The organism is Pseudomonas sp. MF7453 (assembly GCF_016405455.1).
GTDB classification, from domain to species: domain Bacteria; phylum Pseudomonadota; class Gammaproteobacteria; order Pseudomonadales; family Pseudomonadaceae; genus Aquipseudomonas; species Aquipseudomonas paralactis.
The window spans coordinates 1-81608 of record NZ_JAEKCN010000021.1; the positions used below are offsets into that span (position 1 = coordinate 1).

The window sequence follows — 81608 nt, forward strand, 5'->3', positions numbered from 1 at the left end:
GCGATGGCGATATCCGGCTTAACGATTGGGTTGTGGCGTAAGGCGCAGGTACGGCTTCACCGCGCGATAGCCCTTGGGAAAGCGTTTCTTGATCTCTTCCTCGTCCTTGAGCGACGGCACGATTACCACTTCATCCCCATCCTGCCAGTTGGCCGGCGTCGCCACCTTGTGGTTGTCGGTCAGTTGCAGCGAGTCGATCACCCGCAGGATTTCATGGAAGTTGCGCCCGGTGCTGGCCGGGTAGGTGATGGTCAGGCGGATCTTCTTGTTCGGGTCGATTACGAACAAGGAGCGCACGGTGAGGGTGTCACTGGCGTTGGGATGGATCAGGTCGTAGAGGTCCGAGACCTTGCGGTCGGCGTCGGCCAGGATCGGGAAGTTGACCACGGTGTTCTGGGTCTCGTTGATGTCTTCGATCCACTTGTGATGCGAGTCCACCGGGTCTACCGACAGGGCGATGGCCTTGACGCCACGCTTGGCGAATTCGTCCTTGAGCTTGGCGGTGAAACCCAGCTCGGTGGTGCACACCGGGGTGAAGTCCGCCGGATGAGAAAACAGTACACCCCAGCTGTCGCCCAGCCATTCGTGGAAGCGAATCTTGCCGGCGCTGGAATCCTGTTCGAAGTCGGGGGCGATGTCGCCCAGTCTTAGGCTCATGGTGTGGCTCCTGATGAGTGCTTATGGAGCCCACTGTGCATGGATTTGAAATTATTTAAAAAGAATAAATATCGATTTATCTAGACGATAAAGGAATATTAAAAATGTGTTCATTGGACTTGGCCACACGCGACGATCAACATTGTTTTCAAGGTTCGAGAAGGCCTTGAGTCGCTGTAACAAAGAGGGGTTCAGGAAGGGCTTGCGGGGGTTGAGCCCGACTTGAAAAAGCAACACACCTTGCCCGGCATTGCGCCGGGCAAGGTTTTACAGTCTTACAACAGCGGGATCGAGTAGCTGACGATCAAGCGGTTTTCGTCCTGGTTACGCGCGCTGGCGATATCGCTGCGCCACATAGCGTTTTTCCACGCCACGCCGACGTTTTTCAGCGGACCTTCCGGTACGACGTAGGCAACAGTGATGTCACGTTCCCACTCGGACTGGCCGGTGAACTCGGTACGGTTGCTGGAGACGGTGTCGATATGGTCACCCTTCAGGTAAACCACACCAGCGGTCAGACCAGGTACACCCACCTTGGCGAAGTCGTAGGAGTAGCGAGCTTGCCAGGTACGCTCGCCGGCACGGGCGAACTTCTGGATCTGCATGTCGGTGGTGATGTAAGCCGACGAGCCGTCACCCTGGTTCAGCCAAGGGAAGTCGCTGCTGCCGTTGCTGACCTGGTAACCGCCACCGAAGGTGTGGCCGGCAACCGAGTACAGGAACAGGCCGCTGTACAGGTTGTTGTCGACTTTGCCACGACCGGAGTTGACGCCACCGTAGTTGCCTGTGGAGAAGTAGGCGGACTGGTTGCCGTTGTTACCATCGTCGGAGCTGTTGAAGTAACGCAGATCAGACTTCAGCACGCCAGGACCGATAGCCCAGTTGTGGGTCAGGCCCAGGAAGTGTTGCTTGTAGAAATCTTCCAGGTTGCCGTAGTAGTACTGCGCGGTCAGGTCCTTGGTGATCTTGTAGTCGCCACCGGCATAGTAGAACTTGTTGCTCGAACGCCAGTTCGCGCCGCGGCTGTTGGCGCCGGAGATGGACAGGCTTTCGTTGTTGCTGGAGTTACGGCCCTTGGCTTTTTCGATCTGGCCGGCAACCAGGGTCAGGTCCTTGATGTCGCTGGAGGTGATCTGACCACCCTGGAAGGTTTGCGGCAGCATACGACCATCGTTGGTCACGATGACCGGCAGCTTGGGCTGCAAGGTACCCAGCTTCAATTCGGTCTGGGAGATCTTGGCTTTGGCGGTCAGACCCAGGCTGGAGTAGTTATCAACGGCTTCGCCGTTGGACTTGCTCGGGAAGACGGTGCCGCCATACGAGCTGGCAGTCGCGCCGTTGGTGCCGCCGCCGGAATCCAGGCGAACACCCAGCAGGCCGATAGCGTCAAGACCGAAGCCAACGGTGCCTTGGGTGTAACCGGAGATGAAACGCAGATCGAAGCCTTGGCCCCATTCTTCGTTACGGCTCGGATTGGCCGTGCCTTCGCGGTTATCGGTGTTGATGTAGAAGTTACGCAGGCCCAGTGTGGCCTTGCTGTCTTCGATGAAACCGGCAGCGCCTGCTTGCTGGGCGATTGCGCCCAAAGCTACAGCCTCAGCCAAGGTGGACTTCTTCATGTACCGCTCCTCTCATTTCTAATTTTTGTATTTCTTTGGTCCCGGGTCTGACGCCCTGGATCCACAGATGCGCGATTAGCGCCAGATAGTGACTAGCAAGTCAATCGTAACCTTGTGTGTCTACTACCTTCGTCTAATCGCAGTTGATTTGGTCCCTGCAGGGTAATGAGTTTTTCATACACCCAAAAAGAATTGTTTCATTCTTTTTCATACTATTCGGGAATAAGCAGATGCGTGAAGCGGGCTTGTCGACTAAGACGAACCGCTCCATAAGCTAATTCCTAAAGGGTATTTACCAGTGCTTTTTTAGATCGATTAGTGTGCCCGTACGGTTGCATACGTCACTCACGATCAAAAAGGCGACGCCATCATGGCCAAACGCACATCCTCCCGTCAATTTGTTACAGTTTTTGTATCGGTATTACTTTCTTTTGGTGTCAGCGCGGCGGATTTGACGGTCGGCTACCAGACCGGCATCGATCCCAGCAAAGTCCCCCAGGCTGAAGGCCTGTATGAGAAGGCGATCGGCGAAAAGATCAATTGGCGCCGGTTCAACAGTGGCCCGGAAGTGGTCACGGCCATTGCCTCAGGCGATGTGCAGATCGGTAATCTGGGTTCCAGCCCGCTCGCCGCAGCGGCGTCCCGCAACCTGCCAATCGTGGCGTTTATCGTATCGGCACAGATCAACGCTTCTGAAGCCCTGGTGGTGCGTAACGGCAGCGGCATCGATAAACCCAAAGACTTGATCGGCAAAACCATCGCCACACCGTTCGTCTCGACCTCTCATTACAGCCTGCTCGGTGCGCTGAAGCACTGGGGGCTCGACACCCGGCAAGTCAAGGTGGTGAACCTGCAACCGGCCGAAATCGCCGCTGCGTGGAAACGCGGCGATATTGATGGAGCTTTTGTGTGGTCGCCAGCCCTGGGCGAAATCCGCAAGACCGGCAAAACCCTCACAGACGCGGCGCAGGTGGGCCAATGGGGCGCGCCGACGTTTGAGGTGTGGGTGGCGCGCAAGGATTTTGCGCAAACACATCCTGACGTGGTGGCCAAGTTCGCCAAGGTCACCCTGGATGCCTTTGCCGACTATGCCGCCCACAAAGACAGCTGGACGGTGGACTCGGAACCGGTGCAGAAAATCGCCAAATTGACAGGTTCAAATGCCGACGACATTCCGGAACTGTTGGCCGGTACGACGTTTCCGGATGCACAGGCACAGCAAACCGCTGCGTTGCTCAAGGGCGGCACGGCGAAGGCGATTGGGGAGACGGCGAAGTTCTTGAAAGAACAGGGGAAGGTGGAGACGGTGCTGCCGGATTATTCGGCCTATGTGACCGACAAATTCATCACCCAATAAATACAGTCTTCGGTGGGAGCTGGCTTGCCTGCGATGCCAGCAACTCGGTCGTTCAGATAAACCGAGGCACTGCTATCGCAGGCAAGCCAGCTCCCACACAGAGCCGTACTCTTTTACAGGGCCTTTTCGAAGATCTTGGAGTTACGCTGATAGTTGTACAGCGACGCCCGCGCCGACGGCAGGCGGTCAACGCTGCTTGGCACAAAGCCGCGCTCACGGAACCAGTGGGCCGTGCGCGTGGTAAGCACGAACAAGGTCTTCAACCCCTGTGCTCGCGCACGGGTCTGGATGCGTTCGAGCAACACGTCGCCGCGCGCGCCGTGGCGGTACTCCGGGTTCACCGCCAGGCACGCCAGCTCCCCTGCATCCGAATCGGCGATCTGATACAGCGCTGCGCACGCGATGATCATGCCTTCGCGCTCGACCACGCTGAACTGTTCAATCTCACGCTCCAGCACTTCCCGCGAACGACGCACCAGAATGCCCTGCTCTTCCAGCGGGCTGATCAGGTCCAGCAAACCGCCGACGTCTTCAATTGCCGCTTCGCGTACCAGTTCGAATTGCTCCTGGGCCACCAGCGTACCGCCACCATCGCGGGTGAACAGTTCGGTAAGCAAAGCGCCATCTTCGGCGTAGCTGACGATATGGCTGCGCCCTACTCCACCCCGGCAGGCTTCGGCAGCGGCATCGAGCAGCTCGGCCTGATAGTTGCTGCCCAGGCGCTGCAGGTGCGCGGGTACTTGTTGTGGGCGCAATTCACGCACCAGGCGGCCGTTCTCATCGATCAGACCGGGATCGGCGCCGAACAGCAGCAACTTGTCGGCGCCCAGGTCGATGGCGGCGCGGGTGGCGACGTCTTCGCAGGCCAGGTTGAAGATCTCGCCGGTGGGCGAATACCCCAACGGCGACAGCAGCACGATAGAGCGCTCATCCAACAGGCGGTTGATGCCCTTGCGGTCGACCCGGCGCACTTCGCCGGTGTGGTGGTAGTCCACGCCTTCAAGCACGCCAATTGGCCGTGCGGTGACCAGGTTGCCGCTGGCCACACGCAGGCGCGAGCCCTGCATCGGCGATGACGCCATGTCCATGGACAAGCGCGCCTCGATGGCAATGCGCAAATGACCCACCGCGTCGATCACACACTCCAGCGTCGCCGCATCGGTGATGCGCAAGCCTTCGTGGTAAGCCGGGGTAAGGCCGCGTGCTTCAAGGCGGGTTTCGATTTGCGGGCGCGAGCCGTGCACCAGCACCAGGCGAACTCCCAGGCTGTGAAGCAGCACCAGGTCGTGGACGATATTGCCGAAGTTGGGATGGTCCACACCATCGCCGGGCAGCATGACCACAAAGGTGCAGTCGCGGTGGGCGTTGATGTAGGGCGAAGCGTGACGAAGCCAATTAACGTATTCGGGCATAACACCTGGGCCTGTAATAAAAAGCAGCCAAAAAAGGATCAATCGTGAAAGCGCACAGCGGGCTGATGGTTATCGTCGGAACAGGCTTGGCGACACGCTCACTCTCCTTATGTACGAATGGGCAGAGGTTAATTTATGCAGGTTTCAGGCAGTAATGTTCGATCAGTTCCCGCAATAGACGCACTGTAGGCGTCAAGCGTGACATTTCGAGGTATTCCCCCGGCTGGTGAGCACAGGCGATATCGCCAGGGCCGAGCACCAGGGTTTCGCAACCAAGGCGCTGAAGATAAGGCGCTTCGGTGCCGAACGCCACTGCTTCGGCACGATGGCCGGTCAAACGTTCCGCCACCCGCACCAACTCGGCGTCTTCGGGCTGCTCGAACGGCGGCACTTCGGGGAATAGCGGCGCGTAGTCGATCTTGACCTTATGCCGCTCGGCCAAGGGTTCGAGCTTCTGCCGGATCGCCGCACGCAGTACTTCTGGGTCCATGCCGGGCAAGGGCCGCAGGTCGAACTCCAGGGAGCACTGGCCACAGATGCGGTTGGGGTTGTCGCCGCCATGGATACAGCCGAAGTTCATGGTCGGCTGCGGCACGCTGAATTGCGCGTTGCGGTACTCGCGCTGCCAGGCCAGGCGCAGGCCGCGCAGTTCGCCGATGGCATCGTGCATGGCTTCAAGGGCACTGTGGCCCAGGCTCGGGTCCGACGAATGGCCGCTGCGACCCAGAATATCGATGCGTTCCATCATCACGCCTTTGTGCAGGCGAATCGGCTTGAGCCCGGTCGGCTCGCCGATCACCGCTGCGCGACCCAGCGGGCGCCCCGCTTCGGCCAGCGCACGCGCGCCGGACATGGAGCTTTCTTCATCACAGGTGGCAAGTATCAACAGCGGTTGCTTGAACGGCTGATCCAGCAGCGGCAACACGGCTTCGATGGCCAGGGCGAAAAAGCCTTTCATGTCGCAGCTGCCCAGTCCTACCCAGCGGCCGTCGACCTCCGTCAGCTTGAGCGGATCGGTCTTCCACAGTGCGGCGTCATAGGGGACTGTATCGCTATGACCTGCCAGCACCAGGCCACCGGGGCCGCTGCCGAAACTGGCCAGCAGGTTGAACTTGCCGGGGCTGACTTGTTGGATATCGATGGCAAAGCCCAGGTCACCCAGCCAAGTGGCGAGCAGGTCGATCACCGGGCGGTTGCTCTGGTCGAGAGACGCCTGGGTGCAGCTCACCGACGGCGCGGCGATCAAGGCGGCGAACTGCTCTTTCATGGACGGTAACGGCATGCGCGGTCTCCCAACTTCCCGGATGAACCTCACTATAGAGGCATCTGCCCAACACAATAAACCGTTGCGGCACGTTGCCGGGCTCAGTCCTGTACACTGCACGGCCTTGGCAGCCACACTTTTCCCCGGCTGCGCTCCCGATCCTGGATTTTCCGGCCATGCAGAAAGAAACCGAAATCAAGCTACGCGTCAGCCGCGAAACACTCGTTGCGCTGCGCGAGCACCCGTTACTGAAAAAACGCAACAAAAGTGGCTGGGAACGCCGTGAGTTGATGAATCAGTACTTCGACACCCCAGAGCGCGACCTGGCCCAGGCCAAGGTTGCCCTGCGCCTGCGCAAGGACGGTGACGACATCATTCAGACCCTCAAGACCCGCGGCCAAAGCGTCGCCGGCTTGTCGGAACGCAACGAGTACAACTGGGACTTGCCCAAAGCCAAGCTCGATGTGAAGAAACTCGACGGCGAGTGCTGGCCCGAGCAACTGGCCGAGTTGGACAAAAAGACCCTCAAGCCGATCTTCACCACCGACTTCGTGCGTGAACGCGCCGAAATCGCCTGGGGTCGTGGCAAGGCCAAGGTGGTGATCGAAGCCGCCCTGGACCTGGGCCATGTGGTGGTCGGTAAGCAGAAGGAAGAAATCTGCGAGCTGGAACTGGAGTTGCGCGAAGGCGAACCCGCCGCCCTGCTGGAGCTGGCCGCCGAACTGGCCGCGACCCTGGCGCTGATGCCATGCGATATCAGCAAGGCCGAGCGCGGTTACCGCCTGTATGACGCGAGCAGCTACTCCTTGAGCCTGCCGGCCCCGCAGATCCACGCTGAAATGCCGCTGGACGACGCCTTCGCCGCAATCATGTGGCACCTGTTGGGTAGCAGCCAGCGTCTGGCCGAGCAATACCGTTTCAACGGCCACTGGCGCTTGCTGCAGGACTGGGTCGAGAACCTGGGTGAGTTGCGCGCCCTGATCGGCAGCCTCGGCCAGGCCGCGCCGCGCCAATCCACCAGCGAACTGCGCAGTGCCCTGGACGCGTTGCTGGAAGACTGGCGCCCGCTGGTCCAGGCCGGTGACGACGATGAGGACATTCGCAAAGCCGCGCCGGAGCAGTTCATCGAAGAATTGCAAGACGTACGCTGGGGCCTGTTCTCTCTGAACACCTCGCGCTGGCTGCTGGCCCGCACTTGGACCGCCGAGCGTAATGTGCGCGGTAACCGCCAGGGCGCCGCGCAAATCACCAACTGGCTGCCACGCCTGTTGGCCGACGACGCCGTCTCCCTGCAACTGCAGCGCTACCAGCAACAGCCGGAAGACCTCGCCGAGCAACTGCCGCGTATCGAACGCATCCAGGCCTGGCTGCACCATGCGCGCCATGTGGTGGACATTGCAGAACTGGACCGTTTGTACGGCGAGCTGAACAAGCTGGCGCACCTGGCTAACCAGCCGATCACCGATGAATCGCTGGATGCACGTATGCATCAGGCGATTGCGGTGTATCAGAACCGGGCCTGGAAGACCCTGCTGCGCCTGTAATATCGCTATCCCGGGCAAGCCCGCTCCCACATTTGCTGTGGGAGCGGGCTTGCCCGCGATGAGGCCCTCCCTGTCAGCGCAATACTGGCAGGCTGGTGGTGGACTTGATCTCCGACAACGCCACGATCGAGTTGACCTCCTGGATCCCGGGCACCATCGATAACTTCTCGAAGAAAAACCGCTCATACGCCTCAATGTCCGACGTGACGATGCGCAGCAGAAAGTCCACCGCCCCCATCAGCACATAACACTCCAAAACCTCAGGAAACCCTCGAATCGCTTCGGTGAATTCCGTGAAGTTGGAGCGGCCGTGGGCATTGAGTTTGACCTCGGCGAAAATCTGCGTGTTGAGCCCGATTTTCTTGCGGTCCAGCAAGGTGACCTGGCCACGGATCACCCCCTCTTCCTTGAGCCGCTGAATGCGTCGCCAGCATGGAGATTGCGACAGGCCGACCTGCTCGGCGATCTGTGCACTGGAGAGCGAGGCGTCCTCTTGCAACAGGGCCAGAATGCGGCGGTCGTAGACGTTCAACTCGCTATGCATAGAAATACCTGTTTAGGTGCATTTTTTGACTTACCTTATTCGATATAGCGCGAATCACGGCCATCTTAGATAAGAAATCTCCGCAGGCGAATGTAAAAATTCCTCCAGTCGATTTTGGAGAGTCAGTATGCACGCCGTCGAAACCGCCCACCCTGCCACCCGCGTCGATGCGTGGGCCGTCAACAACGCACACTGCCAAGCGCACTATCGGATCGCCGCCGAGGCTGAGCCTGACGTGCTGTGCCGGGTGCTGAACTACTTTGCGCTGCAGTTCCTGACGCCCGCCCACATCAATGTGAGCCGGGACAACGACCTGCTGAATATCGATATTGTGATCGACGGCCTGAGCTGGCACCGCGCCCAGGTCATCGGTGAAAAGATTCGAAACCTTATCAGTGTCTGCGACCTGGAGCTGTGGCCGGCAGATGCCGAGCGGCCTCCGACACTGGCGGCAACGGCGCGGTAAAAAACTGCAATACACCTAAAGAGGCGGATTCCAAAGGGCTGACTAGCCTGGGATTACATCCCGAGACGCCAGGAAACCTGCATGACCCCCGCCGCCCCCGACCGCCCCTTGGAACTGCATCAATTATTGCCGACACTGATTGAGCAAGGGCTGCTCACCGCGCAGGCGGCACAAGGCATTCAAGCAGTGCCTTGCACTCAGCATCCCCTGGAATGCATCGCGGCCCAAGGCCCTTGCCTTGAAACCTTGACCCAATGGCTGGCCCGGCATGTCGACCAGCCTTACCTGCGCATCGACCCGTTGAAGATCGACGTGGCGAGTGTGGTGCCGTTGATGTCCCATGCCTTCGCCCAGCGCCACGGCATTCTTGCGGTCGCCGTGGATGCGCAAAGCGTCACGATCGCCAGCGCCCAGCCGCATATCTGCGCCTGGGAAGCCGGGCTCGCTCAAGTGCTCAAACGCACAATCAAGCGCGTGGTGGCAAACCCCCGGGATATCCAACGCTGCCTCAACGAGTTTTACCGCCTGGCCAGGTCAGTCAGTGGCGCCGATCAGAAAATGGCGGTCCCCGGCAACGTCGAACTGCTCAGCCTCGGGAGCAGCGACAAGGAGCCCGACGCCAATGACGCGCATATCGTCAATATCGTCGACTGGCTGTTGCAGTACGCCTTTGCCCAGCGGGCCAGCGATATTCATATCGAACCCTGCCGCGATCAGGGCCGCGTGCGTTTTCGCATCGACGGGCTGTTGCATGACGTTTATCAGTTTCCGCCTCAGGTCACCACCGCCGTAGTCAGCCGCTTGAAAAGTCTCGGGCGAATGAATGTGGCCGAGAAACGCAAACCCCAGGATGGGCGCGTCAAGACCAGGAACCCGGCGGGCGCCGAAGTGGAATTACGCCTTTCGACCCTGCCGACGGCGTTCGGCGAAAAACTGGTGATGCGGATTTTTGACCCTCAGGTGCTGCTCAAGGACTTCGACCAGTTGGGCTTGTCGAACGCCGATCAGCAGCGCTGGCACGCTATGACTCAGCAAGCCAACGGCATCATTCTGGTCACCGGCCCGACCGGTTCGGGCAAGACCAGCACCCTCTACACCACCCTCAAGCAACTGGCGACCCGAGAGGTCAACCTGTGCACGGTGGAAGACCCGATTGAAATGGTCGAGCCGGCCTTTAATCAAATGCAGGTCCAACACAATATCGACCTCACCTTTGCCAGCGGCGTTCGCGCCCTGCTGCGCCAAGACCCCGACATCATCATGATCGGCGAAATCCGTGACCAGGAAACCGCCGAGATGGCCATACAGGCAGCACTGACCGGGCACCTGGTGTTCTCGACCCTGCATACCAACGATGCGCCCAGCGCCATCAGCCGACTGCAGGAACTTGGTATCGCTCATTATTTGATCAAGGCGACGCTTATAGGCGTCATGGCGCAGCGTCTGGTGAGGGTTCTGTGCGCCCACTGCAAGCGTCCGACGGGTATAGAGGACACAGGATGCTACGAGGCCGTCGGCTGCGTGGAGTGCCGTGACAGTGGTTATCGAGGCCGAGCCGGGCTCTATGAAATCATGCCGATGGACCCAGCGCTCAAGGCGCTGGTGACTCCCGGTACGGACATACAGGCGCTACGCCGTGGGGCGCTCGCGCACGGTATGACCAGCTTGCGCATGGCCGGCATCGATAAAGTGAAAGCCGGCCTGACCACGCTGACGGAAATATTACGGGTCACGCCTGGGGATTCAGAAACAAATCCTTTGTTTGTCGGGCCGTGAAACCGTCCTTATCGGTGACCAGACCGTTACAATCGGCCCAACGTCGTTCACTGACATCTTCAGATAAGGAATCGCTATGCAGATCGGAACCGTACTGCTTCTTTTCGTGGGGTTGGCCATCGCCATCCTGTTCATGGGTTTCAAAGTGGTGCCCCAGGGCTACCAATGGACCGTTGAACGTTTCGGCCGCTACACCAACACCCTCAAGCCCGGCCTGAACATCATCATCCCGGTCATGGACCGCATCGGCCGCAAGATCAATGTGATGGAAAGCGTGCTGGATATTCCGCCCCAGGAAGTCATCACTGCCGACAACGCCACCGTGCAGATCGATGCCGTGTGCTTCTTCCAGGTGGTCAACACGGCCCAGGCGGCCTACGAGGTCAACAACCTCGAACACGCCATTCGCAACCTGCTGCAAACCAATATCCGTACCGTCCTGGGCTCCATGGAGCTCGATGCAATGCTCAGCCAGCGTGACGGCATCAACGAAAAGCTGTTGCGCACCGTGGATGAAGCCACCGCACCGTGGGGCATCAAGATCACCCGTATCGAGATCAAGGACATCAGCCCGCCCGCCGACCTGATGGCGGCCATGTCCGGCCAGATGAAAGCTGAGCGGATCAAGCGTGCACAAATTCTTGAAGCCGAGGGCCTGCGTGCGTCAGCGATCCTGACCGCCGAAGGCAAGAAGCAGGCGCAGATTCTCGAAGCCGAAGGTAGCCGTCAGGCCGCGTTCCTGGAATCCGAAGCGCGTGAGCGTCAGGCCGAAGCCGAAGCTCGGGCGACACAAGTGGTGTCCGAAGCCATCGCGTCGGGCAATGTGCAGGCGGTCAACTACTTCGTCGCGCAAAAATACATCGACGCCCTGGGCAAGCTGGCCTCGGCCAACAACAGCAAGGTCATCCTGATGCCGCTGGAAGCCAGCCAGGTGATTGGCGCCGTGGGCGGTATCGGCGAAATCGTCAAGGCCACTTTCGGCAACCAGAAAGGCTGAGGCCATCACCATGTGGGACTTTCTGCTGAATTTATCGTTCTGGGACTGGTTGGCGCTGGGCACCGTGCTGTTGATTCTTGAGGTATTCGGTGCTGGCGGTTACCTGCTGTGGATGGGTGTCGCCGCGGCCGCAGTGGGGGTGATCAAGTTCCTGGTCCCACCGCTCGGGCTGGAGTGGCAACTGCTGCTGTTCGCCATGCTGTCGATCCTGACAGCCGTGTATTGGTGGAAGCGCCAACGCAGCAGCGCCAAGGCCAGCGATCAACCGGGCCTGAACGAGCGAGGTTCCGAATTGATCGGGCGCACCTTCATGGTGCATCAGGCGATTGTGGATGGCCGGGGCAAGATTAAAGTCGGAGATGGCGTGTGGATGGTCACCGGCGCCGATGCCCCAGCAGGCGCTCAAGTACGCGTGGTTGGTCAAGAGGGGGTGATTTTAAAGATTGAAACTGTTTAGTCAGTGATGGAACTGGATCGACTTAACTACAATCAAAACGTACAGATAACCCACCGGAGTCACCCATCATGCGTCTTAAATATGCTGTCGCCACCCTCGCTGTGCTTTCCCTACCTGTCGGCTCAGCCATGGCCGATAGCTTCTGGCGTAATGTCATCTCGTCGGGCGCCACCACCGGCTCGACTTACCTGACGTTCAAGGACCACAAGCTGGTAGTCGCCGCCCAGGACGACGCCGGCAGCTTCGTCGCCAGCGACGGCGGCATCCGCGGCCCGTACCTGGAAGCGGCCATGCAGAAGGTCCGCGCCGACAACCCTGGCCTTCAGGCCACCGACATGGAACTGGCTAACGCCATCCTGGCCAAAAATGCTGTAACCGAGTAACCGCCGCACCGATAAAAATGCCGCTTTTTCAAGCGTAATGCCGTTCAGTTAAGGCTTTTTGTAGGAGCGAGCTTGCTCGCGAAAACTCACAAGCGCCGTGTTCAATCAGGATGCACGCGTTATCGTTGACGTTTTTCGCGAGCAAGCTCGCTCCTACAGAGGGCGATACACGCTTAACTGAACGGCATTCCGCTTTTTCAAGCGGCATTTTTTTGCCTGCCCTATGACGAATCGTTCATAAGCGACAGGCTATATTCAGTCTCGCCGTGCAACGATGCGGTACTGATACGTTTAACACTCATCGCCTATCTTGAACGGATGCCTTCTTCGTCATGAGCCAACAGCCTTTCCTGCCGTTTTCCAAACCGACCATTGATGAAGCCACCATCTCGGCAGTCGGCGATGTCCTGCGTTCCGGCTGGATCACCAGCGGGCCAAAAGTTCAGGCGTTCGAGGCGCAGTTGTCGGAATACTTTGGTGGGCGGCCGGTGCGCACCTTCAACTCGGGCACTTGCACCATGGAGATCGCCTTGCGCATCGCCGGTATCGGGCCTGGGGATGAAGTCATTACTACACCGATTTCCTGGGTCGCCACCGCCAACGTCATTCTCGAAGTCGGTGCTACTCCAGTGTTTGCCGATATCGACCCGGTAACCCGTAACATAGACCTGGCCCAGGTTGAAGCGGCAATCACACCGCGTACCAAAGCGATCATTCCGGTCTACCTGGCGGGCCTGCCCCTGGACATGCCAATGCTTTACGCGCTGGCCAACAAGTACAACCTGCGCATCGTCGAAGACGCCGCGCAAGCCCTGGGCTCCAGCTGGGACGGGGAACGCATCGGTGCAACTGGCGACTTCGTGTCGTTCAGCTTCCAGGCAAACAAGAACATCACCTCGTCCGAGGGTGGCTGCCTTGTATTGAATAATGCCGAGGAAGCCCGCCTGGCAGAGAAGTATCGCTTGCAGGGCGTAACCCGGACCGGTTTCGATGGCCTGGATGTGGATGTGCTGGGCGGCAAGTTCAACATGACCGACATCGCTGCCGCCATTGGCCTGGGGCAGTTTGCGCATATCGAAAAGATCACTGCCCACCGCCAGAACCTGGCACGGCACTACTTCAAGTGCTTTGGCAACGACTTCGAAGAGCAGTATGGCGCGCAACTGCCGCCGGCGGACTTTGAGAACAGCAACTGGCACCTGTTCCAACTGGTGCTGCCGGAACGCCAGGACGGCTTGCCTGCTCGCGCAACGTTCATGGAACAGATGCAGGCCCACGGCGTTGGCATTGGCTATCACTACCCTCCGATCCACTTGCTGAGCCTGTATCGGGAACAGGGTTTCAAGGAAGGCATGTTCCCGGTGGCGGAGCGTGTTGGGCGATTGATCGTGTCGTTGCCGATGTTCACGGCAATGACAGAGGCGGATGTGGAGCGGGCTGTAGCGGCGGTTAAAGCGGTACTGGAAAAAGACTGAACACAACCAGCAGGCACACCCCAATCAACTGTGGGAGCTGGCTTGCCTGCGATGCAGGCACCTCGGTGTATCGGTGATACACGGGTGATCCAGTCGCAGGCAAGCCAGCTCCCACATTGATGTGTGCTGTTGCAGCTATTGCGTTTAGTCGCCGATGGCGGCTTTGTAGCCGGCGGCATCCAGCAGTTTGTCCAGTTCAGCCTTGTTGCTTGGCTTGAGCTTAAAGATCCAGGCGCCGTAAGGATCGGAGTTCAGCAGCTCAGGGCTGCCACTCAGCTCTTCGTTGACGGCAATCACTTCGCCGGCAATCGGTGAGTAGATATCCGAAGCTGCCTTGACCGACTCCACCACCCCCGCCTGATCTTCAGCGGCAAACACCTTGCCCACTTCAGTCAGTTCAACAAACACCACATCACCCAAAGCTTCCTGTGCATGGTCGGAGATCCCGACGGTCACAGTGCCATCAGCTTCCAGACGGGCCCATTCGTGACTTTCGGCAAAACGCAGGTCGGCAGGGATATTGCTCATAGTCTGTGTCCTCAAGAAGAAATGTCAGCGGCCATTGGCCTGCCGGAAATAGTTAGATCAAGGTTTTGCCATGGCGTACGAAGGTCGGCTTGACCACTCGAACCGGGTACCACTTGCCGCGGATTTCCACTTCGGCCCGGTCGGCAGTCGCCGCCGGTACGCGCGCCAGGGCAATGGATTTGCTCAGCGTAGGCGAGAAACTACCACTGGTGATCTCTCCTTCGCCAACATTGGCGATACGAACCACCTGATGAGCGCGTAAAACCCCACGCTCTTCCAGCACCAGCCCGACCAATTTGAACTGCACACCGGCCGCCTTTTCCGCTTCCAGCGCGGCACGACCGATGAAATTGCGCCCGGCAGGTTCCCAGGCGATGCTCCAGGCCATATTGGCCGCCAGGGGCGATACTTGCTGATGGATATCCTGGCCGTACAGGTTCATGCCGGCCTCCAGGCGCAAGGTATCGCGGGCGCCGAGGCCGATGGGAGAAATACCGGCGCCTACAAGATCGTTGAAAAACCCCGGTGCCTGATCAGCGGGCAGCACAATCTCCAGGCCGTCTTCACCGGTGTAGCCGGTACGGGCGATAAACCAGTCGCCGTCGGCGTGGCCTTCGAACGGCTTGAGCTGGTGGATCAGGTTGCCACGGGACTGGGTCACCAGTTCGGCGATTTTATGCCGGGCGTGGGGGCCCTGGATGGCGAGCATGGCCAACTCGGACCGCTCATGCAGCTGCACCTGGTAATCGCCCAGTTGCGCCTGCATCCAGGCCATATCCTGATCGCGGGTGGCGGCATTGACCACCAACCGGTAAGCGGTTTCGGTGCGGTAGACGATCATGTCGTCCACCACCCCGCCCTGCTCGTTGAGCATGGCGCTGTACAGCGCACGGCCGCAGCCGTGCAATCGATCGACGTCATTGGCCAGCAGGTGCTGAAGCCATTCCTTGGCCTGAGGGCCGGTGACATCGATTACGGTCATATGAGATACATCAAACACCCCGCAGTCGCGCCGCACCTGATGGTGTTCTTCAACCTGCGAGCCGTAATGCAAAGGCATATCCCAACCGCCAAAATCGACCATTTTCGCGCCGAGGGCGAGATGCAGGTCATACAAAGGCGTACGCTGTCCCATGGGTTTCTCCTTCCGGGCTTGGCGAAGGTGCGCAGAGCTGCCACTTGCGCCGAACACCTTGATTTACAAGGCCCGCAGCCACATACAGCAGGTCGATCCGAAAGACGGAGCGCACCGAATGCCGCGCATTGTAGCCTCAAGCCGTAGGACTGGCACCTAACCGATTTGTCGGGCGGAGCGACGGATCAGCCCGATGACCGGTAACAACCCGACCAGCACCAGGGTCAGCGCCGGCAAAGAAGCCCGCGCCCATTCGCCTTCACTGGTCATTTCAAAGATGCGGACCGCCAGGGTGTCCCAGCCAAAGGGGCGCATCAGCAACGTCGCGGGCATTTCCTTGAGCACATCCACAAACACCAGCAACGCCGCGCTCAAGGTGCCGGGCAACAACAACGGCAGATACACTTTGCAAAACAGTCGTGGACCGCTCACCCCCAGGCTGCGTGCAGCTTCGGGCAATGACGGGCGAATGCGCGCCAGGCTGTTTTCCAAAGGCCCGTAGGCCACTGCCAGGAACCGTACCAGGTAAGCCAGCACCAAGGCCGACAGGCTGCCCAGCAGCAAGGGCTTGCCCGCGCCACCCAGCCAGCCGGACAACGGCACCACCAGCTCGCGGTCCAGGTAGCTGAACGCCAGCATGATCGACACCGCCAGCACCGAGCCTGGCAAGGCATAGCCGACATTGGCCAGGCTGATGCCGGAGCGAATCGCCCGGGTCGGCGCCAGGCGGTTGGCAAAGGCCAGGATCATTGCCACGCTGACCGTAATCAGCGCGGCGATACCGCCCAGGTAGAGGGTGTGGATGATCAGGCCCGTGTAGCGCTCATCCAGGTCGAAGCGCCCGCGTTGCCAGAACCAGGCCACCAGTTGCAGCATCGGGATCACAAATGCACAAGCGAATACCAGGCCGCACCAAGCGCTGGCCGCCACGGCCTTCAGCCCACGCAAGTGGTACAACGCCTTGCCGCGCGGGCGCTCATTGCTCGGTCGGCTGGCACCGCGCGCACGCCGCTCGCCATACAGCACCAGCATCACCACCAGCAGCAACAGGCTGGCCAGTTGAGCGGCGCTGGAAAGGCTGAAAAAGCCGTACCAGGTTTTGTAGATAGCCGTGGTGAAGGTGTCGAAGTTGAACACCGAGACGGCGCCGAAATCCGCCAGGGTCTCCATCAACGCAAGGGCCACACCGGCACCAATCGCTGGCCGCGCCATCGGCAACGCCACGCGCCAGAACGCTTGCCAGGGCGATTGCCCCAACACCCGCGCCGCCTCCATCAAACCCTTGCCCTGAGCCAGAAACGCAGAACGTGCCAGCAGGTAGACATAGGGATAGAACACCAGCACCAACACGATGACTACGCCGCTGGTGGAGCGCACCCGCGGCAACCGTAGCCCTGTGCCAAACCATTCGCGCAGCAGGGTTTGCACCGGCCCGGCAAAATCCAGCAGGCCTACGAACACGAAGGCCAGCACATAGGCTGGAATCGCAAAGGGCAGCATCAAGGCCCAATCAAGCCAGCGCCGCCCGGGGAATTCGCAAAGACTGGTCAGCCAGGCCAGGCTCACACCCAGCAGCGTCACGCCGATACCGACGCCGAGTACCAGGGTCAGGGTATTGCCCAGCAAGCGCGGCATCTGGGTGTCCCAGAGGTGGGACCAGATCTGGTGGTCGATGCTTTGCCAGGACAACAGCAGCACACTCAGCGGCAACAACACCAAGGCGGCGACGGAGAAGACCGGCAGGTACCAGCGGCGTTGGGCGGGGTGGGCCAAGGGAAGCTCTCTATGCACAGACTATTGGAGACAAACACAAAACAATGTGGGAGGGGGCTTGCTCCCGATGGCGGAGTGCCAGTCAGTGACGATTAGACTGATACACCGCTATCGGGGGCAAGCCCCCTCCCACATTTGATCTGAGGCAATTTACAAACTCAGTTCCAGCCAGCGCGATCCATCAGGCGAATGGCTTCGGCCTGACGCTTGCCCGCCACTTCCACCGGCAAGGTATCGGCCACGAACTTGCCCCAACTCGCTACTTCCGCCGACGGCGGTACCGCCGGGTTGGCCGGGAACTCCTGGTTCACGTCGGCAAAGATCTTCTGCGCCTCTGGCGTGGTCATCCACTCCACCAGTGCCTTGGCCGCTTGCGGGTGCGGCGCGTGCCTGGTCAGGCCGATGCCCGACAGGTTCACATGCACGCCACGGTCGCCCTGGTTCGGCCAGAACAGTTTGACGGCCAAATCCGGCTTCTGCTTGTGCAGGCGACCGTAGTAGTAGGTGTTGACGATACCCACGTCGCACTGCCCGGCATTGATGGCTTCCAGCACGGCGATATCATCGGAGAACACGTCGGTGGACAGGTTGTTGACCCAGCCTTTGACGATCTCTTCGGTCTTGGCCGCGCCATGGGTTTCAATCAACGTGGCGGTGAGTGACTGGTTGTAGACTTTTTTCGCCGTGCGCAGACACAGGCGGCCTTCCCATTGCTTGTCGGCCAGGGCTTCGTAGGTGGTCAGTTCGCCTGGTTTGACCCGGTCGGTGGAGTAGGCGATGGTGCGCGCGCGCAGGCTCAAACCGGTCCAGGCGTGGGCCGAGGAGCGATATTGCAGCGGGATATTCTTGTCGATGACGGCGGAAGTGAACGGTTGCAGGATGCCCATTTGCTCGGCCTGCCAGAGGTTGCCGGCGTCGACAGTGAGCAGCAGATCGGCGGTGGCGTTCTCGCCCTCAGCCTTGATGCGCTGCATCAGCGGCGCTTCCTTGTCGGTGATGAACTTGACCTGCACCCCGGTCTTCTTGGTGTAGGCGTCGAAGACCGGCTTGATCAGCTCGTCGATGCGCGAGGAGTAGACCACGACTTCGTCGGCCGCCTGTACGGTGGTGCTGCCGATCAGGGTGAGTGCCAGGGCAGTCAGGAGGCGCTTGGGTGCCAACATGGGTGCGGTCTCTCATTTGCAAATTGAGGGCAAATGATAAGGACTCACATTTGGTAACGCTCGACGGAGGCGTTACCAGATGTTGCACAGCCAGAATATGCGCTGGAGCTGACGGCCTCATCGCGGGCAAGCCCGGCTCCCACAGAGGGTTGTATTGTCAGTTCAGGGTTTGGCGAGTTCGGGAAGATCGCCAGTCAAACCCAGTGCCTGGCGCACAAACACCGCCTTGGCTTCGGGCATCTGGTCGACGATTTTCAGGCCTGCATTGCGCAGCCAGCGCAATGGCAGCTGATCGGCCTGGAATAACCGTTCAAAGCCTTCCATCGCCGCCATCAGCGCCAGGTTGTGGGGCATACGCCGCCGCTCGTAACGGCTCAACACTTTCACATCGGCCAGGCGCTCGCCGCGCTCAGTTGCCGCCAGCAGCACTTCGGCCAGCACGGCCGCATCAAGGAAGCCCAGGTTCACGCCCTGCCCCGCCAACGGGTGAATCACGTGGGCGGCGTCGCCGATCAATGCCAGGCCTTCGGCCACATAGCGTTTGGCATGGCGCTGGCGCAACGGCACGCAAATGCGGGGGTCAGCGCTGATCACAGTGCCCAGGCGCCCCTCAAAGGCACGCTCCAGTTCCCGGCAGAAGCTTTTATCATCCAGGGCCATCAGGCGTTCGGATTCAGCCGGCGTGGTCGACCAGACGATCGAACACCAATCTTCCTGCCCATCGCGCACCAGCGGCAGGAACGCCAGCGGGCCGGTATCGGTAAAGCGTTGCCACGCCGTGCGCTGGTGTGGCTGGCTGCTGCGCACGCTGGTGACAATGGCGTTATGCAGGTAATCCCACTCGCGGGTCGGGGTGCCGGTCAGGCGGCGTACGGCGGAGTTGGCGCCATCGGCGGCCACTACCAGCGGCGCACGCAACTTGCGACCGTCAGCCAGGGTCAGCAGCCAGTCATCGCCGGAGCGGCGCATCTGTTCCAGGCGCGCATTGGCCAGCAGGCCGAGGTCGCAGTCATGCAGGCGATCCAGCAAGGCATCCTGCACCACGCGGTTTTCGACGATATGCCCGAGCACCTCGGCATGCACACTGGCCGCCGAGAAGTGGATCTGCCCGGTACCGCTGCCGTCCCACACCTGCATTTCGCCGTAGGGACTGGCACGCCGCTCTACGATGCCGTCCCACACGCCCAGGCGCTCAAGAATGCGCTGGCTGGCCGCCGACAACGCGCTCACCCGAGGTTCAAACGCCGCAGCCGACTCAAACGGCTTGACGCTCAACGGGCTGCCGTCGAGCAGCAGCACCTGCAAGCCACTGCCCTGCAACGCCAGCGCCAGGGCGCTTCCGACCATTCCGGCCCCGACAATCAGCACATCTGCGCGCATGTCCATGCTTTAAGCCTTGTCTCGTGTGCGGCACAGGCCGCAAATAAAATGATGGGCCGGCTCAGACATCGGAGCGCGTGCCCAGACCCATGGCCTGGCGGGCGAACCAGCGTTTGGCCGGCGGCAACAGATCCAGGCCGAGCAGGCCCAGGTTACGGCCCAGCGCCATTAACGGCTGGCCGCTGCCAAACAGGCGCGTGACCTGGTCGGAAAAGCCTACGGTCAGTTGTTGGTCGAGGCGCTGGCGCTCGCGATAGCCTTGCAAGGTCGCCAGGTCACCTGGCACCGCAGGCCCGGCCAGCAAGGCTTCGGCCAGGGCATTGGCATCGCGCAGGGACAGGTTGAAACCCTGCCCGGCAATCGGGTGCAGGCTGTGGGCGGCATTGCCGAGGACTGCAAGATGAGAGCGCACTTGCTCTTCGGCTTCCACCAGGGTCAGCGGGTACAAATGTCGGGCGCCCACTTGCTTGAGGGTGCCCAGGCGATAACCGAACACGCCCTGCAACTCACTCAGGAAACTGCGCTCGTCGAGGTCGGCCAGGCGCTGGGCGTCCATGCCGATGCGGGTCCAGACCAGTGCGCAACGGTTGTCCGGCAGCGGCAACAAGGCCATCGGCCCTTCATCGGTGAAACGTTCGAACGCTTCGCCATTGTGGGCTTCGCTCGGGGTGATATTGGCGATCAGGGCGCTCTGGTTGTAAGGCCGGGTTTTGACGCCAATGCCCAGTTGCTCACGCAAACCGGAGCGGCCGCCGTCGGCCAACACCGCGAGATCGCATTCCAGTACGGTTTCATCGTCGAGCGTCAGGCGATAGCCATCGGGCAGCGGCTCCATGCGTGTGACTTGCGCGGGGCAGCGCCAGCTGACGACGTCTTTATCCAGGCCTTGCCACAGGCATTGGCCCAGCCAGGCGTTTTCCACCACGTAGCCCAAGGCCGGTACGCCCTCTTCCATGGCGGACAGGCGCGCGGTAGAGAAACGCCCACGGTCCGATACATGAATCTGCTTGATCGGCTCGGCGCGGCGGGCAATGTCCTGCCATACGCCCAGGCGCTGATAAATCTGGCGGGCACCAAAGGACAGCGCCGACGAACGCGCATCGTAACTGGGCTGGTAGCTGTCGCCCGGGGCAAACGGTTCGATCAGCATGATCTTCCAGCCGCGCGCCTTGGCACCGGCCTGCAACGCCAGGGCCAGGCTGGCGCCCACCAGGCCGCCGCCGATAATCGCCAGATTGACCCGGCTCATCGGGCGGCCGCCATCAGCGATTCGATCTCGGCAACGGTCTTGGGCGCCGCACCGGTCAGGATTTCACAGCCTTGCTTGGTCACTATCACGTCGTCCTCGATGCGTACGCCAATGCCACGCCATTTCTTTGCCACGTTCTGGTTGTCCGGTGAAATATAGATCCCCGGCTCCACGGTCAAGGCCATGCCGACTTCCAGCACACGCCATTCACCGCCGACCTTGTACTCGCCTACATCGTGTACATCCATGCCCAGCCAGTGGCCGGCGCGGTGCATGTAGAAAGCGCGATAGGCTTCGCTGACGATCAGCTCGCCAACGTCACCGTGCAGCAACCCCAGCTTCACCAACCCGGCGGTGATAACCTGCACGGTGGCCTCGTGGGCCTGGTTCCAATGCTTGTTCGGTGCGATCTGCTCAAAGGCGGCTTCCTGGGAAGCCAGCACAATCTCGTAGATCGCCTTTTGCTCGGGCGAAAATTTGCCGTTGACCGGCCAGGTGCGGGTGATGTCGCTGGCGTAGCAGTCGATCTCACAACCGGCGTCGATCAGCACCAGGTCGCCATCCTTGAGCAATGCGTCATTTTGCTGGTAATGCAGGATGCAGCTGTTGCGCCCGGCGGCAACGATGGAGCCGTAGGCGGGCATTTTCGCACCGCCCTTGCGGAACTCGTAATCCAGTTCGGCCTCCAGGCTGAACTCATGCAAACCGGCACGGCTGGCCCGCATCGCCCGCACATGGGCCGCGCAGGAAATACGCGCGGCCTCACGCATCACCCTCACTTCTGCCGCCGATTTATACAGGCGCATGTCGTGCAGCAGATGATCCAGGGCAACGAATTCGTTCGGCGGCTGGGCGCCCAGGTGCGCTTTGGAACGGATCACATTGATCCACTCCATCACATGGCGGTCGAATTCGGCATTGCTGCCCATGGCTGAATACACCCGGTCGCGGCCTTCGATCAGACCCGGCAGGATGTCGTCAATATCGGTAATGGGGAATGCGTCGTCAGCGCCAAAGTCGCGAATCGCGCCCTCGGTGCCCGCACGCAGGCCATCCCACAATTCGCGCTCGGCATTGCGCTCGCGGCAGAACAACACGTACTCGCCGTGCTGGCGGCCGGGCATCAGCACGATCACGGCTTCGGGCTCGGGGAAGCCGCTCAGGTACTGAAAGTCGCTGTCCTGGCGGTAGACATGCTCGACATCACGGTTGCGGATCGCTACCGCAGCGGCCGGCAGGATCGCGATGCTATTGGGTTCCATCTGCGCCATGAGCGCCTTGCGGCGACGGGTGTATTCCGCTTTGGGGATATGGATCATGGGCAGATGGACTTCCTTTCTTGCGTCTTAGTGCAGCGAAGGCTTGGGTGCGGCCGGTTCAGCGGACTTTTTGGTCTCGGTGAACAGCAGCAGCGGTGCCACGCGCAGGTATTCCATTACTTCCATGTAGTCGCCTTCGCCGTCTTCGGATTCTTCCAGGGCATCTTGCACCTGGGAGATGGCCGCCAGGTCTTGCAGCACTTCCTTGGCATCGGTGCTCAGTTCCAGGCCGCCGGCGTTTACGCCGAAACCGTGGAGGAAGCCCTGGCACCATTGGCCCAACGCGGCAGCGCGTTCAGCGAGCGGGGCGTCGTCGGTCGGCAGCAGCAGGACCACGGTGACGTCATCACCGGTCAGCTCGCCCTTGACCATCTCTTGCAGGCCAATCAGCGCGTTACGCACGTTTTCGGTCGGTTCGGTTTCCAGCAGCTCGGCCACGTCGGCCAGCCAGTTGTCGGCATCAAAGCCCACACCGGTGCAACTGCGGCCCAACAGCACGCCGTGCAGTTCGGCAGGCGAGCATGGGTGGCCGCTGGTGCTCAGCAGTTTGGAAAAAGCGTCGTACGGGGAATTCTGAATGGGCATGGTGAGCTAGGCGCCAGACGGCGCAATGTCTAGAATGGAGCGCTGTATCCTAGCACCGGCAGACGCACCAAGACTATCAAGGGCGTCAGATCGTTTATCCTGCAGTTGCCATTCATCAGACAAATCCAGTGGAACCCAATGGAAGACACCGACCTGCAAGCGCTGATGGCCAGACTCGAACTGCTAATTGATCGGGTCGAGCAACTAAAGAGTCAAAACGGACTCCTATTAGCTCAGGAAAAGACCTGGCGCGAGGAACGCGCTCACCTCATTGAAAAAAACGAAATCGCCCGGCGTAAGGTCGAATCGATGATTTCGCGCCTGAAGGCCCTGGAGCAAGACTCATGAGTTCAAGCAATAGCGTTACCGTGCAGATCCTCGACAAAGAATATTCGATCATCTGCCCCCAGGAAGAACGCAGCAATCTGGTGAGCGCTGCCCGTTACCTGGACGGCAAGATGCGTGAAATCCGCAGCAGCGGTAAAGTCATCGGCGCCGACCGCATCGCCGTAATGGCCGCGCTGAACATTACCCACGATCTGCTGCATAAGCAGGAACGCCCTGATGTGCAGGCCAGCGGTTCGACGCGTGAGCAAGTGCGTGACCTGCTCGAACGCGTGGATCTGGTGCTTTCCACCGATTCCGACGCACCCAAGGGCTGATTGCCGAGTCTGTTTAAGGTATACTCGCCCCACTCCCTGGCGTGTTTGCCAGTCGGCGATGTCCCTGAGCCGATTCGCACTACCCTGGAAGTTGCACGTTGGGCTGGTGTGCATGTCCGCTAGACGGAAAGCCTTAAAGCCTACTGCTTCTTCCACCTTGAACTTTCGGGTTCAAGGGCTAAGTCGACAGCGGCTCTGTCGGGGAGCCTGAATTCCCAAACTCAATGCCAGTCCCAGGACTGGCATTGTTTTATGAGCCGATAAGCCATGACCGAACCTGCGCCGCTTTCCCGTCCGCAACTTCGACGCATGTTGCGCAAGGCCCGCCGCGCCCTCACACCGAGCGAGCAGCGCCAGGCCGCCCTTGGCCTGTACCGGCAACTGGCACAGCACCCGCTGTTTCGCCGGGCCAAACATATTTCCTTATACCTGCCGACGGACGGTGAAATCGATCCGCGCCTGCTGCTGCGCGCGGCGCAGCGCCGTGGCAAGGCTACCTATCTGCCGGTACTGAGCGCCTGGCCGCGCACCAAGATGGTGTTCCAGCGCGTGCGGCGCGGGGATAAATTATCGCCCAACCGCTTTGGCATTCTTGAGCCGCGGGTCAATGCCCATCAACAGCGCAAAGTCTGGGCGCTCGACCTGGTGCTATTGCCATTGGTGGGGTTCGATAGCGAAGGTGGACGCCTGGGCATGGGCGGCGGGTTCTACGACCGCAGCCTGGCTTACCTCGCCAGACGCAAAAGCTGGCGCAAGCCGACCTTGCTGGGCCTGGCCCATGAATGTCAGCAGGTAGACCGCTTGGCGCAGGCGAGCTGGGACGTGCCGCTGGCGGGCACTGTCACCGATAAGCATTGGTATGTTGCACAAACGTCGCTGGAACCAGCGACGCCTTGAAGCCGTATTAACGCTTGAATTGTTGCTGCACTGGCGTGAGTTCAACCGGTGCATCGGTCTTGTTGGACCACAAGCTCTGGGCATATCCGGTGGTCACGACGCCCAGACCAAACAAAATAACCAAAATCCATAGTAAATCCGGTTTACGTTGCATCGATTGCCCCCCTTCAGGCACCTCGTACACGATGACAACAACGTTCCAAAGTAGTCCGTTGCAGCTGCGCCAAGCCTAAAAGCGCGCATTCTGCGGTAACGTGAACCAACACGCAAACCTTGACGCCAACCGACTGTCGGTTTGTCATGCAATTGCCCGACAACTTGCCCAATGCCTTTTTCAGGAGCCCCAAAATGGCCTATTGGCTGATGAAATCCGAGCCTGACGAACTGTCCATCAGGGACCTGGAAAAGCTCGGCAAAGCCCGCTGGGATGGGGTGCGTAACTATCAGGCGCGCAACTTTCTGCGCGCCATGGCGGTGGGCGATGAGTTTTTCTTCTATCACTCCAGCTGTCCGGAGCCAGGGATTGCCGGCATCGGCAAAATCGTCGAGGCAGCGTATCCGGATCCAACAGCGCTGGAACCGGACAGCCATTATTTCGACGCCAAGGCCAGTGCGGAGAAAAATCCGTGGAGTGCCATCACCGTGGGCCACGTCAACACCTTCCCCAAGGTGCTGGGCCTGGGCTATCTAAAGCAGCAAACCGCTCTTGCCGAAATGCCGCTGGTGCAGAAAGGCAGCCGGCTTTCGGTCATGGCGGTCACGCCTGAACAATGGGCGGCCATCCTTCAGCTGCTTTAACTGACCGATATCAAGACCCTCACGGGCCAAACCCATCACACTGGACGCTAACGCCGCAGGATGCAGCCATGTCTACGAACCACCATACGTCCCGTCTGTTCGCCATCGCGCTGATCGTCCTCTTGCTGGGGGCGGGGGCCTTTGGCTACTGGCGTTCGACCCAGGACCGCCTGCCCGAGGGCTTGAGCATGGGCAATGGGCGCCTGGAGTCCACCGAAGTGCAAATCGCCGCCAAGATCCCCGGGCGCCTGGCCGAAGTGCACGTGGATGAAGGCGACAAAGTGCTCAAGGGCCAGTTGCTGGCGCGCATGGACACCCGCACCCTGCAAGCCCAGCGCGCCCAGGCCGAAGCAGAGGTGTTACGCGCCAAGGAAAACTTCGCCTCTGCTGAAGCCAACGTGCAGTTGCGCCAAAGCGAGCAACTGTTGGCCAGCCAGGAACTCAAGCGCACCCAAGAGCTGTACCGGCGCGGCTTTGCCAGCAGCCAATTGATCGACCAGCAGCAAGCGCGCCAGAACACCGGCAACGCGGCAGTGATCGCCGCCCAAGCCCAGGTCAACGCGGTGAAGGCCGCCATCGGCGCAGCCCAGGCCCAAGTGGCCCAACTCACCAGCGAAATCGACGACAGCAGCCTGCGTGCGCCCATCGACGGCATCATCCAATTGCGCTTGGCCGAGCCGGGCGAAGTGCTCGGCGCGGGTGGCCGCGTGTTGCTGCTGATTGACCCCAATGACCAGTACATGAATCTCTACCTGCCCGCCTCCGTCACCGGCCGCCTGACCGTCGGCAGTGAAGCACGCATCCTGCTCGACGCCCTGCCCCAGCAAGCGCTGCCGGCCAAAATCAGTTTTGTCGCGGCCAAATCCCAGTTCACTCCCAAGGAAGTCGAAACCCGCGATGAGCGGCAGAAACTGGTGTTCCGCGTCAAATTGCGCCTGACTCAACCCAGCGCCGTACCACAAGCAAAACCGGGCATGCCCGGCGCGGGCTATGTGCGCACAGCCGATATCGACTGGCCGGCCAACCTGCAATGAGCGGCCTGGCGCTGCACGCCACGGGGATCAACCACCGCTACGGCAAGCAACAGGCACTGCTCGACATTGCCTTCAGCTTGCCAGCCGGTACCCGCTGCGGGTTGATAGGTCCGGACGGCGCCGGCAAGTCGAGCCTGCTGGGTCTGATCGCCGGGGTTAAAAAGCTGCAGGAAGGCCAGTTGCAGGTGCTCGGCGGTTCCATCCAGGACCGTCGCCACCGCAATAGCCTGTACGCGCGCATTGCCTTTATGCCCCAGGGCCTGGGCGGCAATCTGTACCCCGAGCTGTCCATCAGCGAGAACATCCGTTTCTTCGCCACCTTGTTCGGCCTGTCGAAAGCCGATTGCGACCAGCGCATGCACAACCTGCTGCTCGCCACCGACCTCGCACGCTTTGCCGAGCGCCCGGCAGGCAAGCTCTCTGGCGGGATGAAACAGAAGCTCGGCTTGTGCTGCGCACTGATCCATGATCCGGACCTGTTGATCCTCGACGAACCCACCACCGGCGTCGATCCGCTGTCCCGCCGGCGGTTCTGGGAGCTGGTAGATAGCGTACGCAGTGAGCGCCCGCAACTGACACTGCTGGTGGCCACCGCCTACATGGAAGAGGCCGAGCAATTCGAGCATTGCCTGATGCTCGACCGTGGCAGGTTAATCGCCGATGGACTGAGCCGCGAACTGGCAGCGATAACGCCCAGCGGCAAACTGGATGAGGCCTTCACCCACTTCCAGGGCGACAGTGCCCACGACAGCCAGCCGCTGGCAATTCCACCGCGCACAGGCGGCAACGCCGATATCGCCATCCAAGCCCACGACCTGACCCTGCGCTTTGGCGATTTCACCGCGGTGAACAACGTCAGCTTTGCCATTGGCCGCGGCGAGATCTTCGGCTTCCTCGGTTCCAACGGCTGCGGCAAGACCACCACCATGAAAGTCCTGACCGGGCTGATGCCTGCCACCGAGGGCAGTGCAATCCTGCTGGGCAAGCCCGTGGACGCCAAGGACCTGGCGACCCGCAAGCGCGTAGGTTTCATGTCGCAGAGCTTCTCGCTGTATGGCGAACTGAGCGTGCGCCAGAACCTGGTGCTGCATGCGCAACTGTTCGACTTGCCCAAGGCCGACAGCGGTCCGCGCATTGATGAGCTGATCCAACGTTTCGACCTCGGTGAAGTGGCCGAACAGCCCTCCGGCGAGTTACCCCTTGGCCTGCGCCAGCGTTTGTCCTTGGCGGTTGCGGTGCTGCATCGCCCGGAAGTGCTGATCCTCGATGAGCCCACCTCGGGCGTCGACCCGGCGGCGCGGGATGATTTCTGGCGGTTGCTGATCCAGTTGTCGCGGCAACAAGGCGTGACCATCTTCCTGTCAACCCACTTTATGAACGAAGCCCAGCGCTGCGACCGCATCTCCTTGATGCATGCAGGCAAGGTGTTGGCCTGCGACACGCCCGAGGCGCTGCAACAGCAGTTCCACGGCGATACCCTGGAGGCGGCTTTCGTCACCTGCCTGGAGCAGGCCCAGGGCGAACCCGAACCCAGCGCGGCCCGTGCAACCGTCAACGATGCCCACGCGCCGCCCGCAAGCAAACACGGCTTCAGCCTGGCGCGGTGGTTAGCCGTGGCCAGCCGCGAAGGCAAGGAGCTGCTGCGCGACAAGGTACGCATGGCCTTCGCCCTGCTCGGGGCCATGTTCATGATGGTGATCTTCGGCTACGGCATTTCCCTGGACGTGGAAAACCTCGCCTTCGCCGTCTACGACCAGGACCAAACCCCGCAAAGCCGCGCCTATCTAGAGGCATTTCGCAGTTCGCGCTATTTCGCCGAGCAAGCCCCCATTCGCGACGCCAACGAATTGCACCGGCGCCTGCAACGTTCGGAAATCAAACTGGCCCTGGAGATCCCACCCGGCTTTGGCCGTGACCTCTACGCCGGCCGCCAGCCCACTGTCGCAGCCTGGCTCGACGGCGGCATGCCGTTTCGCGCTGAAACCAGCCGCAACTACGTGGAGGCCGTGCACCAGAGCAACCTTGCGCAACTGGCTGAACTCAGTAGCTTACCCTTGAACAACCGGGCCGCCGTCAAGCTTGAAACACGCTTTCGCTACAACCAGGACGTGGTCAGCGTGAATGCCATTGGCCCTGGCGTGATGGCGCTGATCCTGGCGTTCATTCCGGCCATGCTCACCGCCCTCGGCATTGTGCGCGAGAAGGAGCTGGGGTCGATCACCAACTTCTATGCCACACCACTGACGCGCCTGGAGTTCCTGTTGGGCAAACAAGCGCCCTATCTGGCCGTGAGCCTGGTTAACCTGGCACTGCTGGTGGCGATGAACCGCTGGTTGTTCGGTGTACCGTTCAAAGGCAGCGGCCTGACCCTGGCTTTCGGTGGCTTGTTGTACGTGCTGGCGACCACGAGCATGGGCCTGCTGATCTCGGCGTTCACCCGCACCCAGATCGCGGCGATCCTCGGCACCATGATCATCACCAGTCTGCCGACCATCCAGTTTTCCGGGCTGATCGTGCCGCGCTCGTCCCTGGAAGGTGCGGCGGCGCTGATGGGCATGCTGTTTCCGGCCGGGCACTTTCTGGATATTGCGGTGGGCACCTTCACCAAGGCCCTGGACCTGCGCCAGTTGTGGCCACAATGCCTGGCCTTGTTCGGATTTTTCGTCGGTTTTACCGGGCTGAGCCTGGTGATGCTCAAGAAGCAGGAGGCCTGATGCACAAGCTCGCCCATATCCTGCGCCTGGGGCTAAAGGAACTCACCAGCCTGCGCCACGACAGCGTGTTGCTACTATTTCTGTTCTACGCCTTCACCGTGGCGATCTACATGCCCGCTGCAGGTTCGGTGATTGGCGTGCACAACGCCAGCGTGGCCTTTGTCGATGAAGATCACAGCGCGCTCTCGCGGCAAATGGCCGAGGCCCTGCAACCACCGGAATTCCAGGCGCCGGCGCCACTGGCCTACGACCAGTTGGACAAGGTCATGGACAGCGGCCAATACACCTTCGTCGTCAATGTACCGGCGAATTTCCAGGCCGACCTGTTGGCGGGGCGCCAGCCGGGGGTGCAGGTAAACATCGATGCCACGGCAATGAGCCAGGCCTTCATGGGGGCGGGTTACATCGGGCGGATTTTCCAACGCGAACTGCTGACCTACAGCGGTCAGGCCGACGCTGCCGGCAAAGCTCCGGCCCTGCTGACCACTCGGGCCTTGTTCAATACCAACCTGGAAGGTGGCTGGTTCCTGGCGGTGATCCAGATCGTCAACAACATCACCATCCTCGCCATCGTGCTGACCGGCACCGCCCTACTGCGCGAACGCGAGCACGGCACCCTCGACCATCTGCTGGTGCTGCCCCTGACCGCGCTGGAGATCATGCTGGCAAAAATCTGGAGCAACATGCTGGTGGTGGTGTTGTGTACGTGGCTGTCCCTGGAACTGGTGGTCAAAGGCTTGCTCGGCGTGCCGCTGGCCGGGTCATTGGGCCTGTTCCTGCTGGTGACGGCGCTGTACCTGTTTGCGAGTACCGCGTTGGGGATCTTCCTCGCCACTCTCGCCCGCTCGACGCCGCAGTTCGGCCTGCTGGCGATCCCGGTGATCATTCCCATGCTGTTGCTCTCTGGCGGCAGTACGCCGCTGGACAGCATGCCCGAATGGTTGCAGTGGGTGATGCAGGGCTCGCCATCGACGCATTTTGTGAGCTTGAGTGCCGCGATTCTATTCAGGGACGCGGGGTTGAGCGTGGTGTGGCCAGACTTGCTGGCCCTGACGGGAATTGGCTTGGTATTTTTTGCGGTGGCGTTGGCGCGGTTTCGCAAGAGCCTGGCGTCCTGAGGCGCCTGGCAGGACCTCGCGAATAGCGCTAAGCGCCGGCCTTACTGGATGATCAGATTGTTGAACAGCAAATCTTCCACCATCGGCTTGCCGGTCTCGTCATTCATCACTTGCTGGGTTTGTTTCAGGGCTTCCTGACGCAGCTTTTCCTTGCCTTCGACCGTACTCATGGCCTCGCTGGTCTGCTGGGTGAACAGCGCCACCAGTTGGTTGCGTATCAGTGGATCGTTGGCTTTGACCGCCGCAGCTGCTTCGGTGCCGGTCACGCGCAGGGCGATGTCGGCCTTGTAGACCTTGAGCTTGGCCGTGCCATCCAGGCCGTAATTACCCACGAACGGCGGGGTCAGGCTGATATAGCTGACCTTCGGCGCCTCGCCTTCTTTGGCTTCTTCGGCCTGGACTGCCATCGGCAAAGTCAGGGCCAGCATCAACAGGATCCACGCTTTCACAATTCATTCCTCGAATTCGGTTGCCCGGTAGCATAACGCTAGCAAGGCTGAGCACAAGCTTATGGGGGCTTATCAGGCACGGGTATGCTCGTTGACCCGCGGGCGCACCCTCCTACACTTATCGGCCACGATGCCAAAAGGAATAGTCCGATGAAAGCTGTGCTGTGCAAAGCCTTCGGCCCCGCCGAAACCCTGGTGCTGGAAGAGATCGCCAGCCCTGCAATCAAGAAGAACGAAATCCTGCTGGACGTGCACGCCGCCGGGGTGAATTTCCCGGACACCCTGATCATCGAGGGCAAATACCAGTTCAAGCCGCCTTTTCCGTTTTCACCCGGTGGCGAAGCGGCAGGCGTGGTCAGCGAGGTGGGTGAGAAAGTCAGCCATTTGAAGGTCGGTGACCGCGTAATGGCGTTGACCGGTTGGGGCAGCTTTGCCGAGCAGGTCGCGGTGCCTGGCTATAACGTGCTGCCGATTCCGCCGAGCATGGACTTCAACATTGCCGCCGCCTTCAGCATGACCTACGGCACCTCGATGCACGCGCTTAAACAGCGCGCCAACCTGCAACCCGGTGAGACCCTGCTGGTGCTAGGCGCCTCCGGCGGTGTGGGCCTGGCCGCGGTGGAAATCGGCAAGGCCATGGGCGCCCGCGTGATCGCCGCCGCCAGCAGCGCCGACAAACTCGCGGTGGCCAAGGCGGCCGGGGCTGATGAGTTGATCAACTACAGCGATGCCAGCCTCAAGGACGAGATCAAGCGCCTGACCGATGGCAATAGCGCTGACGTGATTTACGACCCGGTGGGTGGCGACCTGTTTGACCAGGCCGTCCGCGCCATCGCCTGGAACGGCCGCCTGCTGGTAGTGGGGTTTGCCAGCGGGCGCATTCCCGAATTGCCGGTGAACCTGGCGTTGCTCAAGGGCGCGGCGGTAGTCGGGGTGTTCTGGGGCTCGTTTGCCCAGCGCCAGCCGCAGGACAACGCGGCGAATTTTCAGCAGTTGTTCACGTGGTATGCCGAGGGCAAGTTGAAGCCGTTGGTGTCACAGGTGTATCCGCTGGAGCAGGCTGCCCAGGCAATCAATGACCTGGGGCAGCGCAAGGCGGTGGGTAAAATAGTTGTCCAAACCCGATAACACACCTGAAATGCAATCCATGTGGGAGCTGGCTTGCCTGCGATAGCGGTGGGTCAGCTGCTACAGATGAACCTGAAAGACCGCCATCGCAGGCAAGCCAGCTCCCACAATGGTTACTCAGTGGTCTTAGGACCCAATCACGACCACAACTTATCTATTAGCGACATGTTCGTAAAAGAACATGCAATTGCTCGTGTTTCCTGTGTTTGCAGATAAGAGGCGATGCTATTTTCGGTAACGAAACTGTAACATTCGCATCCGCAGTCAAAACAAGAAATTTGGAGCTCTTGAATGTTTGCTTTCTTTCGACCTGCCGCACACCAGGCGCCCCTGCCTGAAGAAAAAATAGACAGTACCTACCGACGGCTGCGCTGGCAGATCTTCGCGGGTATTTTCTTCGGTTACGCCGGCTACTACCTGCTGCGCAAAAACTTCTCCCTGGCCATGCCCTACTTGATCGACGAGGGTTACACCCGTGGTGAACTGGGCCTGGCAATGTCGGCGATTGCGATTGCCTACGGCTTGTCCAAGTTCCTCATGGGGCTGGTGTCCGACCGCTCCAACCCACGTTACTTCCTGCCCTTCGGCCTGCTGGTGTCAGCGGGTGTGATGTTCATTTTCGGTTTCGCACCTTGGGCAACGTCCAGCGTGACCATGATGTTCATTTTGCTGTTCATCAACGGCTGGGCCCAGGGCATGGGGTGGCCGCCGAGTGGGCGGACCATGGTGCACTGGTGGTCGCAGAAAGAGCGCGGCGGCGTGGTGTCGGTGTGGAACGTGGCGCACAACGTCGGCGGCGGCCTGATCGGCCCGCTGTTCCTGCTGGGCATGGCCTGGTTCAACGACTGGCACGCCGCGTTCTATGTGCCGGCCACCGTGGCCCTGGCCGTGGCGGCGTTCGCCTTCATCACCATGCGTGACACCCCGCAATCGGTGGGCTTGCCGCCTATCGAGCAGTACAAGAACGATTACCCGGAAGGCTACGACGCCAGCCACGAAGACGAATTCAGTGCCAAGGAAATCTTCGTCAAGTACGTGCTGCGTAACAAGATGCTGTGGTACATCGCCTTCGCCAACGTGTTTGTCTATCTGCTGCGCTACGGCGTCCTGGACTGGGCGCCGACCTATTTGAAAGAAGCCAAACACTTCACGGTCGACAAGTCGTCCTGGGCGTATTTCTTCTACGAGTGGGCAGGCATCCCGGGCACGCTGCTGTGCGGCTGGATGTCGGACAAAATCTTCCGTGGCAATCGCGGCCTGACCGGCATCGTGTTCATGGCGCTGGTCACCGTGGCGACCCTGGTTTACTGGCTCAACCCACCGGGCAACCCGATGATCGACATGATTGCGTTGTTCTCCATCGGCTTCCTGATCTACGGCCCGGTCATGCTGATCGGCCTACAGGCGCTGGAGCTGGCTCCGAAGAAGGCCGCGGGCACCGCTGCGGGCTTTACCGGTTTGTTCGGTTACCTGGGCGGTTCGGTAGCGGCCAGTGCGGCCATGGGCTACACGGTTGACCATTTCGGCTGGGATGGTGGTTTCGTGCTGCTGATTGGTGCCTGCGTACTGGCGATCGCGTTCCTGATCCCCACGCTGTGGCACACCAACAGCGTGAGCTCGGCGCGTTAATCGGCAGAGCAATCCCTGGCACAACGCTTGAGCCGCGCCTCCAGGTTTTTATCTGGCATGGCGTGGCTACGCAGGGCGTTCACGGTCTGCTCGACATAATCGCGAGTGGTACCGTAACGCCCGCAAGCGCTTTGCAGCACATGATTAAGCACAATGTCGGGCAAGTTGCCGGCATAGCTGGGCAAGTGCCGCTCCAGAACAAACCCCAACGCCTGCACGGTACTGCCATCTTCCAAACGGCAGCTGAGCCAGTGCGGCCGGTACGAGGGGTAAGGCATCTCACGCTGCCATAGAGCGTAAAGCGAGGCCTCCAACTGGTCCTCCGGCAAGCGGTAGGCAAACCCGCTGCAGGAACCACCACGATCCAACCCAAACACCAGCCCCGGCAGCTCCGGCGTACCGCGATGCTCGTGTGACCACAAATACAGGCCACGGTGATAACCGTGAACCCGTGCACGCACCCGCTCGGTCGACGAGCACTCAGGGCGCCAGATCAGCGAACCATACGCAAACAGCCACACCGGCCCACCCTTGTGCCGAGCCATGGTGGCCTGCATCGAGCTCATCAATTGTTCGTGAGTGAGTTGCGGCCCCAGATCGAGCCGCGGAGGGTAAGCCAATTGCAGAAGATCGGTTTCAATGGCGGTCATGGCGAAAAGCGGTGCGCCTCCTGTGTATTACCAGTTGTAAGCGACTTTACCGTAATAGAACGCGCCGCTGTAACCGTACGGCGAAAATGTGCTGTAGGCGAGATTGCCGCCACTGCTGGCGAAAGCATTGACCTTCTCCGGGTACTTATCGGTGACGTTGTCGCCGCCCAGGGTGAAGGTCCAGTTCTTCAATCTGTAATCGGCCGACAGGTCCAACACCCAGGCGGCCTTGAAGGTCTGGTCGTTGATCTTGTCCGCCTGATAGCTGGTGAACTCACCATAGCGCACCAGGTTGGTGTGCAAGGCCCAATTGCCGAAGGTGAAGTCGTTACCCAGGCTCAGTTTGTGCTGGGGCGTGGTGTCGCCCAGCAAGCCGATACGCTCGCGGCGGTCCACCCGCACCAGGTTGGCCCCCAGGCTATCGAGAATCGCGGGGTTGGCTTTCACGTCGGTGACTTTGGTGTGGTTGTAGTTGTAGCCCACGGTGCTGTTCCAGCGAATGCCGTTATCGAGTTGGTAGCGATAGTTGGCCACCAGATCGACGCCATCGGTGCTGGTGTCCGTGGCATTGGTGAAGTAACGGGCCGTGGTGTAGTTGATATTGCCGACGCCATTGGCCTGCAGGTAGGCCACTGTGGCTGGGTTGAGATTGAGGTTAGACGACAGGCTGATGCGGTCGCGAATGTCGATGCGATACACATCAAGCGTGACGGTCAGGTCGTCGGCCGGTTCGAGCACCAGGCCGAGGCTATAGTTGCGCGACTTTTCCGCCTTGAGGTCTTCGGCACCGAGCAGGCGCGCGACCTGACTGTTGACCGGGAAGGTGCCGGCTTCCTGAATGGTGCTGCCGATCAACTGCGATGAGGTGTAGGCAAAATTCTGCTGGGCCAGGGACGGCGCACGAAAGCCATTGGAGATACTGCCGCGCAAGGCCACTTGCGGGGTGAAGTCGTAGCGGGCCGACAGCGAGCCGCTGACGTTGGAGCCAAAGTCACTGTAGTCCTCATGGCGTACGGCGGCCGAGGCGCTGAGTTTTTCGGTGAAGTTGGTTTCCAGGTCCAGGTACTGTGCCCAGTTATGCCGCGTGCTGGTGCCGGCATCGGCATCACGAAAACCACCCAGGCCGGAGCTGCCGGTCTGGTAATAGGACGCTGGCTCCCCCGCCTCGATTTCATAGCCTTGATGCAGGTATTCACCGCCAAACGCCACAGAGACCGGATACGGCAGAAAGCCCACATCGAATTCACGGGACAGGTCCAGGCTGACTTGCTTCTGATCGTTGCTCAGTGTGCCGTTATTGAATTTACGCGGCGTCGCCAGGCCCAGTGAGGTGTTGATGGTTTCAGTACCCAGCTCGTACTGGTTCTTGCCGTAGTTGGCCGACAGGTCGTAATGCCAATCGTAGGCCAGCAGACCGCGCAGGCCCACCACCAGCGAGGTGTCTTCCAGGTTGCCTTTGATCAATGGCAGGTAACCGTTGGGGTTGAGCGCCTTGATGTTGTTGGAAGCGTTGCTCGCACGGTAGAAAGCGGCTGTCTCCCCACGCCGCTTGCTGTAGCCACCGAAGGCGTAGAACTGGGCGGCATCGTTGAAGGCATACTCCGAGTTGAACTGGAATTTGCCTTCATTGGTGGCCGGCTCGCCCTGGCGGAACACACGCTGGCCATAAGTGGTGGAGCCGATGCTGCCGGGGCGGTAGTCATTGCCGGCGCGGTTGGTGTAATCGTTGTCGGCGCCTTCGGCAGACAGGTTGATAAAGCCATCGTCGCCCAATGCCAGGCCCGTATTGCCGCTGATATTACGCTGGATGCCATCCCCCTTTTTGTACTCGCCAAACTTGCTGGAAATCGAGCCGCCGTGGTCGGCGTGCTTGAGAATCACGTTGATTACCCCGGCGATCGCATCGGAGCCGTAACGGGCGGAAGCGCCGTCGCGCAGCACCTCGATATGGTCTACCGCCGACAGCGGGATGGCATTCAAGTCTGCCGGGGCCGAACCGCGCCCAACCGCTCCGCCCAGATTGACGAAGGCACTGGTATGGCGACGTTTACCGTTGACCAATACCAACACCTGGTCCGGCGACAAGCCGCGCAGCTGCGCCGGACGCACCAATTCCGCGCCGTCCACCAGGCTTGGGCGCGGGAAGTTGATCGACGGAATCAGGCGCGCCAATACGGCACCCAGCTCATCGGAGCCGGTACTGCGCAGGGTTTCACCGGAGATTACGTCGATTGGCGACAGCGAAGCACTGGCGGTGCGCTCTTGAGCGCGGGTACCGGTGACGATCACCGTGTCGAGTTTAGGTGCATCAACCGCAGATGTTTCGTCTGCCAGAGCTGGATTGAATCCCACAACGGTCAGCAAATTGGCCGACAAAAACGCCGTGTATAGCGCGTGCTTCCTGTAGCTCCCCATACCGCTCCCCTTTGAATCAAAAATAGAACTGCAATGCGCGAAGTTCGTACGATCGATCCGGCTGGCGGGCGGTGGCGGTCAGTATCTGGTTAAGGTCGGTGAAGTCGGTAGTCCGTTGCGATATAGCTTAAAGATATTTATCAACCAGAATAAATACCTTAAAAGAATAAGCAAAAGCATAAGCACGCTCGCCCATTCGTCAGGATCCACGTGGCTAATCCCGGTACTTTCAGCCCCGGTTCAGCCTGGGCGCGTGCCAAGCCGTCAAACTGGCGCGCCTATCACGACCCACTTAGCCGTTCATCAAATCGACTACCGAGGTCGCCATGAAAAAATTTCGATTGCCTGGTCTGTTATTGCTCGCCCAGGCCACCACTGCACTGGCCAGCGAAACGCCGATGGCCACTGACGACAAAGGCTTCTGGTACGCCCAGACCAGCGTGTACACGCGGCACTTTGCACCCGACCCGCAACACAACAACAAACAGGACCTGATCGGCCTGGAGCGCAATGAGGCGTCGGGCCTGGTGTATGGCGGGGTGACCTTTCGCAACTCGTTCCGCCAGCGCTCGTACTATGCCTATGCGGGCAAGCGCTACGACATGGCTGAATACCCGGTGTATGCGAAGTTGACCGGCGGGCTGATCCAGGGCTATCGCGGCGAGTATCGCGACAAGATCCCATTGAATCGTTTTGGCGTAGCGCCCGTGATCATTCCGTCCGTGGGGACCCACTACGGGCCGGTCGCGGCGGAGCTGGTGTTGCTGGGGTTCAATGCGGCGATGGTGACGACTGGCTTACGCTTCTGACACGACACTGTCCGCTGTGGGAGCTGGCTTGCCTGCGATAGCGGTGGGTCAGTGTCTCATTTTCCGACTGGCGCACCGCTATCGCAGGCAAGCCAGCTCCCACATTATTCAGCGCAACACTTCAGGGCCGTGGGGCGTAGGCAAACACGTCAGCACGCATCCGGTGAGCATCCATACCGGCGTCGACCAATGCATCCAGGGTGCCGTAGATCATTGCTGGCGAACCACTGGCGTAGACATGCACGCTGTTGAGATCGGCAATGTCCTCGCACACCACCTCATGCAGCAAACCGCAGCGCCCTTCCCAGCCACACAGGTCGCTGACCACTTTGTGCAGGAACAGATTGGGCAGTTGCAGCCACTGATCCCAGTGCTCGATCTGGTAGAAATCTTCCGGGCGCCGTACGCCCCAGAACAGGTGCACCGGGTGCTTGAAGCCCGAAGCGCGGCAGTGCTCGATCAGGCTGTGCATCTGCGCCATACCGGTACCGGCGGCCATCAGCACCAGCGGCCCGTCCGGCAACTCTGCCAGGTGGGTATCACCGAACGGCAGTTCCACACGGGCCATCTGGTTGCGCTGCAATTGTTCGATCAGGTTGCGGGCACTGTCTTCGCGAACCAGCACATGCAGCTCCAGCTCACGCCCGGCATGGGGTGCAGAAGCCAGGGAAAACGCCGATTTCTCGCCGCTTTCGCGCTCAAGCATCAGGTATTGCCCGGCGTGGTAACGCACCGCCTTACCGGCCGGAGCGCGCAGGCGCACACGCCAGACATCGCCACCGACTTCCACGCACTCGATCAATTGGCATGACAATTTGCGCAACGGCAACTCTCCCGGCGCCAGTACGCCATCCCACAACACAATGCAGTCTTCCAGCGGCTCGGCGATGCAAGTGTAGAACTCGCCATGGTCGCGCACTTCACCGGCCTGGCTTACCCGGCCCTCCACCAGCAACGCCGCACACACATGGCACACGCCATTGCGACAGGCCTGGGGGCATTCGTACCCCAAGCGGCGTGCGCCTTCGAGGATTCGTTCGCCAGGGACCAGCTCCAGTACAGCGCCGGAAGGTTGCAGGGTTACACGCATCAATCTATTCCCAATTCTTTCCAGATCGCATCGACACGCGCGGTGACGGCTTCATCCTTGACGATCACCCGGCCCCACTCGCGAGTGGTTTCGCCCGGCCACTTGTGGGTGGCATCCAGGCCCATTTTCGAACCCAGGCCCGACACCGGCGAGGCAAAGTCGAGGTAGTCGATCGGCGTGTTATCGATCATCACCGTATCGCGCTTGGGGTCCATGCGCGTGGTAATGGCCCAGATCACGTCGTTCCAGTCCCGCGCATTAATGTCGTCGTCGGTGACAATAACGAACTTGGTGTACATGAACTGTCGCAAAAACGACCACACACCCAACATGACGCGCTTGGCATGGCCCGGATACGACTTCTTCATGGTCACGATGGCCATGCGGTACGAACAGCCCTCAGGCGGCAGGTAGAAGTCGGTAATTTCCGGGAATTGCTTTTGCAGGATCGGTACGAACACTTCGTTGAGCGCCACACCGAGAATGGCAGGCTCATCGGGTGGACGGCCCGTGTAGGTACTGTGATAGATCGGTTTGACCCGATGGGTGATGCGCTCGACGGTGAACACCGGAAAGCTGTCGACTTCGTTGTAATAGCCGGTGTGATCGCCGTAAGGGCCTTCATCGGCCATCTCACCCGGGTGAATCACGCCTTCGAGGATAATTTCGGCGGTGGCCGGCACCTGCAAGTCGTTACCACGGCACTTGACCAGTTCGGTGCGATTACCGCGCAACAGGCCGGCAAAAGCGTATTCGGACAAGCTATCGGGCACGGGTGTCACGGCGCCGAGAATAGTCGCCGGGTCGGCACCCAGCGCCACGGACACCGGAAACGGCTTGCCCGGGTGTTTTTCACACCACTCTCTAAAATCGAGTGCGCCGCCACGGTGGCTCAGCCAGCGCATGATCACCTTGTTGCGGCCAATGACTTGCTGACGGTAAATGCCGAGGTTCTGGCGATCCTTGTTTGGGCCTTTTGTGACGGTCAGGCCCCACGTGATCAACGGGCCGACGTCGCCGGGCCAGCAGGTTTGCACCGGCAGCATGGCCAGGTCGACATCATCGCCTTCGATGACCACTTCCTGGCACACCGCGTCCTTGACCACCTTGGGGGCCATGGCAATGATCTTGCGGAAGATCGGCAGCTTCGACCAGGCATCCTTCAAGCCCTTGGGCGGCTCGGGCTCCTTGAGAAACGCCAGCAGCTTGCCGATCTCGCGCAGTTCGCTGACGGACTCGGCGCCCATGCCAAAGGCTACGCGCTCGGGAGTGCCGAACAGGTTGCCCAGCACCGGGATATCAAAGCCGGTCGGGTTTTCGAACAGCAGCGCCGGGCCCTTGTTGCGCAAGGTGCGGTCGCAAATCTCAGTCATTTCCAGCACCGGTGAAATCGGCATCTGGATACGTTTCAACTCTCCGCGCTGCTCAAGTTGCTGCACGAAATCCCGAAGATCCTTGAATTTCATTAAACATGCCACCCGTAAAATAGGCGTACATCCTACCTGCTCTTAGGGCGGCTGGCAGCTTATCGAGGTGGATTTGCACACGGAATGCATTTAAAAAATGCGCGAAAAAAAATGGCGCCCCTGAGGGCGCCATTCTTTCGAACCTGAAGTCGCGTGTTACTTGCGCTTCATCGACAGGAAGAACTCGTCGTTGGTCTTGGTGGTTTTCAGCTTGTCGATCAGGAACTCGATGGCAGCGACTTCGTCCATCGGGTGCAGCAGCTTGCGCAGGATCCACATACGCTGCAGTTCGTCGTCTGCGGTCAGCAACTCTTCGCGGCGTGTGCCGGAACGGTTGATGTTGATCGCAGGGAACACACGCTTTTCAGCAATGCGACGGTCCAGGGGCAGTTCCATGTTGCCGGTACCCTTGAACTCTTCGTAGATCACTTCGTCCATCTTCGAGCCGGTTTCAACCAGCGCGGTGGCGATAATGGTCAACGAGCCGCCTTCTTCGATGTTCCGCGCAGCACCGAAGAAACGTTTTGGTTTCTCCAGGGCGTGGGCATCGACACCACCGGTCAGTACCTTGCCGGAGCTCGGGATCACGGTGTTGTAGGCACGGGCCAGACGGGTGATGGAGTCGAGCAGGATCACCACGTCCTTCTTGTGTTCGACCAGGCGCTTGGCCTTCTCGATCACCATTTCGGCAACCTGCACGTGGCGGGTCGGTGGCTCATCGAACGTCGAGGCAACCACTTCGCCGCGCACGGTGCGCTGCATCTCGGTCACTTCTTCCGGACGCTCATCGATCAACAGTACGATCAGGTGAACTTCAGGGTTGTTACGTGCGATGTTCGCTGCAATGTTCTGCAGCATGATCGTTTTACCGGCTTTCGGCGGTGCGACGATCAGGCCACGCTGGCCTTTGCCGATCGGGGCACACAGGTCGATCACACGACCGGTCAAGTCTTCGGTGGAACCGTTACCGGCTTCCATCTTCATGCGCACGGTCGGGAACAGCGGGGTCAGGTTCTCGAAGAGAATCTTGTTTTTCGCGTTCTCTGGGCGATCGAAGTTGATCGTGTCGACCTTGAGCAGGGCGAAATAGCGCTCGCCTTCCTTCGGAGGACGGATCTTGCCAACGATGGTGTCACCGGTGCGCAAGTTGAAACGACGGATCTGGCTCGGCGAGACATAGATATCGTCTGGGCCGGCGAGATAGGAAGCGTCTGCGGAGCGGAGGAAGCCGAAGCCGTCCTGGAGAATCTCCAGCACGCCATCACCGGAGATTTCCTCGCCGCTTTTCGCGTGCTTCTTGAGCAGGGAGAAAATCACGTCCTGCTTGCGCGAACGGGCCATATTTTCTATGCCCATTTCTTCGGCCAGTTGGAGCAGGTCGGTAATCGGCTTTTGCTTGAGTTCAGTCAGATTCATATAGGAATGACGTAATCATTTATGGAGGGGGAAATTAAGCTTTTGGCTTAATGAGGCCGCGCCGCAGAGAAGGCGATAGGATCGCGTACTAATCGAAAAGGAATGCGTCGGCGACGGCTTGCAGGGGGCAGTGGAGAAACCAGTGCGGGGCCGAATGTACCACCTGAGTTTCGGAGCGTCTAGCCCTGTATTACGAAAAAGCCCCGAGATTTTCGGGGCTTTTTTGACGACGCTTAGATGTTCGCGTCGAGGAATGCAGCCAGTTGCGACTTGGACAGCGCGCCAACCTTGGTGGCCTCGACGTTGCCGTTCTTGAACAGCATCAGGGTCGGAATACCACGCACGCCGTGCTTGGCCGGGGTTTCCTGGTTTTCGTCGATGTTCAGTTTGGCAATGGTCAGTTTGCCTTCGTAGGTCGTTGCAATGTCGTCCAGAACCGGAGCGATCATTTTGCAAGGGCCGCACCATTCAGCCCAGTAGTCAACCAGCACCGGGCCGTCAGCCTTGAGGACTTCGGCTTCAAAGGTCGCGTCGGTGACGTGCTTGATAAGATCGCTGCTCATGGATGTCTCCGGATTGTAAGCAAAAAAAACGTTGCCCATCATAGCTGCCCTTCCTTCGTTCAGGAAGCCGCCTCTGATTGAGTCTTGCTATGGCGTTGCATGAGCGCGGTTATAGCCCGCTCATGGCGTTACGGCTGTCACGAACACGATGCCTGTGCGCAACGCCGCATTGCGAACGTGCTCCTGCATGGCTTTCTGCGCCGCCGCGCTGCTACGCCGGGCCAGGGCTCGCAGGATTTTGCGATGTTCCTGCCAGGTCTCCATGGCGCGTTCCGGCCGGATGAACGGTAGTTTCTGGCTCTCCAGGAACACCTCGGCGCTGGCGCTGAGAATACTCACCATGGCCTGGTTGCCGCTGGCCAGCAAAATGCGCTGGTGAAATTCGAAGTCCAGCCGGGCGGCGGCTTCGAAGTCACCCGCCTTGAGGACCTTGCGCATCGCCTCGACATTGTCTTCCAGGCTGTCGAGCTCATCGGTGGTCAATGTAACGGCCGCCAAACCTGCAGCGAACCCTTCCAGCGCGTAACGCAGCTGGAAGATGTCCAGCGGCGTGGCCTGCGCCGCAAACGGCCAGGCGAGCTCGGATGACTGGTTCGGCGCCAGCACGAACACGCCCTTGCCCGGCTGCACACTGACCACACCCACTGCGCTCAAGGACGATAAGGCCTCGCGCAACGACGCCCGGCTCACGCCCAAGCGTATCGCCAAATCGCGCTGAGAGGGCAAGGCGTCGCCTGGCCCAAAGCCTTGTTCCTTGATCAGTTTGCGGATGGCCTGCAAGGCCGCTTCCGGTACGGCTTGGGCGATGGAATTCATAAAAAACTCAAGGTTTCCGTCAGCTGAAGAGCTAGTTGTAAAGCTATTGAAGTCTGTCGGCAAGCCACGCCCCAAAGGGGCTCGTGCGCTTTTTACGCTGCTCGAAAAGGGTGCGGAAAAACCAATAACTGTTCAGACCAGTAAGACCATCGCACATCAACGAATCCGTGCCTTGCAGACCAATCCGAGGAGGCTGGCATGGGCTGTGCACTGGGCAAACTCAGAAAATTCCTTCGCCCTTTTCGGAGAGTTGCCATGACCAAGCGCTACAGCGCCCTGCTCACTGCCCTGTTTGCCAGCCTGATGCTGAGCCAGGCACCCGCCCAGGCGAACGGTCTGGATGACATCGTCGCCCGTGGCACCCTGAAGGTTGCCGTCCCCCAGGACTTCCCACCGTTTGGTTCGGTGGGTCCGGACATGCAACCCCGTGGCCTGGACATCGACACCGCCAAGCTGCTGGCCGACCAACTCAAGGTCAAGCTGGAGCTGACCCCGGTGAACAGCACCAACCGCATCCCGTTCCTCACCACCGGCAAGGTCGACCTGGTGATTTCCAGCCTGGGCAAGAACCCCGAGCGCGCAAAGGTCATCGACTTCTCCAACGCCTACGCACCGTTCTACCTTGCCGTGTTTGGGCCGCCTGATGCCGCCATCGCCAACCTCGACGACCTCAAGGGCAAGACCATCAGCGTGACCCGTGGCGCCATCGAGGATATCGAGCTGACCGCGGTGGCGCCCAAGGAAGCCACGATCAAGCGCTTTGAAGATAACAACTCCACCATCGCTGCCTACCTGGCCGGCCAGGTGGACCTGATCGCCAGCGGCAACGTGGTCATGGTGGCCATCAGCGAACGCAACCCCAAACGCGTACCGGCACTGAAGGTGAAACTCAAGGACTCGCCGGTGTATGTGGGCGTGAACAAGAACGAGCCGGCGCTGCTGGAAAAGGTCAATCAGATCCTGGTCGCGGCCAAGGCTGACGGCAGCCTGGAAAAAAACGCGCTGCAATGGCTCAAAGAACCGTTGCCTGCTGACCTTTAAAACGGAGTTGACCGATGGCCTATCAATTCGACTTTGTGCCGGTGCTGGCCAATACCGATCTGCTGCTGCGTGGCGCGCTGTTCACCCTTGAGCTGACGGCGATCGGCGCCATTCTCGGAGTGGCACTGGGCATCGTCGGTGCCGTGGTGCGGGCGTGGAAGATCCAGCCGTTTGCATGGATCTTTGGTGTGTATGTCGAATTGATCCGCAACACGCCGTTCCTGGTGCAGTTGTTCTTTATTTTCTTCGGCCTGCCGTCCCTGGGGTTGAAGATCACCGAGTGGCAAGCCGCCGTGCTGGCAATGGTGATCAACCTGGGGGCTTACTCCACCGAGATCATCCGCGCCGGGATCCAGGCCATCCCGCGCGGGCAGCTGGAAGCCGCCGCCGCGCTGGCGATGACGCGCTTCGAAGCGTTCCGCCATGTGGTGCTGCTACCGGCGCTGGGCAAAGTGTGGCCAGCCCTGAGCAGCCAGATCATCATCGTGATGCTTGGCTCGGCGGTGTGTTCACAGATCGCCACCGAAGAATTGAGCTTTGCCGCCAACTTTATCCAGTCGCGTAATTTCCGTGCCTTTGAAACCTATGCCCTGACCACCCTGGTGTACCTGTGCATGGCGCTGATGATTCGCCAGTTGCTCAACTGGATCGGCCGGCGGTTTGTGATGAGGAACAGCCGATGAGTGAGTTCACCCTCTGGGACATCGTGCGCAACCTGCTCACTGGCCTGCAGTGGACGCTGCTGCTGTCATTGGTAGCGTTTGTGGGCGGAGGCCTCATCGGCCTGCTGGTGATGACGATGCGCATCAGCCGCAAAGCCTTCCCACGTAATATTGCCCGCACCTATATCGAGTTGTTCCAGGGCACACCGCTGCTGATGCAGTTGTTCCTGGTGTTTTTCGGCGTTGCCCTGCTTGGCATAGACATATCGCCCTGGCTGGCTGCGGCAATCGCCCTGACCCTGTTCACCAGCGCCTACCTGGCCGAAATCTGGCGCGGTTGCGTCGACTCCATTGCCCATGGCCAGTGGGAAGCCTCGGCCAGCCTGGCCCTGAACCCTTTTGAGCAGCTGCGCTATGTGATCCTGCCCCAGGCGCTGCGCATTGCCGTCGCGCCGACGGTGGGTTTCTCGGTGCAGGTGGTCAAAGGCACCGCCGTGACCTCGATCATCGGCTTCACCGAACTGACCAAGACCGGCGGCATGCTCGCCAACGCGACCTTCGAGCCGTTCATGGTTTACGGCCTGGTGGCCCTCGGTTATTTCCTGCTCTGCTACCCCTTGTCCCTCAGTGCGCGCTACCTGGAAAGGAGACTGCATGCCTCTGCTTAGAATCTCAGCCCTGCATAAGTATTACGGCGATCACCACGTCCTCAAGGGCATCGACCTGACCGTGGAAGAAGGCCAGGTAGTGGCGATCATCGGCCGCAGCGGCTCGGGCAAGTCCACCTTGCTGCGTACCCTTAATGGCCTGGAGTCGATCAATGACGGTGTGATCGAAGTCGATGGCGAATACCTCGACGCCGCCCGCGCCGACCTGCGCAGCCTAAGGCAGAAAGTCGGCATGGTGTTCCAGCAGTTCAACCTGTTCCCGCACCTGAGCGTCGGCGAAAACGTGATGCTGGCACCGCAAGTGGTGCAAAAAGTGCCCAAGGCCAAGGCGGCACAGCTGGCCAGGCAAATGCTCGAACGCGTTGGGCTGGGCGAGAAGTTCGACGCCTTCCCCGATCGTCTGTCCGGTGGCCAGCAGCAACGGGTCGCCATTGCCCGCGCGCTGGCCATGTCGCCCAAGGTGCTGTTGTGCGATGAGATTACCTCGGCCCTGGACCCGGAATTGGTCAATGAGGTGCTCAGCGTGGTGCGTCAATTGGCCCAGGATGGCATGACGCTGATCATGGTCACCCACGAAATGCGCTTCGCCCGGGAAGTCGGCGACAAGCTGGTGTTCATGCACCAGGGCAAGGTGCATGAAACCGGCGACCCGAAGGTGTTGTTTGCCAACCCAGGAACCGTAGAGCTCGCCAATTTCATTGGCTCGGTTGAACAGCCGAGCTGACCAGCTCAAAACTGCCCTGTGCCTCCAGGTGCGTCTCCCTGCGCACCGACAAGGCATCGAAGGGCAATTGGGTATCGATATCGACCTGGGCGGTGAGTCGCCGCCCTACCACCGGCATACCTGCTGCTTGAGCCACCAAAACCTGGCCGGGCAACAACTGGCCTCTGACAACCTCACCCGGCACGTGGGCAGCCGCCCAACCGACGGCACGCCCATCGACCTGAGCATGCTTGAGACTCAACCGCAAACGGCCCTCACGCCCGAACCGAAACCCCTCCCCATCGGCTGCAGCGCCAACAAAACGCAACGCCATGGCCGCAGGCTCGGCACAGAGTACGTTGACACTCAAGGAGCGGGTTGCCAGTACCACGGCAGAGCTTTCAACCAGCGCATCCCTGCGTATCTGGCCATAGTCGACACGCGGCTGGCTCAGCGACAGTCGGCAGTTTTCCGCCATCGCATCAGGCGGCGCCAGCAGTGTGCAAAACAGCGCCAAAGGCAGGCTCAGAGCGGTCTTAATCACCTCGGCATACCGCCGATGCAGCTTCATAAAATTTGTCATTGTCAGGCTTGGCCTCGGCGTCAATATGCAGCAGGCAAGTGGAAGAGTCAGGCAAGGAAACCCGCAGGCTTTGCGACTCAGTCACGTCATTGAGAAAAATCATGCCCTCGCCTACTACGCTGGTGAGAAAACGATTGCCCTTGCCTAATACCGAGGCGCCCTGAGGTAGCGGTCTGCCGTGCTGATCGCTCGCAGTCACCAGCATTCGGCGCACTTTCACCACGTCGAAATCCACGGTATTGAACGAACCTCTACCCGCGGCAAGCACCTGGGTGCCGTTTTTCAGGTCCACTCGTTTGGGCAAGGATTGAGTCTGCACTTCGACTCGGCTGTTGGTGTAGGCCGGCAAGCCCGCGATCACCGCTTGCCCGTTGAAGTCGGTCCAGACCGGGCCTTGCGGCGTCTGGACTTTGGCGGAGCCGATATCGCCGACCGAGACGACGCCGAACGTGTCTTGCACGCTATAAGGCGAGAAGGTCACCCCACCTTCATGCGCCACTGCACCGCCGCGCAACTGTCCGGTGTAGCTGGTGCCCAGGGGATCGCGGCTGACGCCCAGGCCGACCTGGGTATAGCGTGGCAACAGGTCGACCTGCGCCCGCACGGATTGCTCCCGGCTGCGCATGTCACGCTCGATGCCGACGTCGTAATTCACATACTCGTTGACCCTTTCGCTGAGCGCGGTACCCGCAGTGAAGTGGTCGCCACGTCGGCTTGTGAAGCTGCTTACACGCCGATCTCCTCCCAGCGGCACGCTGACCTGCAACCGCAAGGACAGGTCGTTATCCAGGGCACTGCCTCGGCGACTGCCGTCAAGTGGAGTATCACGACGAGTGCGCGAGCCGCCCACTTGCGAATCGGCGATGAAGGCGACATCGGCGCGACCGAACGATTTGTTCCAGGAGACAAATACATGCTCGCTCGTTTGCCCGCCAAATTGAGCACTGCGGGTGTAGTTCAGCGAAAATATGCCCAGCGTGGGCTCGGCCCAGCTCATACCCGCGGTGTAGTGGTTCTTGAAATGCGAGTTCAACTCATCGCCCCTGAGGGACCGACCTGCTTCAGTCACTTCGCGATAGCCGCGGGTCTGGGTGGTTGCGCTGACGTTGACATCGATATTGGCGACCACCGGGCTACTCACGGATACGCTGCTGCGTGACCCGGACACCGCCTTGTGGCTGTCTCGGGACAGGTTATGTCGTGCGCTCACAGACACCCGCTGGAAAAACACGCTGCTCAGGGTGCCCCCCGCAGCCCAATAATCCTCGGTACTCAACAGACCAAAACCGGCAGACGCATCGCGACCCAACCCCCAGGTGCCACTGCCCATGGCGACCACCGGTGACGGCCCCTCTTCACCTGCGCTTCTGCGCAGCTGGCCAACCGAAAAGTAATAGCCCGGTGCCGCTGGGGCAGCCCCCGCGAACGAAGCCGCCGGCACGACAAAACTGCGCCTGGCGCCGCGCACGTCAATCACACTGACATCAAGGTCACTGGTGCCACTGAGCAGTGGCACCCCCGTCAACCGGAACGGCCCTTCGGGCACCAATGTACTGTGGATCAACACCCCGGACTGGCGCACTTCAACTCGCGATTGGCTTTGGGCCAAGCCTTCGACCACTGCATTATTGCCGCCCGCAGGGGCTCTGGACTGCCCATCGGGGGAGAACTGCAAGCCGGACAGCTGGATCCCGCCAAACAGCGGGTTATTACTGGAGAGCTGGCCCATCTGGAAAGTCGACTGCAACGCGGCGATATCCCGCTGTGCATAGGCGTGCAGGTGTTCGGTACGGGTCTGCCCGTTGTCAGACACATAGAACTGGCGACTGCGAACAATCCAGTCATCCAGGTTGAAGCCCGCTTCGGTATAGGCCGACACAAACCGGGTCGGCCCGCTACGCGAGTGGCTGTCGTAACCCAATACGTCATAGTTGAACAACGCGGCCGTGCCGCCCCGAGAAAAATGCCCGCTCTCCCATTCGGGGTCACGCAAAGCCTGGGTCGGCACCACCAGCGCCACTTCGTCAGTACCGGGGCGCAAGCGCACCATGGTCGCAGGGAACGCACCGAGGAAGTCATGGCACGCCTGATCCGGCGTGGCGCCTTCCCGAAGGATCTCCCCAGGCTTTACCAACCCCGCCTTCTCCAGCAACCCGGGAGTGAAACACAGCCCTCCCTGTGAATCGAACCGAGCATCAACCAGCCCAAGCGGGTTGCCATTGACGCGCAATCCGACCACTTGAATGCCTTCACGAAAACGCGCAGCACTGCGAAAGTAATCGGAGACCTGGGGGTCAATGCCGTGGGTCGTCAGCGCAGCCAGGTCAAACCCCTCCCCAAGCTCCAGCGCAGCCGTCATGCCAGGCAAACCCCATAACGCCGCGAACCCTATGAACAACCTGGATTTGCAGGGCCGGAACGGCCCAGTAATACCGCGAGCCGACGGGACGATCATGAGCCGATCAACGCGCATCTGCGTTGACCGGTGCCAGGTAGCTGTCTACCGAAAAGCCATAGACCGTGGCAGGTTGAATCTCAACCTGCGCCACATCGCCCAAAGCACCGTCAACGTTCGCCACCAACGCCTCACCTGGCAAGATATAGGTGCGCGGCAGTGTGGCTTGAATACCTTGTGGAAGCAGTTGCACATCCGGTGCCAGACGCACGACGTAAGCGCTGTCGTTGTGGACGGTGAGTCGCTCGGCGAACCGCTCCCACCTCAGCAGCTCCCACGGGGTTTGGTGGCGTGGCAAGCCTTTGGGATGCAGGATCAACGGCAGATTCTGCCGAAGAGTGATACCGATGGTCGCGCCGTCCGCGGCCCGCGCCTGGGGAATGCCCTCAAAAGACACGCGCTTGAGCCGTTGGGCCTTGAGCGGCTGCTTCAGCGTGCTGATGAAACGCACCAGCTGCGTATCCCCCGCTTCCACACGGGTAATAGGAGGCGTGACAATCAGTAGCGGTTCGAGATCTTCAGGCACGTTTTCAATAACAGAATGAAGCAACGCCGGCCCTGCATCGGTGTTCTTGATAGTGATCGTGGCTTCGCCGTCTTCCTCGAAAAGTACGACTACAGTTGTGTCCGGCAACATCCCATCCGCCGCAGCCACCACACTGAAAAACATACTCCATAGCCACGCAAGACTTATTAAAAAAACACGCACGCAATATTCCCCACAACTCATGAAGTTGACGATTGGCCACCTAACGCCCAAAGAAAAACAGCCAACAAGAAAGGGTTGGCTTTCTTGATCGGCTGTTTTCGGTTGTTTAGATGTAACTCAATACAAGCGTGGCGCGGCCATCCAGGGGAACATCACGACTCAGATCCAAGTCCTGAGCCTTGTTGATCACGGCTTTCACCGCCACTGTGGCTGTCAACTGGCTGATCGAGGCAGGGGTCACGCTCACGCCATTACGCCAGGAGTACTGGCTGGGCGATTGGGCGATTCTGCCGTCGCTGTTTTGCCAGGCACCATGTCCGGTGCGCATGATCGAAAACAGCGTTGTTCCGGAAGAGCGAAGGTCCCTGAGGGTGATCGAATAGCCACCGACGCGTCGGGACGCTGCGATCCCCAAACCAAAGTTCTGCGCTTCGGAGAAGCCCGGCCCAAGGATGCCTGTTACCTTGCTCCCCGCCTGCAAATCGCTGAAGGTGAGGCCGAACCTGGCAGGCGCACTGCCGCAATTGATAACCAGGGACGTGGTGTGCTCTTCACGCGGGTTGAATGCCGTGTGAGACAACTCGCCGGAGCGAATCGTGTTGTAGTCAATGATGCCACCGCCCGACAGGTTTAAGCTGCAGGCGGCAGGCTTGATCGTCCCCTTGACGATCAACTGGGCGCTCGTATTTGCCTGAACTTGCAGAGCTGCAGCCAGACACGCAATACCGAAGGTCAATCCAACAATTTTTTTCATGCTCGTCCTGTCACTTGAAGTTAACAGGCGCTCTTTATTCAGGTTTTGGCGATTCCATCGCTCAACAACTATCGTCCTTAATACAAAACTATAAATAAATAACACCCCGGCAGAATTGCCGAGTGACAGTCTGGGGTGTGGGTACCCCGATAAAAAATCAGACAGCGCGGTATTTGTTGTAGGCCCCAGCAAGAACAAACAATTACTTTAACCTATCGACAGTGTAGGCAAGAGCAAAATATAGAACAGCATATAGTCCCACCCACTGTAGGCAAAATCATCTACACATTAACAACCGCAGGCGGTTAAAACCTCTTACATCATCGGAAAGTTTGTTTGCCGAAAGCTTGCGAAGCAGCCCTAAGCTTTCCAAAGTTTTCCTACAGACCGCAGCGGGAAAATTACCGAAGCACAACGCGTTGGCTCCAGCGGTCGATCGTGGCACGATGGCAAGGTTATCGACCGAGACTCCCAAACCATGCCGCAATCCCAAGCCAAGAATCTGTCCTTGATCGCCGCCATCGACCTGGGCTCCAACAGCTTTCACATGGTCGTGGCCAAGGCCCAGAACGGTGAGATCCGCATCCTTGAGCGGCTCGGCGAAAAAGTGCAACTGGCCGCCGGGATCGACGACGAGCGCAAGCTCAATGAAGAATCCATGCAGCGCGGGCTCGACTGCCTCAAGCGCTTTGCGCAATTGATCAATGGCATGCCGCCTGGCGCTGTGCGCATCGTCGGCACCAACGCATTGCGCGAAGCCCGAAACCGCAATGAGTTCATCCATCGTGCCGAGGAAATCCTCGGGCATCCGGTGGAAGTTATCTCTGGCCGTGAAGAGGCGCGCCTGATCTACCTCGGCGTGTCCCACACACTGGCCGACACACCGGGCAAACGCCTGGTGGCGGACATTGGTGGCGGCAGTACCGAGTTCATCATCGGCCAGCGTTTCGAGCCACTGCTGCGTGAAAGCTTGCAGATGGGCTGCGTGAGCTTCACTCAACGTTACTTCAAGGACGGCAAGATCACGCCGGCGCGCTATGCCCAGGCTTATACGGCGGCGCGGCTGGAGATCATGAGCATTGAACATGCCCTGCACCGCCTGACCTGGGATGAAGCCATCGGCTCGTCCGGCACCATCCGCGCCATCGGCCTGGCCTTGAAGGCGGGCGGCCATGGCACCGGCGAGGTGAATGCCGAAGGTCTGGCGTGGCTCAAGCGCAAGCTGTTCAAGCTGGGGGATGCGGAAAAAATCGACTTCGACGGTATCAAACCTGATCGCCGCGCCATTTTCCCTGCGGGCCTGGCGATTCTCGAAGCCATTTTCGACGCCCTCGAACTGCAACGCATGGACCACTGTGACGGCGCCCTGCGCGAAGGCGTGCTGTATGACCTGCTGGGCCGCCATCACCACGAAGACGTGCGTGAGCGCACTCTCAGCTCGCTGATGGAACGCTACCACGTCGACCTGGAACAGGCTGCCCGCGTGGAGCGCAAAGCCTTGCACGCTTTCGACCAGGTGGCCGCAGATTGGGACCTGGAAGACGGCGTCTGGCGCGAGCTGCTGGGCTGGGCCGCCAAGGTGCATGAAGTGGGCCTGGACATCGCCCACTACCATTACCACAAGCACGGCGCCTACCTGATCGAGCACTCGGACCTGGCCGGTTTCTCCCGCGAAGACCAACAGATGCTCGCACTGCTGGTGCGCGGCCATCGCCGCAATATTCCCAAGGACAAATTTGCCGAATTCGGCAAAGACGGCATCAAGCTGATTCGCCTGTGCGCGCTGTTGCGCTTTGCAATCCTGTTCCACCACATTCGTGGCACCCAGGAAATGCCCCAGGTAAAACTGCACGCCGATGACGACAGCCTGGAAGTCATCTTCCCCAAGGGCTGGCTGGATGAAAACCAACTGACCCAGGCGGACTTCGCCCAGGAAGCCGAATGGCTGACGCGGGTGGGGTTCAGCCTGAACCTGCGCTAAAGCACACGGCAAAACAAATGTGGAAGCGGGCTTGCTCGCGAAGGCGGAGTGTCAGCCAATGCATCTTTGGCTGACCTACCGCTATCGCGGGCAAGCCCGCTCCCACTTTTTGAACTGCGTTGGGTTTTAGTTCACCGCAAGAATCGGGCTACCCAACTTCTCCAGCAACGTCGCCTGCGCGCTGCGCGGGTTCTGGTTGCCGGTCGGGGTGTTGCGTACATAACGCCCGTCCGATTGCAGACTCCAGCTGTGGGTGTTGTCGGTCAGGTAGCTTTCCAGCTCCTTCTTGACCCGCATGATCAGCTTCTTGCCTTCTACCGGGAAGCAGGTCTCCACACGCTTGTCGAGGTTGCGTTCCATCCAGTCGGCGCTGGAGAGGAACATCTGCTCTTCGCCGCCGTTGAGGAAGTAGAACACGCGGGTGTGCTCCAGGAAGCGGCCGATGATCGAGCGCACGTGGATGTTATGCGACACGCCGACAATGCCCGGGCGCAGGCAGCACATGCCACGCACCACCAGATCGATACGTACGCCCGACTGGCTGGCCTTGTACAGCGCGCGGATGATCTTAGGATCGGTCAGCGAGTTGAACTTGGCGATGATGTGCGCCGGTTTGCCGTCGAGAGCGAACTGGGTCTCGCGGGCAATCATGTCGAGCATGCCCTTCTTGAGGGTGAACGGCGCGTGCAACAGCTTCTTCATGCGCAAGGTCTTGCCCATGCCGATCAACTGGCTGAACAACTTGCCGACGTCTTCACACAGCGCGTCATCGGATGTCAGCAGGCTGTAGTCGGTGTAGAGCTTGGCGTTGCCGGCGTGGTAGTTGCCGGTGCCCAAGTGGGCGTAACGCACAATTTCACCGGCCTCACGGCGCAGAATCAACATCATCTTGGCGTGGGTCTTGAAGCCGACCACGCCGTAGATCACCACCGCACCGGCCGCTTGCAGGCGGCTGGCCAGTTGCAGGTTGGACTCCTCGTCAAAGCGCGCCCGCAACTCGATCACCGCGGTGACTTCCTTGCCGTTACGCGCAGCATCCACCAACGCATCGACGATTTCCGAGTTGGCACCGCTGCGGTACAGGGTCTGGCGCACGGCCAGGACGTGCGGGTCCTTGGCAGCCTGGCGCAGCAGGTCGACCACCGGGGTGAACGACTCGAAGGGGTGCAGCAGCAGGATGTCCTGCTTGCTCACCACGCTGAAGATGTTCTCGCTGTTTTGCAGCAGTTTCGGGATCTGCGGCGTGAACGGCTTGTATTGCAGCTCCGGGTGGCTGTCCAGGCCGGTAATGCTGAACAGACGCGTCAAGTTCACCGGGCCATTGACCTGGTACAACTCGGATTCGGCCAGGTTGAACTGCTTGAGCAGGTAGTCCGACAGATGTTTGGGGCAGGTATCCGCCACTTCCAGACGCACCGCATCGCCATAACGCCGCGAGAACAGCTCGCCGCGCAGGGCCCGGGCCAAGTCTTCGACATCTTCGGAATCCAGTGCCAGGTCGGCGTTACGGGTCAGGCGGAACTGGTAGCAGCCTTTGACCTTCATGCCCTGGAACAGGTCATCGGCGTGGGCATGGATCATCGACGACAGGAATACATAATTGTCGCCAGCGCCCCCTACCTCTTCCGGTACCTTGATGATGCGTGGCAACAGACGCGGCGCCGGGATGATCGCCAGGCCCGAATCGCGACCGAAGGCATCGATACCTTCAAGCTCAACGATAAAGTTGAGGCTCTTGTTCACCAGCAGTGGGAACGGGTGCGTAGGGTCCAGGCCGATGGGGGTGATGATCGGCGAAATCTCGTCGCGGAAATAACGGCGCACCCAGGTCTTGATCTTGGCGGTCCAGTGACGACGACGAATGAAGCGAACCTGATGTTTTTCCAGCTCCGGCAGCAGGATGTCATTGAGGATCGCGTACTGGCGGTCCACATGGCCATGCACCAATTCACTGATGCGTGCCAACGCCTGATGCGGTTGCAGGCCGTCGGCCCCGGCTTGTTCACGGGCGAAGGTGATCTGCTTCTTGAGGCCGGCAACGCGAATCTCGAAGAACTCATCCAGGTTGCTGGAGAAGATCAGCAGGAATTTCAGCCGCTCCAGCAACGGGTAGGACTCATCCAGCGCCTGCTCCAGCACGCGGATGTTGAATTGCAGTTGTGACAACTCGCGATGGATGTACAGGCTGCTGTCATCCAGGTTGGTGACCACGGGCACGGGCACCGGCGCAGGTGCTTCGGCAACCACCGCAGGCGGGGCAGGCTCCAGCTCCGGCGGGGTCTGGGTCACTTGTTCAACCACCGGGTGAGCGTCTTTTACGGCAACTTCGGAGAGTCCTTCGGTATTCATCGAGTGTTCCTGTGAGGGCTATTGTTGCTCTCTAAGCAATTGGGCAGCGCGGGCGGCGAAGTAGGTCAGAATGCCATCAGCGCCGGCACGTTTAAAGGCAGTCAGGGATTCGAGGATCACCCCTTCACTCAACCAACCATTCTGGATCGCCGCCATGTGCATGGCGTATTCACCGCTGACCTGATAGACAAAGGTCGGCACTTTGAATTCCTCTTTGACCCGATAAAGGATGTCCAGATACGGCATCCCGGGCTTGACCATCACCATATCGGCGCCTTCGGCCAGGTCAGCGGCCACTTCGTGCAGCGCTTCCTGGCTATTGGCCGGGTCCATCTGGTACGAGGCCTTGTTGGCCTTGCCCAGGTTCAGCGCCGACCCTACAGCATCGCGGAAGGGGCCGTAATAGGCGCTGGCGTATTTGGCCGAGTAGGCCATGATCCGCACATTGACGTGACCGGCCAGCTCAAGGGCTTCGCGAATCGCCTGGATACGGCCGTCCATCATGTCCGACGGCGCAACCACCTGGGCGCCCGCCGCGGCGTGGGACAACGCCTGCTTGACCAGCGCATCGACGGTGATGTCGTTCTGTACATAACCTTCTTCGTCAAGAATGCCATCCTGGCCGTGCGTGGTGAACGGGTCCAGTGCCACGTCAGTGATCACCCCAAGCTCCGGGAAGCGCTCGCGCAAGGCACGGGTGGCGCGCTGGGCGATCCCTTGCGGGTTCCAGGCTTCGGCGGCGTCCAGAGACTTGAGCTGCGGCGGAGTCACCGGAAACAGCGCCAGTGCCGGGATTCCCAACTCGACCCAATTGGCCGCCTCGATCAGCAACTGATCAATGGTCAAACGCTCCACACCCGGCATCGACGCGACGGCTTCCCGACGATTTTCGCCGTCGAGCACAAATACCGGCAGGATCAGATCGTTCGTCGTAAGTACATTTTCACGTACCAGGCGGCGAGAAAAATCATCACGACGGTTGCGGCGCAGACGAGTGGCGGGGAACAGGCGGTTGGCAGGGGTAAAGCTCACGACAGACTCCTGAGCCCGCGTTTACGGGCGAGCGTTGCAGTTATAAGCGGCCATTATGACGAAGGTATGACAGTTGTGCTTATCGATGCGACCTGTAGGCGCATTCGTCATATATGTAGGAATTGTTCACTTCGTGACACATCTCGATACTTTCATGAATCTTCGTGAAGGCGTAGGCTGCGCGTTCATTTCGCCAGCACCCCAGACCATGCTTCAACAATTTCTGCATGACTTCGGCTACTTTGCCCTCTTTCTCGGCACGTTTTTCGAAGGCGAGACCATCCTCGTACTCGCAGGCTTCCTGGCGTTCCGTGGCTACATGGATATCAACCTGGTGGTGGTCGTTGCCTTTTTTGGCAGCTACGCCGGCGACCAGCTCTGGTACTACATGGGGCGCAAGCACGGCCGCAAGCTGCTGGCACGCAAGCCGCGCTGGCAGTTGATGGGCGACAAGGCTCTGGAGCATATCCGCAAGCATCCGGATATCTGGGTACTGAGCTTCCGCTTCGTCTACGGCTTGCGCACAGTGATGCCCGTGGCGATTGGCCTGTCCGGTTACCCGCCGATGCGCTATCTGATCCTTAACGGTATTGGTGCGGCGATCTGGGCCGCTGCCTTGGGAGCTGCGGCCTATCATTTCGGTGCGGTGCTCGAAGGTATGCTCGGCAGCGTCAAGAAATACGAGCTATGGGTACTGGGCGCCCTGCTGGTGCTGGGTTTTGGCTTGTGGCTGCGACGCCGCTTCAAAAATGCCCGCATCGCCCGTGAGGCATGTGCCGAGGCCAAGGCGCGACAGGCTGCCGAGCAAGCCTCGATCGAATCGCCTAAGACGCCAACCGAGTAAACCGGCCTCTGCAACAGTAGAGACCGATCACGCTGAGCAGGCTGTAGCTCGCCAGGCCCAGCCAGGCGAGATGGCTGGGGGGCCACAAGCCGACCAGCGGCGCCAGCCATACCAACGGCAGGTTCAGCGCCAGGCGCGCCAGCTCGGCCTTCAACGCCCATGGGCGATTCTCCAGCGCCACCCCCAAGGTAAACAGGCCCAGCGCCATCGCGCCCCAACCGAGCACCAGCGCCGCCGTAGGCATGCCCTCACCGAAATTCATCAGATAACTGCCAAAGCCCACATACGCTGCGAATTGCAGCGCGATGTAGAACTGTTGCCGCGCATCCAAAGGCACCTCGAATTTGCGGAACTGGCTCAGGTCCGGCTTGGCCATGGGGTACCTGGCCTTGACGTCCGCCGGGCGCCAGCCGGTGCGCATAAACCAGATGCGCAGCTTGTCCCAGCGGCTTTCAGTACGCCGGGCGTCATTCCATAACTGCGCATAAAACTGCAGGTTGGCCCACAGCGGGTTCCAGCTCGCCAGAGGTGTGGTCACCCCAAAGATCACCGGCTCATTATCGTCCTCTTCTTGAAAAGTACCGAACAGCCGGTCCCAAATAATGAACACCCCGCCGTAGTTACGATCCATGTAGAGAGCGTTCTGTGCGTGGTGGGCCCGATGATTGGACGGCGTCACGAAGAACCATTCGAACCAGCCCAGCTTGGGAACGTGGCGGGTATGGACCCAGAATTGATACAACAGGTTGAGCGAAGCCACGCTGATAAACACCACCAGCGGCACGCCAACGACGGCCAGAGGCAGGTAGAAGATCCAGCTCAGCAGGAAACCGGTGCTGGTCTGGCGCAAGGCGGTGGTGAGGTTGTAGTCCTCACTCTGGTGATGCACCGAATGCGCAGCCCAAAGAATATTGCGCTCGTGGCCCATGCGATGCAGCCAGTAATAGCAGAAGTCATAGAACACAAAAGCGAATACCCAGGTCCAGGCACTCTGGGCCGGCAACTCGATGAGCGCCAGATGCTTGAGAGCAAACGCGTAGGTCAAAAGGCCCACGCCCTTGGTCAGCAAACCGGTCGTGGTGGACAGCACGCCGGTGCTGAGGCTGTTGATGGCATCCGCGACCCGATAGTTGCGTGCGCCGCGCCAACGGTCGGCCAGCAGCTCCACGACGATCAGGGCAATAAAAAACGGTACTGCGTAAGGCACAAAGTCCATGGGCTAGTCCGGTCTATTTTTGTTACATCAAGATTAGGTGCAGCGGCGTGAGATCCCATTGGCAACAGGTTACAAATTAGTAGACATTTAACGCCATGAATCAGGAGAAATGCCCATGAGCAAAAAAATTGCAGTGATCCTTTCCGGCTGTGGCGTATATGACGGCGCAGAGATCCACGAGAGCGTGATCACCCTGCTGCGCCTGGATCAGCGCGGCGCTCAAGTGGAATGCTTTGCCCCCGATATTGCGCAATTGCATGTGATCAACCATCTCACGGGCGAAGAAATGCCCGAGTCGCGCAATGTGCTGGTGGAGTCTGCGCGTATCGCCCGAGGCGCAGTAAAGGATATTGCCCAAGCCAACGCCGCGGACTTCGACGCCCTGATCGTGCCGGGCGGGTTTGGCGCGGCGAAGAATCTGTCGAACTTTGCCGTGGAAGGCGCCGGTTGCAGCGTCAACCCGCAGGTGTTGGAGCTGGCTGAAGCGTTTGCCGAAGCAGGCAAGCCGGTGGGCTTGATCTGCATCTCGCCGGCCCTGGCCGCGAAGATCTACGGCCCTGGCGTAACCTGCACCATCGGTAACGATGCCGACACAGCGGCCGCCCTGGACAAGATGGGCGCCACACACCACGAATGCACGGTGGAAGATATCGTCGAAGACAAGGCGCGCAAGCTGGTCAGTACGCCGGCGTATATGCTCGGCAAGAACATCAGTGAAGTGGCGTCAGGGATCAACAAGCTGGTGGATCGGGTATTGGAATTGACCCACGAGAACGACTGACGCCCTCTTTCTGTAGGAGCGAGCTTGCTCGCGAAGAACCTGAGGGCGCCGCGTTCACCCAGAGTGCCCGCGTTATCGTTGACGTTTTTCGCGAGCAAGCTCGCTCCTACATCGGCTTCATCAAGCGGGTAAGGATTCGGTCCAATGCATTGGCAAACGCCTGCTTGTCCTTTTCGCTGTGGGGCGGTGGTCCGCCGCCCATCTGGCCTTGCTCGCGCAGGTCAGTAAACAGGTTACGCACCGCTAACCGCTCACTCATGTTCGCCGGGCTGAACTCCTTGCCGCGCGGATCAAGGGCCGTGACGCCCTTCTTCACCAGCCGATCGGCCAAGGGCACGTCGCTGCAAATCACCAATTCGCCGGGCACCGCGTGCTCAACCAGGTATTCATCGGCCGCGTCGGGGCCGCTGGGCACCACGATCAGCTTCACACAGGAAAAGCTCGGCTTGATCTGGCTCTGCCCGGCCACCAGCACCACCTCGAACTGGCGCTTGAGAGCGAACTTCACCACTTGGTCCTTGGCCGCCCGAGGGCAGGCGTCGGCGTCGATCCACACGCGCATACTACGCCGCCACCCGGCGCTTCTCGGTCAGCCGGCTACGGCCATACAGCACCACAATCGCCAGGATCGCCACGGCCTGTGCGCTCAACGAATAGGCATCGGCGTGGATGCCCAGCCAGTCGAACTCAAAGAACGCCACCGGCCGCGTGCCGAAGATGCCCGCCTCCTGCAAAGCCTTGACACCGTGCCCGGCGAACACCACCGACAGCGCGCACAGCAACGCGGCGTTGATGCCGAAGAACAGCGCCAGGGGCAACTTCGCCGAACCGCGCAGGATCACCCAGGCCAGGCCCACCAGCAGCACCAGCGCCGTGGCACCACCGGCCAGCACCGCGTTGTGCCCGGCAGGACCGGCTTGCAACCACAGGGTTTCGTAGAACAGGATCACTTCGAACAGCTCGCGGTACACCGAGAAGAACGCCAGCACGGCAAAACCGAAACGCCCACCGCCGCCCACCAGGCTGCTCTTGATGTAGTCCTGCCAGGCCGCCGCGTGGCGCCGGTCGTGCATCCACACGCCGAGCCACAGCACCATCACACTGGCGAACAACGCTGTGCAGCCTTCGAGCAACTCACGCTGGGCACCGCTGACGTCAATGACATAGGCCGCCAAGGCCCAGGTACCCAAACCTGCCAACAGCGCCAGGCCCCAGCCGACGTTGACGCTGCGCACCGCCGATTGCTGGCCGGTGTTACGCAGAAAGGCGAGGATCGCTGCCAGCACCAGAATCGCTTCCAGCCCTTCGCGCAGCAAAATCAGCAAGCCGGAGATATAGCTCAACGACCAGCTCAGGCCATCGCCGCCCAGCAACCCGGCAGACTCGGTGAGTTTGCCTTTGGCCACGTCAAGGCGCTGCTGCACCTGCTCGACAGGCAATCCGTCCTGCAGCGATTGCCGATAGGCCATCAGGGCCTTCTCGGTGTCTTTGCGCACATTGGCATCGACGTTATCCAACGAGCTTTCCACCAGCTCGAAGCCTTCCAGGTAGGCAGCGACAGACAGATCATAGGCCTGCTCGTGGTCGCCGTTGCGGAAGGCCGCCAGGCTCTTGTCCAGCGTGGCAGCCGTGTAGTCGAGCAACTGCGCGGGGCCACGCTGGACTTGTGGCGGCTGGGCACGCTGAGCGCGGAAGGTCGCCGCAGCGTCAGGGCCGCTGGCGGCGAGCACCTCATTGGGAGTCTGTCGCGCCAGGTCGGCGAGGTTGAACGCCTGCTCGCTTTTGGCGGCAGCCGGCTCGGCAGTGAAACCGGCGATATAGGTCGCCAGATCCCAGCGCTGGCGGTCGTCCAACTGGTCGGCAAAAGACGGCATATCAGTGCCTTCGACACCCAGCCCGAGGGTGTTGTAGATCGCATACAGGCTCAAGCGATCCAGACGCGTGGCATCACGCAGGTTCGCAGGCGGCGGCGTCATGCCCATGCCCGCCGGGCCATCACCGGCGCCGGCAGTACCGTGGCACACCGAACAATGCTGGGCGTAGAGCGGCGCACCGCGTGTCGGGTCCGGCGTGATGGCCGGGGCCTGGCTGACTTCATACGCCACGGCCAGTTTGGCGCCCAACTGACGAGCCTGGCGAGCCACGCTTGCGCCGTCCTGATGGGCGGTGACCGCCGCCAGCAACTCATCAACGCCTTTTATCAATTCAGCGCGCTCGGGTTTGTCGGGCAGATCAGCCACCAAACCCTGCAGCACCCCGAGAAACTCCACTTGCTCACGGTATTCCGAGTCGTCCACCACCTTGCCTGCCTCTACCGTCGGCGGGTAGTCGGCGCCGATATAGTCCAGCAAATGCAGGGCCTGAGGCGCGCCTTCGGCGGTCGCGGCCAAGAGATTGAAGCTGCACGACATCAGCGCCGGCAACAGCAGCCACGCAAGAAAGCGGAAAGGGGCAGTCATGAATGAATCTCAAGTGGAAATACGAAGTAACACTATTGTTGAGCTTTAATGGATTCGACTCAAGGTGTTATTTCATATCACCGCAAAACCAATGTGGGAGGTGGCTTGCCCCCTCCCACAGTTTGATCCGGCTTGTTCAGTTATGCCGTGGCGCGGTGCAAGCTTGCGAGGAAACCGGCGGCACCGACAAACAAGCCGGCGAAGGTGCGGTTCACACGTTTCTGCTGCTTGGGCGTACGCAGCAGCCGCAGAACTTTAGAGGCCAACCCCGTATAGCCCGCCATCACGATCATATCGACGCTGATCATGGTCGCACCAAGGATCAGGTACTGAATCAACAGCGGCGCCTGCGGGTTCACGAACTGCGGCAACACGGCCAGCATGAACACCAGGGCCTTGGGGTTGCTGGCGTTGACCAAAAAGCCGCGAAACATCATCGCCATCGGCTTGCCGATCGGGCGCACGGCGGCGTCATCGGTCATGTCCATGGGCAGGGCACGCCATTGCTTGATGGCCAGGTACACGAGGTAGGCCACGCCAAACCATTTGATCGCATAGAACGCGGTCGACGACGCCGCCAAAATGGCACCCAGGCCACCCGCTACCACCGCAATTTGCATCGCCAGGCCCAGTTGCAGGCCAATGGCGTTCCAGTAGCCACGCACAAAACCGTATTGCAGGCCGCTGGACATCGAAGCGATGGCACCGGCGCCAGGGGAAAGGGAGATGATCCAACTGGCCAGGAAAAAGGCCAGCCATGTGTCGAGAGCCATTGCGCACCTCAGAAGGGAGTCAGCGATTGTGCCTTAAGCTAACTCCAGCGACCGAAGGCTGGCTATCAATTTCTGTAGGAGCGAGCTTGCTCGCGAAGATCGTCAACGATAACGCGGGCAAACTGGATGAACGCGGCGCTCTCAGGTTCTTCGCGAGCAAGCTCGCTCCTACAGGATGTTGGTACCGGGCCCGGGCCAACGGCGTACGGAGCGCTGGAAGAACATACTGTTCGGCACCTGCACCATCGCACTGCTGGTACCGGCTTCTTCCACTTCGATCAAGGTGGTGTAAAGCAGGTTGATCGCCACGACCCGGCCCTTCACGCCAGGTTTATCGACGGTGTCCACCAACTCAACAATATCCCCAAGGCGAAACGGCCCGACGGTGAAGATCAGGATTGCACACAGCAGGTTGGACAGCACCGACCACATGGCAAAAAACGCCACTGCCGCTACCGCGACAAACCCTGACAGCGCCGTCCACAGCACCGTGGCAGACACACCCAGGCGGCCCAGTACAAAGATCAGCGCACTGCCCATGATCAGCCAGCGCAAGCCGCCACGCAGGGGCATCAGCAACTGCGGCGGGAACGGGTAACGCTCACCCAGGCGCGTCAGGCCCTTGGCGACAAAGCGCTGGGCCAGGTAGCCGGCCAGCAGAATCAGCAGGATTTGCACGCCGATCCATACAGGCTCGACCCATTGCGCCGGTACCGGCAGTTGCAACGCTTCCATCAGGACAGCGCCTCCAGCTCCGCTTGCAGGGTTTCGAGCAGTTCCAGAGCCTCCATCCAGGTTTCCTCCAACTGCCCCTCGCGCACCTTGAGCCTGGCCTGTTCGGCCAGCAGGTCACGCAGCTCGTCCTTGCGCGCCGCCTCGTACACAGCGCTATCACCCAGGCTGGTTTCGATCCTGGCCAGGCGCTCGTGCACCTTGCCCAGTTCCGCCTCCAGCTTGTCGGCTTCGCGCTTGTGCGGTGCCAACTGCTGGCGCAGCGCGGCGGCGGCCTGGCGCTGGGCCTTCTTGTCGGTTTTGTCCGGGTTGACCGGGGTGTTGCTGGCCGGCGCATTGCGCAGGCGGTAATCGGTCAGCCAGCGTGCGTAATCGTCGAGGTCGCCGTCGAATTCTTCGACCTTGCCGTCGGCCACCAGCAGGAAGTTGTCGGTAGTGCTCTTGAGCAGGTGGCGATCGTGAGACACCACCAGTACCGCACCGCTGAACTCCTGCAGGGCCATGGTCAGTGCCAGGCGCATTTCCAGGTCCAGGTGGTTGGTCGGCTCATCGAGCAGCAACAGGTTCGGCCGGTCCCACGCGATCAGGGCCAGGGCCAGGCGGGCTTTTTCACCCCCGGAGAAGTTCAGCACCGGCTCGTCGATACGCGCGCCACGGAAGTCGAAACCGCCGAGGAAGTCGCGCAGCGTTTGCTCGCGCTCGGTAGGTGCCAGGCGTTGCAGGTGCAACAGCGGGCTGGCCTTGGCGTCGAGCGAATCCAGTTGATGCTGGGCGAAGTAGCCCACCACCGTGTTTTCACCACGGGTCAGGCGACCGGCCAAAGGCTCAAGTTCGCCCGAAAGGTTTTTGATCAGCGTCGACTTGCCTGCACCGTTGGGCCCAAGCAAACCGATGCGCGCGCCGGGCGTGAGCTGTAGCTTGACCTTCTCCAGGATGGTCTTGTCGCCGTAGCCCAAGCGGGCGTCCGAAAGATCGAGCAGGGGGCTTGAGATCTTCACCGACTCACGGAATACAAAGTCGAACGGCGAGTCGACGTGGGCCGCCGACAGCTCTTCCATGCGCTCCAGCGCCTTGATACGGCTCTGGGCCTGACGGGCCTTGGTAGCCTGGGCCTTGAAGCGGGCGATGTAGCTTTCCATGTGCGCACGTTGCGCCTGTTGCTTTTCAAACGCCTGTTGCTGCTGGGCCAGGCGTTCGGCGCGAGCGCGTTCGAACGCGGTATAGCCGCCACGGTAGAGGGTGATTTTCTTCTGTTCGACGTGGGCGATGTTGTCGACCACAGCGTCGAGGAAATCCCGGTCGTGGGAAATCAGCAGCAAGGTGCCCTGGTAACTCTTGAGGAAGTCTTCCAGCCACAGGATCGCATCGAGGTCCAGGTGGTTGGTCGGTTCGTCGAGCAGCAACAGGTCCGAGGGGCACATCAGTGCCTGGGCCAGGTTCAGGCGCATACGCCAGCCGCCGGAGAAGTCGGCGACCGGGCGGTCCATCTGTTCGTTGGTAAAGCCCAGGCCAGCGAGCATTTTGCGGGCACGGGCGTCGGCAGTGTAGCCGTCGGCGCTGTCCAGCTCGGCGTGCAGGCGGGCCTGAGCGGCACCGTCCTGGGCTTTTTCGGCCTCGGCGAGGTCGTGTTGCACCTGGCGCAGGCGCAGGTCGCCATCGAGCACGTAGTCGATCGCGATGCGGTCCAGGGTGTCGATCTCCTGGCGCATATGGGCGATGCGCCAGTCGGCCGGCAGCAGGCAGTCCCCGGAATCCGGGGTCAGCTCACCGAGCAGCAAGGCGAACAAGGTGGATTTGCCGGCGCCATTGGCACCGATCAGGCCGGCTTTGTGACCGGCGTGCAGGGTCAGCTCGGCGTCTTCGAGAAGACGTTGCGGGCCACGCTGTAATGTTAGGCTTTGAAGTCGGATCATAATGGCGGCGGAGTCTACCAGCTTCGTTGGCCGCTGGCTTGGGTGTGAATATGTGCGCTGACCTGTGGAGCTTTGCCCTTTCGACCTACGCTCGCCCGGGTGTGGAGGCCGCTTGCCTGCGCTTGCAGGAACAAGGCGCGGATGTATGTCTGCTGCTGTGTGGTGCGTGGCTGGAGCGGCGCGGTGTGGCCCATAGCCCTGAGCGCGTGCGGATGCTGCAACAGGTTGCCCACCCGTGGCGGGTGCAGGTTGTCGAACCCTTGCGACAAGTACGCGTGCAATGGCGTGCCATGGCCCAGCAGGATGCTCAATTGGCAACGCTACGCGAGCAGGTCAAGACGCTGGAACTGGAGGCCGAACGAACGCTGCTGGCGCGCCTGCAAGCGCTGGCGCAGACATGGCCGATCAACGAAGTGGTGGGTCAGCACCAATGGCTTGAAGGCCTGGCGACCGAAGCCGCCAACCTTGACCGCGACGCGCTGCAGCAGCTGCGCGTCGCGGCCACCAACACTTAGGAAGCGCTGGTTGGGGTGGAGCTTGGCGCTACCGGTGCAGGAGTACTGCTGGCCGGTGCGGTTGGAGCGGCGGATGCTGCCGGGGTGGCAGCCGATGCTGCTGGAGCGGCTGGCTTGGCGGCGGCTGGCTTGGCGGCGGCTGGTTTGGCAGCAGCAGGTTTGGCAGCTGGCTTAGCAGCTGGTTTTACAGCAGCAGGTTTAGCGGCTGGCTTGGCGGCTGGTTTCGCAGCGGCAGGTTTAGCAGCTGGCTTGGCGGCTGGTTTTGCAGCAGCAGTTTTAGCGGCCGGCTTGGCGGCTGGTTTTGCAGCAGCAGGTTTAGCAGCTGGCTTGGCTGCCGGTTTTGCAGCAGCCGTTTTAGCGGCTGGCTTGGCGGCTGGTTTTGCAGCAGCAGTTTTAGCCGCTGGCTTGGCGGCTGGTTTTGCAGCAGCAGTTTTAGCGGCTGGCTTGGCTGCCGGTTTTGCAGCAGCAGTTTTAGCGACTGGCTTGGCGGCTGGTTTTGCAGCAGCAGTTTTAGCGGCTGGCTTGGCTGCCGGTTTCGCAGCGGCAGTTTTAGCGGCTGGCTTGGCTGCAGGTTTTGCAGCAGCAGTTTTAGCAGCTGGCTTGGCGGCTGGTTTTGCAGCGGCAGTTTTAGCAGCTGGCTTGGCGGCTGGTTTTGCAGCGGCAGTTTTAGCAGCTGGCTTGGCGGCTGGTTTTGCAGCGGCAGTTTTAGCGGCTGGCTTGGCAGCAGCAGTTTTGGCAACCGGCTTGGCTGCAACCTTGGCCGGTGTACGAGCACCCAGCGCTTTAGCCACGGCTTCCTTCACACGACCAACGCCCTGGGCCAGTTTCAGGCTTTCTTGAGCGTCTTTTTTGAGTTGGGAAATGTAGCTGCGGGTTTCAGCTTGACGATCCTTGAGGGCATCCAGCAGGTCCTCAAGTTCTTTGACAGCGCCCTTGGCTTTGGCTTGCGCCTTGGACTTGCCGGCAGTAGCGGCGTCTTGCAGTTTGGTACGGGATTTGTGCAGTTTCTCTTGCGCTTTGCCGCGTTGTTTTTCCAGCTTGGCGAGCAGTTTTTCTGCATCGGCCAGCGCCTGGGAACATGCGCTTTCCAGATGTTCGAGCAAGCTGCCCGAAAGTTGTTGGAGCAAGTGCAACGGGGTATTTACAGGCTTCTGTTTGGCCGACATGGTTTACCTCCTGGCTGACGTGGGTGCGGCTCATACTAGCCCTCTGCTCTTACCGCCGCTAGCGCATGTTGACAGTATCGTTGGGCTTGCGTTGCACGGTACGAAAATTCTTATCGATATAACGCAAATGCGCGCCAGTTTTTACGCACCCGCACTGGCATAATCCGTCGCACCTTCGTCGGGAGAATGCCCATGTCGCGTTACCTTTTTCTAGTGTTTGGCTTGGCAATTTCCATGGCCGATGCGAGCGAGCAATCGCCGTCAAAAACCACTGCCACAGCGCCGCACGATCTCGCCTATAGCTTGGGCGCAAGCCTCGGCGAACGGTTGCGCCAGGAAGTCCCCGACCTGCAGATCCAGGCTCTGCTCGACGGCCTCAAGCAAGCCTATCAAGGCAAGCCGCTGGCGCTCGACAACGCACGCATCGAACAGATCCTCACCGAACACGAAGCGCAAAACGCCGCCAACGCACAAATACCTCAAAGCGAAAAAGCACTCGCCGCTGAACAGCAATTTCTCAACCGGGAAAAAGCCGCCAAGGGTGTTCGCGAGTTGGCCAATGGAATTCTGCTCACAGAACTGACGCCAGGCACCGGCAACAAACCATCAGCCGGCGACGAGGTACAAGTGAAATACGTGGGCCAGTTGCCCGACGGCACCGTCTTTGACCAAAGTGCGCAGCCGCAATGGTTTCGCCTGGACAGCGTGATCAGCGGCTGGAGCAGCGCATTGCAACAGATGCCCGTGGGGGCGAAATGGCGCCTGGTGATTCCTTCGGCCCAGGCCTATGGCGCCGACGGCGCGGGTGAGTTGATCGCCCCTTACACGCCATTGGTGTTCGAGATCGAACTGCTCGGCACTCGCCACTGACCCATAAAAAAACGGTGCGACATGCGCACCGTTTTTTATCTGCCCACCCAGCTTCAGACTTGGGTGGCAGCTTCTTCCTTATGGGCGTTGTGCAGCACTTCGATCAAGCAGTCTTCCAACTCGAAACGCTCATGCAACAGCGCGCCCAGTTCTTTGAATTTTTCTGCTACACATTTACCGGCATCACACAGGTCGGTAAACGCCAGCAGCTTTTCAGTAATCACGTCGATGCGCGGGTAGAGCGTGTCTGCCAGCTCCAAGCCTCGCTGATCATCGAAGGCCTGGGCTTCCTTGGTCAGTTGCTCGTAGACACCGAAATGACCAGCAGACACGTAGTCCACCAACACAGCGCAAAAATCTTGCAGCGTCTCGCGATTCTCGGCCAGCGCTTCGGGCTTGGCACCGAGAGCATCAAAGGCCCGAACCAGTTCGTGACGTGCTTTCAACCAGCTGTCGATCAGCTTGTGCACCCCACCCCAACGTTCCTGAGCATTCTGACAACTTTCCAGCATGATGATCTCTCTTCCCTATAGGGGCGCTGCTGCTCTGTACCTGCGCAACACTTGGAGGATTAAGCAGCAGTCGAACAAAGCCGCGTCTGACAAATGGTTTGGATACGCGTGCGGGCCAGATTATGCCCGCAGGACTATGGCTTCAAGGTACGCAGGAGAGAATGTTCATACAAGCGTTTAATCCGTTCCTACAACCCGCATCCCGTTTTCATGGTGCTGTGAGGCGTAAGTGCTTACTAAACAGCAACCGCGAGCATTGCGTGATGCCCAGGATCAACATTGCTACAAAGAACAACAGGCTCCACTCCGGCAGGCTCAGGTCAAATAGCGTCCAGTTGATTTCGACACAATCGACAGTACCGTTGAACACTGATCGCGCCGCCTGCCAGAACGACAGGTTTTCGATCATGTGGTGCAGGCTGGGCCAACAATCCCGAACCGCACCTGTCGGAATATTCTGCAACAGTACTTGCCGCCCAGCGGTAACAGCCCCCAACAGCGCACACACGATGCTCGCCAGCCCATACAGGCAAAGGCCGGAACGTCCGGGATTATGAAGGGCGGCCATCAGGTTGATCAGCGCAAAGGTGGCCAGAAACAGGCGTTGAACCTGGCACAGAAAGCAAGGCTGTAGCAGCGCGCCGTATTCCAGATAGAAGGACGCGCCCAACGTCAGCGCGCCCGCCATGAACGCCAGGAAAAACAAGGAGCGTAAAGGGGCCAAAGACATTGTTTATCCGCACTGCAAGAGATAGGTCGCTACGGTAGAGGAAAGGCCTGACCCCTTTCAATACGCTCTGGAGCAGACAATTCCGCGAAAACGTAAGGACATTCCGCCAAGGCATGGCGGAAATCCAGTTACAACAGGTAGGAATTGGTTACCAGGCCAGCTATACCGAGTGTTTACAGGGGTTCGAAGGATCGGGCGTCGGATAGATCCGAGCCCATCCGTTCACCCTTTCCTACTTCAAGCACGCGCCGGTACGGGCAACGGCGAGGACAACAGACGATTGTCGAGCAACCCCAGGCCTTCCTGAAACAGCTGGTTGCTGCGCTCAGTGTCGCCCAGTTGGGCGAGCAGGCGGGCCAATTCGGCACAGGCTTCCGGGTTGCGCTGTACTTGCAGGCTGCTTTCAAGATAGTCCCGGGCCTTGCCCCACAGGCTGTTTTGCAGGCACAGACGACCCAACGTCAGCAGCAAGCTGGCATCGCCTGGATGATCCTTGAGCCAGCCTTCGGCAAACTTCAATTGGCGCGCAGGGTCACTGCCACGCAGCAGGCCATACAGGCGAATCAGGTGGCTGTCATAGTCGCGCTTGAGCGCACCACGTAGCACTTCCTCGGCCTTCGCATCTGCGCCAAGTCGACGCAGTTGGTCGGCATAAGCCAACACCAGTTGCGGCTGCTGGCGCTGAGCCGAAGTCAGTTGCTGCCAGGCCCGTTCCAGAGACTGCAAGCCCGCCTCGCCCTGCTCTTCACGCTGGGCAGCCAGGCTCAGGTTTTCGCCCCAGGCACGACGCTCCAACTCAGCCAGCTCACTGGCGGGCAAGACTTTGTCCTTGCGCAGCTCAGGCAGCAGGCGAATCACCGACGACCAATCACCACGCTGCTGATGCAGGCGCTGCAGCTGCCTGAGCACCTGCGCGTTATGGGGGTGGCGCTCGTGCATTGCCTGAAGCGTCACCAGGGCGCCTTCAGTATCGCCGCGATCCATCTGCAGTTGCGCATGGCTCAGGGCCACGGCCAATTCCGCCTGGGGCTGACGCTCCAGAGCGCGCTCCAGCAAGCCGTCGGACTCCTCATAGCGACCCTGTTCATTAGCTGCACGGGCGGCGCCGATGTAGTAGAGCAGCGGTTGGCGCTCAGCTTCCGCCGCGCGGTGCAAATGGCGCTCGGCACTGGCCCAGCGACCCTCGGCGAGGTCCATCTGGCCTTGCTCTATCGCAATCTGCACCCGGCGGCTGCGGTTGCGTCGCGACCATGGATTGACCACGCCACCGGAGGTGGTGATCAGGCTCAGCAACACACGAACCAGGTAGATCGCCAGGCCGATGGCAAACACGGCCACCAGGGTCGCCCACAGGCTTGATTCGTAATGCAGCAAATGCGGATAGGTAATCAGCACGTAGCCGGTGTGTTTCGAAATACCCACGCCCAGTGCGAGCGCGACGGCAATCGCCAGCACCAGGATCACATAGAAACGCTTCATCAGCTCTACTCCTGGGTCGCCGGCTTGCCGGCCGCGGCCTTGGCTTCGTCGGCAGACAGATGACGACGTTCAAGGTATGCCTGCACGGCGGCCAGGCTCGCAGCCAGGTCCGGCGTCACCACCGATACGGCCTTGGGCTCAAGTTCAGCGATACGCGCCAGCATCGCCTTGCTCTGCGGGTTGTCCTGATTGAAGTTGTCCTGCAATACGCTGCGTGCTTCGCCCAACGAGCGGCTGTACACCGCCGACTCGCCGTTAAGCGCGGCCCATTGGGCTTGTTCCAGCGCCAGGCTCAGGGCCAGGCGCACTTGGTTCAAGCCCTGGCCAGCCAGCAATGGGCGGATGTTGTCATCCGGGTTGAAGTCGATGCGGAAGTAGCGGGAAATCTGCTCCCACCACTGACTCAACTGGTTCTGCGTATCGCTGGTGGGGCGCCCTTGGGAAGCGGGCTCCGTAAGCTGATATTCGGGGGCAATCGCCGCCAACTGCACGACCTGATCACGCAAGGCCGCCAGTTGCAGGTACAGACCGGTGCGGTCCGGTTGCTCAGTGCTGCGCAAGGCGGCAAGGCTCTTGGCCAGTTGCTCGCGGGCGGTGAAAGCGCCTGGGTCGCTCTGCTCGCGAAGAATTTCGTCGGCGCCCTGGACCAGCGACTGCGCACTGTTGATGTCTTGCAAGGCAGACAAACGCAAGCTGGCCAGACGAATCAGATGCTCCGCCTCGGCCAGGCGCCAATCCTTGCGGCTGGCGCCCAACACCGTTTCCAGGCGCTGGCTCAGGCGTTGCTGATCGCCCTGCAACTGGGCAACCAGGCGGCGGCGCTCCTCCAGCTCGTCCGCACCCGGCAATTGCGCCAGGCGGGCGGCCAACTGTTGCTGGCTTTGCTTGAGGCTCTGGGATTGGTCATCCAGGGTCTGCACTTGGCTCAGTTGGTGTTGGCTGCTGGCTTGAAGGGCACGCACCTGCCAAATCCCCCAACCGCCGGCGGCTACGCCTGCAGCCCCCAGCAACAAGGCGACGACTGCCAGGCCATTGCCACGGCGCGGCGCGGTGACCGGTGTCTCGACCGACGCATCAAGCGCGGGTTGAGCTTCATCTTTAGGCAAGGCTGTTTCGCTCACGTATCCGTCCTTTGCGTATCAGAGAGTGGGAACGGGATAGCTCCCCAACGCCACTAACAAAGCCGCGGCACTCGCGCCGCGACAATCCACAACTTTTTTTGCGCCAGCGGCCCGCGCCATCTCACAGACGCGCGGGCTGGGCACGAACAACGGCAGCTCTGCCACCTGGGGCCAATCGGGGCCGGCCAGGGCTTGCAGGTGTAAAAAACCCTGCCCACTGCTGACCACCAGGCCGTTCAAGCGTTCCAAACGGATGCGCTGCATCAGCGCACCCGCCTCGTAGACCGGAAGAAAACGCCGATACAATTCCAGATAGTCGACACTAGCACCTTGCTCACGCAAACGCTCTGCCAGCAACTCTCGGCCGCCCTCGCCCCTCAGGATCAGCACCTTGGCGCCCGGCTGTACGATAGCCTCGCGCAATGCAGGCAATTGAAGCAAGGCCTCGCTGTCATCGCCAGTGGCAGGATAATGAACGTCGAGACCATGACCGGCCAGGATCTGCGCCGTCGCCGCACCGACGCTGAACCACGGCATTGGCGGCACGGCACTCCCCAACCGCTGCAAAGCCAGGCGCGCGGCCGGTTTGCTCACCACAATGACTGCGCTATAACGCTGCAACGCGCCAAACACCCCTTGTTGCTCAGCCGTGACCGCTAACGCTTGCGTCTCCAGCAACGGCAAGCGGCTGCTGTATATACCGGCCTGGGACAATACCGCCGCCAGGGCCGTCGACTCTTCGGCAGGCCGCGTCAGCAGCACTCGCCAGTCGATCACTGCGGGCCAGCCTCGCCATAGACTTTTTGCAAAATGGCACCGGCGCCTTTGTCCAGCAACTCCTCGGCCACCTGAATCCCCAAGGCCGTGGCGTCTCGTTGCGGCCCCCGCACCTGGGCGGTCAACAGCGTACCGCCATCCGGATCCCCCACCAGGCCGCGCAGCCACAGGTTCTCACCTTCGAGCACGGCATAGCAGGCGATGGGAACTTGGCAGCCGCCATTGAGGTGTTTGTTCAGGGCGCGCTCGGCGGTCACACGAACTTCGGTATCAGCGTGATCGAGGGGCTTGAGCAGTGCGTGGATTTCGCTGTCGGCGGTCCGACATTCGATGCCGACCGCGCCCTGCCCACCGGCGGGCAGGCTGTCTTCGACGCTGATGGCCGAGGTGATGCGATCTTCGAAGCCCAAGCGGATCAAGCCGGCGGCGGCAAGAATGATCGCGTCATATTCGCCGGCATCCAGCTTGGCCAGGCGCGTGTTGACGTTGCCGCGCAAAAAGCGGATCTGCAGGTCGGGGCGACGTGTCAGCAGTTGGGCCTGGCGACGCAGGCTGGAGGTGCCGACGATACTGCCCAGCGGCAAGTCATCCAGGGATGCGTAGGTGTTGGAAACAAAGGCATCGCGCGGGTCTTCGCGCTCGCAGATGCAAAAAAGGCCCAGGCCTTCAGGGAAGTCCATGGGCACGTCTTTCATCGAATGCACGGCGATGTCGGCTTCGTGTTCCAGCAGCGCGGTTTCCAGTTCCTTGACGAACAAGCCCTTGCCGCCGATTTTCGACAGTGGCGAGTCCAGCAGCTTGTCGCCGCGACTGACCATGGGCACCAGAGATACCTTGATGCCCGGATGAGCCTGCTCAAGGCGTGCTTTAACGTATTCGGCCTGCCACAAGGCCAGGGCGCTTTTACGGGTGGCGATGCGGATTTCGCGAGAGGACATGGATCAATCCGTACTGAATAGATACGGCGGATAATAACAGCTCAGGCAAATACGCTTTGATTTGAATCAGCAAGTGCGGGGCCTCCCTGGCCACATCGCACTGGGATAAGGAAGGCAGACCGCGCCCCAGCCCTTGAGCTAAAGCTGCTGCATCATCTTGCGCACGCCGGCGACGTGGCGTCGACTGACGATCAACGCATCGCCATTGAGCCCCTTCAGGAATAGCTGAAAGTGCCCCAGGGGCGTGCGTTGCAAGCGCTCGATACGTTCGCGGGCTACCAGCGCGTTGCGATGGATGCGCACAAAGCGGTCGCCGAATTCATCCTCAAGCGCCTTGAGCGGTTCATCAAGCAGCACCTCGCCAGCCTCGTGGCGCAGGGTCACGTACTTGTGATCGGCAATAAAGTAGACCACCTGGTTGAGTGGGATCAGCTCGATACCTTTGCGGGTGCGCGCACTGATGTGGCTGCGTGGCCCGTTACCACTTTGGGCTGCAGGCTGGGTCAGTGCGGCGAGTTGGGCACGGCTGGGTCGCTCGGCTTTTTTCAGGGCTTTGAGCAAGGCCTCGGCAGTGCCCGGCTTGACCAGAAAACTGACACCGCTGTCTTCCAGCGTCTGTGCAGAGAACTCTTCCTGGGCCGCGCACAACACCACAGCGGGTGGCGATTCGCGCTCGCTCAGGCGGGCAGCGACTTGCAGGCCATCAAAGCCCGGCATACGGATATCGAGCAGCACCACGTCCGGCTTGAGGCTGTCGATCAGCGTCAACGCCTCCTCACCGCTGGTGGCACTCGGTTCAAGGACTGTATAACCCTCGAGTTCACTGACCAGACGGCTCAGTCGCTCGCGGGCTTGGGGTTCGTCATCAACGATCAGGACATTCATATTGCGCTGGATTCCTGCGTGAGTCTCGCACAAGGATAGCGTAGACAGGTGCGGTGACTTGCGTCACAGCGATCCACGCTAAGACTAGCGCGAGCGGCAAAAAGTGCCCCGAGAGCGGCACCCAAATTTACCCGGACCTGTTCAATAGCGCCCAAGACCTGCTGCCTTTGGGCATCGTCGTAGGGTTCACTGATACACAATCCGAATACCCCCCTGTTTAATGGATAGTCTGGTTATGACCGCATCACCAGACTTTGGTGCATTCACACACTAGCAGTCCAACTGTAGACGCTCACTGAGACGATATTGCTCAATCGTCAAATATCGTTTCAATAAGTACGTACCTTCAGTCTCGTCCTGGACGCGTTCGGCGGCAAGGCACTTAGCCATCTACCACACAAATAAAATTGCCGCCCACCCTCGGCACCGCCTTCACGGGCAACCCTGTTATTATCGCCGGTACACCTTCATGCCTCTTTCAAGCAGATCACGAGCGAATCCATGAGCACCGACAAGACCAACCAGTCCTGGGGCGGCCGCTTCAGTGAACCCGTCGACGCCTTCGTCGCGCGCTTCACCGCCTCCGTCACCTTCGACCAGCGCCTGTACCGCCACGACATCATGGGCTCCATCGCCCATGCCACGATGCTGGCCAAGGTCGGCGTGCTGACCGACGCCGAGCGTGACAGCATCATCGACGGCCTGACCACCATCCGCGGTGAAATCGAGGCAGGCACGTTCGACTGGCGCGTCGATCTGGAAGACGTGCACATGAACATCGAGGCACGCCTGACCGATCGCATCGGCGTGACCGGCAAAAAACTGCACACCGGCCGCAGCCGTAACGATCAGGTAGCCACTGATATTCGCCTGTGGCTGCGCGATGAAATCGACCTGATCCTGGCCGAAATCACCCGCCTGCAAACAGGTTTGCTGGAGCAGGCCGAGCGTGAGTCAGACACTATCATGCCCGGCTTCACTCACTTGCAGACGGCACAGCCGGTGACCTTCGGCCACCATTTGCTGGCCTGGTTCGAAATGCTCAGTCGCGACTACGAGCGCCTGGTCGATTGCCGCAAGCGCGCCAACCGTATGCCGTTGGGCAGCGCTGCGCTGGCCGGTACCACCTACCCGATCGACCGCGAATACACCGCGCAACTGCTGGGTTTTGACGCCGTGGGCGGCAACTCCCTGGACGGCGTGTCGGACCGCGACTTCGCCATCGAATTCTGCGCCGCCGCCAGCATCGCGATGATGCACCTGTCGCGCTTCTCCGAAGAGCTGGTGCTCTGGACCAGCGCCCAATTCCAGTTCATCGACCTGCCGGACCGCTTCTGCACCGGCAGCTCGATCATGCCGCAAAAGAAAAACCCCGACGTGCCTGAGTTGGTACGCGGCAAGAGCGGCCGTGTATTCGGCGCACTGATGGGCCTGCTGACCCTGATGAAAGGCCAGCCACTGGCTTACAACAAGGACAACCAGGAAGACAAAGAGCCGCTGTTCGACGCCGCCGACACCCTGCGCGACTCGCTGCGTGCCTTTGCCGACATGATCCCGGCGATCAAGCCCAAGCACGCGATCATGCGTGAAGCGGCCCTGCGTGGCTTCTCCACGGCAACCGACCTGGCGGACTACCTGGTGCGCCGTGGCCTGCCATTCCGTGACTGCCACGAAATCGTCGGCCACGCGGTGAAATACGGCGTCGATACCGGTAAGGATCTGGCGGAAATGAGCCTGGAAGAACTGCGCCAGTTCAGCGACCAGATCGAACAGGATGTGTTTGCCGTGCTGACCCTGGAAGGCTCGGTGAATGCCCGTAACCATGTGGGCGGCACTGCGCCGGCGCAGGTCAAGGCGGCGGTCGTGCGCGGCCAGCAATTGCTCGCCAGCCGCTAAAAGCATCGCAGGCAAGCCAGCTCCCACACTTGATTGGGTTCACACATCAAAATGTGGGAGCTGGCTTGCCCGCGATGGTGCCCTTACTGCTGCCAAAGATTTATTTCCTGGCCGCAATCATCGCCATAAACGCCGGCATCGCCGCCTGCCTGTCCGCCTCTACCTTCTGCGCATTGGGCATCTCATTCAGGCGCGCCAACAATGCCTTCGCCTGCGGCAACTGCGCCAGCAGGTCCAGCCCAAACAGCTTCTCGCCCACGCCGCAGGCCAGGTTCAGGCTGTACATGAAATACAAATCCGCAATTGTGAAGTTCTCCCCTGCCACATAAGGCGCGAACTTACCGTGCCGGCCTAACGTACCGATCCCAAGCAGCAGCTCGGCCCTGGACTTCTCCTTGATCGCCTCCGGCACCGCCATGCCGAAAAAAGCCTCGGCGAAACACGCCCGCGCAGGCAGTTCGATGTACAGCTCGATCTCACGGCACAGCGCCAGCACCTGAGCCCGCGCAAACGGGTCGGCGGGCAGTAGCGCCGGGCCTTCCTGGGTCTGTTCGAGGTATTCGAGGATGACGCTGGTTTCGTTGATGAACCCCTGCTTCACACCCAGCACCGGCACTTTGCCGCGGGGGCTTACCGCCAAGGCTTCGGGATTTTGCCCGGCATAAAAAGGCACCTCTTCGAAGGGCAGTCCTTTCTCCAACAGCGCCAGCTTGACCATGTTGTAGTAGTTGCTGACCGAAAATCCGTAAAGCTTGAGCATCACAAAGCCTCCAGGCCGGGTGTGGGGTTGGCTGCAAGAGTTATAGATCCTCAAGGGCACCCTGACCAGCAGCATCACCCACCTGAATGGGGGTAGACTGACGCCCTTTCCTTGAGGAGCCTGCCATGAGCGAGCCGACCGATATCGACAACGACGAAGAAGAATTCACCGAAACCACGCTGATCGAAGCCATCGAAAACCAGATCGAAAGCGACAACCCGCCAGCGGCGAAGGCGACGTTCAACAAACTGACCCTGGTGGGTTACGAGCGTGAAGACATCCTGAATCTGATGGCTCACGTGCTGGCCTTCGAGATCGATGCCATGCTGGACGAAGACCGTGCGTTCGATACTCAGTGGTACGAAACAGCGCTGCGCGCACTGCCCGAGTTGCCGCCGGAAAAGGAATAACCCCCGCGCGCAGCAACACGCTGGACAGTTCGGCAAAGTGCGTTCACCTTATGGCCTGCTAGCCTCTAATAAATTTTAGAAAGTCTGGAGTCCTTATGTCGTATACCCCTGAGTTGGTTGCCGAACTGGAAATCCTTGTACTCTTCCCCTTGGACAGCACCAAGGAGGGTTTGAAAGTCCATCAGACCGCCGCCCCTACCGCCATCGCCGCTGCCAAGCGCCTCCACGCGAAAGGGCTGATCGACCAGCCAGACGGGGGCTACCTGACCAGCCTTGGCCGGGATGCTGCAGAGCAGGCCCAAACCCTGCTGACCATTCTGACCACTGCCAGCACCAAAGAAGCTGCCTGACACCTGATACAGCCCATGGAGTCCGCCCGCTGCGGGCTCTGAGGGCGCTGTTGTGTGGCGCAAAAATTCTGACGCCAAAAAGCCACTTCCCTCTAAAACTCCTACGCTACTGTCTGTAGACTCCTGCATGGCTGCCCACGTCGGGCCCAGCGAGCCACCGAGTTCGACATGACCCGCACCCACGAAATCCGCCCTGATCTGGACGAAGGCATCGACCGCAAGGTGCTGACCCAGTTGCGCGCGCGTTTCATGGCCCTCAATGAGGGCCGCATGGCCCGAGCTGTCGAGGGGCTGACACCCCGCCAACAAGGCGTGCTGACCTTGTTGCCGCTGTTTTTCCACGTCAATCACCCGTTGTTGCCGGGCTATGTCTCCAGCAGCACCCCGGCGGGGCTGTCGAATTTCGAACCGGACGCCCAGGCCCTGGCCGAAGCTCAGCGCCTGACTCGCTCGTTCTCCTATAAACCGCGCCATGGCAACCCGCCCCGCCCCATTCACGGCCTGTTCCTGATGGGCAGCCTGGGCACGCTGGCCCAGGCCGATCAAAGCGATATGGACGTGTGGGTGTGCCACGCCTGCGACCTGGACGAAAGCGAACTGGCAGAGCTGCGTAAAAAGTGCCAACTGCTGGAGGCGTGGGCCTTGAGCATGGGCGCCGAGGCGCATTTCTTCCTGATCGACCCGGCACGCTTCGTACAAGGCGAACGCGACACCCAACTGAGCTCCGACGATTGCGGCACTACCCAGCACTAACTGCTGCTGGACGAGTTCTACCGCACAGCCATCTGGCTGGCCGGGCGCACGCCGATTTGGTGGCTGGTGCCGGTCTACGAAGAAAAGCGCTACACCGAATTTACCCACGCCCTGATTTCCAAACGGTTTATCCGCGCCGATGAAACCCTCGACCTGGGTCACCTGGCCCATATCCCGCCGGGCGAATTCATCGGTGCCGGCCTGTGGCAATTGTTCAAGGGCATCGAGTCGCCGTACAAATCGGTGCTCAAGCTGCTGCTGACCGAGGTCTACGCCAGCGAACATCCGAACGTGTACTGCCTGAGCCTGCGTTTCAAGCGAGCGGTGTTCGCCAACCAACTGGACCTGGATGAGCTGGACCCTTATATCGTGGTCTATCGCCGTATCGAGGAATACCTCAAGGCCCGCAACGAACCGGATCGCCTGGAACTGGTACGGCGCAGCCTGTACCTGAAGGTCAACCGCAAGCTCAGCGCCGGGCAGCGCACCGCCAGCTGGCAACGGCTGCTGCTGGAACGCCTGGCCCACGAATGGGGTTGGGACCAACGCCAACTGGCCCTGCTGGACAGCCGCAGCCAGTGGAAAGTACGCCAGGTGGCTTCCGAGCGCCGTGCCCTGGTCAATGAACTGAACTACAGCTACCGCTTCCTCACCCAGTTCGCCCGTAGCGAACAGACCGCCAGCCTGATCAACAAACGCGACCTCAATGTGCTGGGGCGGCGTTTGTATGCGGCGTTCGAACGCAAGGCCGGCAAGGTCGAATTCATCAACCCCGGCATTGCCCCGGACCTGGCCGAAGACACCCTGACCCTGGTGCAGTCGCCCAACCGCAAGGAGCCTGGCCAGCACCATTGGGGCTTATACAACGGCAACCTGACGGCTTTGGAATGGGAGCACTTCGCGCCGATCAAGCGCAGCCGCGACCTGCTGGAAATGCTCACCTGGTGCCATCGCAACGGCGTGATCGACAGCAGTACCCGCCTGGCGCTGCACCCCGGTGTCAGCGACATGACCGAATTCGAGCTGTTCAACCTGCTGGGCAGCCTGCAACAGACCATCGCCTTGCCCCTGGCCAGTGTCGAAGAAGAACGCCTGCTGCGTCCGGCAGTACCGGAAGACGTGTTGCTGCTGATCAACGTCGGCGTGGACCCGCTCAAGCATCACCGCGATTTGAATATCCTGATGACCACCGAGCGCACCGACTCTCTGAGCTACGCCGGCGTGCGCGAAAATCTGGTGCTGACCCTGGACCAGGTCACGCTCAACAGCTGGAACGAGGTGATGGTCAGCCGCTACGACGGGCCCCACGCCCTGCTCGACTGCCTGCGCGACTACCTTAACCAACTTCCGCCGGGTCATCTGCCGCGGCTGCGGGTGCGCTGCTTCTGTCACAACCGTGCGCAGTTCATTGCCCAGCGGGTAGAAGAGGTATTCGACACCGCACAGCACCTGCTGCTTGGCCAAGGCAATCATCGCTATCTGTTGCAGGTGCAGCAGCACTATCACGTCATGGAACTGACACCGGGCCAGGCCAATCATGTGTCACTGCCAACCCAGGACGCGTTGATTGCTTACCTCAGTGAGGAACTGGCCAGCTACAGCCCGTGGCACCTTGACGCCATGGCCCTGGAAGACCATGACCTGGCGCTGCTCCTGCCCATGGGCCAGGCCGATTGCGTGCAAGTGTTCTATCGAGTCAATGAAGGCTTCGCCCAGCTGTACGTGCTCGACGAATTCAACGCGCTTTGGCAGCAGCGCTTGCCGTTTCATGATGAACAAAGCTTGCTGGCACCGCTGCAACGCTTCCTGCAATCGATCCTCTATCGCCGCGAAGCGCTGTCGTCCCTGGATTCCCCACAGCCCTTGAGTGAAATGCACGCCTTGTACTATCAGTTATTGCCGTCGGGCAGCGGCCGTGCGCGCGGCGTAGAGCCACGGCCGGCGCCGCAGAACCCTGCCAACAAGCCGTTTTATGACGTGCAGGCAATTATCGGCAAAGGCGCGCCCGGCCAGGTAGGGATCACGCTGTACTGCAATCAGAGGGAATTTTGCGAACTGGAATTTGGCGACCAACTGTTTGCCGTGGTCGCCCGGGAGATCGTCGGGCAACGCCGGGAAACCGAGCGTTACCGCTGTTACATCACTGATCTGGATTTGTCGGGGCTGCTGGGTGATGTGCAAAGCCCAAGCAATCTGTACCTGCGCTACAAAGCCGAACTGGAACAGTCCCTCAATGCGGCACTGGGCCAGGTTTAGAGCGGGAAAGCCCCGCCATCCTTGGGCTGACCGTCCACACTGAGCAGTTCCAGCTTGAGCGTTTTGCCACCCGGTGCAGGCCAGTCGATATGCTGGCCTACTTGCAGGCCCAACAAAGCACTGCCTACCGGCGCCAGGATCGAAATCTTGCCTTCGTCGGCGTTCGCGTCCTTGGGGTAGACCAGCGTGAGGTGATAGTCCTTGCCGCTGCTTTGCTCACGGCAATGCACGCTGGAGTTCATGGTCACGACACCCGCAGGCACTTCATCGTGACCAACCACGTCTTCGGCGCGGTCGAGTTCGGCTTGCAACGCTTCGACGCCGGGAAACTCGTCGCCCAAGCGGTCGATCAGTTGCTCCAGACGCTGCACGTCAAGACGGGTAAGAATGATGGACGGTGCGGTGGTCATGATTCAGGCAGACTCCTTTTTTCTGCACAAAAAAGCAAAACCCCGCCAGAAAAGGCGGGGTTCTCACGGACCTCGATGAGTTGAGGTGTACCCGGACACTACCACAGCGTCACAAATAAACAAGATGCTGTCAGGCCTGGGCCTTGCGCTGCTCGGCTTGCGCGCAGATCACCCGGCGCCGCGCATCGTCGGCAGAGCGCCATTCACGGATGTCCTCCACGTGGCGAAAGCAGCCAAGGCAGACTTTCTGCTCATCCAGGCGACACAAACTGATACAAGGTGACGGCACCGCCGGGCTGACATTGCTGAACAGCGGCTTGGGCGGGCGTACGGTTGCAGGCTCACTCACCATCAGATCTCGTCGAAATCCAGCTCGGCGCCGGTATATTCCTGAACCAGACGCGCGAGCATTTCGCCCAGCAACTCTTCACTTTTGTCGCACTGCCATTTGCCGCTTTCTTCGTCGTAATCGAAGTGAACGCCGCCGGAGCGCGCCGCCAGCCACAGCTGACGCAGCGGCTCCTGGCGGCTGAAGATCAGTTGCTGGCCGCTCTCGAACTTGACGGTCAGCACACCGGCCGAGCTTTCCAGGTCCACGTCCAGGCCGCTGTCGTCGAAAATATCTTCCAGCTTCTCCTGGGTGGCATCCACCAGGTCGTGAAAACGGGCTTCGGTCAAACTCATTGTGGCAACCTCAAAAGTGTCTGGTTTTGCTCAAGCGCCGCACGATACGGGCGAGCCTCGCCGATTGCAAAGGATACTGATTTCCTCACGGATGACGGTACGAAATATCCCCAGGCATCGTAGCCTGCTTCCCTACTGTCTCGGCAAACCCCCGCCGGACGGGTGTTGCGGCGCATAGGCAAGCTGGCGGGTGGTCGGTATACTCGGGCGCAATTAATGCATATTCAAGGATTTCGCCATGAAGCGCCTGATCTCTTCCCTTGCTGCGCTCGTCGCGGTCGCTTGCCTCGTTAGTGCCTGTGGCCAGAAAGGCCCGTTGTACCTGCCGGATGACAGCAAAGATCCAAACGAACAGGCGCAATCGTCGCAAAAGCCGTCAAAAGCCCATAAGCACGACACCTACTAAGTTAAGGGAAACTTATGGACGCTTTTAACTACCGGGACGGCGAGCTGTTCGCGGAAGGCGTGGCCTTGTCCGCGATTGCCCAGCGCTTCGGCACCCCGACCTATGTGTACTCGCGTGCGCATATCGAAGCCCAATACCGCTCGTTCACCGACGCGCTCGACGGCGTGCCGCACCTGGTGTGCTACGCAGTCAAGGCCAACTCCAACCTGGGTGTACTGAATGTCCTGGCGCGTCTTGGCGCTGGTTTTGACATCGTGTCCCGTGGCGAGCTGGAACGCGTATTGGCCGCCGGCGGCCA

Annotated in this window: 77 protein-coding genes, 1 other RNA gene and 3 pseudogenes; 34 read left to right on the top strand and 47 right to left on the bottom strand. The window is 60.3% G+C overall.

What is annotated here, in order from left to right; translation table 11 throughout:
• Positions 1-18: 18 nt before the first annotated feature.
• Both JFT63_RS25460 and JFT63_RS25465 read right to left on the bottom strand, forming a co-directional pair.
• Positions 19-657: a peroxiredoxin gene (locus JFT63_RS25460; protein WP_003195267.1), complete on the bottom strand. Its 639-nt coding sequence runs from the start codon at positions 655-657 to the stop codon at positions 19-21.
• A 275-nt stretch (positions 658-932) separates the two neighbouring features.
• Entirely contained in the window at positions 933-2276 is a 1344-nt protein-coding gene (locus JFT63_RS25465; RefSeq protein ID WP_198845016.1) for an OprD family porin, read from the bottom strand.
• Positions 2277-2646: 370 nt separating this feature from the next.
• On the opposite strand from JFT63_RS25465, the gene tauA reads away from it, so the two are divergent.
• Positions 2647-3633 (top strand): taurine ABC transporter substrate-binding protein, encoded by a 987-nt coding sequence (gene tauA, locus JFT63_RS25470; protein ID WP_198845017.1) that lies wholly within the window; start codon positions 2647-2649, stop codon positions 3631-3633.
• 113 nt (positions 3634-3746) lie between these two features.
• Here the strand turns inward: tauA and argA are convergent, their stop codons facing one another.
• Together argA and argE are read right to left on the bottom strand one after the other, a co-directional pair.
• Positions 3747-5045 (bottom strand): amino-acid N-acetyltransferase, encoded by a 1299-nt coding sequence (argA, locus tag JFT63_RS25475; protein ID WP_003195273.1) that lies wholly within the window; start codon positions 5043-5045, stop codon positions 3747-3749.
• A gap of 133 nt (positions 5046-5178) precedes the next feature.
• Entirely contained in the window at positions 5179-6327 is a 1149-nt protein-coding gene (gene argE, locus JFT63_RS25480; RefSeq protein WP_057702057.1) for an acetylornithine deacetylase, read from the bottom strand.
• 158 nt (positions 6328-6485) lie between these two features.
• Here argE and JFT63_RS25485 point away from each other — a divergent pair, with 158 nt between their 5' ends.
• Positions 6486-7853 (top strand): CYTH domain-containing protein, encoded by a 1368-nt coding sequence (locus JFT63_RS25485; RefSeq protein WP_057702056.1) that lies wholly within the window; start codon positions 6486-6488, stop codon positions 7851-7853.
• 73 nt (positions 7854-7926) lie between these two features.
• Here JFT63_RS25485 and JFT63_RS25490 read toward each other — a convergent pair whose 3' ends face one another.
• Positions 7927-8397 (bottom strand): Lrp/AsnC family transcriptional regulator, encoded by a 471-nt coding sequence (locus JFT63_RS25490; RefSeq protein ID WP_198845018.1) that lies wholly within the window; start codon positions 8395-8397, stop codon positions 7927-7929.
• A gap of 127 nt (positions 8398-8524) precedes the next feature.
• Here JFT63_RS25490 and JFT63_RS25495 point away from each other — a divergent pair, with 127 nt between their 5' ends.
• The 6 genes from JFT63_RS25495 to JFT63_RS25520 all read left to right on the top strand — a co-directional run bounded on the left by JFT63_RS25495 (position 8525) and on the right by JFT63_RS25520 (position 13951).
• A complete protein-coding gene (locus tag JFT63_RS25495) occupies positions 8525-8863 on the top strand; it encodes a hypothetical protein (RefSeq protein WP_198707224.1) in 339 nt (112 codons plus the stop codon).
• 81 nt (positions 8864-8944) lie between these two features.
• Complete coding sequence (locus tag JFT63_RS25500; protein ID WP_198845019.1) at positions 8945-10639, top strand: GspE/PulE family protein; 1695 nt, start codon at positions 8945-8947, stop codon at positions 10637-10639.
• 76 nt (positions 10640-10715) lie between these two features.
• A complete protein-coding gene (locus tag JFT63_RS25505) occupies positions 10716-11636 on the top strand; it encodes an SPFH domain-containing protein (RefSeq protein WP_003195285.1) in 921 nt (306 codons plus the stop codon).
• A 10-nt stretch (positions 11637-11646) separates the two neighbouring features.
• Positions 11647-12093 (top strand): NfeD family protein, encoded by a 447-nt coding sequence (locus tag JFT63_RS25510; protein WP_198845020.1) that lies wholly within the window; start codon positions 11647-11649, stop codon positions 12091-12093.
• Positions 12094-12161: 68 nt separating this feature from the next.
• Positions 12162-12476, top strand: a complete 315-nt coding sequence (locus JFT63_RS25515; protein WP_003176799.1) for a DUF2388 domain-containing protein — start codon at positions 12162-12164, stop codon at positions 12474-12476.
• Between the two features lie 332 nt (positions 12477-12808).
• On the top strand, positions 12809-13951 hold the full coding sequence (locus tag JFT63_RS25520) for a DegT/DnrJ/EryC1/StrS family aminotransferase (RefSeq protein WP_198845021.1): 1143 nt from the start codon (positions 12809-12811) through the stop codon (positions 13949-13951).
• Positions 13952-14095: 144 nt separating this feature from the next.
• Here JFT63_RS25520 and gcvH read toward each other — a convergent pair whose 3' ends face one another.
• The 8 genes from gcvH to JFT63_RS25560 all read right to left on the bottom strand — a co-directional run bounded on the left by gcvH (position 14096) and on the right by JFT63_RS25560 (position 23083).
• Positions 14096-14479: a glycine cleavage system protein GcvH gene (gene gcvH / locus JFT63_RS25525; protein ID WP_057702049.1), complete on the bottom strand. Its 384-nt coding sequence runs from the start codon at positions 14477-14479 to the stop codon at positions 14096-14098.
• A gap of 52 nt (positions 14480-14531) precedes the next feature.
• Positions 14532-15614 (bottom strand): glycine cleavage system aminomethyltransferase GcvT, encoded by a 1083-nt coding sequence (gcvT, locus tag JFT63_RS25530; RefSeq protein ID WP_057702048.1) that lies wholly within the window; start codon positions 15612-15614, stop codon positions 14532-14534.
• A 156-nt stretch (positions 15615-15770) separates the two neighbouring features.
• Positions 15771-17387 (bottom strand): ABC transporter permease, encoded by a 1617-nt coding sequence (locus JFT63_RS25535; protein WP_198845022.1) that lies wholly within the window; start codon positions 17385-17387, stop codon positions 15771-15773.
• Positions 17388-17545: 158 nt separating this feature from the next.
• On the bottom strand, positions 17546-18550 hold the full coding sequence (locus JFT63_RS25540) for an extracellular solute-binding protein (RefSeq protein ID WP_057702046.1): 1005 nt from the start codon (positions 18548-18550) through the stop codon (positions 17546-17548).
• Positions 18551-18712: 162 nt separating this feature from the next.
• Positions 18713-19930 carry a 2-octaprenyl-3-methyl-6-methoxy-1,4-benzoquinol hydroxylase gene (locus JFT63_RS25545; RefSeq protein WP_198845038.1) on the bottom strand — a complete coding sequence of 406 codons (1218 nt, stop codon included), beginning with the start codon at positions 19928-19930 and terminating at the stop codon, positions 18713-18715.
• A gap of 61 nt (positions 19931-19991) precedes the next feature.
• Positions 19992-21179 carry a 2-octaprenyl-6-methoxyphenyl hydroxylase gene (gene ubiH, locus JFT63_RS25550; protein WP_057702044.1) on the bottom strand — a complete coding sequence of 396 codons (1188 nt, stop codon included), beginning with the start codon at positions 21177-21179 and terminating at the stop codon, positions 19992-19994.
• A complete protein-coding gene (gene pepP, locus JFT63_RS25555) occupies positions 21176-22498 on the bottom strand; it encodes a Xaa-Pro aminopeptidase (protein WP_198845023.1) in 1323 nt (440 codons plus the stop codon). The genes ubiH and pepP overlap by 4 nt, the downstream gene beginning before the upstream one ends.
• Positions 22499-22525: 27 nt before the next feature.
• On the bottom strand, positions 22526-23083 hold the full coding sequence (locus JFT63_RS25560; RefSeq protein ID WP_057702042.1) for a YecA/YgfB family protein: 558 nt from the start codon (positions 23081-23083) through the stop codon (positions 22526-22528).
• A gap of 138 nt (positions 23084-23221) precedes the next feature.
• On the opposite strand from JFT63_RS25560, the gene JFT63_RS25565 reads away from it, so the two are divergent.
• From JFT63_RS25565 to JFT63_RS25580, 4 genes are all read left to right on the top strand, one after another.
• Entirely contained in the window at positions 23222-23431 is a 210-nt protein-coding gene (locus JFT63_RS25565) for a TIGR02449 family protein (protein WP_003177365.1), read from the top strand.
• Positions 23428-23745 (top strand): cell division protein ZapA, encoded by a 318-nt coding sequence (locus JFT63_RS25570; RefSeq protein ID WP_005792389.1) that lies wholly within the window; start codon positions 23428-23430, stop codon positions 23743-23745. Before JFT63_RS25565 ends, JFT63_RS25570 begins: the two co-directional genes overlap by 4 nt.
• A gap of 30 nt (positions 23746-23775) precedes the next feature.
• Positions 23776-23954, top strand: a non-coding RNA gene (gene ssrS / locus JFT63_RS25575) — 6S RNA.
• A gap of 58 nt (positions 23955-24012) precedes the next feature.
• A complete protein-coding gene (locus JFT63_RS25580) occupies positions 24013-24642 on the top strand; it encodes a 5-formyltetrahydrofolate cyclo-ligase (protein WP_186561095.1) in 630 nt (209 codons plus the stop codon).
• Between the two features lie 7 nt (positions 24643-24649).
• Here the strand turns inward: JFT63_RS25580 and JFT63_RS25585 are convergent, their stop codons facing one another.
• A complete protein-coding gene (locus tag JFT63_RS25585; protein WP_087149491.1) occupies positions 24650-24796 on the bottom strand; it encodes a hypothetical protein in 147 nt (48 codons plus the stop codon).
• A gap of 194 nt (positions 24797-24990) precedes the next feature.
• On the opposite strand from JFT63_RS25585, the gene JFT63_RS25590 reads away from it, so the two are divergent.
• From JFT63_RS25590 to JFT63_RS25605, 4 genes are all read left to right on the top strand, one after another.
• Complete coding sequence (locus JFT63_RS25590) at positions 24991-25440, top strand: EVE domain-containing protein (RefSeq protein ID WP_198845024.1); 450 nt, start codon at positions 24991-24993, stop codon at positions 25438-25440.
• A 68-nt stretch (positions 25441-25508) separates the two neighbouring features.
• On the top strand, positions 25509-26474 hold the full coding sequence (locus tag JFT63_RS25595; RefSeq protein ID WP_057702039.1) for an HlyD family secretion protein: 966 nt from the start codon (positions 25509-25511) through the stop codon (positions 26472-26474).
• Positions 26471-29188 carry a ribosome-associated ATPase/putative transporter RbbA gene (gene rbbA / locus JFT63_RS25600; protein ID WP_198845025.1) on the top strand — a complete coding sequence of 906 codons (2718 nt, stop codon included), beginning with the start codon at positions 26471-26473 and terminating at the stop codon, positions 29186-29188. The genes JFT63_RS25595 and rbbA overlap by 4 nt, the downstream gene beginning before the upstream one ends.
• Positions 29188-30306: an ABC transporter permease gene (locus JFT63_RS25605; RefSeq protein WP_057702037.1), complete on the top strand. Its 1119-nt coding sequence runs from the start codon at positions 29188-29190 to the stop codon at positions 30304-30306. The genes rbbA and JFT63_RS25605 overlap by 1 nt, the downstream gene beginning before the upstream one ends.
• Positions 30307-30347: 41 nt before the next feature.
• Here JFT63_RS25605 and JFT63_RS25610 read toward each other — a convergent pair whose 3' ends face one another.
• Positions 30348-30755 carry a flagellar basal body-associated protein FliL gene (locus JFT63_RS25610; RefSeq protein WP_005792398.1) on the bottom strand — a complete coding sequence of 136 codons (408 nt, stop codon included), beginning with the start codon at positions 30753-30755 and terminating at the stop codon, positions 30348-30350.
• A 150-nt stretch (positions 30756-30905) separates the two neighbouring features.
• Here JFT63_RS25610 and JFT63_RS25615 point away from each other — a divergent pair, with 150 nt between their 5' ends.
• Together JFT63_RS25615 and glpT are read left to right on the top strand one after the other, a co-directional pair.
• Positions 30906-31883 (top strand): NADPH:quinone oxidoreductase family protein, encoded by a 978-nt coding sequence (locus JFT63_RS25615; protein ID WP_198845026.1) that lies wholly within the window; start codon positions 30906-30908, stop codon positions 31881-31883.
• 291 nt (positions 31884-32174) lie between these two features.
• Positions 32175-33512 (top strand): glycerol-3-phosphate transporter, encoded by a 1338-nt coding sequence (gene glpT, locus JFT63_RS25620; RefSeq protein ID WP_003195321.1) that lies wholly within the window; start codon positions 32175-32177, stop codon positions 33510-33512.
• On the opposite strand, the gene JFT63_RS25625 is transcribed toward glpT, so the two are convergent.
• Positions 33509-34162 carry a gamma-glutamylcyclotransferase gene (locus JFT63_RS25625; protein ID WP_198707213.1) on the bottom strand — a complete coding sequence of 218 codons (654 nt, stop codon included), beginning with the start codon at positions 34160-34162 and terminating at the stop codon, positions 33509-33511. The two genes, glpT and JFT63_RS25625, sit on opposite strands and share 4 nt — an antisense overlap.
• A 27-nt stretch (positions 34163-34189) precedes the next feature.
• Entirely contained in the window at positions 34190-36577 is a 2388-nt protein-coding gene (locus JFT63_RS25630) for a TonB-dependent receptor plug domain-containing protein (RefSeq protein ID WP_198845027.1), read from the bottom strand.
• Between the two features lie 326 nt (positions 36578-36903).
• Here JFT63_RS25630 and JFT63_RS25635 point away from each other — a divergent pair, with 326 nt between their 5' ends.
• Positions 36904-37386 (top strand): hypothetical protein, encoded by a 483-nt coding sequence (locus tag JFT63_RS25635; protein WP_057702031.1) that lies wholly within the window; start codon positions 36904-36906, stop codon positions 37384-37386.
• A gap of 121 nt (positions 37387-37507) precedes the next feature.
• Here the strand turns inward: JFT63_RS25635 and JFT63_RS25640 are convergent, their stop codons facing one another.
• The 5 genes from JFT63_RS25640 to JFT63_RS25660 all read right to left on the bottom strand — a co-directional run bounded on the left by JFT63_RS25640 (position 37508) and on the right by JFT63_RS25660 (position 42737).
• Positions 37508-38476 carry a CDP-6-deoxy-delta-3,4-glucoseen reductase gene (locus tag JFT63_RS25640; RefSeq protein ID WP_057702030.1) on the bottom strand — a complete coding sequence of 323 codons (969 nt, stop codon included), beginning with the start codon at positions 38474-38476 and terminating at the stop codon, positions 37508-37510.
• Positions 38476-39942: a 4-hydroxy-3-polyprenylbenzoate decarboxylase gene (gene ubiD, locus JFT63_RS25645; protein WP_003195329.1), complete on the bottom strand. Its 1467-nt coding sequence runs from the start codon at positions 39940-39942 to the stop codon at positions 38476-38478. Before ubiD ends, JFT63_RS25640 begins: the two co-directional genes overlap by 1 nt.
• Positions 39943-40098: 156 nt before the next feature.
• Positions 40099-41358, bottom strand: a complete 1260-nt coding sequence (gene rho / locus JFT63_RS25650) for a transcription termination factor Rho (protein WP_003176825.1) — start codon at positions 41356-41358, stop codon at positions 40099-40101.
• Positions 41359-41591: 233 nt separating this feature from the next.
• Complete coding sequence (gene trxA, locus JFT63_RS25655) at positions 41592-41921, bottom strand: thioredoxin TrxA (RefSeq protein ID WP_057702295.1); 330 nt, start codon at positions 41919-41921, stop codon at positions 41592-41594.
• A gap of 120 nt (positions 41922-42041) precedes the next feature.
• Positions 42042-42737: a FadR/GntR family transcriptional regulator gene (locus tag JFT63_RS25660; protein WP_198845028.1), complete on the bottom strand. Its 696-nt coding sequence runs from the start codon at positions 42735-42737 to the stop codon at positions 42042-42044.
• Between the two features lie 255 nt (positions 42738-42992).
• Between JFT63_RS25660 and JFT63_RS25665 the strand changes: the two genes are divergently transcribed.
• From JFT63_RS25665 to JFT63_RS25680, 4 genes are read left to right on the top strand one after another with little or no spacing between them, the layout of a single operon-like run.
• Complete coding sequence (locus JFT63_RS25665; RefSeq protein ID WP_057702028.1) at positions 42993-43778, top strand: transporter substrate-binding domain-containing protein; 786 nt, start codon at positions 42993-42995, stop codon at positions 43776-43778.
• A gap of 14 nt (positions 43779-43792) precedes the next feature.
• On the top strand, positions 43793-44461 hold the full coding sequence (locus JFT63_RS25670) for an amino acid ABC transporter permease (RefSeq protein WP_057702027.1): 669 nt from the start codon (positions 43793-43795) through the stop codon (positions 44459-44461).
• A complete protein-coding gene (locus JFT63_RS25675) occupies positions 44458-45108 on the top strand; it encodes an amino acid ABC transporter permease (protein ID WP_057702026.1) in 651 nt (216 codons plus the stop codon). The genes JFT63_RS25670 and JFT63_RS25675 overlap by 4 nt, the downstream gene beginning before the upstream one ends.
• Complete coding sequence (locus tag JFT63_RS25680) at positions 45095-45832, top strand: amino acid ABC transporter ATP-binding protein (protein WP_057702025.1); 738 nt, start codon at positions 45095-45097, stop codon at positions 45830-45832. Before JFT63_RS25675 ends, JFT63_RS25680 begins: the two co-directional genes overlap by 14 nt.
• Here the strand turns inward: JFT63_RS25680 and JFT63_RS25685 are convergent.
• From JFT63_RS25685 to JFT63_RS25700, 4 genes are all read right to left on the bottom strand, one after another.
• On the bottom strand, positions 45804-46382 hold the full coding sequence (locus tag JFT63_RS25685; protein ID WP_198845029.1) for a hypothetical protein: 579 nt from the start codon (positions 46380-46382) through the stop codon (positions 45804-45806). The genes JFT63_RS25680 and JFT63_RS25685 overlap by 29 nt on opposite strands.
• A complete protein-coding gene (locus JFT63_RS25690) occupies positions 46348-48849 on the bottom strand; it encodes a fimbria/pilus outer membrane usher protein (protein WP_198845030.1) in 2502 nt (833 codons plus the stop codon). Before JFT63_RS25690 ends, JFT63_RS25685 begins: the two co-directional genes overlap by 35 nt.
• A gap of 7 nt (positions 48850-48856) precedes the next feature.
• Positions 48857-49579: a fimbria/pilus chaperone family protein gene (locus JFT63_RS25695; RefSeq protein ID WP_198845031.1), complete on the bottom strand. Its 723-nt coding sequence runs from the start codon at positions 49577-49579 to the stop codon at positions 48857-48859.
• Between the two features lie 85 nt (positions 49580-49664).
• A complete protein-coding gene (locus tag JFT63_RS25700) occupies positions 49665-50312 on the bottom strand; it encodes a DUF1120 domain-containing protein (protein ID WP_198845032.1) in 648 nt (215 codons plus the stop codon).
• A gap of 478 nt (positions 50313-50790) precedes the next feature.
• On the opposite strand from JFT63_RS25700, the gene ppx reads away from it, so the two are divergent.
• A complete protein-coding gene (gene ppx / locus JFT63_RS25705; RefSeq protein ID WP_057702021.1) occupies positions 50791-52293 on the top strand; it encodes an exopolyphosphatase in 1503 nt (500 codons plus the stop codon).
• Between the two features lie 126 nt (positions 52294-52419).
• On the opposite strand, the gene ppk1 is transcribed toward ppx, so the two are convergent.
• Positions 52420-54642, bottom strand: a complete 2223-nt coding sequence (gene ppk1, locus JFT63_RS25710) for a polyphosphate kinase 1 (protein WP_057702020.1) — start codon at positions 54640-54642, stop codon at positions 52420-52422.
• A gap of 18 nt (positions 54643-54660) precedes the next feature.
• Positions 54661-55674 carry a porphobilinogen synthase gene (gene hemB, locus JFT63_RS25715; RefSeq protein ID WP_198707204.1) on the bottom strand — a complete coding sequence of 338 codons (1014 nt, stop codon included), beginning with the start codon at positions 55672-55674 and terminating at the stop codon, positions 54661-54663.
• 208 nt (positions 55675-55882) lie between these two features.
• On the opposite strand from hemB, the gene JFT63_RS25720 reads away from it, so the two are divergent.
• A complete protein-coding gene (locus JFT63_RS25720; protein ID WP_057702293.1) occupies positions 55883-56518 on the top strand; it encodes a DedA family protein in 636 nt (211 codons plus the stop codon).
• Here JFT63_RS25720 and JFT63_RS25725 read toward each other — a convergent pair.
• The gene (locus JFT63_RS25725; protein WP_198845033.1) at positions 56499-57734 is read right to left on the bottom strand and encodes a sterol desaturase family protein; all 1236 of its coding nucleotides are present in this window, start codon (positions 57732-57734) and stop codon (positions 56499-56501) included. The two genes, JFT63_RS25720 and JFT63_RS25725, sit on opposite strands and share 20 nt — an antisense overlap.
• Before the next feature lie 115 nt (positions 57735-57849).
• Between JFT63_RS25725 and elbB the strand changes: the two genes are divergently transcribed.
• Entirely contained in the window at positions 57850-58515 is a 666-nt protein-coding gene (gene elbB / locus JFT63_RS25730) for an isoprenoid biosynthesis glyoxalase ElbB (RefSeq protein WP_057702017.1), read from the top strand.
• Positions 58516-58526: 11 nt separating this feature from the next.
• Here the strand turns inward: elbB and JFT63_RS29775 are convergent.
• The 6 genes and pseudogenes from JFT63_RS29775 to JFT63_RS25755 all read right to left on the bottom strand — a co-directional run.
• A pseudogene (locus tag JFT63_RS29775) lies at positions 58527-58613 on the bottom strand (outer membrane lipoprotein carrier protein LolA); the annotation flags it as partial.
• 8 nt (positions 58614-58621) lie between these two features.
• Positions 58622-59077, bottom strand: coding sequence for a YaiI/YqxD family protein (locus JFT63_RS25735; protein ID WP_198845034.1), 456 nt, complete (start codon positions 59075-59077; stop codon positions 58622-58624).
• A gap of 1 nt (position 59078) precedes the next feature.
• A complete protein-coding gene (locus JFT63_RS25740; RefSeq protein WP_198845035.1) occupies positions 59079-60974 on the bottom strand; it encodes an FTR1 family protein in 1896 nt (631 codons plus the stop codon).
• Between the two features lie 140 nt (positions 60975-61114).
• On the bottom strand, positions 61115-61747 hold the full coding sequence (locus JFT63_RS25745; protein WP_005792425.1) for a LysE family transporter: 633 nt from the start codon (positions 61745-61747) through the stop codon (positions 61115-61117).
• 168 nt (positions 61748-61915) lie between these two features.
• The gene (locus JFT63_RS25750; RefSeq protein WP_057702013.1) at positions 61916-62482 is read right to left on the bottom strand and encodes a mechanosensitive ion channel family protein; all 567 of its coding nucleotides are present in this window, start codon (positions 62480-62482) and stop codon (positions 61916-61918) included.
• On the bottom strand, positions 62482-64392 hold the full coding sequence (locus JFT63_RS25755) for an ATP-binding cassette domain-containing protein (protein WP_186561065.1): 1911 nt from the start codon (positions 64390-64392) through the stop codon (positions 62482-62484). Before JFT63_RS25755 ends, JFT63_RS25750 begins: the two co-directional genes overlap by 1 nt.
• A 50-nt stretch (positions 64393-64442) precedes the next feature.
• On the opposite strand from JFT63_RS25755, the gene JFT63_RS25760 reads away from it, so the two are divergent.
• Positions 64443-64907: a TIGR02444 family protein gene (locus JFT63_RS25760; RefSeq protein ID WP_198707201.1), complete on the top strand. Its 465-nt coding sequence runs from the start codon at positions 64443-64445 to the stop codon at positions 64905-64907.
• Here the strand turns inward: JFT63_RS25760 and JFT63_RS25765 are convergent.
• Complete coding sequence (locus tag JFT63_RS25765) at positions 64904-66073, bottom strand: AlgP family protein (RefSeq protein WP_198845036.1); 1170 nt, start codon at positions 66071-66073, stop codon at positions 64904-64906. The two genes, JFT63_RS25760 and JFT63_RS25765, sit on opposite strands and share 4 nt — an antisense overlap.
• Before the next feature lie 192 nt (positions 66074-66265).
• On the opposite strand from JFT63_RS25765, the gene JFT63_RS25770 reads away from it, so the two are divergent.
• On the top strand, positions 66266-66943 hold the full coding sequence (locus JFT63_RS25770; RefSeq protein ID WP_186561058.1) for an FKBP-type peptidyl-prolyl cis-trans isomerase: 678 nt from the start codon (positions 66266-66268) through the stop codon (positions 66941-66943).
• 53 nt (positions 66944-66996) lie between these two features.
• Here JFT63_RS25770 and JFT63_RS25775 read toward each other — a convergent pair whose 3' ends face one another.
• The 7 genes from JFT63_RS25775 to JFT63_RS25800 all read right to left on the bottom strand — a co-directional run bounded on the left by JFT63_RS25775 (position 66997) and on the right by JFT63_RS25800 (position 73385).
• Entirely contained in the window at positions 66997-67455 is a 459-nt protein-coding gene (locus tag JFT63_RS25775) for an Rsd/AlgQ family anti-sigma factor (RefSeq protein WP_057702008.1), read from the bottom strand.
• Between the two features lie 208 nt (positions 67456-67663).
• Positions 67664-68185: a disulfide bond formation protein B gene (locus JFT63_RS25780; protein WP_186561056.1), complete on the bottom strand. Its 522-nt coding sequence runs from the start codon at positions 68183-68185 to the stop codon at positions 67664-67666.
• A 237-nt stretch (positions 68186-68422) separates the two neighbouring features.
• A complete protein-coding gene (locus tag JFT63_RS25785; RefSeq protein ID WP_198845037.1) occupies positions 68423-69664 on the bottom strand; it encodes a heme biosynthesis protein HemY in 1242 nt (413 codons plus the stop codon).
• 5 nt (positions 69665-69669) lie between these two features.
• On the bottom strand, positions 69670-70785 hold the full coding sequence (locus tag JFT63_RS29785) for a uroporphyrinogen-III C-methyltransferase (RefSeq protein WP_186561052.1): 1116 nt from the start codon (positions 70783-70785) through the stop codon (positions 69670-69672).
• A gap of 18 nt (positions 70786-70803) precedes the next feature.
• Positions 70804-71562, bottom strand: coding sequence for a uroporphyrinogen-III synthase (locus JFT63_RS29790; RefSeq protein ID WP_332875281.1), 759 nt, complete (start codon positions 71560-71562; stop codon positions 70804-70806).
• Positions 71559-72500, bottom strand: coding sequence for a hydroxymethylbilane synthase (gene hemC / locus JFT63_RS25795; RefSeq protein ID WP_057702003.1), 942 nt, complete (start codon positions 72498-72500; stop codon positions 71559-71561). Before hemC ends, JFT63_RS29790 begins: the two co-directional genes overlap by 4 nt.
• Positions 72501-72638: 138 nt before the next feature.
• Positions 72639-73385, bottom strand: coding sequence for a LytR/AlgR family response regulator transcription factor (locus JFT63_RS25800; protein ID WP_057702002.1), 747 nt, complete (start codon positions 73383-73385; stop codon positions 72639-72641).
• 501 nt (positions 73386-73886) lie between these two features.
• Between JFT63_RS25800 and argH the strand changes: the two genes are divergently transcribed.
• A complete protein-coding gene (gene argH, locus JFT63_RS25805) occupies positions 73887-75281 on the top strand; it encodes an argininosuccinate lyase (protein WP_186561045.1) in 1395 nt (464 codons plus the stop codon).
• Between the two features lie 100 nt (positions 75282-75381).
• On the opposite strand, the gene JFT63_RS25810 is transcribed toward argH, so the two are convergent.
• Positions 75382-76041: a glutathione S-transferase family protein gene (locus JFT63_RS25810; RefSeq protein ID WP_057702000.1), complete on the bottom strand. Its 660-nt coding sequence runs from the start codon at positions 76039-76041 to the stop codon at positions 75382-75384.
• A 125-nt stretch (positions 76042-76166) separates the two neighbouring features.
• On the opposite strand from JFT63_RS25810, the gene JFT63_RS25815 reads away from it, so the two are divergent.
• The 3 genes and pseudogenes from JFT63_RS25815 to JFT63_RS25825 all read left to right on the top strand — a co-directional run bounded on the left by JFT63_RS25815 (position 76167) and on the right by JFT63_RS25825 (position 79810).
• On the top strand, positions 76167-76451 hold the full coding sequence (locus tag JFT63_RS25815; protein ID WP_057701999.1) for a hypothetical protein: 285 nt from the start codon (positions 76167-76169) through the stop codon (positions 76449-76451).
• Between the two features lie 95 nt (positions 76452-76546).
• Positions 76547-76801 (top strand): TIGR02647 family protein, encoded by a 255-nt coding sequence (locus JFT63_RS25820; protein WP_003195403.1) that lies wholly within the window; start codon positions 76547-76549, stop codon positions 76799-76801.
• A gap of 168 nt (positions 76802-76969) precedes the next feature.
• Positions 76970-79810: pseudogene (locus tag JFT63_RS25825) on the top strand (class I adenylate cyclase).
• Here JFT63_RS25825 and rnk read toward each other — a convergent pair.
• The 3 genes from rnk to cyaY all read right to left on the bottom strand — a co-directional run bounded on the left by rnk (position 79807) and on the right by cyaY (position 80904).
• Entirely contained in the window at positions 79807-80220 is a 414-nt protein-coding gene (gene rnk / locus JFT63_RS25830; protein WP_057701997.1) for a nucleoside diphosphate kinase regulator, read from the bottom strand. The pseudogene JFT63_RS25825 and the gene rnk sit on opposite strands and share 4 nt — an antisense overlap.
• A gap of 130 nt (positions 80221-80350) precedes the next feature.
• Positions 80351-80569, bottom strand: coding sequence for a DUF1289 domain-containing protein (locus JFT63_RS25835; RefSeq protein ID WP_057702291.1), 219 nt, complete (start codon positions 80567-80569; stop codon positions 80351-80353).
• Positions 80570-80571: 2 nt separating this feature from the next.
• Positions 80572-80904 carry an iron donor protein CyaY gene (gene cyaY / locus JFT63_RS25840; protein WP_057701996.1) on the bottom strand — a complete coding sequence of 111 codons (333 nt, stop codon included), beginning with the start codon at positions 80902-80904 and terminating at the stop codon, positions 80572-80574.
• A gap of 238 nt (positions 80905-81142) precedes the next feature.
• Here cyaY and lptM point away from each other — a divergent pair, with 238 nt between their 5' ends.
• Entirely contained in the window at positions 81143-81310 is a 168-nt protein-coding gene (lptM, locus tag JFT63_RS25845; protein WP_003195417.1) for an LPS translocon maturation chaperone LptM, read from the top strand.
• Positions 81311-81324: 14 nt separating this feature from the next.
• Positions 81325-81608 (top strand): annotated as a pseudogene (locus tag JFT63_RS25850) (diaminopimelate decarboxylase); the annotation flags it as partial.

What these genes read in the sequence shown, in the direction of transcription:
- JFT63_RS25460 (WP_003195267.1), bottom strand. Translation starts at nt 657, where the DNA reads ATGAGCCTAAGACTGGGCGACATCGCCCCCGACTTCGAACAGGATTCC.
- JFT63_RS25465 (WP_198845016.1), bottom strand. Translation starts at nt 2,276, where the DNA reads ATGAAGAAGTCCACCTTGGCTGAGGCTGTAGCTTTGGGCGCAATCGCC.
- tauA (WP_198845017.1), top strand. Translation starts at nt 2,647, where the DNA reads ATGGCCAAACGCACATCCTCCCGTCAATTTGTTACAGTTTTTGTATCG.
- argA (WP_003195273.1), bottom strand. Translation starts at nt 5,045, where the DNA reads ATGCCCGAATACGTTAATTGGCTTCGTCACGCTTCGCCCTACATCAAC.
- argE (WP_057702057.1), bottom strand. Translation starts at nt 6,327, where the DNA reads ATGCCGTTACCGTCCATGAAAGAGCAGTTCGCCGCCTTGATCGCCGCG.
- JFT63_RS25485 (WP_057702056.1), top strand. Translation starts at nt 6,486, where the DNA reads ATGCAGAAAGAAACCGAAATCAAGCTACGCGTCAGCCGCGAAACACTC.
- JFT63_RS25490 (WP_198845018.1), bottom strand. Translation starts at nt 8,397, where the DNA reads ATGCATAGCGAGTTGAACGTCTACGACCGCCGCATTCTGGCCCTGTTG.
- JFT63_RS25495 (WP_198707224.1), top strand. Translation starts at nt 8,525, where the DNA reads ATGCACGCCGTCGAAACCGCCCACCCTGCCACCCGCGTCGATGCGTGG.
- JFT63_RS25500 (WP_198845019.1), top strand. Translation starts at nt 8,945, where the DNA reads ATGACCCCCGCCGCCCCCGACCGCCCCTTGGAACTGCATCAATTATTG.
- JFT63_RS25505 (WP_003195285.1), top strand. Translation starts at nt 10,716, where the DNA reads ATGCAGATCGGAACCGTACTGCTTCTTTTCGTGGGGTTGGCCATCGCC.
- JFT63_RS25510 (WP_198845020.1), top strand. Translation starts at nt 11,647, where the DNA reads ATGTGGGACTTTCTGCTGAATTTATCGTTCTGGGACTGGTTGGCGCTG.
- JFT63_RS25515 (WP_003176799.1), top strand. Translation starts at nt 12,162, where the DNA reads ATGCGTCTTAAATATGCTGTCGCCACCCTCGCTGTGCTTTCCCTACCT.
- JFT63_RS25520 (WP_198845021.1), top strand. Translation starts at nt 12,809, where the DNA reads ATGAGCCAACAGCCTTTCCTGCCGTTTTCCAAACCGACCATTGATGAA.
- gcvH (WP_057702049.1), bottom strand. Translation starts at nt 14,479, where the DNA reads ATGAGCAATATCCCTGCCGACCTGCGTTTTGCCGAAAGTCACGAATGG.
- gcvT (WP_057702048.1), bottom strand. Translation starts at nt 15,614, where the DNA reads ATGGGACAGCGTACGCCTTTGTATGACCTGCATCTCGCCCTCGGCGCG.
- JFT63_RS25540 (WP_057702046.1), bottom strand. Translation starts at nt 18,550, where the DNA reads ATGTTGGCACCCAAGCGCCTCCTGACTGCCCTGGCACTCACCCTGATC.
- JFT63_RS25545 (WP_198845038.1), bottom strand. Translation starts at nt 19,930, where the DNA reads ATGCGCGCAGATGTGCTGATTGTCGGGGCCGGAATGGTCGGAAGCGCC.
- ubiH (WP_057702044.1), bottom strand. Translation starts at nt 21,179, where the DNA reads ATGAGCCGGGTCAATCTGGCGATTATCGGCGGCGGCCTGGTGGGCGCC.
- pepP (WP_198845023.1), bottom strand. Translation starts at nt 22,498, where the DNA reads ATGATCCATATCCCCAAAGCGGAATACACCCGTCGCCGCAAGGCGCTC.
- JFT63_RS25560 (WP_057702042.1), bottom strand. Translation starts at nt 23,083, where the DNA reads ATGCCCATTCAGAATTCCCCGTACGACGCTTTTTCCAAACTGCTGAGC.
- JFT63_RS25565 (WP_003177365.1), top strand. Translation starts at nt 23,222, where the DNA reads ATGGAAGACACCGACCTGCAAGCGCTGATGGCCAGACTCGAACTGCTA.
- JFT63_RS25570 (WP_005792389.1), top strand. Translation starts at nt 23,428, where the DNA reads ATGAGTTCAAGCAATAGCGTTACCGTGCAGATCCTCGACAAAGAATAT.
- JFT63_RS25580 (WP_186561095.1), top strand. Translation starts at nt 24,013, where the DNA reads ATGACCGAACCTGCGCCGCTTTCCCGTCCGCAACTTCGACGCATGTTG.
- JFT63_RS25585 (WP_087149491.1), bottom strand. Translation starts at nt 24,796, where the DNA reads ATGCAACGTAAACCGGATTTACTATGGATTTTGGTTATTTTGTTTGGT.
- JFT63_RS25590 (WP_198845024.1), top strand. Translation starts at nt 24,991, where the DNA reads ATGGCCTATTGGCTGATGAAATCCGAGCCTGACGAACTGTCCATCAGG.
- JFT63_RS25595 (WP_057702039.1), top strand. Translation starts at nt 25,509, where the DNA reads ATGTCTACGAACCACCATACGTCCCGTCTGTTCGCCATCGCGCTGATC.
- rbbA (WP_198845025.1), top strand. Translation starts at nt 26,471, where the DNA reads ATGAGCGGCCTGGCGCTGCACGCCACGGGGATCAACCACCGCTACGGC.
- JFT63_RS25605 (WP_057702037.1), top strand. Translation starts at nt 29,188, where the DNA reads ATGCACAAGCTCGCCCATATCCTGCGCCTGGGGCTAAAGGAACTCACC.
- JFT63_RS25615 (WP_198845026.1), top strand. Translation starts at nt 30,906, where the DNA reads ATGAAAGCTGTGCTGTGCAAAGCCTTCGGCCCCGCCGAAACCCTGGTG.
- glpT (WP_003195321.1), top strand. Translation starts at nt 32,175, where the DNA reads ATGTTTGCTTTCTTTCGACCTGCCGCACACCAGGCGCCCCTGCCTGAA.
- JFT63_RS25625 (WP_198707213.1), bottom strand. Translation starts at nt 34,162, where the DNA reads ATGACCGCCATTGAAACCGATCTTCTGCAATTGGCTTACCCTCCGCGG.
- JFT63_RS25630 (WP_198845027.1), bottom strand. Translation starts at nt 36,577, where the DNA reads ATGGGGAGCTACAGGAAGCACGCGCTATACACGGCGTTTTTGTCGGCC.
- JFT63_RS25635 (WP_057702031.1), top strand. Translation starts at nt 36,904, where the DNA reads ATGAAAAAATTTCGATTGCCTGGTCTGTTATTGCTCGCCCAGGCCACC.
- JFT63_RS25640 (WP_057702030.1), bottom strand. Translation starts at nt 38,476, where the DNA reads ATGCGTGTAACCCTGCAACCTTCCGGCGCTGTACTGGAGCTGGTCCCT.
- ubiD (WP_003195329.1), bottom strand. Translation starts at nt 39,942, where the DNA reads ATGAAATTCAAGGATCTTCGGGATTTCGTGCAGCAACTTGAGCAGCGC.
- rho (WP_003176825.1), bottom strand. Translation starts at nt 41,358, where the DNA reads ATGAATCTGACTGAACTCAAGCAAAAGCCGATTACCGACCTGCTCCAA.
- trxA (WP_057702295.1), bottom strand. Translation starts at nt 41,921, where the DNA reads ATGAGCAGCGATCTTATCAAGCACGTCACCGACGCGACCTTTGAAGCC.
- JFT63_RS25660 (WP_198845028.1), bottom strand. Translation starts at nt 42,737, where the DNA reads ATGAATTCCATCGCCCAAGCCGTACCGGAAGCGGCCTTGCAGGCCATC.
- JFT63_RS25665 (WP_057702028.1), top strand. Translation starts at nt 42,993, where the DNA reads ATGACCAAGCGCTACAGCGCCCTGCTCACTGCCCTGTTTGCCAGCCTG.
- JFT63_RS25670 (WP_057702027.1), top strand. Translation starts at nt 43,793, where the DNA reads ATGGCCTATCAATTCGACTTTGTGCCGGTGCTGGCCAATACCGATCTG.
- JFT63_RS25675 (WP_057702026.1), top strand. Translation starts at nt 44,458, where the DNA reads ATGAGTGAGTTCACCCTCTGGGACATCGTGCGCAACCTGCTCACTGGC.
- JFT63_RS25680 (WP_057702025.1), top strand. Translation starts at nt 45,095, where the DNA reads ATGCCTCTGCTTAGAATCTCAGCCCTGCATAAGTATTACGGCGATCAC.
- JFT63_RS25685 (WP_198845029.1), bottom strand. Translation starts at nt 46,382, where the DNA reads ATGAAGCTGCATCGGCGGTATGCCGAGGTGATTAAGACCGCTCTGAGC.
- JFT63_RS25690 (WP_198845030.1), bottom strand. Translation starts at nt 48,849, where the DNA reads ATGATCGTCCCGTCGGCTCGCGGTATTACTGGGCCGTTCCGGCCCTGC.
- JFT63_RS25695 (WP_198845031.1), bottom strand. Translation starts at nt 49,579, where the DNA reads ATGAGTTGTGGGGAATATTGCGTGCGTGTTTTTTTAATAAGTCTTGCG.
- JFT63_RS25700 (WP_198845032.1), bottom strand. Translation starts at nt 50,312, where the DNA reads ATGAAAAAAATTGTTGGATTGACCTTCGGTATTGCGTGTCTGGCTGCA.
- ppx (WP_057702021.1), top strand. Translation starts at nt 50,791, where the DNA reads ATGCCGCAATCCCAAGCCAAGAATCTGTCCTTGATCGCCGCCATCGAC.
- ppk1 (WP_057702020.1), bottom strand. Translation starts at nt 54,642, where the DNA reads ATGAATACCGAAGGACTCTCCGAAGTTGCCGTAAAAGACGCTCACCCG.
- JFT63_RS25720 (WP_057702293.1), top strand. Translation starts at nt 55,883, where the DNA reads ATGCTTCAACAATTTCTGCATGACTTCGGCTACTTTGCCCTCTTTCTC.
- JFT63_RS25725 (WP_198845033.1), bottom strand. Translation starts at nt 57,734, where the DNA reads ATGGACTTTGTGCCTTACGCAGTACCGTTTTTTATTGCCCTGATCGTC.
- elbB (WP_057702017.1), top strand. Translation starts at nt 57,850, where the DNA reads ATGAGCAAAAAAATTGCAGTGATCCTTTCCGGCTGTGGCGTATATGAC.
- JFT63_RS25735 (WP_198845034.1), bottom strand. Translation starts at nt 59,077, where the DNA reads ATGCGCGTGTGGATCGACGCCGACGCCTGCCCTCGGGCGGCCAAGGAC.
- JFT63_RS25740 (WP_198845035.1), bottom strand. Translation starts at nt 60,974, where the DNA reads ATGACTGCCCCTTTCCGCTTTCTTGCGTGGCTGCTGTTGCCGGCGCTG.
- JFT63_RS25745 (WP_005792425.1), bottom strand. Translation starts at nt 61,747, where the DNA reads ATGGCTCTCGACACATGGCTGGCCTTTTTCCTGGCCAGTTGGATCATC.
- JFT63_RS25750 (WP_057702013.1), bottom strand. Translation starts at nt 62,482, where the DNA reads ATGGAAGCGTTGCAACTGCCGGTACCGGCGCAATGGGTCGAGCCTGTA.
- JFT63_RS25755 (WP_186561065.1), bottom strand. Translation starts at nt 64,392, where the DNA reads ATGATCCGACTTCAAAGCCTAACATTACAGCGTGGCCCGCAACGTCTT.
- JFT63_RS25760 (WP_198707201.1), top strand. Translation starts at nt 64,443, where the DNA reads ATGTGCGCTGACCTGTGGAGCTTTGCCCTTTCGACCTACGCTCGCCCG.
- JFT63_RS25765 (WP_198845036.1), bottom strand. Translation starts at nt 66,073, where the DNA reads ATGTCGGCCAAACAGAAGCCTGTAAATACCCCGTTGCACTTGCTCCAA.
- JFT63_RS25770 (WP_186561058.1), top strand. Translation starts at nt 66,266, where the DNA reads ATGTCGCGTTACCTTTTTCTAGTGTTTGGCTTGGCAATTTCCATGGCC.
- JFT63_RS25775 (WP_057702008.1), bottom strand. Translation starts at nt 67,455, where the DNA reads ATGCTGGAAAGTTGTCAGAATGCTCAGGAACGTTGGGGTGGGGTGCAC.
- JFT63_RS25780 (WP_186561056.1), bottom strand. Translation starts at nt 68,185, where the DNA reads ATGTCTTTGGCCCCTTTACGCTCCTTGTTTTTCCTGGCGTTCATGGCG.
- JFT63_RS25785 (WP_198845037.1), bottom strand. Translation starts at nt 69,664, where the DNA reads ATGAAGCGTTTCTATGTGATCCTGGTGCTGGCGATTGCCGTCGCGCTC.
- hemC (WP_057702003.1), bottom strand. Translation starts at nt 72,500, where the DNA reads ATGTCCTCTCGCGAAATCCGCATCGCCACCCGTAAAAGCGCCCTGGCC.
- JFT63_RS25800 (WP_057702002.1), bottom strand. Translation starts at nt 73,385, where the DNA reads ATGAATGTCCTGATCGTTGATGACGAACCCCAAGCCCGCGAGCGACTG.
- argH (WP_186561045.1), top strand. Translation starts at nt 73,887, where the DNA reads ATGAGCACCGACAAGACCAACCAGTCCTGGGGCGGCCGCTTCAGTGAA.
- JFT63_RS25810 (WP_057702000.1), bottom strand. Translation starts at nt 76,041, where the DNA reads ATGCTCAAGCTTTACGGATTTTCGGTCAGCAACTACTACAACATGGTC.
- JFT63_RS25815 (WP_057701999.1), top strand. Translation starts at nt 76,167, where the DNA reads ATGAGCGAGCCGACCGATATCGACAACGACGAAGAAGAATTCACCGAA.
- JFT63_RS25820 (WP_003195403.1), top strand. Translation starts at nt 76,547, where the DNA reads ATGTCGTATACCCCTGAGTTGGTTGCCGAACTGGAAATCCTTGTACTC.
- rnk (WP_057701997.1), bottom strand. Translation starts at nt 80,220, where the DNA reads ATGACCACCGCACCGTCCATCATTCTTACCCGTCTTGACGTGCAGCGT.
- cyaY (WP_057701996.1), bottom strand. Translation starts at nt 80,904, where the DNA reads ATGAGTTTGACCGAAGCCCGTTTTCACGACCTGGTGGATGCCACCCAG.
- lptM (WP_003195417.1), top strand. Translation starts at nt 81,143, where the DNA reads ATGAAGCGCCTGATCTCTTCCCTTGCTGCGCTCGTCGCGGTCGCTTGC.